The sequence below is a fragment of the Streptomyces sp. STAM6 genome (genome assembly GCF_054963715.1).
This window is the reverse complement of sequence record NZ_JBUEFZ010000005.1, coordinates 115344-228533: the sequence shown is the minus strand read 5'-3', so window position 1 is coordinate 228533 and position 113190 is coordinate 115344. Positions and strand designations below refer to the sequence as shown.

The 113190-nt window shown below is 70.4% G+C and carries 103 protein-coding genes, 4 tRNA genes and 2 pseudogenes (2 of these 109 running past the window's edge); 58 read left to right on the top strand and 51 right to left on the bottom strand.

The features are described from left to right. Positions 1-1487: the 5' portion of a reverse transcriptase domain-containing protein gene (locus tag ACY34K_RS09645; protein WP_462745721.1), read on the bottom strand. Its footprint begins 13 nt before the window's first position; only the first 1487 of its 1500 coding nucleotides appear in the window; it begins with the start codon at positions 1485-1487; its stop codon lies off the left edge, out of view. Positions 1488-2032: 545 nt separating this feature from the next. Beyond that, positions 2033-2500 (bottom strand): NUDIX hydrolase, encoded by a 468-nt coding sequence (locus tag ACY34K_RS09640; RefSeq protein ID WP_462745720.1) that lies wholly within the window; start codon positions 2498-2500, stop codon positions 2033-2035. Between the two features lie 18 nt (positions 2501-2518). On the opposite strand from ACY34K_RS09640, the gene ACY34K_RS09635 reads away from it, so the two are divergent. The 11 genes from ACY34K_RS09635 to ACY34K_RS09585 all read left to right on the top strand — a co-directional run bounded on the left by ACY34K_RS09635 (position 2519) and on the right by ACY34K_RS09585 (position 9801). Further along, a complete protein-coding gene (locus ACY34K_RS09635) occupies positions 2519-3298 on the top strand; it encodes a GntR family transcriptional regulator (RefSeq protein ID WP_462745719.1) in 780 nt (259 codons plus the stop codon). Positions 3299-3435: 137 nt separating this feature from the next. Continuing rightward, entirely contained in the window at positions 3436-3780 is a 345-nt protein-coding gene (locus ACY34K_RS09630; RefSeq protein WP_462745718.1) for an SCO3933 family regulatory protein, read from the top strand. 2 nt (positions 3781-3782) lie between these two features. Then, positions 3783-5141: an FtsK/SpoIIIE domain-containing protein gene (locus tag ACY34K_RS09625; protein ID WP_462745717.1), complete on the top strand. Its 1359-nt coding sequence runs from the start codon at positions 3783-3785 to the stop codon at positions 5139-5141. An 84-nt stretch (positions 5142-5225) separates the two neighbouring features. Beyond that, on the top strand, positions 5226-5912 hold the full coding sequence (locus tag ACY34K_RS09620; protein ID WP_462745716.1) for a DUF2637 domain-containing protein: 687 nt from the start codon (positions 5226-5228) through the stop codon (positions 5910-5912). Continuing rightward, on the top strand, positions 5902-6096 hold the full coding sequence (locus ACY34K_RS09615; RefSeq protein ID WP_462745715.1) for a hypothetical protein: 195 nt from the start codon (positions 5902-5904) through the stop codon (positions 6094-6096). The genes ACY34K_RS09620 and ACY34K_RS09615 overlap by 11 nt, the downstream gene beginning before the upstream one ends. Position 6097: 1 nt before the next feature. Further along, complete coding sequence (locus ACY34K_RS09610) at positions 6098-6292, top strand: mobile element transfer protein (protein ID WP_462745714.1); 195 nt, start codon at positions 6098-6100, stop codon at positions 6290-6292. 15 nt (positions 6293-6307) lie between these two features. Then, positions 6308-6463 carry a hypothetical protein gene (locus tag ACY34K_RS09605; protein WP_462745713.1) on the top strand — a complete coding sequence of 52 codons (156 nt, stop codon included), beginning with the start codon at positions 6308-6310 and terminating at the stop codon, positions 6461-6463. A gap of 25 nt (positions 6464-6488) precedes the next feature. Next, entirely contained in the window at positions 6489-6800 is a 312-nt protein-coding gene (locus ACY34K_RS09600) for a SpdD-like protein (protein ID WP_462745712.1), read from the top strand. Positions 6801-6995: 195 nt separating this feature from the next. Further along, on the top strand, positions 6996-8375 hold the full coding sequence (gene repSA / locus ACY34K_RS09595; protein ID WP_462745711.1) for a replication initiator protein RepSA: 1380 nt from the start codon (positions 6996-6998) through the stop codon (positions 8373-8375). Then, positions 8372-8578: an excisionase family DNA-binding protein gene (locus ACY34K_RS09590; RefSeq protein WP_462745710.1), complete on the top strand. Its 207-nt coding sequence runs from the start codon at positions 8372-8374 to the stop codon at positions 8576-8578. Before repSA ends, ACY34K_RS09590 begins: the two co-directional genes overlap by 4 nt. Continuing rightward, positions 8575-9801, top strand: a complete 1227-nt coding sequence (locus ACY34K_RS09585) for a site-specific integrase (protein WP_462745709.1) — start codon at positions 8575-8577, stop codon at positions 9799-9801. Before ACY34K_RS09590 ends, ACY34K_RS09585 begins: the two co-directional genes overlap by 4 nt. 80 nt (positions 9802-9881) lie before the next feature. On the opposite strand, the gene ACY34K_RS09580 is transcribed toward ACY34K_RS09585, so the two are convergent. Continuing rightward, positions 9882-9954 (bottom strand) — tRNA-Arg (locus tag ACY34K_RS09580). A 250-nt stretch (positions 9955-10204) separates the two neighbouring features. Next, positions 10205-10295: transfer RNA gene (locus ACY34K_RS09575), tRNA-Ser, on the bottom strand. A 200-nt stretch (positions 10296-10495) separates the two neighbouring features. On the opposite strand from ACY34K_RS09575, the gene ACY34K_RS09570 reads away from it, so the two are divergent. Beyond that, positions 10496-10954 (top strand): SSI family serine proteinase inhibitor, encoded by a 459-nt coding sequence (locus tag ACY34K_RS09570; RefSeq protein ID WP_462745708.1) that lies wholly within the window; start codon positions 10496-10498, stop codon positions 10952-10954. A gap of 177 nt (positions 10955-11131) precedes the next feature. Beyond that, positions 11132-15259, top strand: a complete 4128-nt coding sequence (locus ACY34K_RS09565) for a PAS domain-containing protein (protein ID WP_462745706.1) — start codon at positions 11132-11134, stop codon at positions 15257-15259. Positions 15260-15317: 58 nt separating this feature from the next. Here ACY34K_RS09565 and ACY34K_RS09560 read toward each other — a convergent pair whose 3' ends face one another. The 7 genes from ACY34K_RS09560 to ACY34K_RS09530 all read right to left on the bottom strand — a co-directional run bounded on the left by ACY34K_RS09560 (position 15318) and on the right by ACY34K_RS09530 (position 22900). Then, positions 15318-16970, bottom strand: a complete 1653-nt coding sequence (locus tag ACY34K_RS09560) for a long-chain fatty acid--CoA ligase (RefSeq protein ID WP_462745705.1) — start codon at positions 16968-16970, stop codon at positions 15318-15320. A 215-nt stretch (positions 16971-17185) separates the two neighbouring features. Continuing rightward, a complete protein-coding gene (locus tag ACY34K_RS09555; protein ID WP_462745704.1) occupies positions 17186-17746 on the bottom strand; it encodes a SigE family RNA polymerase sigma factor in 561 nt (186 codons plus the stop codon). 181 nt (positions 17747-17927) lie between these two features. After that, positions 17928-19094: a lipid-transfer protein gene (locus ACY34K_RS09550; RefSeq protein ID WP_462745703.1), complete on the bottom strand. Its 1167-nt coding sequence runs from the start codon at positions 19092-19094 to the stop codon at positions 17928-17930. Next, entirely contained in the window at positions 19091-19486 is a 396-nt protein-coding gene (locus ACY34K_RS09545) for a MaoC family dehydratase (protein WP_462745702.1), read from the bottom strand. Before ACY34K_RS09545 ends, ACY34K_RS09550 begins: the two co-directional genes overlap by 4 nt. Then, positions 19483-20643, bottom strand: a complete 1161-nt coding sequence (locus ACY34K_RS09540; RefSeq protein ID WP_462745701.1) for an acyl-CoA dehydrogenase family protein — start codon at positions 20641-20643, stop codon at positions 19483-19485. Before ACY34K_RS09540 ends, ACY34K_RS09545 begins: the two co-directional genes overlap by 4 nt. Before the next feature lie 2 nt (positions 20644-20645). Then, positions 20646-21734 carry a bifunctional MaoC family dehydratase N-terminal/OB-fold nucleic acid binding domain-containing protein gene (locus ACY34K_RS09535; protein ID WP_462745700.1) on the bottom strand — a complete coding sequence of 363 codons (1089 nt, stop codon included), beginning with the start codon at positions 21732-21734 and terminating at the stop codon, positions 20646-20648. Further along, positions 21731-22900: an acyl-CoA dehydrogenase family protein gene (locus tag ACY34K_RS09530; protein WP_462745847.1), complete on the bottom strand. Its 1170-nt coding sequence runs from the start codon at positions 22898-22900 to the stop codon at positions 21731-21733. The genes ACY34K_RS09535 and ACY34K_RS09530 overlap by 4 nt, the downstream gene beginning before the upstream one ends. Before the next feature lie 197 nt (positions 22901-23097). Here ACY34K_RS09530 and ACY34K_RS09525 point away from each other — a divergent pair, with 197 nt between their 5' ends. After that, positions 23098-24009, top strand: coding sequence for a bifunctional DNA primase/polymerase (locus ACY34K_RS09525; RefSeq protein ID WP_462745699.1), 912 nt, complete (start codon positions 23098-23100; stop codon positions 24007-24009). Here ACY34K_RS09525 and ACY34K_RS09520 read toward each other — a convergent pair. Both ACY34K_RS09520 and ACY34K_RS09515 read right to left on the bottom strand, forming a co-directional pair. After that, positions 23995-24795, bottom strand: a complete 801-nt coding sequence (locus ACY34K_RS09520; protein ID WP_462745698.1) for a DUF817 domain-containing protein — start codon at positions 24793-24795, stop codon at positions 23995-23997. The two genes, ACY34K_RS09525 and ACY34K_RS09520, sit on opposite strands and share 15 nt — an antisense overlap. A gap of 67 nt (positions 24796-24862) precedes the next feature. Continuing rightward, complete coding sequence (locus tag ACY34K_RS09515) at positions 24863-25633, bottom strand: DUF4190 domain-containing protein (protein ID WP_462745697.1); 771 nt, start codon at positions 25631-25633, stop codon at positions 24863-24865. Between the two features lie 466 nt (positions 25634-26099). Between ACY34K_RS09515 and ACY34K_RS09510 the strand changes: the two genes are divergently transcribed. The 3 genes and pseudogenes from ACY34K_RS09510 to ACY34K_RS09500 all read left to right on the top strand — a co-directional run. Next, positions 26100-26474, top strand: coding sequence for a roadblock/LC7 domain-containing protein (locus ACY34K_RS09510; RefSeq protein WP_462745696.1), 375 nt, complete (start codon positions 26100-26102; stop codon positions 26472-26474). A gap of 198 nt (positions 26475-26672) precedes the next feature. Then, positions 26673-27005 carry an ArsR/SmtB family transcription factor gene (locus ACY34K_RS09505; protein ID WP_462745695.1) on the top strand — a complete coding sequence of 111 codons (333 nt, stop codon included), beginning with the start codon at positions 26673-26675 and terminating at the stop codon, positions 27003-27005. A gap of 130 nt (positions 27006-27135) precedes the next feature. Continuing rightward, positions 27136-27449 (top strand): annotated as a pseudogene (locus ACY34K_RS09500) (transcriptional regulator); the annotation flags it as partial. Between the two features lie 219 nt (positions 27450-27668). On the opposite strand, the gene ACY34K_RS09495 reads toward ACY34K_RS09500, so the two are convergent. Further along, positions 27669-27753 (bottom strand) — tRNA-Ser (locus ACY34K_RS09495). A 993-nt stretch (positions 27754-28746) separates the two neighbouring features. On the opposite strand from ACY34K_RS09495, the gene ACY34K_RS09490 reads away from it, so the two are divergent. Continuing rightward, positions 28747-30057: an LPXTG cell wall anchor domain-containing protein gene (locus tag ACY34K_RS09490; RefSeq protein WP_462745694.1), complete on the top strand. Its 1311-nt coding sequence runs from the start codon at positions 28747-28749 to the stop codon at positions 30055-30057. 76 nt (positions 30058-30133) lie between these two features. Here the strand turns inward: ACY34K_RS09490 and ACY34K_RS09485 are convergent, their stop codons facing one another. Continuing rightward, positions 30134-31663 carry a S1C family serine protease gene (locus tag ACY34K_RS09485; RefSeq protein ID WP_462745693.1) on the bottom strand — a complete coding sequence of 510 codons (1530 nt, stop codon included), beginning with the start codon at positions 31661-31663 and terminating at the stop codon, positions 30134-30136. A gap of 243 nt (positions 31664-31906) precedes the next feature. On the opposite strand from ACY34K_RS09485, the gene ACY34K_RS09480 reads away from it, so the two are divergent. The 3 genes from ACY34K_RS09480 to ACY34K_RS09470 all read left to right on the top strand — a co-directional run bounded on the left by ACY34K_RS09480 (position 31907) and on the right by ACY34K_RS09470 (position 34449). Next, positions 31907-32707, top strand: coding sequence for a glycerophosphodiester phosphodiesterase (locus tag ACY34K_RS09480; protein ID WP_462745691.1), 801 nt, complete (start codon positions 31907-31909; stop codon positions 32705-32707). Between the two features lie 53 nt (positions 32708-32760). Beyond that, positions 32761-33381: an ATP-binding protein gene (locus ACY34K_RS09475; protein ID WP_462745690.1), complete on the top strand. Its 621-nt coding sequence runs from the start codon at positions 32761-32763 to the stop codon at positions 33379-33381. 78 nt (positions 33382-33459) lie between these two features. Continuing rightward, the gene (locus ACY34K_RS09470) at positions 33460-34449 is read left to right on the top strand and encodes a DUF5926 family protein (RefSeq protein ID WP_462745689.1); all 990 of its coding nucleotides are present in this window, start codon (positions 33460-33462) and stop codon (positions 34447-34449) included. Between the two features lie 279 nt (positions 34450-34728). Here the strand turns inward: ACY34K_RS09470 and ACY34K_RS09465 are convergent, their stop codons facing one another. Continuing rightward, positions 34729-35334, bottom strand: a complete 606-nt coding sequence (locus ACY34K_RS09465) for a hypothetical protein (RefSeq protein ID WP_462745688.1) — start codon at positions 35332-35334, stop codon at positions 34729-34731. A gap of 273 nt (positions 35335-35607) precedes the next feature. Further along, the gene (locus ACY34K_RS09460) at positions 35608-36321 is read right to left on the bottom strand and encodes a bifunctional DNA primase/polymerase (protein WP_462745687.1); all 714 of its coding nucleotides are present in this window, start codon (positions 36319-36321) and stop codon (positions 35608-35610) included. A 482-nt stretch (positions 36322-36803) separates the two neighbouring features. On the opposite strand from ACY34K_RS09460, the gene ACY34K_RS09455 reads away from it, so the two are divergent. Together ACY34K_RS09455 and ACY34K_RS09450 are read left to right on the top strand one after the other, a co-directional pair. Further along, complete coding sequence (locus tag ACY34K_RS09455) at positions 36804-38291, top strand: PP2C family protein-serine/threonine phosphatase (protein WP_462745686.1); 1488 nt, start codon at positions 36804-36806, stop codon at positions 38289-38291. Between the two features lie 213 nt (positions 38292-38504). Next, a complete protein-coding gene (locus tag ACY34K_RS09450; protein ID WP_462745685.1) occupies positions 38505-39965 on the top strand; it encodes an aminopeptidase P family protein in 1461 nt (486 codons plus the stop codon). A gap of 85 nt (positions 39966-40050) precedes the next feature. Here the strand turns inward: ACY34K_RS09450 and ACY34K_RS09445 are convergent, their stop codons facing one another. After that, a complete protein-coding gene (locus ACY34K_RS09445) occupies positions 40051-40491 on the bottom strand; it encodes an ATP-binding protein (RefSeq protein ID WP_462745684.1) in 441 nt (146 codons plus the stop codon). Positions 40492-40705: 214 nt separating this feature from the next. On the opposite strand from ACY34K_RS09445, the gene ACY34K_RS09440 reads away from it, so the two are divergent. From ACY34K_RS09440 to ACY34K_RS09400, 9 genes are all read left to right on the top strand, one after another. After that, a complete protein-coding gene (locus tag ACY34K_RS09440; RefSeq protein WP_462745683.1) occupies positions 40706-41449 on the top strand; it encodes a hypothetical protein in 744 nt (247 codons plus the stop codon). A gap of 84 nt (positions 41450-41533) precedes the next feature. Continuing rightward, complete coding sequence (locus ACY34K_RS09435) at positions 41534-42271, top strand: YcnI family copper-binding membrane protein (RefSeq protein ID WP_462745681.1); 738 nt, start codon at positions 41534-41536, stop codon at positions 42269-42271. A 42-nt stretch (positions 42272-42313) separates the two neighbouring features. After that, complete coding sequence (locus ACY34K_RS09430; protein WP_462745679.1) at positions 42314-43006, top strand: SCO family protein; 693 nt, start codon at positions 42314-42316, stop codon at positions 43004-43006. Then, complete coding sequence (locus tag ACY34K_RS09425; protein WP_462745678.1) at positions 43003-43479, top strand: copper chaperone PCu(A)C; 477 nt, start codon at positions 43003-43005, stop codon at positions 43477-43479. The genes ACY34K_RS09430 and ACY34K_RS09425 overlap by 4 nt, the downstream gene beginning before the upstream one ends. Before the next feature lie 21 nt (positions 43480-43500). Continuing rightward, on the top strand, positions 43501-45492 hold the full coding sequence (locus tag ACY34K_RS09420) for a copper resistance protein CopC (protein ID WP_462745677.1): 1992 nt from the start codon (positions 43501-43503) through the stop codon (positions 45490-45492). 2 nt (positions 45493-45494) lie between these two features. Continuing rightward, a complete protein-coding gene (gene efeB, locus ACY34K_RS09415; RefSeq protein ID WP_462745676.1) occupies positions 45495-46742 on the top strand; it encodes an iron uptake transporter deferrochelatase/peroxidase subunit in 1248 nt (415 codons plus the stop codon). Between the two features lie 43 nt (positions 46743-46785). Further along, positions 46786-47721 carry a prephenate dehydratase gene (gene pheA, locus ACY34K_RS09410; protein ID WP_462745675.1) on the top strand — a complete coding sequence of 312 codons (936 nt, stop codon included), beginning with the start codon at positions 46786-46788 and terminating at the stop codon, positions 47719-47721. A 638-nt stretch (positions 47722-48359) separates the two neighbouring features. Next, positions 48360-49637 carry a serine--tRNA ligase gene (gene serS / locus ACY34K_RS09405; protein ID WP_462745674.1) on the top strand — a complete coding sequence of 426 codons (1278 nt, stop codon included), beginning with the start codon at positions 48360-48362 and terminating at the stop codon, positions 49635-49637. After that, the gene (locus ACY34K_RS09400) at positions 49634-50440 is read left to right on the top strand and encodes an HAD family hydrolase (protein ID WP_462745673.1); all 807 of its coding nucleotides are present in this window, start codon (positions 49634-49636) and stop codon (positions 50438-50440) included. The genes serS and ACY34K_RS09400 overlap by 4 nt, the downstream gene beginning before the upstream one ends. Positions 50441-50583: 143 nt before the next feature. On the opposite strand, the gene ACY34K_RS09395 is transcribed toward ACY34K_RS09400, so the two are convergent. From ACY34K_RS09395 to ACY34K_RS09365, 7 genes are all read right to left on the bottom strand, one after another. Then, positions 50584-50668, bottom strand: a tRNA-Ser gene (locus ACY34K_RS09395). 289 nt (positions 50669-50957) lie between these two features. Beyond that, positions 50958-52361, bottom strand: a complete 1404-nt coding sequence (gene lpdA, locus ACY34K_RS09390; protein ID WP_462745672.1) for a dihydrolipoyl dehydrogenase — start codon at positions 52359-52361, stop codon at positions 50958-50960. Positions 52362-52445: 84 nt separating this feature from the next. After that, positions 52446-52688: an SGM_3592 family protein gene (locus ACY34K_RS09385; protein WP_462745671.1), complete on the bottom strand. Its 243-nt coding sequence runs from the start codon at positions 52686-52688 to the stop codon at positions 52446-52448. A gap of 147 nt (positions 52689-52835) precedes the next feature. Further along, a complete protein-coding gene (locus tag ACY34K_RS09380; protein WP_462745670.1) occupies positions 52836-53555 on the bottom strand; it encodes an ABC transporter permease subunit in 720 nt (239 codons plus the stop codon). A 14-nt stretch (positions 53556-53569) separates the two neighbouring features. Continuing rightward, a complete protein-coding gene (locus ACY34K_RS09375; RefSeq protein ID WP_462745669.1) occupies positions 53570-54481 on the bottom strand; it encodes an ABC transporter ATP-binding protein in 912 nt (303 codons plus the stop codon). Between the two features lie 49 nt (positions 54482-54530). Continuing rightward, complete coding sequence (locus ACY34K_RS09370) at positions 54531-55433, bottom strand: ABC transporter permease (RefSeq protein ID WP_462745668.1); 903 nt, start codon at positions 55431-55433, stop codon at positions 54531-54533. Beyond that, positions 55430-56404, bottom strand: coding sequence for an ABC transporter ATP-binding protein (locus ACY34K_RS09365; RefSeq protein ID WP_462745846.1), 975 nt, complete (start codon positions 56402-56404; stop codon positions 55430-55432). Before ACY34K_RS09365 ends, ACY34K_RS09370 begins: the two co-directional genes overlap by 4 nt. 216 nt (positions 56405-56620) lie before the next feature. Between ACY34K_RS09365 and ACY34K_RS09360 the strand changes: the two genes are divergently transcribed. The 4 genes from ACY34K_RS09360 to ACY34K_RS09345 all read left to right on the top strand — a co-directional run bounded on the left by ACY34K_RS09360 (position 56621) and on the right by ACY34K_RS09345 (position 60913). Continuing rightward, positions 56621-57472, top strand: a complete 852-nt coding sequence (locus tag ACY34K_RS09360; RefSeq protein WP_462745667.1) for a M24 family metallopeptidase — start codon at positions 56621-56623, stop codon at positions 57470-57472. Continuing rightward, a complete protein-coding gene (locus ACY34K_RS09355) occupies positions 57472-59238 on the top strand; it encodes an SDR family oxidoreductase (RefSeq protein ID WP_462745666.1) in 1767 nt (588 codons plus the stop codon). Before ACY34K_RS09360 ends, ACY34K_RS09355 begins: the two co-directional genes overlap by 1 nt. Positions 59239-59291: 53 nt before the next feature. Beyond that, positions 59292-60245: a MerR family transcriptional regulator gene (locus tag ACY34K_RS09350; protein ID WP_462745665.1), complete on the top strand. Its 954-nt coding sequence runs from the start codon at positions 59292-59294 to the stop codon at positions 60243-60245. A gap of 125 nt (positions 60246-60370) precedes the next feature. Further along, positions 60371-60913 (top strand): RNA 2'-phosphotransferase, encoded by a 543-nt coding sequence (locus ACY34K_RS09345; protein WP_462745664.1) that lies wholly within the window; start codon positions 60371-60373, stop codon positions 60911-60913. A gap of 19 nt (positions 60914-60932) precedes the next feature. On the opposite strand, the gene ACY34K_RS09340 is transcribed toward ACY34K_RS09345, so the two are convergent. Next, positions 60933-61829 (bottom strand): LLM class flavin-dependent oxidoreductase, encoded by an 897-nt coding sequence (locus ACY34K_RS09340; RefSeq protein ID WP_462745663.1) that lies wholly within the window; start codon positions 61827-61829, stop codon positions 60933-60935. Between the two features lie 53 nt (positions 61830-61882). Between ACY34K_RS09340 and ACY34K_RS09335 the strand changes: the two genes are divergently transcribed. Then, on the top strand, positions 61883-62782 hold the full coding sequence (locus ACY34K_RS09335) for a Cof-type HAD-IIB family hydrolase (RefSeq protein WP_462745662.1): 900 nt from the start codon (positions 61883-61885) through the stop codon (positions 62780-62782). Here the strand turns inward: ACY34K_RS09335 and ACY34K_RS09330 are convergent. The 4 genes and pseudogenes from ACY34K_RS09330 to ACY34K_RS09315 form a co-directional block, all read right to left on the bottom strand. Beyond that, positions 62769-63275, bottom strand: a pseudogene (locus ACY34K_RS09330) (M23 family metallopeptidase); the annotation flags it as partial. The gene ACY34K_RS09335 and the pseudogene ACY34K_RS09330 sit on opposite strands and share 14 nt — an antisense overlap. 1387 nt (positions 63276-64662) lie before the next feature. Then, a complete protein-coding gene (gene cydD / locus ACY34K_RS09325) occupies positions 64663-68466 on the bottom strand; it encodes a thiol reductant ABC exporter subunit CydD (RefSeq protein ID WP_462745661.1) in 3804 nt (1267 codons plus the stop codon). 15 nt (positions 68467-68481) lie between these two features. Then, positions 68482-69483, bottom strand: a complete 1002-nt coding sequence (gene cydB, locus ACY34K_RS09320; protein WP_462745660.1) for a cytochrome d ubiquinol oxidase subunit II — start codon at positions 69481-69483, stop codon at positions 68482-68484. A 17-nt stretch (positions 69484-69500) separates the two neighbouring features. Further along, the gene (locus ACY34K_RS09315) at positions 69501-71018 is read right to left on the bottom strand and encodes a cytochrome ubiquinol oxidase subunit I (protein WP_462745658.1); all 1518 of its coding nucleotides are present in this window, start codon (positions 71016-71018) and stop codon (positions 69501-69503) included. Positions 71019-71216: 198 nt separating this feature from the next. Here ACY34K_RS09315 and ACY34K_RS09310 point away from each other — a divergent pair, with 198 nt between their 5' ends. Beyond that, positions 71217-71591: a cyclophilin-like fold protein gene (locus ACY34K_RS09310; protein WP_462745657.1), complete on the top strand. Its 375-nt coding sequence runs from the start codon at positions 71217-71219 to the stop codon at positions 71589-71591. A gap of 46 nt (positions 71592-71637) precedes the next feature. On the opposite strand, the gene hisC is transcribed toward ACY34K_RS09310, so the two are convergent. Then, a complete protein-coding gene (gene hisC, locus ACY34K_RS09305) occupies positions 71638-72729 on the bottom strand; it encodes a histidinol-phosphate transaminase (protein WP_462745656.1) in 1092 nt (363 codons plus the stop codon). 388 nt (positions 72730-73117) lie between these two features. On the opposite strand from hisC, the gene ACY34K_RS09300 reads away from it, so the two are divergent. The 3 genes from ACY34K_RS09300 to ACY34K_RS09290 all read left to right on the top strand — a co-directional run bounded on the left by ACY34K_RS09300 (position 73118) and on the right by ACY34K_RS09290 (position 76489). Further along, a complete protein-coding gene (locus ACY34K_RS09300; protein ID WP_462745655.1) occupies positions 73118-74224 on the top strand; it encodes a LacI family DNA-binding transcriptional regulator in 1107 nt (368 codons plus the stop codon). Between the two features lie 206 nt (positions 74225-74430). Beyond that, a complete protein-coding gene (locus tag ACY34K_RS09295) occupies positions 74431-75516 on the top strand; it encodes a metallophosphoesterase (RefSeq protein ID WP_462745654.1) in 1086 nt (361 codons plus the stop codon). 148 nt (positions 75517-75664) lie between these two features. Then, the gene (locus ACY34K_RS09290; RefSeq protein WP_462745653.1) at positions 75665-76489 is read left to right on the top strand and encodes a hypothetical protein; all 825 of its coding nucleotides are present in this window, start codon (positions 75665-75667) and stop codon (positions 76487-76489) included. 134 nt (positions 76490-76623) lie between these two features. Here the strand turns inward: ACY34K_RS09290 and thiC are convergent, their stop codons facing one another. Further along, the gene (gene thiC, locus ACY34K_RS09285) at positions 76624-78399 is read right to left on the bottom strand and encodes a phosphomethylpyrimidine synthase ThiC (protein WP_462745652.1); all 1776 of its coding nucleotides are present in this window, start codon (positions 78397-78399) and stop codon (positions 76624-76626) included. A 200-nt stretch (positions 78400-78599) separates the two neighbouring features. Here thiC and ACY34K_RS09280 point away from each other — a divergent pair, with 200 nt between their 5' ends. Further along, positions 78600-79943: a YibE/F family protein gene (locus ACY34K_RS09280; RefSeq protein ID WP_462745651.1), complete on the top strand. Its 1344-nt coding sequence runs from the start codon at positions 78600-78602 to the stop codon at positions 79941-79943. 38 nt (positions 79944-79981) lie between these two features. Here the strand turns inward: ACY34K_RS09280 and ACY34K_RS09275 are convergent, their stop codons facing one another. The 4 genes from ACY34K_RS09275 to ACY34K_RS09260 form a co-directional block, all read right to left on the bottom strand. Further along, complete coding sequence (locus ACY34K_RS09275; RefSeq protein ID WP_462745845.1) at positions 79982-80416, bottom strand: SsgA family sporulation/cell division regulator; 435 nt, start codon at positions 80414-80416, stop codon at positions 79982-79984. Positions 80417-80555: 139 nt separating this feature from the next. Then, complete coding sequence (locus tag ACY34K_RS09270) at positions 80556-81326, bottom strand: IclR family transcriptional regulator (protein WP_462745650.1); 771 nt, start codon at positions 81324-81326, stop codon at positions 80556-80558. Between the two features lie 172 nt (positions 81327-81498). Continuing rightward, positions 81499-81717 (bottom strand): DUF5326 family protein, encoded by a 219-nt coding sequence (locus ACY34K_RS09265; protein WP_462745649.1) that lies wholly within the window; start codon positions 81715-81717, stop codon positions 81499-81501. A gap of 167 nt (positions 81718-81884) precedes the next feature. Further along, positions 81885-82202 carry a cupin domain-containing protein gene (locus tag ACY34K_RS09260; RefSeq protein ID WP_462745647.1) on the bottom strand — a complete coding sequence of 106 codons (318 nt, stop codon included), beginning with the start codon at positions 82200-82202 and terminating at the stop codon, positions 81885-81887. Positions 82203-82249: 47 nt separating this feature from the next. Here ACY34K_RS09260 and ACY34K_RS09255 point away from each other — a divergent pair, with 47 nt between their 5' ends. The 4 genes from ACY34K_RS09255 (at position 82250) to ACY34K_RS09240 (ending at position 85406) form a co-directional block, all read left to right on the top strand. Next, the gene (locus ACY34K_RS09255; RefSeq protein WP_462745646.1) at positions 82250-82630 is read left to right on the top strand and encodes a phage holin family protein; all 381 of its coding nucleotides are present in this window, start codon (positions 82250-82252) and stop codon (positions 82628-82630) included. Further along, positions 82630-83760: a cystathionine gamma-lyase gene (locus ACY34K_RS09250; protein WP_462745645.1), complete on the top strand. Its 1131-nt coding sequence runs from the start codon at positions 82630-82632 to the stop codon at positions 83758-83760. The genes ACY34K_RS09255 and ACY34K_RS09250 overlap by 1 nt, the downstream gene beginning before the upstream one ends. 219 nt (positions 83761-83979) lie before the next feature. Next, on the top strand, positions 83980-84876 hold the full coding sequence (locus ACY34K_RS09245) for a LysR family transcriptional regulator (protein WP_462745644.1): 897 nt from the start codon (positions 83980-83982) through the stop codon (positions 84874-84876). A 50-nt stretch (positions 84877-84926) separates the two neighbouring features. Then, positions 84927-85406 carry an NUDIX domain-containing protein gene (locus ACY34K_RS09240; RefSeq protein WP_462745643.1) on the top strand — a complete coding sequence of 160 codons (480 nt, stop codon included), beginning with the start codon at positions 84927-84929 and terminating at the stop codon, positions 85404-85406. 71 nt (positions 85407-85477) lie between these two features. Here ACY34K_RS09240 and ACY34K_RS09235 read toward each other — a convergent pair whose 3' ends face one another. Both ACY34K_RS09235 and ACY34K_RS09230 read right to left on the bottom strand, forming a co-directional pair. Next, entirely contained in the window at positions 85478-87226 is a 1749-nt protein-coding gene (locus tag ACY34K_RS09235; protein ID WP_462745642.1) for a globin domain-containing protein, read from the bottom strand. 272 nt (positions 87227-87498) lie between these two features. Further along, complete coding sequence (locus ACY34K_RS09230) at positions 87499-88140, bottom strand: HAD family hydrolase (protein WP_462745641.1); 642 nt, start codon at positions 88138-88140, stop codon at positions 87499-87501. Positions 88141-88216: 76 nt separating this feature from the next. Here ACY34K_RS09230 and ACY34K_RS09225 point away from each other — a divergent pair, with 76 nt between their 5' ends. Beyond that, positions 88217-88828 (top strand): DUF2269 domain-containing protein, encoded by a 612-nt coding sequence (locus ACY34K_RS09225; protein ID WP_462745640.1) that lies wholly within the window; start codon positions 88217-88219, stop codon positions 88826-88828. On the opposite strand, the gene ACY34K_RS09220 is transcribed toward ACY34K_RS09225, so the two are convergent. Then, complete coding sequence (locus ACY34K_RS09220) at positions 88789-89223, bottom strand: GlcG/HbpS family heme-binding protein (protein ID WP_462745639.1); 435 nt, start codon at positions 89221-89223, stop codon at positions 88789-88791. The two genes, ACY34K_RS09225 and ACY34K_RS09220, sit on opposite strands and share 40 nt — an antisense overlap. 48 nt (positions 89224-89271) lie before the next feature. Continuing rightward, the gene (locus ACY34K_RS09215) at positions 89272-90486 is read right to left on the bottom strand and encodes an MFS transporter (protein WP_462745637.1); all 1215 of its coding nucleotides are present in this window, start codon (positions 90484-90486) and stop codon (positions 89272-89274) included. 142 nt (positions 90487-90628) lie between these two features. Between ACY34K_RS09215 and ACY34K_RS09210 the strand changes: the two genes are divergently transcribed. Both ACY34K_RS09210 and ACY34K_RS09205 read left to right on the top strand, forming a co-directional pair. Then, positions 90629-91087 (top strand): MarR family winged helix-turn-helix transcriptional regulator, encoded by a 459-nt coding sequence (locus ACY34K_RS09210; protein WP_462745636.1) that lies wholly within the window; start codon positions 90629-90631, stop codon positions 91085-91087. Positions 91088-91145: 58 nt separating this feature from the next. After that, complete coding sequence (locus ACY34K_RS09205) at positions 91146-91598, top strand: N-acetyltransferase family protein (RefSeq protein ID WP_462745635.1); 453 nt, start codon at positions 91146-91148, stop codon at positions 91596-91598. Positions 91599-91661: 63 nt separating this feature from the next. Here the strand turns inward: ACY34K_RS09205 and ACY34K_RS09200 are convergent, their stop codons facing one another. The 3 genes from ACY34K_RS09200 to ACY34K_RS09190 all read right to left on the bottom strand — a co-directional run bounded on the left by ACY34K_RS09200 (position 91662) and on the right by ACY34K_RS09190 (position 94915). Continuing rightward, positions 91662-93074, bottom strand: a complete 1413-nt coding sequence (locus ACY34K_RS09200; protein WP_462745634.1) for a serine hydrolase domain-containing protein — start codon at positions 93072-93074, stop codon at positions 91662-91664. Positions 93075-93155: 81 nt separating this feature from the next. Then, a complete protein-coding gene (locus ACY34K_RS09195) occupies positions 93156-93803 on the bottom strand; it encodes a hypothetical protein (RefSeq protein WP_462745633.1) in 648 nt (215 codons plus the stop codon). Between the two features lie 14 nt (positions 93804-93817). Then, positions 93818-94915 (bottom strand): MerR family transcriptional regulator, encoded by a 1098-nt coding sequence (locus tag ACY34K_RS09190; RefSeq protein WP_462745632.1) that lies wholly within the window; start codon positions 94913-94915, stop codon positions 93818-93820. 297 nt (positions 94916-95212) lie between these two features. On the opposite strand from ACY34K_RS09190, the gene ACY34K_RS09185 reads away from it, so the two are divergent. Then, a complete protein-coding gene (locus tag ACY34K_RS09185) occupies positions 95213-95776 on the top strand; it encodes a dihydrofolate reductase family protein (RefSeq protein WP_067385690.1) in 564 nt (187 codons plus the stop codon). 149 nt (positions 95777-95925) lie between these two features. On the opposite strand, the gene dnaB is transcribed toward ACY34K_RS09185, so the two are convergent. Next, on the bottom strand, positions 95926-97419 hold the full coding sequence (gene dnaB, locus ACY34K_RS09180; protein ID WP_462745631.1) for a replicative DNA helicase: 1494 nt from the start codon (positions 97417-97419) through the stop codon (positions 95926-95928). A 425-nt stretch (positions 97420-97844) separates the two neighbouring features. Here dnaB and ACY34K_RS09175 point away from each other — a divergent pair, with 425 nt between their 5' ends. After that, on the top strand, positions 97845-99182 hold the full coding sequence (locus ACY34K_RS09175; protein WP_462745629.1) for an MATE family efflux transporter: 1338 nt from the start codon (positions 97845-97847) through the stop codon (positions 99180-99182). 153 nt (positions 99183-99335) lie between these two features. Here the strand turns inward: ACY34K_RS09175 and rplI are convergent, their stop codons facing one another. From rplI to rpsF, 4 genes are all read right to left on the bottom strand, one after another. Then, the gene (rplI, locus tag ACY34K_RS09170) at positions 99336-99782 is read right to left on the bottom strand and encodes a 50S ribosomal protein L9 (protein ID WP_462745628.1); all 447 of its coding nucleotides are present in this window, start codon (positions 99780-99782) and stop codon (positions 99336-99338) included. A gap of 18 nt (positions 99783-99800) precedes the next feature. Next, the gene (gene rpsR, locus ACY34K_RS09165; RefSeq protein ID WP_005315025.1) at positions 99801-100037 is read right to left on the bottom strand and encodes a 30S ribosomal protein S18; all 237 of its coding nucleotides are present in this window, start codon (positions 100035-100037) and stop codon (positions 99801-99803) included. 69 nt (positions 100038-100106) lie between these two features. After that, on the bottom strand, positions 100107-100682 hold the full coding sequence (locus tag ACY34K_RS09160) for a single-stranded DNA-binding protein (RefSeq protein ID WP_462745627.1): 576 nt from the start codon (positions 100680-100682) through the stop codon (positions 100107-100109). Positions 100683-100756: 74 nt separating this feature from the next. After that, positions 100757-101047: a 30S ribosomal protein S6 gene (gene rpsF / locus ACY34K_RS09155; protein ID WP_004950685.1), complete on the bottom strand. Its 291-nt coding sequence runs from the start codon at positions 101045-101047 to the stop codon at positions 100757-100759. 272 nt (positions 101048-101319) lie between these two features. On the opposite strand from rpsF, the gene ACY34K_RS09150 reads away from it, so the two are divergent. The 3 genes from ACY34K_RS09150 to ACY34K_RS09140 all read left to right on the top strand — a co-directional run bounded on the left by ACY34K_RS09150 (position 101320) and on the right by ACY34K_RS09140 (position 103958). Then, complete coding sequence (locus ACY34K_RS09150; protein ID WP_462745626.1) at positions 101320-101634, top strand: hypothetical protein; 315 nt, start codon at positions 101320-101322, stop codon at positions 101632-101634. Positions 101635-101743: 109 nt separating this feature from the next. Next, positions 101744-102862 carry a lipid II:glycine glycyltransferase FemX gene (locus ACY34K_RS09145; protein WP_462745625.1) on the top strand — a complete coding sequence of 373 codons (1119 nt, stop codon included), beginning with the start codon at positions 101744-101746 and terminating at the stop codon, positions 102860-102862. 64 nt (positions 102863-102926) lie between these two features. Beyond that, the gene (locus tag ACY34K_RS09140) at positions 102927-103958 is read left to right on the top strand and encodes an alanine racemase (RefSeq protein ID WP_462745624.1); all 1032 of its coding nucleotides are present in this window, start codon (positions 102927-102929) and stop codon (positions 103956-103958) included. 128 nt (positions 103959-104086) lie between these two features. On the opposite strand, the gene ACY34K_RS09135 is transcribed toward ACY34K_RS09140, so the two are convergent. Together ACY34K_RS09135 and ACY34K_RS09130 are read right to left on the bottom strand one after the other, a co-directional pair. Further along, positions 104087-105568 (bottom strand): glycosyltransferase family 87 protein, encoded by a 1482-nt coding sequence (locus ACY34K_RS09135; protein WP_462745623.1) that lies wholly within the window; start codon positions 105566-105568, stop codon positions 104087-104089. Positions 105569-105739: 171 nt separating this feature from the next. Then, the gene (locus ACY34K_RS09130; protein WP_462745622.1) at positions 105740-108478 is read right to left on the bottom strand and encodes a transglycosylase domain-containing protein; all 2739 of its coding nucleotides are present in this window, start codon (positions 108476-108478) and stop codon (positions 105740-105742) included. A 361-nt stretch (positions 108479-108839) separates the two neighbouring features. Between ACY34K_RS09130 and ACY34K_RS09125 the strand changes: the two genes are divergently transcribed. From ACY34K_RS09125 to ACY34K_RS09110, 4 genes are all read left to right on the top strand, one after another. Next, complete coding sequence (locus tag ACY34K_RS09125; RefSeq protein WP_462745621.1) at positions 108840-109523, top strand: PadR family transcriptional regulator; 684 nt, start codon at positions 108840-108842, stop codon at positions 109521-109523. A gap of 49 nt (positions 109524-109572) precedes the next feature. Beyond that, positions 109573-110655 carry an inositol-3-phosphate synthase gene (locus ACY34K_RS09120; protein WP_462745620.1) on the top strand — a complete coding sequence of 361 codons (1083 nt, stop codon included), beginning with the start codon at positions 109573-109575 and terminating at the stop codon, positions 110653-110655. Between the two features lie 149 nt (positions 110656-110804). Continuing rightward, on the top strand, positions 110805-112073 hold the full coding sequence (locus ACY34K_RS09115) for an MFS transporter (RefSeq protein WP_462745619.1): 1269 nt from the start codon (positions 110805-110807) through the stop codon (positions 112071-112073). Positions 112074-112425: 352 nt separating this feature from the next. Beyond that, positions 112426-112755: an LppU/SCO3897 family protein gene (locus tag ACY34K_RS09110; protein WP_462745618.1), complete on the top strand. Its 330-nt coding sequence runs from the start codon at positions 112426-112428 to the stop codon at positions 112753-112755. A 105-nt stretch (positions 112756-112860) separates the two neighbouring features. On the opposite strand, the gene ACY34K_RS09105 is transcribed toward ACY34K_RS09110, so the two are convergent. Further along, positions 112861-113190, bottom strand: partial view of a CCA tRNA nucleotidyltransferase gene (locus tag ACY34K_RS09105; RefSeq protein ID WP_462745617.1) — the 3' end only. Its footprint extends 1137 nt past the window's final position; only the last 330 of its 1467 coding nucleotides appear in the window; the start codon falls outside the window, past its right edge — the gene reads right to left on this strand; its stop codon occupies positions 112861-112863.

Sequence of the window (113190 nt, the reverse complement as noted above, 5' to 3'; positions counted from 1 at the left end):
CCCCAGGCGAATGCTTCCTTATTCAGGGCTCTTGCACTAGTTACTGCTTTTGTAAGTGAGGAGTTAAGGCTTCCTTGGCGGCCCATTGCCGCCGCGATCGCGTGCTCCGAGATTCCTGTACACTCTTTCAAGAGTTCAACGGTCATGTCATCAGTCAGCACCCCGAACTTGGCTGATGTCCATGCAGCTTCCGCTCTTACTATTTCATGGCGATCGCTGCACTGGGCTTTCGCCCAATTGAGAACCCAATCGCAGTCTACGGAGCTACCGCGCGGAAGTCGTCCGGCCACATGTAGGAGCCAAATGCGACCCCATGGTCCGATCCTGCCGGCTGCGATTATCTGCCGCACGAGAGACCAGTTCTGCTCTGTCTCAGGAAAAGAGTCCATGCGGTTGAGGATGTACTTGCACACTCGCTCCAATCGCACCGGCTCCCTGAAGACTAGATTTGTGAAGACCTCCGAATCGATGCGCTGCTCGTCTTTCTGTAGCGCCGTGATAGCAAGTGGCAGCATGCGGCGGAGCTCTGCCGCCTTGTAGGTTTCCATGTCTGGCTGACGGCCTATGCTGGAGGCCTTCCAATCGGCGATGATGCGCCGCATGGACTCCTTTAGTGCCTTCTCGTCGTCTGGTGGAATTTCGATAACTTCGACGTCGTCGTAATCCCGCTGCACCAGTTGAGTAAGCGTAAGCCGGGCTTTAGCGCTGTCGAAGTACCTTTTCTCAAGGGCACTTTTTGTCTTGACTCGTGCCCTGTGCACGTCTGCCCGTATGATCACTGTCTTGTCGGATGACAGAATGAGCCCCAGCTCGCGTGCGTACTCGGCTGCGTACTCGATCACCTCGTTGGCCATTTCCCAGTTATCGGCTCTGATGCGAAAATCATCCGCATAGCGCATAACGGGAAGCTTATGGCGCAATAGTTGACGTTCCAGCACACTCAAGTAGAGGTCGGCCAGCCGGTCGCTTGGGGTCGAAAGTTGTGGAAGGCCTCGCCCGTTGAAGGAACATCGCTTGAGGAAAGAATGCACCGCGTCGGCCTTGCCGTGGTCCATCGTGCGCATGAGTAGTTCTCGATACAGAATCTGGTGATCGATAAATTCGTAGCATGCGGCGATGTCGATGTCGACTACGTAGTCAGTCGGCGACTCTTCGGCGAATCTTGCGTAGGCACCCCAATTCCCCTCGCTTCGACTGTCCGGCTCTAGCTGCTTTTCGATGGAGTCAACTAGCGCGACATACAAGCATCTGGCTGCCACGTCTGGAATAACGATGGGCCTGTGGCCAAACTTCTTCTTCGGCATAGTGATGGTCTCTACCGAAATGTTGGTACTTGGTAGTAGCGCAATTTCTGTGAGACCTGCCAGGGTCGCCTGTGAGTTCGCCAGGGATCGATCGGTAACAAGATTCGGCAGACGGTCAAGTGGCTTCGCCAGCACGGCCTTTACCGCTTTGGGGATGTTCAACTGGAGATCTTTGTCTGCCACGGTTCCGCCGCCTGCCGTTCATAGGGATGCTGAATCATGATGTCAGGGCAGAGGGGGCCCGTCACCGGTTTTTACAGGACGCCACGAGGTCGGCGGAGCGGGTTTGGCCGGTGGCCTGCCCGGTTTGGGGCCGAGCATGATCAGGGGGCCGTACGCTGGTTGGCAACTCGGGCAGGCTTTGGACCCTGCCCGTAATGAGCACGAGTGGCCCCCTGGTCTTGCTCGGCGCGGGACCCGGATCGGGGAGGTGGCTAAAGCCGTGGAGCCGACCGGCCCCAGCCCCGGCCTGGTATTTCGCCCCCTTTGTGGGCGCGGGCGGACGACGACGCGGGGCCCCCGGTGGCGGAGACATGGAGGGGGCAGCGCGGCGGCGGCCGACCGGCGCCGCCGCGCCTTGGCGCGGCACCTCAGATCTCTGATCTGACTGCCTTTGCAGTTCAGGAGGCCGGGAACACAGACGCGTCCCCGTGTCTACGAGTGCTCATCCCCTCGGCCTCAGCCAGCCAGTAGCGCGCGTAGCGCGCCTTGATGAAGTAGAGAAACTTTCACCGCGCCTGGATCAGGCGCTTGCCGTCATGGCTTCGGACATGAGGCCCGTCCTCGTCCAGCGCATCAAGCAGCCGGACCGCGTAGACCTCGGCCATCCGCTCGGCAACCTCGTCGGGCGTGAGCCAGGCAACTGCCGTCGACTCGACCGAGGTTCGCTCAACGCCGCCTGACGGCTTGCACCGGAACACCAGGGCAACGATGCCTCGCGTCGTGTTCTTGTAGACGCCGGTCAGCTCGTCCACCTCAACCCGGATCCCGGTCTCTTCCCAGACCTCGCGGGCTACGCCCTCCTCCGGTGCCTCGGTGAGTTCAAGGACTCCGCCCGGCAGCTCCCACCTTCCGTTGTCCGCACGGCGGATCGCCAGGAGTCGCCCGTCCTCGCGCACGACTGCGCCCGCGACGGACACGGAGTGCAGTGGCGTTGACTGGGTCTCCCGGGCGCTGTTACTCATGTACAGGAGCATAGGAGAGTGAGAAGGACTATGGGAACAGCCGTAGGAGGTGGGAGGGCCGTACCTCGGTACGTTCAGATCGCCGAGGAGATCGTTCAGCAGATCCGGGCCGGTGTCCTCAAGCCTGGTGACCTGGTGCCGAGTGAGTCTGAGCTGGTGGAACGCTATGGCGTTTCCGGCGGGACGATCCGCAAGGCCATGGTGGAGGTCCGGGCCAGTGGGCTCGTGGACACGCGCCACGGCAAGGGATCGATTGTGAAGGACCGGCCGCCCGTGCGGCTGCGCTCTTCGGATCGCTTTCGGGCATCGCACCGCCGCGGTGGCAAGGCCGCCTACCTCGCCGAGTCGGCCCAGTCCGGTGCGACGGCCAAGGTGAGCGTCCTCTACATCGGCCCGATGGAGGCCCCCAAGGAGATCGCCGAACGGCTCGACGTTCCTGCCGGCACTCAAGTGCTCGCCCGGCGTCGCCTCTACTTCCGCAACGGCGTCCCAGTCGAGACCGCCACGTCGTACCTGCCGTGGGACGTGGTCAAGGACATCCCCGAACTGTTCTCTGAGAACCCTGGACCCGGCGGCATCTACGCCCGTCTGGAAGACACCGGCCACACCTTCGCCGAGTTCATCGAGACGCTGACAGCGCGCCCGGCCGTGAAAGCTGAAGCGTCCGAACTGGCGCTGAGCCCCGGGGCACCGGTCGTTCACCTGCTTCGGAACGCGGTCACCGAAGAGGGCCGCGTGGTGGAGGTCTGCGACACGCTTATGGCCGCCGACCAGTTCGTTTTCGAGTACCGCATCCCAGCATCGGACTGACGCCCACTCAACTCCTCACAACCCGCCGCGATTTCTTCGTCGCGGCGGGTTGACTCATGTACATGAGTCAGGCACTCTTCTTCATGTCACTCATATACATGAGTGACGGAGTCCAGCACTTCTAGAGGAGTGATCTAGTGCGTCAGATCCCCGTCGACACCTCCGCCGCCTCCGTGATGGTGGCCCAGCCCCCGCAGCCGAAGATCAAGGATCGCCGCACCGGTGAGGTCGCGACCGACGCCGAGACTGGCGGAAACCTCATGACCGTGAGCGTGATGTTCGCGGCCAACGACACCGTGGAACTCCTGCCCGTGACCGTTCCCGAGACCGGCATCTCGGGTGATCTGACGATGGGCACCCCGGTCGCCCTCACCGGCCTGATCGCCCGGCCTTGGGAGCGGGACGGTCGTCACGGGATCGCCTTCCGCGCCGTCGCCGTCACGTCCCTGACGGCCGGTGCCACAAAGCCCAAGGCGGCCTGATCATGTCGTGGCTGGCCGCACTCCTGGCGCTGGTCGTCGTCACCGCGGGCCTTCTGCGGTGGCGGCGCCCCGCCTGGTACTGGCTGACCTTCGGGGTCACCTTCGCCATGCTGCGCGTCCTGGTCCGCTACGGCTCGGTCATGGACGCCTGCGGGCTCACCGTCCCGCCGCCGCGCTGGCGACTCGCCGTCGCCCGGATGGCCAATCGCCCGGCTCCCCAGCCGCGTGCGCCGCGCATCCTGAGGCTCCGCCCGACTCGGACCGGTCTGGTGTTACGGCTAGGACTCCGCCCCGGTCAGGACGCCTTCGATGTGGCGGCCTCCTGTGACCGGCTTCGGCACTCGTTCGCGATGTACGGCGTCACCTCGCGTGAGATCCGCTCCGGCGTGGTCGAGCTACGGATGACCGGCTACAACGTCCTCGCCCGGGTGCAGATGCCCGCCAAGGTCGACACTGCCCCGATGCGGGTCCCGGTCGCCCTGCGCGAGGACGGTACGGTTCACTACCGCGACTACCGCACCACCCCGCACGCCCTGACCGTCGGCGCCACGAAGTCCGGCAAGTCCGTCTACCAGCGCAATCTGGTCGCCGGACTCGCCACGCAGGACGTCGCCTTGGTCGGCATCGACTGCAAGCAAGGTGTGGAGCTCTTCCCGCTGGCACGCCGGTTCTCCGCCCTGGCGGACAACCCCGACACCGCCGCCGAACTCCTCGACGCACTCGTCACGCACATGGAGGGCATCTACCAACTGATCCGCGCTGAACAGCGCATCACCGCAGACGTACCGGACGCTGAGATCGCGGCCGACATCTGGGACTTGCCCGACCGCCTGCGCCCGACTCCGATCGTCCTGCTCGTGGACGAGGTCGCCGAACTCGCCCTGTTCGCAACCAAGGACGAGGAGAAGCGGCGGGACCGCATCATCACCGCGCTCGCCCGTCTCGCCCAGCTTGGCCGCGCCGCCGGCATCTATCTGGAGATCTGCGGGCAGCGCTTCGGCTCCGAACTCGGCAAGGGCATTACGATGCTCCGCGCCCAGCTCACCGGTCGTACAGCGCACCGCGTCAACGACGAATCCTCCGCCAACATGGCGTTCGGCGATGTCGCCCCGGATGCCGTACTGGCCGCGATCAACATCCCCACTGAGGCACCCGGCCTCGCCGTCACCGCCGACTCCTCCGGCGGCTGGGCCCGCATCCGCACCCCGCACACCTCAATGCGCCAGGCCGTGAACGCCTGCAACCGGCACGCCCACCGCACCCCGGACCTGCCCGCGCTCGCCGCCTTCCGCCCTGAGCTGCCGCCCACGGTCTCGCTGGTCAAGATCCCGGCCCCGACCGAGGCACCTGCCTCCGCCTGATCCCCCGCACCCGGTCGGCGCGACCTCCTCGCGCCAGGTCCCTACCCCAGCCATGCCAAAACGCCCTGCAAAGGAGGTGAAGACATGACCCGCAAGCTGCGCATCGACGCCGTCCTTGTGCAAGCGGTGATCGCCGGGGCCCTGTCCTTCGCCCACCTGCACGACCTCGCCGCCGCTGCCGGACAGACCGGATGGAAGGCATGGGCCTACCCCGTTTCGGTCGACCTGCTCCTGGTCGCCGCCTGGCGACGACTGCGCAACGACGGCCCGTCACGGCTCGCCTGGTGCTGGTTCCTGATCGCCCTGGTCGCCTCGCTCGGCGCGAACGTCGCCACCGCCGGATTCCTCGACCTGGCTCACCCGCCCGCCTGGCTGCGCTTCGGCATCGCCGGATGGCCCGCGCTCGCCTTCCTAGGCGGCACGCTGCTCGCTCACTCACCGGCCGCGGCCGACCGTGAGCCCGAGACCGAGCTGGAGCCGGTCGAAGTAGTGCCCGCCGAACCCTCACCCGTGGCTGAAGCGGTGCCCGTCACCGAGCCGGAGCCTGCCCCGGCCCTGCCCCCGGCCGATCCCACAACCGCCCTGGCTCCGCCGGTCCCGGCCGCGCTGGTCGACCACGCCCGCAAGGTCGCCGACGACTACCACTCCCGCACCGGCACCCCGATCGACACCGACACCCTGCGCGCCCGCCTCGGCGTCCCGGCCCCGATGGCCAACGCCATCGCCGCTCAACTCGCCCGACCTGGAAGGGAGAAAGCCCGTGACCCGTGATCCGGCCGACCTGACCGCCGCCGACTACCTCGACGGCGCCCGCGAGATGACCGCCGCTGACCGGCCCTACCTCGCCCACCTGCTCGCCGAGGAAGCCGCCCAGCGCACCACCGACCCGGCCACCGCCGCCGGTATCCGCGCCGCCTACCCCGACCCGACGACCAGCCGAACGGAGAGCGACTGACATGCCCGCCCGCGACCACTTCCACTCCGTCATGCGGATCGGACCCGTGCAGATCGGCACCCACCGTGACCGGAACGGCCGGACCAAGCACGCCGCCGTGTGCACCAACGACCGCTGCGGCTGGTCCGCCGACTACTCCAGCCAGTCGGCCGCCCAACTCGCCGCACGTACCCACCGCTGCCGCATCGCGGACTGATCGGAGATCACTGCCATGGATGTTCCCCTCTGGCTCGCCCTGATCGTCGTCGGCGCCCTCGGCATCAAGCTCATCCGCCCGCCCTGGTGGCTCGTCGCCGTGCTCCTCCTCGGCGGCTACCTCCTCACCGACAGCCTGCTCGCCCCCGCCATCGACACCGCCGTCAAGTAGAGCTCCACAGATGGGAGATCACTCCATGTTCCGCCCGAAAATCCCCACCATGCCGACACCGACCGGCATCGCCACCCCGCCCACCGTCGAGCCGACCGCCATCGTCCAGCACGCCCCGGCCCCGGCTCCTGTCGCCCCGACGGCGCCGGCCCGGCAATCGGTGCAGCTCACCCCCGGTGCCCTGGTCGCTCTCGTAGGCGGCGGTGCCGCCGTCGTGCTCCTCGTCGGCGCCGTCCTGATCTCGATGCTCCTCGCGGTCGCCGTCACCGCCGCCTCGGTCGCGGTCTGCGCCGTCGTGCTCCGCTCCCTGCTCACCGCCGAGACCAAGCGCCGCTGACCGGCCCCGGGGCGGTCTCAACCGCCAAGTCTTGCCCGCCCCGGGAGCCGTGCCCCTGCCCGAACCAACTGATCCGGAAGGAACACCCATCATGACCGACCGCATCACCGCCCCAGCGCGGGTCTGCTCGAACTGCGACGGCTTCCCCACCCGCCCCGCCCGCTGCACGCTCCCCGCCCTCACCGGGGTGAGCGCGTGAGCGACACCGCCACTCCGGCGGGCCTGGACCCGACCACCCTGGAGGACATCCTGAGGGTGGCCGGATCCCCCGGCTTCGACCGCTGGCAGGACCAGGTACGCCGCACCGGTGGCTGTTCCGACCCGATCCACCTGACCGGCTGGACCCTCGCCAAAGACCGCGTGAGCGGCGAGACTCTGCGCCGCTACTCGACCGACACCGAACCGGACGGACGGCTCCGCGTCGCCTGCGGCAACCGCCGCGCCTCCCGCTGTCCGTCCTGCGCCTACACCTACGCCGGGGACACCTACCACCTGATCCGGGCAGGGCTCGCCGGGGACGAATCCAAGGACATCCCCGCCTCCGTGCGCGACCACCCGCGTGTCTTCGTCACCCTGACCGCGCCCTCGTTCGGCCCAGTCCACAACCGGCCCGACCGTGGTGCCTGCCGTTGCGGTGCTCGCCACGCCGAGGACGATCCGGCCCTCGGCACCGCGCTCGACCCGGACAAGTACGACTACGCCGGGACAGTGCTCTTCAACAACCACGCTGGACAACTCTGGGACCGCTTCGCCAAACGGCTGCGCCGTGAACTCGCCGCCCGTTCCGGGCTCTCGCAGCGCGAACTCAAAGACGTGCTCCGGGTCTCGTACGGCAAGGTCGCCGAGTTCCAGAAGCGCGGAGCGATCCACTTCCACGCAGTGATTCGCCTTGACGGACCGGACGGCCCCGACTCCCCGCCGCCCGCCTGGGCCACCGTTGACCGGCTCACCGACTCGATCCGCGCTGCGGTCGCGCACTCGTACACGTCGATCACGGTCCCGGCCGCCGGTGACCAGCCGTGCCGGCCTTTCCGCTGGGGCCAACAGCTCGACATCCGGCCCGTCCGCGCCTTCGACGACGGCTCCGACATCACCGAGCAGGCGGTCGCCTCCTACGTCGCCAAGTACGCCACCAAAGCGGCTGAGTCGACCGGCAGCCTCGACCGCCGCATCGGGAATCGGGAAGTCCTCGACCTTCTCGACGTGCCCGATCACCCCCGGCGGCTCATCGAGGCATGCCTTGACCTGGCCCCGCTCTACCCCGACCGCAAGCTCGCGGCCTGGGCGCACATGCTCGGCTTCCGCGGCCACTTCTCCACCAAGTCCCGCCGCTACTCCACCACCCTCGGCGCTCTCCGCCAGATCCGCGCCGACTACCGCGCCGCCCAGGAGCAAAGCGCGCTCGGCGACCCGGACACCGTGCTCGTCCTCGCCTCCTGGCAGTACGCCGGACACGGCCACACTCCCGGCGAATCCGCACTCGCCGCCAGCATCGCCCGCGACATCCAGCTCAACCGCGAAACCGCCCGTGAAGCCCTGCAAGACCAACTCGCCCTGGAAGGAGTCACCGCATGACCACCACCGTGATCGAGCGGAAGTGGCACACCGTCGCCGAAGTCGCCGAGATGCTCGGCTTCGGGCTGTCCAAGACCAAGATGCTCGTGCTCACCGGGGAGATCCGCTCCGTGAAGGTCGGCCGCAACCGCCGCATCCTCCCGGCCTGGGTCGACGAGTACGTCCAGCACGTCACCGCTGACGCGGAAGGGCAGGCGGCATGAGCAGCAAGCGCGGCAACGGTGAGGGCTCCATCTACCCGTACAAGAACGGTTACGCCGCATATGTGTGGGTCACCAAGCCCGACGGCACGCGGGCCCGGAAGTACGCCTACGGCAAGACCCGCGAGGAGGTCCACGAGAAGTGGCTGAACCTCCACGCGGAGGCGAAGAAGGGGCCCGTCGCCACTCGACATCGGACGGTCGCCGCCTTCCTCTCGTACTGGCTCGACTCGATCGTTAAGCCCAACCTCGCCCCGCTCTCGTACGTGTCGTACGAGGGGTACGTCCGGCTCTACATCGCCCCGCACCTCGGCGCTAAGCGGCTGGACAAGCTCACCGTCCGAGACGTGCGCGAGTGGCTAACCAAGCTGGCAACCGCCTGCCAGTGCTGCGCCCAGGGCAAGGACGCCAAACGGGCTCCCAACCTCCGAAAGTGCTGCGCGCTTGGCGACTGCTGCGAATCCTTCCCGTCCCGGCGCGTGATCCAGGGTTCCCGGGACGCGCTGCGGGCCGCTCTCACCCATGCGGTCGCAGAGGAGGAGATCAGTAAGAACGTCGCCTCCCTGGTGAAGGTCCCCAAGCCGCGCCGCCGCCGGATCAAGCCGTGGTCTGTCGCTGAAGCGGGCCGGTTCCTCACCGACGCCGCCGCCCGCGATGACCATCTCTTCGCAGCCTGGGTGCTCGTGCTGTGCCTCGGGCTCCGCCGGGGTGAGGTCCTGGGCCTGACGTGGAAGTCCGTCGACTTCGAGACCGGCGAGCTGTACGTGGATCACCAGATCCAGCGCGCCGGGCGCCAGCTCCTCCACCGCGAGACCAAGACCGAGGACTCGGACGACTTCCTGCCCCTGCCGGCGCTCTGCCTCAAGGCCCTACGGATGCGCCGGGCCCGGCAGCTCGGCGACCGGAAAGCCGCGGGGGACCTCTGGCAGGACAGTCACGACCTGATCTTCACCACGAAGTACGGAACCCCGATCGAGCCAGGGAACCTCACCCGGATGTTCGCCCTGCGCGCCCACCGTGCCGGCCTTCGAGTGATCCCGCTGCGGAACACCCGGCACACCTGCAGCTCGCTCCTGGTCGCCCTCAAGGTCCACCCGAAGGTGGCGCAGCGCATCCTCCGCCACTCGCAGATCGCGATGACGATGGAGGTCTACGCCGAAGCCAGTGAGGAAGAGGTCAGGAAGGCAATCGGAAAGCTGTCCGAAGCGATGGGCGGCACCGGCTGAGGGCGGTTGCTGTACTTCGCTGCTGTACGGCCCAAACACCAGAGGCCCCGGACTCATCGCCCGGGGCCTCTGGCCTGCTGTGCACTCGGCAGGATTCGAACCTGCAACCTTCTGATCCGTAGTCAGATGCTCTATCCGTTAAGCTACGAGTGCTTGTGCTTCCCGGGCTTTTCTGCCCGGTCGGCGTTGCGGGAACAACATTACATGACCTGCGCCGTCACGCGAAATCCATTAAGCAAACCGCCTCTGACCTGCACAAACACCGCCCGACGAAGATCGCCGCGCTTGCCGTGGCCCTGCCCGGGACGGGAACACGTGTCCCCGGGGCGGGGTCGGGAACGACATCCGGACGGCCCCCGGGAACGGCCGAAGCCCCGGCCGTGGGGCCGGGGCTTCGGTTCTGCGGAGGCGGAGGGATTTGAACCCTCGATGGGCTTTAAGACCCAAACCGCATTAGCAGTGCGGCGCCATAGACCGGACTAGGCGACGCCTCCAGGTACACCCGCGCGGGCGCGAGTGGTGCGTGCAGATGATGACACAGCCACAGGGGGTGTCACCAATCGCTCCCCACGGTACTAGGCGGGCGGGCCGCAGGGCAAAGCCTCTCCGGTTGCGCAACGCCGGGGGCGGTGCAGCGTTAGAGAGGTTGGGGATGCCCCGGGCGTCCCCACGGATCCGTACCCCAGGAGTTCGTATGCTGCGCCGTCTCGTCCTCACCGCCGCCACCGCCGCGTCCCTCGCCGCGCTCGGCGCCACCGCTCCCGTCGCCGCGGCCGGGGGGCCCGCGCCGCTGCCGCTGCCGCTGCTGGCGGGGCCCGACCGGCTGACCGTGACCGTGGAAGGCTCCGGGACCCCCCAGGGCGACGGAACGTTCGACCTGGAGTGCGGCACCCGGGCGAGCGGCACCCACCCGAAGGCCCAGGCCGCCTGCGACCGGCTGGCCGAGCTGGCCCGGGAAGGGAAGGACCCGTTCGTACCCGTCGGCAAGGACCAGATGTGCACCCACATCCACGGCGGCGACGCCACCGCGCGCGTCACGGGCACCTGGCAGGGGCGGAACGTCGACGCCCACTTCAACCGGACCAACGGCTGCGAGATCTCCCGCTGGGACAACCTCAGGTATGTGCTGCCCAAGGCCGGCTCATGGCGGTGAAAAAGTGCCGGAGGCGTACGCCGCGCGCACACAACCTTGGTGAGAGCTCCCCCGCATCCGCCGCCCCACCCGCATTGCCTGCCTTTAGACTCCCTTCAGTGACAGGCCTCGGCCCGAGGGGCAGGATGGGGTCGGCCGTCCGCAAGTGGCAGTAGGTCAGTGGGAGGAAGCGTCGTCGTGAGCAGCAGGCCATCCCGAGGCGCTGCTCGCCTCGCAGCCATACTCGACGCGCTGCCGGACGGGCTCGTACTCGTCAATTGCAACGGCACCGTCGTCAACGCCAACACCATCGCCCTGGAGATGTTCGAGACGCCGGGGACGGCGCTCGTCGGGCGCGGTCTGCTCGATCTGCTGCCCGCCTTCGACTCCCGGCTGATCCCTGGTTCCATGCGCCGACCCGAGGCCGCCGACGAGCGCGGACGCACCAAACCCACCCGGATGATCGCCCGCAGGACCGACGGCGGCGAGTTCCCGGTCGAGGTGACCAGCGCGAGCCTGGAGGACGGGCGCGAGGCGTACGACTCGTACGGAACGGGCGGAAACACCTACACCGGCGACGAGCTGCTGATGCTCGTGGTGCGCGATCTGTCCGGGACCCTGGACACCGAGGCCGAACTGGCCCGCTCCCAGCGCCAGACCGAGATGATCCTGCGCGCCGCGGCCGAAGGCGTCGTCGGCACGGACACCGAGGGACGCGTCGTCCTGGTCAACCCGGCCGCCGCGCAGATACTGGGCTGGCGCGCCAGCGACCTGGGCGGCAAGGAGCTGCACGCCCTGATGCTGCACTCCCGGGCGGACGGGGAGCCCTTCCCGTACGACGAGTCGCCGCTGGCGGACACCCTGCGGTCGGGGCGCAAGCACCGGGTGCGCGGGCAGGTCGTGTGGGCCAAGGACGGTTCCCCGGTGCCGGTCGATCTGACGACCGCGCCGGTGCGGGACGGGGACCAGCTCGTCGGGGCGGTGATGACGTTCACCGACCGGCGCCCGTACGAGGAGCTGGTGAAGAAGCACGAGGCGGAGCTCGCCGAGATCGAGGAGCGGCACGCCGCCGAGCTGGCCGACTGGAGCGAGCGGCACTCCGTCGAGGTCGAGAAGCACGAGGAGCGGCACGCCGAGCGCGAGGAGCGGTTCGCGGAGCTCGCCGCCCGGCACGCGCAGCTGACCGCCGTGCTGGGCGACTCGCTGCGGGGTCCGCTGGAGGAGCTGCGCGCCGAGCTGAGCACGCTGGCCTCCGACCCGGCGGGGCAGCTGTGGCCCGAGGCGAACCAGGTGCTGCACCATCTGGCGGCCGGGTACGCCCGCATGACGACGCTCGTCGACAACGTCCTGGGATTCCAGCGGCTCGACGTCGGCACCGAGCGGCTGGCCAAGGAGAACGTGCTGCTCGACGGGGTCGTCGCGGCCGGTGTCGAGGGCGCGGTGGAGCTGATCGGACCCGGCCGGGTGCAGTTCGCGGTGCACGCCCCGCCGATAGAGGCCGAGGTGGACGGTGTCCGGCTGTCGACCGCCCTCGCGCATCTGATCGCCGATGTCGCCGGGGTCGACTCGACCGGCAAGGCCCGGGTCGTCCCGGGCGCCGGGTACGTCGACTCGACGATCGTGGTGGCCGCGGCCCAGCGCGGTGACGTCGTACGCATCGAGGTGCGCGGGCCGTTCGCCGGGGGTGACCCGGTGCACGAGCCGATCGTGCGCGGGATCGTCCGGGCGCACGGCGGTGTGCTGCAGACGCACGAGGTGCCCGGGACGAGCGGCAGCGCGTACGTCCTGGAGGTACCGCTCGGTGAAGGCGCGGGCACGGTGCAGCCGCCCGCGGCGCGGCCGGAGACGCCCACGGGCCCGGCGGCGTTGGGACCGGCTGCCCCGGAGCAGGCAGCCGCCGGTCCCGCCGCCGCGGGGGCCGGCCCGGCCGCCGTCGCGGTGCCCGCTCAGCAGGCCGGTGACACTTCGGGCGGCGGGACGTCCGGTGGCGGGCGGCGGCGAGCGCGGCGCGCCTCGACGGACGCCTTCCTGGAGAGCCCGGTCCGGGCGGAGGACCCGGTGGCCGCCGAGCCGACCGGGCGGCGGCGCGCGCGTACCGCCGACGACACCGCAGCGCAGCGCATCCCGGCGCAGGACACCGGCGGCGAGCCCGTCGGCGCGGGGACGGGCACCGGGCGGCGGCGCGGCCGGCCGAGCCCGGCCGAGGGTGCGGTCGTGACGGCCGCCGAAAGCGCACAGGGCCGCGCGGCCCTCGGGAACACGGTGCCGCCGCAGGGCGTCCCGGCCGACGCGGTGCCCGTCCCGGCCGCGGGGCGCCGGGCGCGGCGGAGTGCCGAAGGCGCGCTTCCGGCGCTGCCCGCGGCGCCGTCCGCCGACGCGGCACCCGCAGGCTCGGCACCGGTGGGCCCGGCGCCCGCCGCCGCACAGGCACCCGCCGCACAGGCACACGCCGTAGCACCGGCACCCGCCGCCGCGCAGGCGCCCGCCGCCACACAGGCCTCCGATGCCCCGGCCGTTGTCGAGCCGGGTCCGCCGCAGCCCGAGCCGACCGGGCGCCGGGCCCGCCGGGCGCTCGCGAACGCGCAGGAGCGGACCGCTCCGGCCGAGGCCCCGCGCACGGCCTTCGCCCTGCCGCCCGCCGACGCGGATCGCCGCCCCGACGACGCGGGGCGCCACGACGCCGTACGGACGGAGCCGGCCGACGACCACACGCCGCCGCAGCCGCACCCTGTGCCGGCCCCGACGGGCCGCCGCCGGGCCGTCAAGGACGGCGGTGCCGCGGCCACCGGATCCGTGCCTCCGGCCGGCGCCGTGCCCAGCGGCGCCATGCCGAACGGCGCCATGCCCGACGGCGCCGTGCCCAACGGCCTCGCGACGGGCGGTGCCGCTCCGGCCGGTGCCGCGACGAACACCGGCTCCGGCTCCGTACCGCTGCCCCCCGAAGTGGTGGCCGCCCAGGACCCGGCCGCCGTGTCCGCGCCGGTGCCGGCCGCCGCGGCGCCCGCGTCCCGGCCGCCGCACCCCGCCGCGCAGCCGCTGCCCGCCGAGGCCCCGGGGTCACAGGCACCGGCGTCACACGCAGCCGCGCCGCGGCCGGCGGCCCCCCAGGCACCCGCCCCACAGGCGCCCGTCACCCGGGCACCGGCCGCGCAGGCTCCGGCCGCCCCGCAGCCGACCGCGGTGGAGGGGCAGGACCCGTCCACCACCTCGCAGGGGCGCGCGTTCAGCGTGCGGACCCTCGGCCAGGGCGTGCCCTTCGCCCAGCAGATCGGCCAGCAAGCCGGTCAGCCGGGCGGCGTCCCTGTCGTGAACGGCCAGGCGCAGCCGGCCGTGTCGGGTTCCGGGCGGCGCCGCAAGCTGGCGACGCCCCCGGACGGTGAGCGTGTCCCCGCGGCGGAGACCGCCGCCGCCCGGCCCCACCCGCAGGCCCAGCCCGTGCCGCCGCAGCCGCAGCCCCTCCTGTCCCCGCAGTCGGAGGGCCGGGCCTACGCCATAGGGGCGCCGGACGAGGACGCGGCCGAGGGGCCGGAGCCGCTGGACGGCCCGGGCGGCGCGGTCGAGGTGGCCAACCAGCCACCGCCCCGTCCCGTCGACGACGAGCTGCCCCCGGAGCCGCTGGACAACCCGCGCCGGCTGCTGGTCTGGCCCGCGCCGGACGTCTCCACACAGCAGGCGCTGAGCGACCGCGGCTACCGCCCGGTGATCGTCCACTCCCGCGAGGAGGTCGACGCGCAGATCGCCGCCTTCCCGGCCGCGCTGTTCGTGGACCCGCTGACCGGCCCCATCACGCGCACGGCGCTGCAGTCGCTGCGGCAGGCGGCGGTCGCCGCCGAGGTGCCGGTGCTGCTGGCGGCCGGACTCGGGCAGGCGACGCGCGAGGCGGCGTACGGCGCCGACCCCGCCGTACTGCTGAAGGCGCTGGCCCCCCGGGACAGTGAGCAGCACCCTTCCCGGGTGCTGCTCATCGAGGAGCAGGAGGAGATCGCGCTCGCGCTGACGGCGACGCTGGAGCGGCGCGGTATGCAGGTCGCGCGGGCGGCGACGGACAGCGAGGCGGTCACGCTGGCCGCTCAGATGCGCCCGAACCTGGTCGTCATGGACCTCATGCAGGTGCGCCGCCGGCGCGCCGGGATCATCGACTGGCTGCGGGCGAACGGCCGGCTGAACCGGACTCCGCTGGTCGTCTACACCTCGGCGAGCCTCAACCAGGAGGAGCTGCCCAAGCTGTCGTCCGGTGAGACGGTGCTGTTCCTTGCGGAGCGGTCGACGAGCGCCGAGGTGCAGTCGCGGATCGTGGACCTGCTCGCGAAGATCGGTACGAACTGACGGCAGGGTGCCCGGCGACCGCCGGGCACCCTGCCGTGGTGCGGGAGAAGGCCGCGGCCTACGAGAGCCGCGTGACCTCCAGCTCGCCGTCGCCGTACTGCCGGCGGATCACCTTCTTGTCGAACTTGCCCACGCTGGTCTTCGGCACGGCCGGGACGACCGCCCACCTCTCGGGGAGCTGCCACTTGGCGATCGACTCGCCGAGGAACGCGCGCAGCGCCTCGTAGTCGGCGGTCGCGCCCTCCTTGAGGACGACGGTGGCGAGCGGGCGCTCGCCCCACTTCTCGTCGGGGACGGCGACGACGGCCGCCTCGGCGACCTCCGGGTGTGCCATCAGGGCGTTCTCCAGCTCGACGCTGGAAATCCACTCACCGCCCGACTTGATGACGTCCTTGGCGCGGTCGGTGAGGGTGAGGAAGCCGTCCGGGCTGATCACGCCGACGTCGCCGGTCTTCAGCCAGCCGTCGGGGGTGAACTTGTCCTCGGGCCGGAGGGGTTCGCCCGCCGCTCCGCCGTAGTACGCGCCCGCGATCCACGGGCCGCGCACCTCCAGCTCGCCCGCCGACTCGCCGTCCCAGGGCAGGATGTCGCCGCCGGGGCCGGTCAGCCGGGCCTCGACGCCCACGGGGAAGCGGCCCTGGGTGATCCGGTAGCCGAACTCCGCCTCGGTGCCCACGGCGTGGGCGGGCGGCCTGGCGATCGTGCCGAGCGGCGACGTCTCCGTCATGCCCCAGGCGTGGCAGACCCGCATGCCGAGCTCGTCGAAGGCCTTCATCAGCGACGGCGGACAGGCGGCGCCGCCGATGGTGACCTGGGTGAGCGAGCTGACGTCACGCGGCTTCGCCGTGAGCTCGGCGAGCAGGCCCTGCCAGATGGTGGGGACGGCCGCGGCGTGCGTGGGGCGCTCGCTCTCGATCATCTCGGCGAGCGGGGCGGGCTGCAGGAAGCGGTCCGGCATCAGCATGTTCACGCCGGACATCAGCGTGGCGTGCGGCAGGCCCCAGGCGTTCACATGGAACTGCGGAACCACGACGAGGCTGGTGTCCGCGTCCGTCAGGCCCATCGACTCCGCCATGTTGACCTGCATGGAGTGCAGGTAGATCGAACGGTGCGAGTAGACGATGCCCTTCGGGTCACCGGTGGTGCCGGAGGTGTAGCACATGGCCGCGGCGGTGTTCTCCGCCAGATCCGGCCAGTCATAGGTGTCCGGCTTCCCCGCCAGCAGCTCCTCGTACTCGTGCACCTGCGCCTGGGCGCCCTCCAGCAGCGAGCGGTCGCCGGGGCCGGAGACCACGACGTGCTCGACCGTCGGCAGGTGGGGGAGCAGCGGTGCGAGCAGCGGCAGCAGCGAGCCGTTGACGATGACCACGCGGTCGGCGGCGTGGTTGACGATGAAGACCAGTTGTTCGGCGGGTAGCCGCAGATTCAGGGTGTGCAGGACCGCGCCCATGCTGGGGATGGCGAAGTACGCCTCCACATGCTCGGCGTTGTTCCACATGAGGGTCGCCACGCGCTCGTCGCCGGTGACGCCGAGGTCGTCGCGGAGGGCGTGCGCCAGCCGGGCGGCCCTCTCACCGATCTCGCGGTAACTGCGGCGGTGCGGCTCGCTCTCCCCGGTCCACGTCGTGACCTGCGACGATCCATGGATAGTCATCCCGTGCTTCAGGATGCGGGTCACGGTCAGCGGTACGTCCTGCATGGTGCTCAGCACGGCGTCCTCCCGGTGGGCGCTACGTGGCAGTAAGGGTGTGCAGATTCTGCGCACATACCAAGCGGTATGTCACTACCCGGGATTACATCCGCTCGCATCGATTCGCTCGACCCGCCACCGGATCGCCACCCGGACCGGCCACCACACACGCCGTCCGACCGATTACCGGACGCGTCACCGGTCCGGTCACCGATTGACGGACCGCCTTGCCGGGGTCACCGGACGGGAGCGAGCTCCGGGTCGTCGCGGAGCTTGCCGAGCGCCCGGGAGACGGCGCTCTTGACCGTGCCGACGGAGACGCCCAGCACCTCGGCCGTCTGGGCCTCGCTGAGGTCCTCGTAATAACGGAGGACCACCATCGCGCGCTGGCGGTCGGGCAGCCGCATGACCGCGCGCCACATCGCGTCGTGCAGCGCCTGCTGCTCGGCCGGGTCGGGTTCGGGCAGCCCGAGCGGCTCCGGCAGCTCCTCGCAGGAGAACTCGTCGACCTTGCGCTTGCGCCACTGCGAGGTGCGGGTGTTCAGCAGCGCCCGGCGGACATAGCCGTCGAGCGCGCGGTGGTCCTCGATGCGCTCCCAGGCGACGTACGTCTTGGCCAGGGCGGTCTGCAGCAGGTCCTCCGCGTCGCACGGGTTCGCGGTGAGTGACCGGGCGGTGCGCAGCAGCACCGGGCCCCGGGCCCGTACGTACGAGGAGAACGACGGGTAGCCGGCGCCGGTGGTCACCGTGGCGGCCGTGGAGGCGCTGGTGCAGACGGGCCCAGTAGTCGCGGTCATAGGTCCACGCTAGGAGCGGGCCCACGTCACCGGATCGCCCCCAGGTCCCGAACCCGAGTCCGCCTCAGGTTGTAGGGGCCGGGCCGGCCCCACCTCCTTTCGGTGGAGGCGCACGGTACCGGCGTCAGGGTCCTGGGAGCGGCCCCGGGTGGACGGGCCCGGGCCCGGGGCGGGGCCCGGTTCAGCCGTCGGCGGTGAGGATCAATCCCGAGGTGGGGACGCCCGACCCCGCCGTGACCAGGGTCCGCGCCGCCCCCGGCACCTGGTTCACGGAGGTGCCGCGTACCTGGCGGACGGCTTCCGCGATGCCGTTCATCCCGTGGAGGTACGCCTCGCCGAGCTGCCCTCCGTGGGTGTTGAGCGGAAGGGCGCCGGCGGCCACGAAGTCGGCCGCCTCACCCGGCGCGCAGAAGCCGAACTCCTCCAGCTGCATCAGCACGAACGGGGTGAAGTGGTCGTAGAGGATGCCCACGTCGATGTCGGCCGGGGCCAGCCCGGAGCCGCGCCACAGCTGCCGGGCGACCACGCCCGTCTCGGGCAGTCCGGTGAGATCGTCGCGGTAGAAGCTGGTCATCGCCTCCTGGCGGCGGCCGGCGCCCTGCGCGGCGGCGGCGATCACGGCCGGCGGGCGGGGCAGGTCCCGGGCACGCTCCGCGGAGGTCACGACGAGCGCCTGTCCGCCGTCGGTCTCCTGGCAGCAGTCGAGGAGCCGCAGCGGTTCGACGATCCAGCGGGAGGCCGCGTGGTCGGCGAGGGTGATCGGCCTGCCGTGGAAGTGGGCGGCCGGGTTGCTGGCCGCGTACCGGCGGTCGGTGACGGCGACATGACCGAAGGCCTCGGGGGTCAGGCCGTAGGTGTGGAGGTAGCGCTGGGCCGCCATCGCCACCCAGGAGGCGGGCGTGAGCAGTCCGAAGGGGAGCTGCCAGCCGAGCGCGGCGCCTTCGGCGGACGGCTCGCGGTGCTGCACCCCGGAACCGAAGCGGCGGCCGGAGCGCTCGTTGAAGGCCCGGTAGCAGACGACGACGTCGGCGACTCCGGTGGCGACGGCGAGGGCCGCCTGCTGGACGGTGGCACAGGCGGCTCCGCCGCCGTAGTGGATACGGGAGAAGAACGACAGCTCGCCGATGCCGGCCGCCTGGGCGACGGTGATCTCGGGGCTGGTGTCCATGGTGAAGGTGACCAGCCCGTCGACGTCGTCGGGGCTGAGCCCGGCGTCGTCGAGAGCCGCCCGCACCGCCTCGACGGCGAGCTCGAGTTCGCTGCGGCCGGAGTCCTTGGAGAACTCGGTCGCGCCGATGCCGGCGATCGCGGCCCGCCCACCGAGGGTGTCGGCCCTGCGGATGCTCATGCCGGATCCTCCGCGGGGACGGTCACCGTCACGGTGCCGGTGACGTGGTGGCCGAGGCCGTTGGCGCCGGTCACGCGCACGTGGGCCGTGGTGCCGTCCACCGCGGTGACCGTTCCCGTCAGCGTCATGGTGTCGCCCGGGTAGTTGGGCGCGCCGAGCCGGATCGCGACCTTGCGCAGGCGGGCACGCGGGCCGAAGTGATCGGTGATGTACCGGCCTACCAGGCCGTTGGTCGTCAGGATGTTCATGAAGATGTCGGGGGAGCCCTTCTCGCGGGCGAGCTCGGCGTCGTGGTGCACGTCCTGGTAGTCCCGGGAGGCCACGGCACCGGCCACGATCAGGGTGCGGGTGATCGGGATCCGCAACGGTGGCAGTTCGTCACCCGGCGTCATGACGGCTCTCCTTGTCCGGTCGGACGCCGGCCGGACAGGTCCTGGCCACCGGTCAAGTCCCGGTCCGTCAGGTCCTGGCCGCCGGTCAGGTCCCGGCCCATCAGGTCCTCGCCGATCAGATCGCCGAGTTCGGCGAGGATTTCGGTGCCGCAGCCGAGATACGCGTCGAGCTGCCGGCCCCACAGGAAGTGCCGGTGTACGGGGTGGTCGAGGTCGGCCCCCAGACCGCCGTGCAGATGCTGTCCGGCGTGGACGACCCGCTTCCCCGCCTCCGACGCCCACCATGCCGTGACGAGGGCGTGTTCGGCGGCCGGCATGCCCTGGTCGTACCGCCACGCCGCCTCGTAGGCCGTGACCCTGATCGCCTCGGTGTCCATGTGGGCGTCGGCGGCCCGGAGCAGCACCGCCTGGCGGGCGGAGAGCGGGCGCCCGAACTGCTCCCGCACGGAGGTGTACGCGACGGCCCTGGCCAGCGAGCCGGCGCAGACCCCTGCCTGGAGCCCGGCGAACGCGATCCGGGCCGCCGCCAGCACGTCCTCGTACGCACCGCCGGCACCCAGCCGCTCGCCGGGAGCGCCGTCGAGCACGAGCCGGCCGGCGGCCCAGGGGGCGGTCAGCTCGACGGCGACCACGGGCAGACCGGCGGTGGGCACCAGCCGGAGCGTCCGGGTCTGGTCCGGTACGAGGACGTGGGTGGCGTCCCGGAGCCAGGGCACCCAGTCGACGGTCCCGCTGAGCCGGACGTCCCCGGTGGGCCGGTGCGGAGCGCCGTCGTCACCGGCTGCCTCCGCCCGGACATGTCCGGCGGCCGGAAAAGCCCCGGTCACCACCGTCGTACCGGCCCGGAGGCCGGGCAGCAGCCGGGCGCGCTGTTCCGGCGTACCGTGCCGGGCCACGGCGAGGAGCCCGTACACACAGCTCGCGGTGAACGGCACCTGGGCCGTCGTCCGTCCCTGCTCCTCGGCCAGCAGCACCAGACCGAGCAGCCCGGTGTCCTCGACCGCCCCGGGAAGGCCGGCCGCGCAGAGCGCCTTCCACAGCTCGGCGTCCGTGCCGGTGCCGGCGGCCGTGAGCCGTTCGTGCGTGGCGAGGTCACCGAAGATCCGCCCGGCCAGGTCCCAGGCCGCTGACTGTTCCTCCGTGGGTGTGAAGTCCATGGTCAGCCCTCCTCCCCGCGAAAGACCGGGAGTTCCAGCTCCGCGTCCACGCGCAGGAACTCCAGCCGGACCGGCATCCCGATCCGGACCTTGTCGTACGGCACACCGATCACATTGCTGATCATCCTTACGCCCTCGGCCAGTTCGACCAGAGCGACCGGGTAGGGAGGGTCGAACGCGGGGAAGCGCGGGTGGTGCATCACCACGTACGAGAAGACGGTGCCGTGGCCGCTCCCCTCCACCGTGTCCCATGCGGCGGAGCCGCAGGCGTTGCAGCCCGGCAGCCACGGGAAGCGCAGCGTCCGGCACCCGGTGCACCGCTGGACGAGCAGTCGGTGGGCGGCTACTCCCTCCCAGAAGCCGGCGTTGTCGCGGTTGATCACCGGGCGCGGGCGCCGGGGCGGCGAGGCCCCCGGCGCCTCGGTGGCCCGAGAGGCCAGGGCGGCGGGAGGGGCCTGAGGGGCGTGAGCGGCGGGAGCGGCGTTGCCGGCACCGGGGGTCCGGGCGGCTTGGGGAGCCTGGCCGGCGTGCGCCGTGGGACGGGTCGCGGGCGCGTACTTGAGGATCCGGAAGCGGTGCGTCCCGGCGAGTTCGCCGTCCGCCCTGATGTCCGTCCGCGTCGTGACGAAGTGGCCCGTCCCCAGCCTGGTGCTCTTGCGGGGGGACACCGACTCGATGACGGTGTCGAACGTGATCGCGTCCCCCGGCCGCAGCTCGCGCAGGTACTCCTGTTCGCAGTCGGTCGCCACGACGGCCGTGCACCCCTCGGCGTCCAGCAGCGCGAAGAGCTCGTCGTACGCCGTCGAGCGGCCGGTGTGGCCGGAGAGTCCGGCCATCGTCCAGGCCTGGAGCATGGTCGGGGGCGCTATGGCGCCGGGGCCCGTGTACGCCGGGTTCGTGTCGCCCATCGCCTCGCACCAGTGCCTGATCATCGCCTCGTTGACCAGGTCCTTGCCGGTGCCGGCGGTGGTGGCCGCCCGGCCCTCGTACGCCCTCAGCCGCTCGTACGCCTCCAGCGGTTCGTACGCCCTCAGCGGCTCGCGGGGTTCCGCCCGCCCGTACGCCTCCGCCCGCTCCTCGGGTCCGGTCATGTCCCCCTCCTCCCGCCCTTCATCCCGAGCCGCATCGTCGCGACGATCTCGCGCTGCACCTCGCTCACCCCGCCCCCGAAGGTGTTGATCTGTGCCGCGCGGTTCATCCGCTCCAGCTCCCCGTCGTCGAGGGCGCCCGGCGACCCGGCCCGCACCAGTCCGGCCCCGCCCGCGATCTCCTGGCACATCCGGTACACCTCGACGGCCGATTCGGTGCCCGCGAACTTCACACCGCTCGCGTCGCCCGGCGCCGGCCCGCCGGCCGCGACGTCGGCCACCAGTCGCCAGTTGAGCAGGCGGGTGGCCGCCAGCCGGGCGTACGCCTCGGCCGCCCTCAGCCGTATCCACGGCTCGTCGATCCGGCGCCGGCCCGTCATGGGGTCGGTGGTGCGCGCCCGCTCCAGGGCCGCCTCGTAGAAGTCCTCCGCCTGCATCCCGATCGCGGCCAGCGCCACCCGCTCGTGGTTGAGCTGCTTGGTGATCAGCTCCCAGCCGCCGTTCTCGGCACCCACGAGGTGTCCGGCGGGCACCCGGATGCCGTCGTAGTAGGTCGCCGTGGTGGTCAGCCCGCCCACCGTCTCGATGGGTGTCCACGAGAAGCCCGGCGCGTCCGTGGACACCAGCAGGATCGAGATGCCCCGGTGCTTGGGCGCGGCCGGGTCGGTACGGCAGGCGAGCCAGATCCAGTCGGCGTTCTGGGCGTTCGAGGTGAAGATCTTCTGGCCGTCGACCAGCCACGAATCGCCGTCCCGCACGGCGCGGGTGCGCAGTGCGGCGAGATCGGTCCCGGCCTCCGGCTCGCTGTACCCGATCGCGAAGACCAGTTCGCCGCGCAGGATGGCGGGCAGGAAGGCGGCCTTCTGTTCGTCGGTCCCGTAGGCCATCAGCGTCGGTCCGACGGTGTTGAGCGTGACCATCGAGACGGGCGCGCCCGCCCGGTACGCCTCGTCGAAGAAGACGAACTGCTCGTCGGGACCACGGCCCTGGCCGCCGTACTCGACGGGCCAGCCGAGGCCGAGCATGCCGTCCGCGCCGATCCGCCGCAGCAGCGCGCGGCGGGCGGGCAGATCGCCGGCGGGCGGCGGGCCGTCCGGCATGAGCTGTCGGAAGTACGCACGGAGTTCGGCGCGCAGCCGCAGCTGCCGCTCGGTCGGGGCGAGGTGCACGGCGGCGGACCTCCCGGACGACGGACTGCCCTGTCTCAATTTCTGACTATCTGTCAGATCCGGGCGGTGCGTCAAGGTCGCGGACGACAGCACTCAGGCGCGGCTCGCTCCCGCCCAGCCGGTCGATCGCCCGGTGCGTTTTCGGCCAATCCCTCGGACCCCTCCCCTTCTTCGAACGTGTGTACGAAAATAGGGCCATGGCCACCACCGACCGGCAGACCGCCCTCCTGGCCCTGGCCCACGCGCTCTCCGCCGCCGAGCGCGGGCTCCCCGTCATCCCGCTGTCCGCCACCAAACTCCCCGCCCTGCCGTCACCGCACCGGGACACCCCCGAGCCGGTGCACTGCCGCGGGGAGTGCGGCCTGCCGGGGCACGGCGTCCACGACGCCACGAGTGACCCCGCCGCCGTACGGGCGCTCTTCGCCGCCGCACCCTGGGCAACGGGGTACGGCATCGCCTGCGGCCGTCCCCCGCACCATCTGATCGGCGTCGACCTCGACACCAAGGCGGACTCGGTTGCGGGGCTGCGGCACCTGGCACTGCGCTACGGCTTCACCGTCCCGGCGACCGTCACCGTCCTCACCCCCAGCGGCGGCCGGCACCTCTGGCTGACCGGCCCGCCCGACGTCGTCGTACCGAACTCCGCGAGCCGCCTCGCCCCCGGCATCGACATCCGCGGCGCCGGGGGCTACCTGGTCGGGCCCGGTTCCGTCACCGCCCGCGGCGCCTACCGCCTCGCGCCCGGCACCGCGGACCTCGCCCCGGCGCCCTGCCCACCGGCCCTCCTCGGCCTGATCGCCCAGCCCCCGCATCCGGAGGTCCCGCCCACCGCATCCGCCGGGCCCACCCGGCCCGCCGCATCGCCCGGACGCGCCTCCTCGCCCGCGAGGCCGCCCCGCGGACAGGGGCTGATCCACTTCGTGCTCGCCGCCCAGGAGGGCCAGCGCAACACCCGCCTCTTCTGGGCGGCCTGCCGGGCCTACGAGAACGGCCTCGGCGAGGCGCTCGCGGACGCGCTCGCCGACGCCGCCGTCCGCACCGGCCTCACCGAACGCGAGGCACGCGCCACCATCGCGTCGGCGGCCCGCCTCTCCTCACCCCGTCCCTGACGGAGCCGGCCTCCCGGAGCCCCGGCTCCCGTCCCGCCGCGCCCGCTCGGCCAGCACGAACGTCACACTGATCAGCAGCGCCCACGCGCCGAACTTCGCGAGCGCCACCGGCTGCCAGCCGTCCAGCTGGTCCGGATAACTCCAGGCACCGACATAAGTGGCCGCGTTCTCCGCGACCCAGAGAAAGAACCCGATGAGCACGAAGGAGAGGGCGAGCGGCATCCGGTAGCGCCGCTCCCCCACGGTGAACCCGACCCACGTCCCGGCCGTGACCGCCACCATGGCGGCGGCCAGCACCCACCGCCCGTCGGGCAGCCAGTGGTGCGTGAAGAAGTTGACGTACACCCCTGCCGCCACCACGGACGTGGCGGTCGCGCGATACCCCGTCACGCGCAGATCGAACAGGTGCCAGGCCCGGCACACGTAGCTCCCCACCGCCGCGTAGAGGAACCCCCCGTACAGCGGTACGCCCGCGACCTTGGTCACCGCCTCCTCGGGATAGCTCCACGATCCCAGCCGCACCTTCACCAGCTCGAAGGCGAGCCCCACGAGATGGCAGGCCGCGATCACGACCGTGTCCCGCGCGCTGTCCCACCCCACCCACCGCGCGACGAACGCCAGCAGCACCCCGTACACGAGCACCAGGTCGTACCGCGCCACCGGCAGCTCGGGCAGCACCCCGGACACGGCGATACCCGCCACGAGCGCCACGGCGAACGCACAGCACCGCGCCTGCAACAGCCCGAACCGGACGAGCTGCCGTATGCCATCGGAGATCTTGTCCATGCACTCCAGGACGCCGGAACGCGTGCCTGCGGTTTTCCCGGCACGACGTTCGTGGCGGCCGGCGGGCTCAGGAGCCGGGAGCGCGGACGGAGCCGGTGGTCGAACCGCTGGAATCCTCCACAGCGCAGGTGACCTGGCGGTCGCCGCTGTCCCAGGTGTCCGACGAAGGATAGTAGTAGGTGGAGGTCATCCCGGACGGACTCGCGTCAGCGCCCGTGTAGCTCCTGAGAACCGCGGCGTCACAGGTCTGATCGGCACGCGAGCGGATCTCCTCCTCGCCCGGGTACGGCCCGTCCTCCAGGTCGAAGACCGCGTACGCCTCAGCCTCATGGGGCTGGTCGCAGGGCACGATACGCACCGTCGTGTCGACCTGCTTGCCCTGGCCGTCGTCCAGCACCGGTTCCTCCGTGTCGAAGCAGTCCCCCGTGCGGAGGTCCTCCCACGCGCCGGAGACCGGCTCGGTGACCCGGCCACTGCTGTCGCGCTCCGGGTCGTCCAGCACGTCGGAGAACGCGAAGACCAGGGCCCCGACGACCACGAGGGTGACGCTGTGGATGACGATGGCCGCGATGGCCAAACCCTTGCCCTTCTCTCCGCGTTCACGGATCTGGTTGAGGGCGACGATGCCGAGGATCAGCGGGACCAGCGGTATCGCGCAGATGAGGGACATGACGAAGGCCACGATGGCCAGCACGTTCGTCCGCTGCGACGTGGGCGCGGGTGCGGACGGCCCGTACCAGCCCTCGGTGCCGCCAGGCGGTCCCGCCGGTCCGCGCGGTCCCCAGTGGTTCGGCTCGGGGGACGACGGTGGCGGTGGTGGTGAGGGCGGTATGGACATGCGCGTGACTCTCCTTGCATGCGGAGGATGAGACACAACTGCCGCTCTTGGCACGCGCGCAGGCGGCGGTGACGGGCGGCGACGACGGCCGCTTCTGTCCCTAGTGGTCTCGGGCGCCTCGGCGGGGATGCGTAGGACCGCGCCGACGCAGGCCTGCCGGTGATGTTCCGGCCTCTTTCCACGCTACCGAGGAAAGCGTCACCACGCTTGTCGTGGCGAGGGCGGGAAGACCGAGCGGCACCTCGGCCCTCCGCCGGCCGCGGCCCGGCCGGCGCCCTGCCGCGGGAGCCGCCGACCGCGCGGTCGAGGAGCGGCGCATCCTACGGGCAAATCAGGGCCGTTGCTCCGCTTGTCGGCATATTCACCCGGGTCTTGCTCACCATCGGTAGCTTCTCCCTCACCGTTCGCAGGTGACCTACCGCGGACGTGTCACGAGCACACGAGTGAGAAAGGAAGTGAGCGCCTGATGGCAAGCGTGGAGACTTCCCTCAAGGAGGCCATGGCATCGATCGAGGGCAGCGTCGGCGCGGCCCTCGTCGATTACACCAGCGGCATGGCGCTGGGCACCCTCGGCGGCGGAAAGGACCTCGACCTGGGGGTGGCCGCGGCCGGCAACACCGATGTGATCCGCGCCAAGACGCGCACCATGGAGCACCTCAACCTCAAGGACGAGATCGAGGACGTGCTGATCACTCTGGACCATCAGTACCACCTCATCCGGCTGCTCAAGGGACGCGGGGGCAACGGCCTCTTCCTCTATCTCGTGCTCGACAAGGTGAACTCGAACCTGGCGATGGCACGGCACCAGTTGAAGCGCATCGAAGCGGAGTTGGAGCTCTAGCAGACGCACCGGTTCTCACGTCTCCGGCTGCCCATGAATTGAAGATTTCTTCACTTCGACAGATCCCGATGCGGTCAACCGCCTGGGAGCTCGGCACCCGGAGACGGGAGAATCGGCCTGTACTGCACCGTCGCTTACGGAGGCAGCAACCAGGCCCCGATCCCGGGCCGAACGTCGACCCCCTTGGAGCGTTCACCCATGCAGGTTCCGCTGTACCAGGCCAAAGCGGAGTTCTTCCGGATGCTCGGACACCCCGTCCGCATCCGCGTGCTGGAGCTCCTTCAGAACGGCCCCGTACCGGTGCGGGACCTGCTGTCCGAGATCGAGATCGAGCCCTCCAGCCTCTCCCAGCAACTGGCGGTGCTGCGCCGCGCCGGGATCGTGGTGTCGATCCGCGACGGCTCCACCGTCAGCTACGCCCTGGCCGGCGGCGATGTGGCCGAGCTACTGCGCGCGGCCCGCCGCATCCTGACCGAACTGCTCGTCGGCCAGAGCGAGTTGCTCGCGGAGCTCCGACAGACCGACGTGTAGCGAGGAGGCGGGGCCGTTCGCCCTGCGGCACGCGGGAATCAGCCTCTGGAACAAGAGGGTGGGCCCTGCGGAGGTCGCCCCTCGGGCTCCCGCCGCTACCCCGGGGGCGCCGGAACTCCGGCCCACACCGGCAGACACCACAGCCGCCGCCTCCCCGAAGGCCGGACCTCGCATGCCGGCCTTCCTCGCCGGCCGGCAAGCACACGCCGCCGCGCAGACCGGCGACCGCACTCGGCACTGCGGCACATCCGCCAGGCGGAGACCGCCATGGACCGCGCCGAGTCGCGCGGCACGGCGTTCGGCTCGTACGATCCGGCGTCGCTCAACTACCTCATCAGCCAGGTTTGTTGTGAACTCTGCGACGTCTCCGGCGCCATCGAGGCCATGCGGCAGTCGGACACGGTGCGCTACAGCGGGCCGGCTGACCGGGACCGTCGGCACCGTTGTCCGTGAGCACGTGCTCCCCACCACGAACGTCATGACCGGCACGCCGGCGGTGCCGAAGGGGAAGGACCAGGAGCACTTCAAGGCGTTCCTCGGGCCCCTCTCCTACGCGGCAACCCGCCCCGGCGAAACCGTGACCTCCGGCTCTCGGACCTCATGACGAAGGGGTGCCCCTGGCCGGAGCACCCCTTCTGACCAGCTCATACGCTGACCTGCATGCGGTGGGTGTGGGATTTGAACCCACGGTGACTCGCGCCACGACGGTTTTCAAGACCGTTCCCTTAGGCCGCTCGGGCAACCCACCCACGCCCCGCCTCACCTGCGCAGGGGCGGGCTACAGCCTACCGGCTGGACGACGGCGCGGGGTCGGACCCGGCGAAGGACTGCCGCTCGGGGGCACGGGGGCGAGGCGCGGGCCGGTCCGCGGCGGATGCTCGCCAATTCGCCAGGATTCGCCACCCACATCGGCTCCGACCAGGTGTTTTTTACCGGCCGTTTACGTTAACCGTCATTAACATACGTCTGGGCGCCTGCTCACAGAGGTGCCCCTGTCAAAGCCACCGCTACATTGACTGAACACGGCCCGCGCGGTGCGACAGGCTCCCGTTGCGGCGAAGGCCTGACCCCGGTTGCCCCCGGGGCCAGGCCGGCCACACGGGCGGTGGGCCCGGTCGACCACTCAGCGGCCGGGCCCACATCGTGGGCCCCTTCGACCGGATCGCCACTCACGCTCCCTCACCGCATGTACGGCGCGGCGCAGCCCGCGATCGTTCCAGCCACGGCCAGGGCGTCCAGGGCTAACTGAATCCACCACCGGTGGCGCCGAAACCAACTCGGCACTTCGGACTGGTCCATCAACTCACCTCCTACCTCTCTCAGTCCCCCCTGCTTCGCTGAAGCAGGAGAGGCGTGGAGGGGCAGGACGGAGTCCTGTAGCGGAGGCTATCGCGTGGTGGGGTTTGTCCCGGTCGGCTCGAACCGTTCGCGGAATTCCGTCCCGTTGGGGGAGGACCTTGCCCTACACTTCGGCCGGCTTCCGTCCGGTCGGCACGGTCGCGGGCGGGTCCCGCCAACGGGCCCACACATGACATGCGTCACAAAGAAAAATCGGACGCGTAGGCAACTGCGCCCTTTGATCACTTTCATCCGCCCCGGGGGCTCGTACAGCGCTCCCACGTGGTCCGCTCTTGCGCTTCCCACACCCCAACCGCGGCCATACGATCACACCGCAGCCGCGCAGCGTGAGGTCTACCGCAGCGCCTGCCCCTAACTCTTTCGGACCCAGAAAAGGGCTCTAGTGAAGATCCGCCGCATTCTCGCAACCGCTGTTGCCGCCGCAGTGACCACGCCCGCCGTGCTGCTCTCCGCCACCGCCGCCCCCGCGTTCGCCGCCGGCACCACCCCGGCCGCGCAGGGCCAGGCGCAGAAGAAGCAGTCCGTCGAGGAGCTGGAGAAGGCCGCCGCCGCGGCGCAGAAGGCGTACGACGACGCCGTCGCCGCCGAGGCCGCCGCCCTGGCCGCGGTCGAGGCCGAGTTGTCCGAGAAGTCGCCGCTCGCGCTCGCCGCCAAGGCCGCGGACGAGGCGGCCGACCTCGCCAACACCGCAAAGACGGCCGCCGACCAGAAGGTCTTCGCCGCCAAGGAGGCCCTCGCCGCGCTGCCCGAGACCGCCACGGAGGAAGAGAAGGCCGCCGCCCGGGCCGCCGTCACCGAGGCCGAGGCCGTCGCCAAGACCGCCGCCGAGAACAAGACGGCGGCGGACGCCGAGGCCGAGGCGGCCGCGAAGCAGCGGGACGACGCCCGTGTCGCCGTCCTCCGTACGTACGAGGAGGCCAAGAAGGCCACCGGCCTCGCCCGTGACGCCAAGGCCACCGCCGACAAGGCGCTCGCCCAGGCCAAGGAGGAGCAGGAGGAGGAAGAGGAAGAGGAGGAGGGCAGCTGCGTCCCGGAGAGCAAGCTGACCACCGTCGTCAACGGCCTCCCCTCCAAGATGGTCGCCGGTACGACGACCGACTTCACGATCCGCGTGACCAACGGCACCGACCGCACCCTGGACGAGGTCTGGCCCTTCGTCGGCGTCCACGCCACCGACAAGAGCGGCTACAAGAGCATCGACAAGCTGCTGGACCTGAAGTGGTCCACGGCCGCTTCCCCGAAGTGGCAGCCGCTGGACATGCAGTACTACGCCGGACCCGTCACCGCCCTGAAGCCGGGTGGCCACGCCGATGTGAAGCTGCGCCTCACCATCGACGCCAAGGCCCCGGCCGGCGACGGCTTCGCCTTCGTGGCGGGCGACTACGTCAACGAGGACGGCACCTGCGGCGGCACGCCGGGCTTCTACGAGTACGACTTCGAGATCCTCGCCGCGGGCAGCAAGCCCGGCAAGGTCGACCCGGCCAAGGGCGAGAAGGGCAAGGCGAACACCCCGGGCATCACGCCCCAGGGCACGGCCTCCACCCAGCCGGTCACCACCACCGGCGGCACGCTGGCCGCGACCGGTTCGTCCTCCGTCATGCCGCAGCTCGCCCTCGCGGGCGGCGCGGCCGTGGCGCTCGGCGCCGGCGCGATGTTCGTCGTCCGCCGCCGCAAGGCCGGTACCGACGCCTGATCCGCACCGCACGGAGCAAGGGCCCGCGTCCTCGACGGACGCGGGCCCTTCCCGCTCACCTGCCCTGGGTGCGGCGTCAGTTGCTGTCGCCCTCGCGCTGGCCCAGCGTGATCTGCACCGTCGTCTCCTTGCCGTCGCGCTCGTAGGTCAACTCGACCTTGTCGCCCGGCTGGTGTGTCCAGATCTCGCCGATCAGCGTGGGGCCGCTGTCGATCGCCTTGCCCCCGAACCGGGTGATCACATCGCCCGCCTTCAGTCCGGCCTTCGCCGCCGGGCCGCCCGGCGCGACCGCCGGAGTACCGCGCTCACCCTGCTCGGCGATGGTGGCACCCTCACCCTTGTCGGTCATGTTCACCGTCGCCCCGATCACCGAGTAGACCGGCTTGCCGGTCTTGATGAGCTGCTGCGCGACGTTCTTCGCCTGGTTGATCGGGATCGCGAAACCGAGCCCGATGGAACCGGCCTGGGTCTGCTGGCCGAAGCCGCCCCCGGCGGACTGGATCGCCGAGTTGATCCCGATCACCGCGCCGCGCGCGTCCAGCAGCGGACCACCGGAGTTGCCCGGGTTGATCGAGGCGTCGGTCTGCAGCGCGCTCATGTACGAGTTCTTGCTGCCCGAGCCGTCGCCCGAGGCCACCGGGCGGTTCTTGGCGCTGATGATGCCGGTCGTGACGGTGTTGGACAGCCCGAACGGCGCGCCGATCGCGATCGTCGAGTCGCCGACCGCCACCCGGTCGGAGTTGCCCAGCGGCAGCGGCACCAGACCCGCGGGGGCGTTCTTCAGCTTCAGTACGGCGACGTCGTAGCCCTGCGCCCGGCCGACGACCTCCGCGTCGTACTTCTTGCCGTCGGAGAACGTCGCCGAGAGCGTCCCGCCCTCCGCCGCCGAGGCCACCACGTGGTTGTTGGTGAGGATGTGGCCTTCCTTGTCGTAGACGAAGCCGGTGCCCGTGCCGCCCTCGCCCTCCGGGGCCCCGGCCCCGGACTGCGCCTCGATGGTGACGACGCTCGGCAGCGCCTTGCCCGCCACGGCCGCGACCGTGCCCGGTTCCCGCTTGAAGGCCGCGGGCGCGTCACCCGCCGAGACGGTCGTCGACGTGGTCGTGCCGTCGCCGCGCTGGGCCGCCCAGTAGCCGATGCCGCCACCGACCCCGCCCGCCACGAGCGCGGCGACCAGAACCGCCGCGACCAGGCCGCCGGAACGTTTGCGCGGCGGTCCCGCGGGCGGCACGGGCGCGCCCCAGGCTCCGCCGTCGCCGCTCCCTCCGCCGTACGAGGGAAGCCCCGGCGGGGGCGGCGGCCACCCGGCCCCGCCGCCCGCCTGCGTCGCCGGGCCCTGCCCCGGTGCGCCCTCCGCGCCGGCGGCGGGCAGCGGCGCCGTGGCCGGTCCGGGCGGGGGGGTCTGCCCGGGCCGGTCACCCGGCGCCGCCGCCGGTCCATGGCCGGCCCCGGCCGGCGCGTACTCCGGAGCGGAGCCCGCGGGGGAGCCCGGTGCCGGCGCGGCCGGTGCGGACGCGGGTGTTCCCTCGGGAGCGGCCGGCACGGGAGGCGCGGACGGGGCTGCCGGGGCGGACGGAACCGCAGTGCCCTCGTTCTCGGTACTCACAGCTCGTTCTCCTCGGTCTCCACGGTTTCCACGTCGTCTTTCGGCAAGAGTCCGCTGCACAGATGTCTGCGGTCAGCTTTTCCCACCGCCCGTCAGGCCACTGTAAGGCGGACCTGTGCATCTTCCGCCGATCCTTTATTTCCGGCGAATCGGACGTCCTCGAAACGTCCGCCGAACAGCGTCGAACGGCTGGGAACAGTGCCCCCGTCCCCGCCTACCCCCGTCCGATGGCACCATGACGCGGTGACCCACGCACGTCAGCACACGATCCAAGTCGTCGCCCACCGAGGCGCCTCCGAGGACGCGCCGGAGCACACTCTCGCCGCGTACATGAAGGCGATCGAGGACGGCGCGGACGCACTCGAATGCGATGTCCGGCTCACCGCCGACGGCCATCTCGTCTGCGTCCACGACCGTCGCGTCAATCGCACCTCCAACGGCCGCGGCGCCGTCTCCACGCTGGAGCTGGCCGACCTCGCCGCGCTGGACTTCGGCTCCTGGAAGGACCCGCTCGAGAGCCCGGACACGATCGACCGCGAGTACACCTCCGTCCTGACCCTCGAGCGGCTGCTGGAGCTCGTCGCCGACGCCGGGCGGCGCGTCGAGCTCGCCATCGAGACCAAGCACCCCACGCGCTGGGCGGGCCAGGTCGAGAAGGCGCTGCTGGAGCAGCTGCGGCGGTTCGGCCTGGCCGAACCGCCGGCCGGCACCACGTCCCCGGTACGGATCATGAGCTTCTCCGCCCGCTCGCTGAACCGGGTCACCGCCGCCGCGCCCGCCATCCCGACCGTGTATCTGATGCAGTTCCTCTCGCCGCGACTGCGCGACGGCCGGCTGCCGGCCGGATCCCGGATCGCCGGCCCCTCCATCCGGATCGTCCGGAACAACCCCGCCTACATCGCCCGGCTCCACCGGGCCGGCCACCGGGTGCACGTCTGGACGGTCGACGAGCCGGAGGACGTGGAGCTGTGCCGACGCCTCGGCGTGGAGGCGATCATCACCAACCGGCCGAAACAAGTCCTGTCCCAACTGGGCCGCCAGTAACAGAAGTCACAGGGAGTGCACCGGCGCGTTCGGTCCGTGTTCGATGATGTCGAGTGCGTCACCACACATCGATTGGCCGGTTTCCGGTCCAGGCCATTGGGGCATCCACACCGTGGCGTGGGGCGAAGGAGGTCTCGGGGGTGGCGTTGGTGGTGGCACAGGAGGTGCCCACGTCGTCGAGCATGGCCGTACCCCATGGCCCTGCGGGCGTGGGTGAGGCGAGACACCGCATGCGGGAGCAGCTGAGCCGCAGCGGAGTGTCCGCATCGGTCGTCGACGATGCCGTACTGGTCCTGTCCGAACTGCTCAGCAATTCCTGCCGGCACGGCAGGCCGCTGGGCCGGGCGGAGGTCGGTGACGGTGACGTCCGCGCCGCGTGGCGGGTCGACGGGCACGGCGCCCTGACCGTCGAGGTGACGGACGGGGGTGGGCCGACCCGCCCTGTTCCGTCCACGCCCTCGGTCACCGCACGCGGCGGCCGTGGGCTGAACATCATCAGCGCCCTCGCCCAGGACTGGGGGGTGCGCGACAGCGCGTCCGGTGAGGTCACCGTGTGGGTGCTGCTCACGGCGGGGCACCGCCGCGACGATTTCGCTACGCGCGTCACCGGACCCGGCACCGCCGCCGGGCTGGATTTCCTGGACAAGTACGGCGCGTACGAGGACGTGGACTGACGCTTCCGGCGGCCCGGTACGGCTAGGCTCGCGGCCGACACAGCACTGCCGCACTGCCGTTACGGGAGAAGCCACGCCATGGCCAAGAAGCGCCCCCAGACCAAGGCCGGGAAGCCGCACGTCAGCAACGGAGCCCGCACCGAGGCTGACGCACCCATTCCGGTCGTCGGGGCCCGCGAGCCCTGCCCCTGCGGTTCGGGCCGCCGCTACAAGGCCTGCCACGGCCGCGCCGCCGCGCACGCGGTGACCGAGCTGGTCCAGCGCCCCTTCGAGGGCCTGCCCGGCGAGTGCGACTGGGTGGCCCTGCGGGAGCTGGTGCCCGCCGCGACCGCCGCGCTGCCCCTGAAGGGCGGGCTGCCCGAGGGCGTGCCGTCCGTGACGCTGGCCACCGTGCTGCCGATGGCCTGGCCCGCCCTGCGCCGCGACGACGGCTCCGTACTGCTCGCGCTGCAGAACGACACCTCGTCCGGCGACCTGAGCCGCGACCTCGCGGACGTGCTCCAGCGGGCCCTCACCGCCGAGCCCGGCACGCCGGTCGCCGCCCAGCGGGTGCCGGCCGACGGCCCCCGCCTCCAGGACCTGCTGGACGCGGACGCCGCTTTCGAGCCGGTCGTCCACGCGGGCTTCGAGTTCTGGGTGCCGGACTCCGAGCAGAGCGCGTCCCCCGAGGTGGCCGCCTCGCTGGAGCGCGCCAACGCGGCCGCGATCCCCACGGTCAAGCTGTCCGGCGTGGACGCCGCGTACTGGTGCGAGACCCCGGAGAAGAACCACCTGCGCTGGGTCATGCCGCACCCGGAGGAGCAGCTGCTGGACGCGCTCGCCCGGCTGCACGCCGCGGGCACGTCCTCGCTGGGCGAGGGGACCCGTCTGGTCGGTTCGTTCCGTGCGCACGGCCTCATGGTCCCGGTGTGGGACCTGCCGAGCGCGATGGGCGCGGACCAGTGCGAGAAGCCGGCCGCGGAGTTCGCCGAGCGGCTCGCCGAGGCGCTCGCGGTGGACGCGCCGCTGACTCCGGAGGAGCGCCGGGCGCGCGGCGGCCTCACCAACCGCCAGGTGACGCTGAGCTGAGGCGGCGGCCGCCACGATCGGGTGCGTCCGGCTCGAAGATCAACAGAGCCGGACAGATCCACACGGTGATCGACATCCCGACCAGTCGGTGACTTCCGCCACAACCCACCGTACCGAGAGGTAAATCCCTGTCCGAATAACTGAGATCGAATTTGCGAACAGCCGATCTCTTGTTACGGTGCTAGAAGCCCGGTCGCTGGTGCATCCCCCGTCGCCAGCGACCGGGTCCTTCACTTTTCGCGGAATCCAAGATTCCGCGCCGGAGTCCCGTGTGGAGCCTCAACTCCCCACCGCCTCCGCCGAGTTGCTCCCCGAGCGCAGCAGCAGCGGACTTTCCGCGGCATCCCCGCTCTCCACGATCCCCGCGAACTCCGCCACCGCCGTGTATTCGCCGGACTTACCGCGCGACACCTCGCGCGGAGTCTCACAGGAACCGGGCTCGTTCCCCGCCGGCACTTCGCAATGCGTTTGTACGGTGCGCCCGCCGGGACCCATCAGAGTGAGGACGGCCCTGAGATCGCCGCCCGTCGCGTTGCCGTAGTACGTCCGCGCCCAGGTTCGCGCCGCCTCGGTCATCACACAGGTCTGCGCCTCGATGCCGCCGGGCGAGGTGAGCTCGGGACCGCAGCGCACTTCGGTGGCGGCACCGGAAGCCGCGTCCCGCCCCGCTCCGGAAGAACCGGAGGAGCCGGGCGCGGCCGGGGTGGCGGGGACACCGATTCCGGCCAGAAGCCCCTCCCCGGGCTCCGGCTTCCCGTCGTCGGCGAGAAGCGGGTCCGTCCGGGAGCCGGTGTCGGGACTCCCCGCCGGGCCCGCGGAGGCCGCCAGCGGCAGCAGAGCGGTGAACACCACGACGGCCGTGAGGCCCATCATGCGGAGATTCATGGGGACCCCACCTAGCGACTGCCCCGGAAGTCTTGACGGTGGGCCGAAGATACCGAGCGCGCGGACCCGCCCGAGCGGCCGTGCGCCCAATTCAGGTACAACCGGGCCCCGCTCACACCCGAACGAGTGACATACGGGTGGCAACGGAGCCCATGGCGGCCGGGGCCCGGTCGCCGGGCGGGCCCGGTCGCCCGCGGAGCCGGCGCCCGGCGGGGCCGCGGCCGGCGCGGAGCCGACGAAGCGGGGAGCGGAGCGACCGGCGGGACGGCCGCTTCAGTACCGCAGCCGGCTGCCGCCGTCCGGGGCAATCGTGGAGGCTTCGACGAGCGCGTCGACGACCGCCTCGACATCCGGCAGCCAGGGCGACGCGGACCCGGCGAGCGGGGCGCGCTCCCAGCGCACCTGCCCCGTCCCGGTCTCGGACGGCGGCAGCACCAGGTATCCGCCCTGGCCGTGGAAGCGCAGGGAGCTGGGCACGCAGTCCTTCACGTACAACAGTTCGCCGAGCTGTTCGAGGGTGTACGGGGCGACCAGCAGGGACCACCGGGTGGGCGTGGCCACCACGGGGCCGAGGCGCATCTCCGTCCGGTCGAGCGCGACCAGCGCCCGCGCGGCCGCCACCGCCGGCAGGCTCACCGCGCACGGCGCGCGCCCTCCGGTGGCCAGCACGACGGGGGCGTCCGGGCGGTTGGTCCACCACCAGCGCACCATGCGCTCGTCCGTGGTGGCCGCGAGAAGCCCGGGGTCGAAGGGGTGTGCGCCGGGTACGACGCACTCGGGATCGGGACAGGCACAGCGTGGTTCCCGCTCGCCACGGCCTCCCACGGGGGCTCCGGTCCGGGAGGTGCTCCCGGCCGTGTTGAGTCCCACACCGGGGAGCACGGGCCAGTCCCACTCGGTGGCGCAGACGAGCGCCGCGTCGAGCTGGGCCGGCCTCCTCCTGCGCCGGAACCGGAGCCTGCGTCGCCTTCCGAGGATCTCGCGCATGAGCGCTCGTTCCTTTCCGTTGAACGCCGAGGTCCACATCACAACAGGTGTGCTTCACTTCACTGTGCGTACAAGCCGGCGCATCACCGCCCCTGCCGGTGGCATGGGTCGGCCCTCTTCGCCTGCGACAAGCAACATCACCGGGGCCGAGCGTGGGCTGTAGTCCATTAAACGCATGGCGAGGGGTGGCGCGCGCATGGCGCTTACTGTCCCGCTGTACTTTTCCCCGCCACTCGGGGGATGGGGTGCGGCCTCGGGAGTGAGGACGCCAGGGCCTCCCGACGGGTTCCGGGCCCGCCCCAACTGCCCCGGACCGTCACCGTTTACGTACCCAGCACGCTCGCAATGACGCTCCTCCTGGGACGTGGTCCCGGGAGGTGCCCCCTTCCGAACGGGCCTCAGTCGACCGCAAATGACGTCCATAGGGGGCATTTTTGAGCCAAGTTCGGCCGCGTGTAAACACCGCGCGTCCCCACGGGACAATGCTGGACATCCCCTTACTTGTGCGTGTACATGTGGTTGCAGTGATAGCGGCGCAGAAACACATGGGGGTTTGCGATGCTATTGAGCGATACGGAGCAGCCGGAAAGCCGGCTGCCATGAGCGCCCCTCACCTGCCGAAAGTGGCCGGAATCGATCCCACGGTTCCTGCGCCCGCGCACACTGCGACGCCCCTGCCGGGCATCCCGGCCCCACCGGTCGCGCCCGGCGCCCTGATCCAGGACCGGCTGGCGGGCTGGGTCTCCGACCTCACCACCCTCCACGAGCTCACCGAACGCCTCACCCGGACCGGGACCCTCGACGACGCCCTGCACGAAGTGCTCCGCGCCGGTGCGGCCCTGGTCGGCGCCCGCCGCGGGATGGCCGTCCTCGAACCCGCCGACGGCCTCGGGCCCACTCACACGATCGGCCTCGGCCTCGCCCACGCCGACCTCGGCCACATCGAGACCCTGCCGCGCAGCGTCACCTCCTACGGCCGCATCCTGGAAGGCCTGCCCGACCCGGTCGCGGTCCCCGACCTCTTCGGCGACGAGAGCCTCGACCCGCGCCACCGCGAGGTGGCCGCCCGCCTCGGGTACGCCGCCAGCTACGCGGTGCCGCTCGCCACCGGGGCGGCCGGGAAACTCGGCGCCGCCGTCTGGCTGTACGACGAGCCGGCCGAACCGGACGAGCGCCGCCGCCATCTCGTCGGCCTCTACGGGCGGTACGCCTCCGAGCACCTCGGCCGTCTCCTGGAGCTGGAGCGCTCCCGCGCGACGATGGCCACCATCGCCGAGGAACTGCTGCCGAGCAGGCTGCCCCGGGTCGCGGGCGTCCAGCTCGCCGCCCGCCACCACACCGGCCCCCGGAGCGGCGGCGACTGGTACGACGCGCTGCCGCTGCCCGAGGGCGCGCTGGGCCTGGCCGTCGGATCTGTCTCCGGGACCGGCCCGAGCGCGCTGGCCGCGATGGGCAGGCTACGGGCCTCGCTGCGGGCGTACGCCGTGATGGAGGGCGAGGACCCCGTCGCCGTGCTCTCCGACCTGGAGCTGCTGCTGCGGCTGACCGAGCCCGCCCGGTCCGCCACCGCGCTGTTCGCCTACGCCGAGCCGGCGCTGAGGAGGATCGTGCTGGCCGGGGCGGGGCACACACCGCCGCTCGTCGTCGGCGACCGGCGCACGGAGTTCGTCGAGACGTCGCTCTCCGCCCCGTTGGGAATGCTCGCCTGCTGGGAGGCGCCGAGCGTGGAGATCACGCCCGAGCCCGGCGAGACGGTGCTCCTCTACACGGACGGGCTGCTCCTGCGCACCGGGGAACCCATGGACCGGGCCTTCGCACGGCTGCACACGGCGGCCGCGACCGTGCCGAGGGCGGACCGGTCGGACCCGGGCGCGATCGCCGACCATGTACTGCGGACGGTTCTGCCCAAGGGCCTGGACCGATCGGAGGACGGCGAGGACGTGGTGCTGCTGGCGGCCCGCTTCGACTGAGGAGCGCGACGGAGAGCCGGAGGGCGGCCCGAGAGCGGACCCCAGACCGGGAGCGCGACTGACGGCGTGACCGAGACCGTGGCCGACAGCGCGACCGAGAGCGTGAACGAGACCGCGGCTGGGGGCACGACACACGCCCGTCGGCCACGAGACCGTCTCTTTCCAGCCGTACGATGGGGACGTTCCATGCCATAACCGAAGGAGACGGACCCCGTGGCCGACGAGCACACCCCGGAGACCCCGGAAGCGGCCGAGGAGCCGATCAAGCAGCGCAAGAACCGCCTCTACCCCGGCGTGTCCGACGAGCTCGCCGACAACATGAAGACCGGCTGGGCGGACACCGAGCTGCACGACCTGCGGCCACTGCCCCAGGCGGAGCACACGGCCGCCCGTCGCGCCGCCCTGTCCGCGCGCTTCCCCGGCGAGCGCCTGGTGATCCCGGCGGGCAACCTGAAGACCCGCTCCAACGACTGCGAGTACGCCTTCCGTCCGTCCACCGAGTACGCGTACCTCACCGGCGACCACACCCAGGACGGCGTCCTGGTGCTGGAGCCCCAGAGGGGCGGCGGCCACCAGGCCACCATCTACCTGCTGCCCCGCTCGAACCGTGAGAACGGCGAGTTCTGGCTGGACGGCCAGGGCGAGCTGTGGGTCGGCCGCCGGTACTCGCTCACCGAGGCCGAGCAGGTCCTCGGCATCCCGGCCAAGGACGTGCGCAAACTGCCGGCCGCCCTCGAGCGGGCCCCCGGCCCGGTGCGCAACCTGCGCGGCCACGACGCCGCGATCGACGCCGCCCTCACCGACAAGGTCACCGCCGAGCGCGACGAACAGCTGCGGGTCCACCTGTCCGAGGCGCGCCTGGTGAAGGACGCCTTCGAGATCGGCGAGCTGGAGCGGGCCTGCGCGTCGACGGCGCGCGGCTTCGAGGACGTCGTACGTGTCCTGGACAAGGCCGAGGCGACCAGCGAGCGCTATATCGAGGGCACGTTCTTCCTCCGCGCCCGCGTCGAGGGCAACGACGTCGGCTACGGCTCCATCTGCGCCGCCGGTCCGCACGCCACCACCCTGCACTGGGTGCGCAACGACGGCCCCGTCCGCTCCGGCGAACTGCTGCTGCTCGACGCCGGTGTGGAGACCACCACCCTCTACACCGCCGACATCACCCGCACCCTGCCGGTGAGCGGCCGCTACACCGACCTCCAGCGCAAGATCTACGACGCGGTCCTCGAGGCCCAGGAGGCGGGCATCGCGGCGGTGAAGCCTGGAGCCGCGTTCCGCGACTTCCACGACGCCGCCCAGCGCCTACTCGCCGAGAAGCTCGTCGAGTGGGGTCTGGTCGAGGGTCCCGTCGACCGCGTCCTGGAGCTGGGCCTCCAGCGCCGCTGGACGCTGCACGGCACCGGCCACATGCTCGGCATGGACGTCCACGACTGCGCGGCCGCGCGGACCGAGGCGTACGTCGACGGGACGCTGGAGCCCGGCATGGTCCTCACCGTCGAGCCGGGGCTGTACTTCCAGACCGACGACCTGACCGTGCCCGAGGAGTACCGCGGCATCGGCGTGCGGATCGAGGACGACATCCTCGTCACCAAGGACGGCAACCGGAACCTCTCGGCCGCGCTGCCGCGCCGGTCCGAAGAGGTCGAGGCCTGGATGGCCGGGCTCAGGGCCTGACCGGCGGGCCTCGCCCGGCGATGGCGGGAAACCGCTCGTGAGCGGCGGCGGGACCGGAGGCACGCGCCTTCGGTCCCCCGGCCCGTCAGGACGCGACGAGCGGTGCGTCCGACCTCCACTTGACGATCTTGTCGAAGCTGACGACCGCACCGCCCCGGCCCGATCTGTTGCCGAAGTGGACGTGGTCGGCGAGCTCCTCGATGAGGCTCAGCCCCCGTCCGTGCTCGGCCTCGGGCGCGGGCCTGCGAGCCGTGCGCACCGGCCCGGCCGGAAAACCCGGCCCCGAGTCGGCGACTTCGATACGGCACTTCTCGCCGTCCAGGTACGCGGTCACCCGGTATTCGGCGGAGGCGTCCCCGGAACCGTGCTCCACCGCGTTCGCACACGCCTCACTGAGTGCGAGCGACAGATCGTAGGAGATGTCCGGGTCGACCCCCGCGGTCTCCATGGTGCCGAGTAGGAGGCGACGGGCGAGCGGAACGCTCGCAGCCTCGCGCCGCAAGTGGAGAGACCACCAGATGCTCATGCTCCAGCCTCCTGGCTGCGGCTCGACATACCGATACGTATTGCCTCGGTCGGCACCACATAAGCCCCCTGGCGATGCGGTAACCCTCATTCGGCGGATGTGCCTGCCCCGGACGCCGGTGTATTGCGGGCGGTCTCGGGCCTCCGGCGGCAAACAGTGACCTTCCGGACCTGCCGTGTGGACGGCGGGGGCGCAGTGCGATGATGGCCCGGCCATGTTTGCCCCTTCCGCTGGTCCGCGGCTGCTGAGGGCCGCGGTGTTCACCGCGGTCTGCGTCGTGCTGTCCGCACTGGGGCATGTGCTCGCCGCCTGCGCGCCCGTCCCGTGGTGGACGTTGCTGTTCGGTTTCCTCGGACTCTTCGCGGTGGTCGCCCCGTTCGCCGGACGCGAGCGCTCGCTGCCGGTGATCACGACGGCCCTCGCGGGCGGACAGCTCGCCCTGCACGCGGTGTTCGGCCTCGGCCAGCGACAGCACCTGGCGATCGGCCCCCAGGCGGACGACGCGCTGATCCGGATGGCCGCCAAGCTGGTGTGCGGGGCCGGGGCGGCCTCGCTCAGCCCGGCCGACGCGCACCGGATCGTCACCCGCGCCGGGCTCGACCCCGCCATGGCCGAACACGCGGCGCACCGGGCGGAACCCGCCGCCGGACTCTGGCCCAGCCTCCCGATGGTGCTGGGGCACCTGCTGGCCGCCCTGGTGACCGGTTGGCTGCTGCGCCGGGGCGACCTGGCCCTGCTGCGGCTGGCCGGCCTCTCCGCGCGCACCGAGGCCGTACGGCCCCTGCGCGCCGCACTCGTCCTCGTCCGCGCCCTCGTCGCCGGGCTGCCCGCGCTGCCCGCGGGCGGGCCGCGACCGCCGCGCACCGCCGAGGACGTCCCCGCGCCGCCCATGGCGGAGGCACTCCAGCACACGGTGATCAGGCGCGGCCCGCCGGCCGTATTCGCCATCGCAGCCTGACACGGCCCACTCGACGGGAGTGGTGCCGTGGTGCGCGCCTGCGCACACGCCTGCTTCCCTGCTCTGAGTGGAGTGTGTCCTGCCATGAACGTCTCACGCATCGCCCTGGCCGGCGGTGTCGCCGCCTCCTCGGTCGTCCTGCTGTCCGGCACCGCCTTCGCGCACGTCAGCGTGCAGCCGCAGGGCGAGGCCGCCAAGGGCGGCTACGCGACGGTCAGCTTCAAGGTCCCCAACGAGCGCGACAACGCGTCCACCGTGAAGGTCGAGGTCGCGCTGCCCTCCGACCACCCGATCGCGTCCGTCTCGACGCAGCCGGTCCCCGGCTGGAAGGCCGCCGTCACCAAGGCCAAGCTGGCGAAGCCGCTGGAGGTGCACGGCAAGCAGATCACCGAGGCGGCCACCAAGATCACGTGGACGGCGGACGGTTCGAAGATCGCCCCCGGTGAGTTCCAGCAGTTCACGGTCTCGCTCGGCCGACTGCCCGAGAACACCGACCGGCTCGTCTTCAAGGCCCTCCAGACGTACGACAACAAGGAGGTCGTGCGCTGGATCGAGGAGCCGAAGGACGGCGCCGCCGAGCCCGAGACCCCCGCGCCCGTACTGAAGCTGTCCGCCGCCTCCGACGACCACCACGGCGGCGGAGCCGCCCAGGCCGACGACAAGAGCGGCAACGAGACCAAGGGCGCCGCGGGCCACGGCGCGGAGAAGACCGCGGCCGACTCCGGTGACACCACCGCCCGCGTGCTGGGCGTCGTCGGCATCCTCGTCGGCGCGGCCGGTGTCGCCTTCGGTGTCCTGGCCGGACGTCGCCGGCAGGCCTGACGGCCCGCCACCCCATCCGAGAGAACTCCGAGAGAGAACCTCATGCGCAACCCCCACGCCCCGCGGCCCCACCGCGGCCGGCGCACCCGGCTGATCGCGGCGGCGCTCGCCGCCGCGTCGGCCCTCACCCTGTCCGCCTGCGACGGCGACGGTGCCAAGGCGGGCGACAGCGTCGCCGACGTCTCGATGGAGCCGGGCAGTTCCAAGCCGGGCACCGTGCTCGACCGGCCGTACGAGAAGCCCGACCTCGTCCTCACGGACACCAAGGGCCAGAAGTACGACCTGCGCGAGCGGACCAAGGGCAAGCCGACGCTGATCTACTTCGGCTACACGCACTGCCCCGACGTGTGCCCGCTGACGATGAGCAACATCGCCATCGCCAGGAAGAAGCTCCCCAAGGCGGACCAGGCGAAGCTCCAGGTCGTCTTCGTCACCACCGACCCCGAACGGGACACCTCCGCGGAGCTCGCCAAGTGGCTGCCCTCGGCCGGTGACCCCTCCTTCACCGGACTGACCGGCGACTTCCCGACCATCCAGGCGGGCGCCCGGCAGCTCGGCATCGGCATCGACCCGCCGAAGAAGGAGAAGGACGGCTCGGTCGTCTCCATGCACGGAGCGCAGGTCATCGCGTTCTCGCCCACGACCGACCAGGGCTACGTGCTGTACGGCGAGGACACCTCCTCGGAGGAGTACGCCAAGGACCTGCCGAAGATCATCAAGGGGGAGAACCCGTGAACCGCCGCACCACCCGCACGATCCGCACCACCCGCACCACCGCCCTGTCCGCCGTCATAGCCCTCGCCGGTGCCCTGGCGCTGGGGGGCTGCTCCTCCGGCGGCGATCCCGAGCTGAAGGTCAGCGGCGCGTTCATGCCGCAGCCCGTGATGGACATGGCCGGCGGCTTCCTCACCATCGAGAACAAGGGCGGCACCGCGGACAAGCTCACCTCCGTCACGAGCCCCCTCTCGGACGACGTGCAGATCCACGAGACCAAGAACCAGAAGATGCAGCAGGTGGAGTCCCTGGACATCCCCGCCGGCGGCAAGCTGAGTCTCGAACGCGGCGGCAACCACGTGATGTTCATGGACATCAAGCAGAAGCCCAAGCCGGGCGAGAAGGTCAGCGTGGAGCTCCACTTCGAGAAGTCCGACCCGATCAAGGTCGAGCTCTCCGTCGAGGCGCGGAACTACAACCCGAAGAAGCACTAGGCGCAGGGGGACTGACACACCATGACGGCCACCGCCCCGCGCCTCGGAACCATCCCGGTGACACCCGCCCGGCTGCTGCTGCTCGCGGCCCTGCTGATCGGCGCGCTGTTCACCGGCGCGGCCCCCGCCTCCGCGCACGCCGCGCTGACCGGGAGCGACCCGAAGGACGGGGCGGTGGTCCCCGCCGCTCCCAGCAGCGTCACCCTCACCTTCTCCGAGCAGGTCGCGATGGGGGACGACTCCATCCGGGTCCTCGAACCGAACGGCAAGCGCGCCGACACCGGCGAGCTGCGCGACCTGTGTGCCGGATCGGTGGTCAAGTACGGCGTGGGCCTCCACGCCGGGCTGCCGCCCGGCACCTACACCGTCGCCTGGCGCGCCGTCTCGGCCGACAGCCACCCGATCGCGGGCGCGTTCACCTTCTCCATCGGCGCCCCCTCCAAGACCACCGTCGCCCTGCCGACGCAGGAGGCGGGCGGCGGAGTCGTCGGAGTGCTCTACGGGATCGCACGGTACGTGTCGTACGCCGGCTACATCCTGCTCGCGGGCGGCGCCGCCTTCGTGCTCGCCTGCTGGCCGCGCGGGGCGAGCGTACGGCCGCTGCAGCGGCTCGTCGTACGCGGCTGGGTGACCCTGACCGCCGGCACCCTGGCGCTGTTGCTGCTGCGCGCCCCGTACACGGGGTCCGGGAAGCTCGCCGACGCCTTCGACCTCGCCGGCCTCGGCGCGGTCCTGGAGACCAAGACGGGCGCCGCGCTCGTCTCCCGGCTGCTGCTGCTCGGTGCCGCGGCCCTCTTCGTGGCGGTGCTGTTCGGCGCGTACACCAGGCGGGAGGACGCGACCGAGAAGAAGGACCTGACCTTCGGGCTCGCGATCGGCGGCACGGTGGTGGCGGCCGGAATCGCCGGTACGTGGGCCCTCTCCGAGCACGCCTCGGCAGGTCTGCAACCGCTGGTCGCGATGCCGGTCGACATCCTCCACCTGCTGGCCGTGGCCGCCTGGCTGGGCGGTCTGGCCGCACTGCTCACCGCCCTCCACCGCGAGCCGTCGATCGAGCGCACCGCGGTCCGGCGGTTCTCCCGGGTGGCGTTCGGGTCCGTGCTGGTCCTGGCCGTCACCGGGATCTACCAGTCCTGGCGCCAGGTCGGCTCCTGGTCGGCGCTGACCGGCACGGCGTACGGCAGGCTGCTGACGCTCAAGGTGGCCCTGGTGGCCGTCCTGGTCGGCATCGCGTGGATCTCGCGGCGCTGGACCGGGCGCCTGGCCGAGAAGGCCACCGTGCTGCCCGGGGAGAACGAGGCCGGAAGCGGCGCGGAGGACGGGGCCGAGGACCGGAGGACGCCGGACGGCGGGGACGAGGACGAGAAGGCTCCGGAGGACGGGGCCGAGGACCGGGACGAGGAGCCGGTGACCGTGCCGGCCGGCGTCCCGGCCGACCCCGAGCGCGCCGCCCAACTGGCCCGCCAGCGGGCCGCCCTGGCCACCGCCCGCAAGAAGCGGGCCCGCGAGGCCGACCCCGAGCGCGCCGGACTGCGTCGCTCGGTCCTCGCCGAAGCGGGCGTCGCCGTCGTGCTGCTCGCTGTGACCACCGTGCTGACGACGACCGAACCGGGCCGTACGGAGGAGGAGGCCGGGAGCGGCCAGGCGGTGTCCCAGGCCGCTGTCCCGGACCGCCCCGTCGACCTGCGGCTGCCGTTCGACACCGGCGGCACCAACGGCAAGGGCACGGTGCGCCTCAGCCTCGACCCGGGCCGCTCCGGCACCAACGCCCTGCACGTTTTCGTCGACGGCACGAACGGCAAGCCGCTGGACGCACCCGAGGTGAAGGTGTCGTTCACCCTCGACGCCAAGCGGATCGGTCCGCTCCCCGTGGCGCTGGACCGGATCGCGGCCGGGCACTGGAGCTCCGAGCGCGCGCAGATCCCGATGCCGGGCGACTGGCGGCTCAAGGTGACCGTCCGCACCTCCGACATCGACCAGACGACCATCGACAAGAACGTGAAGATCGGCTGACCGTGAGCACTGCGAACGACGAGAACCTGGAGATCTCCCGGCGACGGCTGCTGGGCACGGTCGGCGCGGCGGGCGCGACCGGGCTGGTGCTCGGCGCGGCCGGCGGCGCCGCGACGTACGCGGCCGCGGCCGGCTCCCCCGCCACGGCGCTGTCGACGATCGGCTCGACCGGGGTGCCGTTCCGCGGCACTCACCAGGCCGGGATCACCCAGCCGCTCCAGTCGCGCGGCCATCTGGTCGCCTTCGACCTGGCGCCCGGCGCGGGCCGCAAGGAGGCCGTGGCGCTGATGCGTCGCTGGACGGCGGTGGCGGAACCACTGATGGCCGGGGAGCCCACGGCCGACGGGGACACGGGCGTGGCGCTGGACGCGGGGCCCTCGTCCCTGACGATCACCTTCGGCTTCGGTGCCTCCTTCTTCGGCCGCACCGGGCTGGTGGCCCGCCGCCCGGTGGAGCTGGACCCGCTGCCGGCCTTCTCCTCCGACCAGCTGGACCCCAGGCGCTCCAACGGGGACCTGTGGGTGCAGATCGGCGCCGACGACTCCCTGGTCGCGTTCCACGCGCTGCGCGCGATCCAGAAGGCCGCGGGCGGCGCGGCGAAGGTGCGCTGGCAGATGAACGGCTTCAACCGCTCGCCGGGCGCGACCGCGCACCCGATGACCGCCCGCAATCTGATGGGCCAGGTCGACGGGACCGGCAATCCGAAGCCGTCCGAGCCGGACTTCGACGAGCGGGTCTTCGTGCCGGCGGGCGGTGCGCAGCCGTGGATGGCCGGCGGTTCGTACGCGGTCGTCAGGCGTATCCGGATGCTGCTGGACGACTGGGAGAAGCTGCCGCTGAAGAAGCAGGAGCAGGTCATCGGGCGGCGGAAGTCCGACGGCGCCCCGCTGACCGGCGGCACCGAGACGACCGAGATCGACCTGGACAGGACGGGCCCGGACGGCAGGCTGGTCGTGCCCGACAACGCGCACGCCCGGATCTCCGCGCCCGAGCAGAACGGCGGGGCGGCGATGCTGCGCCGGCCGTTCTCCTTCCACGACGGCATCGGCCCGGACGGGACGCCCGACGCGGGGCTGCTCTTCATCTGCTGGCAGGCCGACCCCCTGAAGGGGTTCGTGCCGGTGCAGCGCAAGCTCGACCGGGGCGACGCGCTGTCACCGTTCATCCGGCACGAGGCGAGCGGTCTGTTCGCGGTCCCGGGCGGCCCCCGGGAGGGCGAGTACGTCGGTCAGCGGCTCCTGGAGTCATGAGGAGGGCCCCACTCGGCCGCCGTGGCGCATTAGGGTGACCGGTATGTCGGCCACGCGCTATACGTATCTCGGTCCCGAGGGCACCTTCACCGAAGCCGCCCTGCGTACGCTGCCGGAAGCCGCCACGCGGGAACTGGTGCCGATGGTTTCGGTGCCCGCGGCACTGGACGCCGTGCGGGCCGGCGAGGCCGCCGCCGCGCTGGTACCGATCGAGAACTCGGTGGAGGGCGGCGTCACCGCGACCCTCGACGAGCTGGCGTCGGGCGAGCCGCTGATGATCTACCGCGAGGTGCTGCTGCCGATCGCGTTCGCGCTGCTGGTGCGGCCGGGGACGAAGCTGTCGGACGTCAAGACGGTGACCGGTCACCCGGTCGCCCAGCCGCAGGTCCGCAACTGGCTCCGCAGGCACCTGCCGGAGGCGGTGTGGGAGTCCGCCGCGTCGAACGCGGACGGTGCGCGACTGGTGCAGGAGGGCCGGTTCGACGCCGCCTTCGCGGGCGAGTTCGCCGCGGCGACGTACGGGCTGGAGGCCCTGGTCACCGAGATCCACGACGCCGAGAACGCCGAGACCCGGTTCGTGCTGGTGGGCCGTCCTGCCCGGCCCGCCGCCCCGACGGGCGCGGACAAGACGTCGGTGGTCCTCTGGCTGGGCGACGACCACCCGGGCGCGCTGCTGGAGCTGCTCCAGGAGTTCGCGGTACGGGGCGTCAACCTGATGCTCATCCAGTCCCGGCCGACGGGTGCCGGCATCGGCAATTACTGCTTCGCCGTGGACGCCGAGGGCCACATCGCGGACCGGCGGGTGGGCGAGGCGCTGATGGGGCTGAAGCGGATCTGCCCGAAGGTGCGCTTCCTGGGGTCGTACCCCCGGGCCGGGGTGTCGCCGGACGACGTCCGTGCGCTGCGGCCAGGCACCTCGGACGAGGACTTCGTGGCGGCGTTCGACTGGCTCGCGCGCAGCCAGGACGGCCGGGCCTGAGGCCGCGGCGGCCCCGGTCGTACGTACGTACTTTCCCTGCCCACAGAAGTTATCCACAGGGCTGCTTCTCGACCTGGGGACAAGTCGACAACACAAGCGCGCAAGGTCGACAAATCCCCCTAGCCATCTCACTTCTGCCCACAGGACGGCACGACGGCCCCTGTCACCCCAATTCCATTGATCAACACCTTAGAGCGAAGAATTCCCACCCGAATGAGTGTGTGCACCGGGTTTGATCAGGGAATCCTGGGGCGGGTGCAGACGTTTCGGAGCGATCAATTCCGAAGTCCACAGACCTTCCGCACAGCCTGTGGATAACTTTCTGGACCCTCGCATACCTGTGGACAACAGCGCCCGCGGTCCAGTGGCGACGGGGGCGGGGGTCAAGGGTCCGGTCGGCGAGATGCCTCTTTCCGGCGAAGGAAATGCGCTTATTGACGATCTCGGGAGCATTCCGCAGACCGCCACGACCGCTTCGCCGTCACTTCGCGTCCACTCCCGCGACGCTTTGACAGCACTTCGGCGGCGCTTTGGCGGCACTTCGGCGGCACATTCGTTAATTCCGGCATTTCCGGCAAAACGACACGCTCGGCGATATCGATTGGGGTGGCCCGAGCGCACACCGGTAGCCTGGTGGGGTGATTGACCTTCGCCTGCTCCGTGAGGACCCCGACCGTGTTCGCGCCTCCCAGCGCGCCCGTGGAGAGGACGTCGAGCTCGTCGACGCCCTGCTCTCCGCCGACGAGCGGCGCAGGTCGTCCGGCGTCCGCTTCGACGAACTGCGCTCCGAGCAGAAGTCGCTCGGCAAGCTGATCCCCAAGGCGTCCCCGGAGGAGCGGGCCGAGCTGCTGCAGAAGGCCGAGCAGCTCAAGGCGGACGTCAAGGCCGCGGAGGCCGCACAGAACGACGCCGACGAGGAGACCCGCCGGCTCCTGCTCCGGCTGGGCAACCTGGTCCACCCCGACGTCCCGGTCGGCGGCGAGGAGGACTTCACCGTCCTGGAGACCCACGGCACGATCCGTGACTTCGGCGCCGAGGGCTTCGAGCCGAAGGACCACCTGGAACTCGGCGAGGCGCTCGGCGCCATCGACGTCGAGCGCGGTGCGAAGGTCTCCGGCTCGCGCTTCTACTACCTGACGGGCGTCGGCGCCCTGCTGGAGCTCGCGCTCGTCAACGCCGCGATCGCGCAGGCCACCGAAGCGGGGTTCGTCCCGATGCTCACCCCCGCGCTGGTCCGCCCGCGCGCCATGGAGGGCACGGGCTTCCTCGGCCAGGCCGCCGAGAACGTGTACCACCTGGAGAAGGACGACTACTACCTGGTCGGTACGTCCGAGGTGCCGCTCGCCGCGTACCACATGGACGAGATCATCGACGCCGACAAGCTGCCGCTGCGGTACGCCGGCTTCTCGCCCTGCTTCCGGCGCGAGGCCGGGACCTACGGCAAGGACACCCGCGGCATCTTCCGCGTCCACCAGTTCGACAAGGTCGAGATGTTCTCGTACGTCGCTCCGGAGGACGCCGAGGCCGAGCACAAGCGGCTCCTGGACTGGGAGAAGCAGTGGCTGACGGCGCTGGAGCTGCCGTTCCAGGTGATCGACGTGGCCTCGGGCGACCTCGGCGCGTCCGCCTCCCGCAAGTACGACTGCGAGGCGTGGATCCCGACGCAGGGCAAGTACCGCGAGCTGACGTCCGCCTCGAACTGCGACGGCTTCCAGGCCCGCCGGCTGTCCGTGCGGATGCGCGACGGCAAGAAGGTGCAGCCGCTGGCGACGCTGAACGGCACGCTGTGCGCCGTACCGCGCACGATCGTGGCGATCCTGGAGAACCACCAGCTCGCGGACGGCTCGGTGCGGGTGCCGGAGATCCTCCGCCCCTACCTGGGCGGCCGTGAGGTCCTGGAGCCGGTCTCCAAGTGACCCCGTTCCCCTACAAGCTGGTCGCGACCGACCTCGACGGGACGCTGCTGCGCTCCGACGAGACGGTCTCGCAGCGCACGCGTGACGCGCTCGCCGCCGCGACGGCGGCGGGCGCCGCGCACATCGTCGTCACCGGCCGGTCCGTCCCGTGGACGCGCCACATCCTCGACGACCTCGGGTACGACGGCCTCGCCGTCTGCGGCCAGGGCGCGCAGGTCTACCACGCGGGGGAGCACCGGCTGCTCACGTCGGTGACCCTGGACCGCCAGCTGGCCGGTCTCGCCCTCGCCAAGATCGAGGCGGAGGTGGGCCCGCTGGACCTGGCCGCCAGCCGCGACGGCCTCGACGGCGAGGTCCTGGCCAGCGCCGGCTACCGCATCCAGGAGGGCCCGCTCCCGTACGTGCCCTTCGAGAACCCGGCGGACCTCTGGTCGGCCCCGCTCAACAAGGTCTACATCCAGCACCCCGAACTCGACGACGACGCCCTGGCGCGCGTCGCCCGCGAGGCGGTCGGCAGCCTGGTGGACGTGGTGGTGGCGGGCCCGGGCATCGTGGAGATCCTCCCCCTCGGCCTCTCCAAGGCCACGGGCCTCTCCCTGGCGGCCCGCCGCCTGGGCGTGAAGTCCACGGAGACGATCGCCTTCGGCGACATGCCGAACGACATCCCCATGTTCGCCTGGGCGGCCCACGGCGTGGCGATGGCGAACGCGCACGGCGACCTGAAGGCCGTGGCGCACGAGATCACGGCGTCGAACGAACACGACGGCATCGCGTTGGTCCTGGAGGAACTGCTCTCACGTTGAGCGAACCCGGGGCTGCGGGTTCGGCCCACCCCGTCCCTTCCCGGATTCCGCGGGGGCCCGGCGGTTCATGGTTGCCCCTGGACGAAGCCCTCGCGGGAGGAACGGGGGCCTGCCGACAGCGTGTTCCCGCTGACAGCGTGTTGCGGAGGATGCGCGGATCGAACGCGCGCGGGGCTCACCCCGACCACGGCTTAGCAAGCCGGTGCCTTACCACTCGGCCAATCCTCCGGGAGGGGCGGCCCGCGCGGATGCGCGCTCGAAGCGGCCGCCCCGGGCAGCTTCCGACAGCGGCTCACGGAGTGATTCGGTGGCTACTCCGGTGCCCGCCGCACGCTGCCCTGCTGGGAGCTCGACGTACTCCGACTCTCCTCGGTCATCGTCGTGCTCCTCCCCGGTCTCGAAATTCGGCTGCGCACCCGTGCGCCGGTGTGTGGCTGCGTCACCAATGTGCCCCTCACGACGGCGCGACGCCACCGAATTAACGGTGACGCCGCGCTGCCCGGGGACCAACGCCCGCTCAGAAGTTGATCATGTGACCCGCGAGCCCGTGCACGGCCTCCCTCACCGCCTCGCCCAGCGTCGGGTGCGCGTGCACGTTCCGCGCCACCTCGTGGACCGTGAGGTCCCACTGCTGGGCCAGCGTCAGCTCGGGCAGCAGCTCGGTCACGTCCGGACCGATCAGGTGCGCACCGATGATCTCGCCGTACTTCGCGTCGCTGATGAGCTTCACGAAGCCGGTCGAGTCGCCCAGCCCGTGCGCCTTGCCGTTCGCCGTGAAGGGGAACTTGGCGACCTTGACGTCGAAGCCCTTCTCCCGCGCCTGCGCCTCGGTCCAGCCGAAGCTGGCGATCTGCGGCTGGCAGTAGGTGGCGCGCGGGATCATCGGGTAGTCGAGCTCCATGGTCTCGGCGTCCGCGATCGTCTCGGCGGCGACGACACCCATGGACTCGGCGGTGTGCGCGAGCATCAGCTTCGCGGTGACGTCACCGATGGCGTAGATGTGCGGCACGGACGTGCGGCAGCGGCCGTCGACGTCGATCGCGCCGCGCTCGGTGAGGGCGACGCCGGTGGCCTCCAGACCGTATCCGGTGACGTTCGGCGCGAAGCCGATGGCCTGCAGGACCTTGTCGGCCTCCAGGACCTTCTGGACGCCGTCCTTGCCGGTGACGGTGACCCGGACCTGCGGGCCGGACTCGTCGATCGCCTCGACGCGGGTCGAGGTGAGCACGTCGATGCCGAGCTTGCGGTACTGCTTCGCCAGTTCCTTGGAGACGTCCTCGTCCTCCAGAGGCGCGATCCGGTCCAGGAACTCGACGATCGTGACCTTCACGCCGTAGTTGTGCAGGACGTAGGCGAACTCGACGCCGATCGCGCCGGCACCGGCGATGACGATCGACTGCGGCACACCGTCGGCGAGGATCTGCTCCTCGTACGTCACCACGCGCTCGCTGCGCGAGGTGCCGGGCAGCAGCTTCGGGGTGGCGCCGGTGGCGATGATGCAGTTGTCGAAGGTGATCGTCTGCGTCGTGCCGTCGGAGAGCGCCACCTGGAGGGTGTTGGCGTCGAGGAAGGTGCCCCGGCCGTCGAACTCGGTGATGCCGTTCTTCTTCATGAGGTAGTGGACGCCCTTGACGCGGCCGTCCGCGACGGTGCGGCTGCGGCGGAACGCCTCGCCGTAGTCGAAGGAGACCGTGCCGTCGACCTTGATGCCGAACGTCTTCGCCTCGTGGTGGAAGATGTGGGCCAGCTCCGCGTTGCGCAGCAGGGCCTTGGTGGGGATGCAGCCGACGTTCAGGCAGACACCGCCCCAGTACTTCTCCTCCACCACCGCGACCCGCTTGCCCAGCTGGGCGGCGCGGATGGCGGCGACGTAACCGCCGGGGCCGGCTCCGAGTACAACGACGTCGAAGCGGTCTGACATGGCTTACTCCCCAGGTTGTGAGCTTGCTGAGCGCCGGCGTGCGTCCGGTCGCGCACCAGCCCACAGTAATCCTGGAGGCAAGGCTCAGTCCTTGCGGCGCCGTTTCTTGCGGCGGCGGGCCCGGCTCCAGAACCAGCCGGCCGGCGGCTCGTCCGCCCGCCACGGCTGGGGCTCGGGTGCCCGGCCGCGCCAGCGGGCGGCGAGCATCCGGGCCCGTGCGGAGGGCTCGGTCGTCTCCGCGGCGCGTACGAAGTCCTGGTCGAATGCGACGTCGTCCCGGGATGCGTCGGCGTCGGCCCGGTGGTCCGGGTCAGGGTCGGCGGCCATGGGCACCTCCTCCGTACCGCAAGTGTGCACGGGATCGCGTCAAACCGGTGTGAAAGGCGCCCGCTCCGGCCACCGCCGGCCGGGGACGAGAAACGCCCTCCACGCGCGCGTGGAGGGCGTCTTGCCCGGCGTGCTCCTCGTCCCGCCCTACTCCTCGCCCGCCAGGGTCAGGGTGCGCAGCTTCTGTCCGGCGTACCAGGTCGCCGCGACCGTCACCCCGGCCAGCAGGACCACCGCGACCGGCAGGCCCACGTCCGAGGCCACCAGACCCTCGCCGCTGACGTTCTCGGCGACGGCGAGGGCCCACTGCTGGACGCTCAGGGTGCGCGCCCCGGAGATGAGGGTGCCGAACAGCGCCTCCCAGACCAGCGCGTAGACCAGGCCGATGACGACCGCGTGCCGGCTGACCGTGCCCAGCAGCAGGAACAGCGCGCTGTACGCGATCGAGGCGACGAGCGCGGCGACGGTGTAGGCGACCGCCACCTGCTGGCCGTTGCCGTTGAGGATCATCCCCGCGACGAAGGTGGGGACGGCCGAGAAGACCATGGTCACGGCGATGGACACGATCAGCTTGGTGAAGATGATCGAGGGCCGCTTCACCGGCTTGGCGAGGAGGTAGACGATCGAACCGTCGTCGATCTCGGGTCCGATGGCGCCGGTGCCGGCGATGACACCGATCAGCGGCACCATGGTGGCGAGCGCGAAGCCGCCCAGGACGTCGGCGGCGATCTGGTCGTCGACGCCGTTGAAGGCGCGGACGGCGGCCGCGATGAGCAGCAGCAGCCCGGGCAGCACGAAGAGGATCGCGGCCCGGCGGCGGCCGAGCAGGGCCCGGTAGGTGAGCCGGGCGACCGTGGGGTTGTACATGTCTGGGGCTCCCTTCAGGCCGCGACGAGGTACGAGAAGACCGACTCGAGGGACTCGTCCGATGGCGAGACCGTCAGCAGCCGGATGGAGTGCTCGCGGGCGACCTTCGGGAGCAGTTCCGTGAACCGCCCGAAGTCCACGGCCTGGATGCGCAGCGCGCCCTCGGTGACGTCGACCTCGATGCCCGCCGTCGACGGGTCGGCGATCAGCGCCGCCGCCAGCGCCCGGTCGTCGCTGGAGCGGACCAGGTAGCGGTGCGGGCGGTCGGTCATCAGCCGGCGGATCTTGCGGAAGTCACCGCTCGCGGCGTGCCGGCCGGCGACGATCACCTCGATGTGGGAGGCGAGTTGCTCGACCTCCTCCAGGATGTGCGAGGAGAACAGGACCGTGCGGCCCTCGGCGCCCATCCGCCGCAGCAGGTCCATCAGCTGCATGCGCTGGCGCGGGTCCATGCCGTTGAACGGCTCGTCGAGCAGCAGCACGGACGGCTCGTGCACCAGGGCGGAGGCCATCTTCACGCGCTGGCGCATGCCCTTGCTGTACGTGCCGATCTTGCGGTCCTGGGCGTACTCCATCTCCACGGTCGCGAGGGCCCGCTGGGCCTCCTTCGCGCCGAGGCCGTGCAACTCGGCGTTGGCGACGACGAATTCCCGGCCGGTGAGGAAGTCGTACATCGCCTCGCGCTCGGGGACGACGCCGATCTGCCGGTAGACGGACTCGTTGCGCCAGATCGTCTCCCCGTCGAGGGTGACGGTGCCGGTCGAGGGGGCGAGGAAGCCGCCCATCATGTTGATCAGGGTGGACTTGCCGGCGCCGTTGGGACCGAGCAGGCCGGTCACGCCCGGGCCGACGGTCATGGTGACGTCGTTGACGGCCACGACGTTGCCGAACCACCGTGACGTGTGGTCGATGACGAGAGTGCTCATGGGCGCAGCCGATTCCTTGGAAGGGTGGTGGCGGGCGACGGGAGGGCGGTCACAGCCCGACCTTTCGGTAGCGGCGCATCAGGACGCCGTAGGAGCCGGCGATGAGCGCGAGGACGACCAGGAGGTAGACCACGCCGACTCCGGCGCCGGGTCCGGCCTCGGCGGGGAAGGACGACGAGGCGCCCAGGAACGCGGTCTGCACACCGTCGATCAGGGTGACGGGCGAGAACAGGCCCAGCCACTTCACGGCGCCCAGGGAGCCGGTGCTCCAGGCGATCGCCTGGACGGTGGAGACGGCTCCGTACGAGATGGTGAAGGTGGCGATGACGGCGGCGACACCGAAGCCCCTGCGGGGCGTCAGCGCGGCCATCACCAGGCCGATCCCGCCGAACAGGACGGAGAGCAGCGCCACGGAGAGCAGCCCCTGTGCGAATCCCTTGGTCTGGTCGGCGAAGTCCATCTTGGCCAGCAGCGACCCGATGTACAGGATGAGCAGCGGCAGCGCCGTGAGGATGAACAGCGCCGACGCCATCGCGCTGTACTTGGCGAGCACGTAGTCGACGCGCTCGATCGGCCGGGAGAAGTACAGCGGGACGGACTTGAACCGCAGGTCGCGGGAGACGGACTGGGGCGCCTGCGCGGCCAGGAAGAGACCGATCACGGCCTGCGTGAAGATCGCGTAGCGCGTGTAGTCCAGCGGCAGTTCCGTCAGCTTGGTCGCCACGGCGACGGCCACGACGATCAGCGCCGGGACGCACATCACGCCGAGCAGGATCATCGGCAGGACCTTGGACTTGGCACTGCGGCCCAGTCCGTAGGAGCCGCGCAGCGACTGGGAGAACAGGGAGCGGCGGGCATAGGCGCGGCCCAGCCGCAGCCCGTCGTAGTCGCGGTACCCGATGTTGTGGATCCGGGTCTGGGACCCGTTCTGCGTCTGGGTCTCGGTGCTCACCGGGACTGCACCTCCATGGCGCCGTGGGCCGCTGCCTCCGTCGCCGGGCGGAAGACCTCGGCGATGTGGTGACGGCGCTGTTCCATGCGGACGAGACCGAGGCCGAGCCCGGCGACGGTGTCGCACACCAGGTCGTAGGTCTCCTCGCCGGTCGCCTCCAGCAGCAGGATGTGGCCCGCGCCCGGCAGGCCCTCCTCCACGCCCGCGTGCAGGGTGATTCCGGCGGCGGTGAGCGCCTCGCGCAGGGCCGCCGTGCCGTCGGGGTGGGTGTCGCTGTCGGTGACCTCGACCGCGAGGGTGGTCGTGATCTGGGTGAAGTCGCTGGTGGAGCTGGAGCGCAGCAGCCTGCCGCCGTCGATGACGACGACGTGGTCGCAGGTGCGTTCGAGCTCGCCGAGCAGGTGGGAGGTGACCAGGACCGAGATGCCGAAGTCCGTGTACACGCGGCGGATCAGACCGAGCATCTCGTCGCGGCCGACCGGGTCGAGGCCGTTGGTCGGCTCGTCCAGCAGGACGAGCTTCGGGTCGTGGACGAGGGCCTGGGCGAGCTTCACACGCTGCTTCATGCCGGTCGAGTAGCCGCCGATGGGGCGGTAGCGCTCCTCGTACAGCCCGACGTGGCGCAGGGTGTCGGCGGTGCGCTCGCGCGCCGCGGTGGGCGGCAGGCCGGACATCCGGGCCATGTGGACGACGAACTCGGTGGCCGAGACGTCGGGCGGCAGGCAGTCGTGCTCGGGCATGTAGCCGACCCGCTCACGGATGGCGGCGCCGCTGGTGGCGACGTCGAGGCCGAGGACTTCGGCCCGGCCCTCGGTGGCGGGCGACAGACCCAGCAGGATCTTGATCATGGTGGACTTGCCGGCTCCGTTGGCACCCACAAGTCCGGTCACACCGGGCCCGATGTCCAGGGAGAGCCGGTCGAGAGCGGTCACCCGGGGGAACCGCTTGCTGAGGCTTTCGGTCGCGATCACAGTCACGCTTCGAAGGTAGTGGCGCAGGCCACAACGGGCGTCAGACCAGGCGGCTGGATCGATGTCCGACTCCAGGACTACGGGCCCGTAGGGGGGCCCTCCGGAAGTCGCTGTTCTCCACAGTCCGTGCACGGCTCTTGACGCAGCCGCCGAGCATTGTCACATTCATCAGTGTCAAGTTACGACCGCGTACGGCACACGGGACGGACGGGTGGCATGGCCTCAGCAGTCTCATCGGTGACTCGGGAACCGGGCGCGGACCTGCGCGGGTTCAGAGAAGTGCAGCGCCTGGCGTACGCATGCGCGGAGGCGGTCGCCGGACAGCTCAAGCCGGGGGTCACCGAGCGCGAGGCGGCCCGGATGCAGCGCGACTGGCTGCGCGAGCGGGGAGTGCGGGACTGGTTCCATCTGCCGTTCGCCTGGTTCGGCGACCGTACGGCGTTCGTGAACTTCCGGGTCCCTCTGCAGTTCTTCCCGACCGGCCGGCGGCTGGAGGCGGGGATGCCTTTCATCCTCGACATGGCACCGGTGTACAAGGGCTACACCGCGGACATCGGCTATTCGGGTTGCCTGGGCTTGAACCCGGTCCACGACAAGCTCCTCGCGGACCTGGAGGAGCACCGCGAACTGATTCTGCGGGAGGTCCGGGAGCGGCGCTCCCTGCGGGAGATCTACGAGGACGTGGACCGGCTGATGGTCCGGCAGGGGTACGCGAACCGGCACCGCGCGTACCCCTTCGGGGTGATCGCCCACAAGGTGGACCGGGTCCGCGAGCGCCGCTGGTCGCCCACGCTCTTCGGGTTCGGCACCCAGTCGCTGAAGGGCCTCGTGAGCGACGCGGTCCACGGCCACCGGGAGGGCTGGTCGCCGCTGTGGTCGCCGTACCGGTTCTCCGATCACCCGCCGCGGCCGGGGCTGTGGGCGGTCGAGCCGCATCTCGGGTTCCGGGGTACGGGCGCGAAGTTCGAGGAGCTCCTCGTGGTCACCGACTCCCGGGACCCCGAGCAGAGCGCGTTCTGGCTGGACGACGATCTGCCGCACGTGCGGCGCTGGGCGGAGGGCATCTGATGGCGTTGGCGGGGGCGCGGGAGCGCCGGGTTCGCACCGGTGGGATCGAGCTGTGCGTGGCCGAGCTGGGTGACGCGGACCGTCCGACGGTCGTGCTGGTGCACGGCTACCCGGACTCCAAGGAAGTGTGGTCCGAGGTCGCGCCGAAGCTCGCCGAGCACTTCCACGTGGTGCTGTACGACGTGCGGGGCCACGGGCGGTCGACCGCGCCGGTGCCGCTGCGCGGCGGGTTCACCCTGGAGAAGCTGACGGACGACTTCCTGGCGGTCGCGGACGCGGTCAGCCCGGACCGGCCGGTACACCTGGTCGGCCACGACTGGGGCTCGGTGCAGGCCTGGGAGTTCGTCACGGTCAAGCGCACCGAGGGGCGGATCGCCTCCTTCACCTCGATGTCCGGCCCCTCGCTCGACCACTTCGGGCACTGGATCAAGAAGCGGATGACCCGGCCGACGCCCCGCCGGGTCGGCCAGCTGCTCGGCCAGGGCGCCAAGTCGTGGTACGTCTACCTGCTGCACACCCCGGTCGTGCCGGAGCTCGCCTGGCGCGGGCCGCTCGGCAAACGGTGGCCGAAGATCCTGCGGCGGCTGGAGAAGGTCCCCGGCGGCGACTATCCGACACCGTCCCTGCCGGCGGACGCGGCCCACGGCGCCTGGCTCTACCGGGACAACGTCCGGGCGCGGCTGCGCCGTCCGCGTGCCGACGCGTTCGCGCACGCGCCCGTGCAGCTGATCACCCCGACCGGCGACATCTTCCTGTCGGAGCGGCTCTACGACGACCTGGGCACGTGGGCGCCCGACCTGGTGCGCCGGGCACTGCCGGCCAAGCACTGGGTGCCGCGCACCCGTCCGGACCAGCTCGCCGCGTGGATCGGCGAGTTCGTGACGGCACACGAGGAGCGGGGTGGTGAGATGCCGGCCCCGGTGGCGTCGGGGAAGCCGTACGCCGACCGGTTCGGCGGCCGGCTGGTCCTGGTGACCGGCGCGGCCAGCGGCATCGGGCGGGCCACCGCGTTCGGGTTCGCCGAGGCGGGCGCCCGGGTGATCGCGGTGGACCGGGACGCGGAGGGCGCCGCGCGGACGGCCGAGATGGCCCGGCTGATCGGTGCGCCCGAGGCCTGGAGCGAGGTGGTGGACGTCAGCGACGAGCAGGCGATGGAGAAGCTCGCCGAGAGGACAGCCACCGAGTACGGCGTCGTGGACGTGCTGGTGAACAACGCCGGCATCGGGCTGTCCGGCTCCTTCCTCGCCACGACGACCGAGGACTGGAAGAAGGTCCTCGACGTCAACCTGTGGGGTGTGATCCACGGCTGCCGGATCTTCGGCGGGCAGATGGCCCAGCGGGGTCAGGGCGGCCACATCGTCAACATCGCGTCCGCCGCGGCCTTCCAGCCGTCCCGGGCCCTGCCCGCGTACAGCACGTCGAAGGCGGCGGTGCTGATGCTGAGCGAGTGCCTGCGCGCGGAGCTGGCCGGGAAGGGCATCGGGGTCACCGCCATCTGCCCCGGCATCGTGAACACCAACATCACCGCCACGGCGAACTTCGCCGGTGTCTCGGCGGAGGAGGAGAAGCGGCTGCAGAAGCGGACGGCCCGGCTGTACGGGCTGCGGAACTACCCGCCGGAGAAGGTCGCGGACGCGATCCTGCGGGCCGTCGTGCGGAACCAGGCGGTCGTGCCGGTGACCCCGGAGGCCCGCGGCGCCCACCTGCTCTCGCGCCTCGCACCGCGGGCCCTGCGGGCCCTGGCCCGCCTCGACCCCCCGGTGTGACGGCGGCAGTCGTACGATCCCTGGCAGCAGGGTCGGGGGAGGTAGGAGCGGGCGTGGTCGAGCAGCCAGCACAGCAGTCGGCGGCCGAGTACCGGATCGAGGACCTGGCGCACCACAGCGGCGCCACGGTCCGGACCATCCGTGCCTACCAGGACCGGGGCCTGCTGCCCAAGCCGGAGCGGCGCGGCCGGTCCAACGTGTACGGCAGCGCCCATCTGTCCCGGCTGCGGCAGATCGCCGACCTCCTGGACCGCGGCTACACCCTCGCCTCCATCAAGGAGCTCCTGGAGGCGTGGGACCAGGGCCGCGGGCTGGGCGGGGTCCTCGGGCTGGTGGCCGAGGTGCACGGTCCGTGGACGGACGAGGAAGCCGCCCGCATCACCCGGGCGGAGCTGGACGCCGCGTTCGGCGGCACTCCGGACGACAAGGCCGTGGCGGAGGCGATCGAGCTCGGGGTCCTGGAGCGCGTCCCCGGCCAGGAGGACGCATTCCTGGTTCCGAGTCCCCAGGAGCTCGCGGTGGCGGTCGAGTTGTACGCGGCCGGTGTGCCGCTGCTGGCAATAGCCGCGCACCTGAGGGAACTTCGGGCACAGGTCGAGCACATGGCCGCCCGCTTCCTGGAGTTCACCACGGAACACGTCTTCGCCCGCTACCTGGGACACCGTCCGCCGACCGACGCCGACGCGGCGGAAGCGGCGGCCCTGGTGCGGCGGCTGCGGCCACTGGCCCAGCAGACGGTCGATGCCGAACTGGCCCGTGCCATGCAGACGTTCGCCCCCCGGCACCTCCAGCGTCAGCTGTCCCCGAAGGGGCCGCCGGCCGGCGGCGACGAGCCGCGTTCCGTCATGCTCCCGGCCTCGACGATCGCCGCCGTCAGCAGCCTCGTTGGCGCGGAGAACGTAGCGGCGTTCGTCGCCGCCGCGGCCGAACGCGAGGTGCACGCACGTGCCTTGGACGCCCTTGCTCCAAGTCGCCCCGAAGTCACGGAAAAGGGTCAAGCAGGCTGAAAATCACATTCAGTTGTCCACAGAACTGTCAATTCTCCTGTGGATAAACCTAGTTGGTTGTGGACCAAACCTTTTCCGTGAAATTTGTGTGGCGTGGCGAACGTGATGCCTGACACGCTGGAAGCATGGACGAAAGACGCACCGTAAGGGTGTCGAAGTACCTCTCGAAACATCTGCGCCACCAGCCCGAGCGGATCGGGCTCGTCCTCGACCCGAACGGCTGGGCCGCCATCGACGACCTGCTGCGGGCGGCGGCCGGCGACGGCATGCCGATCACCCGCGCCGAGCTCGACCATGTCGTCGCCGTCAACGACAAGCGGCGCTTCACGATCGACGGAGACCGCATCAGGGCGAACCAGGGCCACACCGTCGAGGTGGACCTCGACCTGCCGCCGGCCACCCCGCCCGCGTATCTCTACCACGGCACGGTGGCCCGCAGCCTGGCCGCGATCCGGGCCGAGGGCCTGCGCCCCATGTCCCGCCACCACGTCCACCTGTCGCCGGACCGCGAAACCGCCACGCGCGTCGGCGCCCGGCGCGGCCGCCCGCTGGTGCTCTCGATCGACTCGGGCGCGATGCACAGGGACGGCCACGTGTTCCACGTCAGCGCGAACGGCGTCTGGCTCACCGCCGCGGTGCCCCCGGCCTACATCCGCTTCCCGGAGTGACCGCGGGCACCGGGTCGCTTCACTGGCGCAGCTGCGCCAGTGCCTCCGTCGCGATCCGCTCGTAGACCCGCTGGTCGGCGGCGAAGACGGTGTCCGCGATCGGAGCGTGGATCACGATCTCGGTGAAGCCCAGCTCGAAGTGGCGGCCCGCGAAGTCGACGAACGCGTCGAGGGACTCCAGTGGACGGTCCGGCGTGAACCCGCTCAGCAGGATCTTGTCCATGGCCTCGGCGTCCCGGCCGGCGTCCGCGCACGCCTTGCCCAGCTTCTCGACCTGCGCCCGGATCGCCTCCCGGGACTGCTCCGGCGTGCCCGACTCGGACACCTTCGGATCCCCGGTCGTCACCCACGCCTGACCGTGCTTCGCCGCCAGCCTCAGACCGCGCGGCCCGGTGGCCGCCACGGCGAACGGCAGGCGCGGGCGCTGCACACAGCCCGGGACGTTCTGCGCCTCGCGGGCCGAATAGAACGTCCCCTCGTGCGTGACCGTCTCCTCGGACAGGAGCCGGTCCAGCAACGGCACGAACTCCCCGAACCGGTCGGCCCGCTCGCGCGGCGACCACGCCTCCTGCCCCAGCGCGGTCGCGTCGAAGCCCATGCCGCCCGCGCCGATGCCCAGCGTGACACGGCCTCCGGAGAGGTCGTCCAGCGTGATCAGCTCCTTGGCGAGCGTCACCGGATGCCGGAAGTTCGGCGACGTCACCAGGGTGCCCAGCCGTATCCGCTCGGTGGCGCCGGCAGCCGCCGTGAGGGTCGGAATCGCGCCGAACCACGGACCGTCACGGAAGGGAACGCGCCACGAGAGGTGGTCGTACGTGTACGCGCTGTGGAAGCCGAGCCGCTCGGCGCGGAGCCACTCGTCGCGGCCACCGTCGTGCCAGCGGCGGAAGGGGAGGATCACGGTGCTCAGACGCATCCCCCGACCATACGCCCGCCCTCAGAGAGTCACGGAACAGCTCAGATGTGCGCATGGCCGCACGCCCGTGCACACGTGTACGGGACAATGGGCCCGTGACCTCATTGACCTCTCACCGACCGCGGCCGACCTCGCATCGGCGTCCCCGACTGATCGCCACCGACCTCGACGGAACGCTCCTTCGTGACGACAAATCGGTCTCGGACCGTACGATCGCGGCGCTGGCCGCGGCCGAGGAAGCGGGTATCGAGGTCTTCTTCGTCACCGGCCGCCCGGCCCGCTGGATGGGCGTCGTCAGCGAGCACGTCCACGGCCACGGCCTCGCGATCTGCGCCAACGGCGCCGCCGTGGTGGACCTGCACGCCGGCGGGAGGCTCCTGGAGACCCGGCCGCTCGACCGCGAGATCGCGCTCGACGTCGTACGGACGCTGCGACGCGAGGCGCCGGGCACCGCCTTCGCCGTCGACCTCACCACCGGAGTCCACTACGAGCCGGACTACCCGCCCTTCTACCTCGACCACGGCGCGTCCATCGCCCCCGCCGAGAAGCTGCTGCACGAGGAGCGGCCGGGCTCGGGCGACCCCGTGCTGAAGCTGCTCGCCCTGCACCCCGAACTGACCCCGGACGGCTTCCTCGCCCTGGCCCAGGTCGCCGCCGGCGCGCAGGCCACCATCACCCGCTCCAGTCCCACCGCCCTGCTGGAGGTCAGCGGGATGGGCGTCTCCAAGGCCAGCACGCTGGCGCTGTGCTGCGCCGAGCGCGGCATCTCCGCCGACGAGGTGGTGGCGTTCGGCGACATGCCCAACGACATCGAGATGCTGTCCTGGGCGGGCCGCTCGTACGCGATGGGCAACGCCCACCCGGACGTGGTCGCCGCCGCTTCCGGCCGCACCGTCGCCAACAACGAGGACGGCGTCGCGCTCATCATCGAGGACATCCTCAGGAACCACTGACGGCGCCGGAGCCGCCGACGCCACGCAGCTCGACCCCGTGTTCCCGCAGCCAGCGCACGGGGTCCACGCCCGAACCGAGGTACGGCGTGACCCGTACCTCGAAGTGCAGATGCGGTCCGGTGGAGTTACCGGTGCTCCCCACCTGGCCGATCCTCTCGCCGACCGGCACCCGCTGTCCCCTGGTCACGGCCGCGGCGGCCAGATGCGCGTACTGCGAGTACCAGCCGCCCCCGTGGCGCACGAGCACCTCGATCCCGAACGCGCCGCCGCAGGACACCGACTCGACCAGGCCCGCACCGATCGAACGCACCGGCGTACCGATGCCCACGGCGAAGTCCTGCCCGGTGTGCCGGTGCGCCCACCGCGGACCCGCCCGGTCGAAACCGGCGGACAGCACGTACCCGTCCCGCTCCGCGACCGGCGCGACCCACCGCGGACGGGGCGACGCGCCACTCGTGGCCCTCCCCACCGGCCCCCGGGCCGCGCCGCTTGCCGGACCGCCGGCCTTGCCGCTCGCCTTGCCGCTCGCCTTGCCGGGCAGCACCCTGGTCACCGCACTGCTCGCCTTGCCGGGCACCACCCTGGTCACCGCGCCGCCCGCCTTGCCGCTCGCCTTGCCGCTCGCCTTGCCGGGCAGCACCCTCGTCATCGCGCCGCCCGCCGGACCGCCCGCCTTGCCACTCGCCTTGCCGGGCACCACCTTGGCCATCGCGCCGCCCGCCGGACCGCCCGCCTTGCCGCTCGCCTTGCCGCTCGCCGTGGCGGGCAGCACCTTGGTCGCCGAACTGCTCGCCTTGCCACTCACCGCGTCGCTCGCCGGACCGCCCGCCTGGCCATGTGCCGCACCACTCGCCGCGTCACCGGCAGCACCACGTACCGCACCGCCGGAACGAGCCCGTACCGGACGTGACCCGGTGCTTTCCGGACCGCCCGCCGCACCAGGCGACGCTCCAGCCTGCGCCTCGCCCGGCGCCCGGTCAGCCGGGACAGCCGATGGAGCGGCCGGCGGAACAGCCGGCGGGCCGAGCCGTGCCGGAGCCGGACAGCGCCCCGCCGCCACGCTGTCCGCCGCCTGTGCCTGGAGGCGGCTCTGAGCCAGCGCGAGCCGCGCCTCGACACCCTGCCGGATCGCGGCCAGCCGCGTCTGCCGAACGGCCAGCTCCTGCCAGGCATCCGCCGCCTCCCCTTCCGTGCGGGTCAAGCGCCGCTCCGCCTTGCGCGTGCCCTCCATCAGCCTGTCCACGGCCCGGTGTGCCTGTGCGGCGAGCCGCTGGGCCCGCATCGCCTCGTCCGGATCGTCGGCGAGCAGGAGTCGGCCGGTCGGCGCCAGAGTGCCGCCGGTGCGGTACTGCGCCCGCGCCACCTCACCCGCCCGGGCGCGCAGGACGGCCAGTTCGCTTCGCTTCGTGACCAGCTCGCCCTGGAGACGTGTGATCAGGGCGCGCTGAACCGCTGCCGCCCGGCTGTTCTGCTCGTACGTCTCGGTGGCCCGGGCGGCCTCCTCGTACAGCCGCGCCACCTCCGCGCTCGCGCTCGGCCCGTCCGCTCCCACCGCCGCCTGTGGGCGGGGGAGCAGGACGAGCAGCGCGGACAGCACGAGCGGGACGAACGTCCGCCGTGCGGCGGGAAGGAACACCCTGGGATCGTCGCGCCGGACCGGGGCGATCTCCGGGATCCCGCGACGCTCTTACCGCCAAAGAGCCACCGCCTCTACCGCCAACAGGCCTAGGCACGCAACTCCGGCACCGCCGAACGGCGGAACGGCAGGACGGCCGGATCTCCGAGACCGCCGCCGTCCGCACCCCCCTGGGTAGGGGCCGGTCGTGTTCGCATCCGGCCCCGCCCTCACCAGCGGCTCGCCGGGCGTGGGGCCGACGGCTTCAGCCCGGGAACTCGGGCGCGGCCGGTCCCGCGGTCGCCAGCAGCAGATCGGCACGGCGCTCACGCTCCAGCATCAGCCGCAACGGGCCTTCGACGTCCGCCAGTTCGGCGTACGGACCCTGCTGCACGGCCCGGCCCTCCTCCAGCACGACGACCTCGTCGACCGCGTCGAGACCGCGCAGCCGGTGCGTGATCAGCACCGTCGTGCGGCCCTCGGTGGCCCGCAGCAGATCGTCCGTCAGGGCGTCGGCCGTGGCCAGGTCGAGGTGCTCGGCGGGCTCGTCCAGGACGAGGACGGGGAAGTCGGCGAGCAGCGCGCGGGCGAGTGCGAGGCGCTGGCGCTGGCCCCCGGAGAGCCGGGCGCCGTGCTCACCGACGAGCGTGTCCAGACCGTCGGGCAGCGCGTCCACCCAGTCGAGCAACCGTGCCCGGTCCAGCGCACGGCGCAGCTCGTCGTCGCTCGCGCCGGGGCGCGCCAGGCGCAGGTTCTCCCGGACGGAGCTGTCGAAGATGTGCGCGTCCTGGGCACAGAGCCCCACGAGACGGCGCACGTCGTCCCCGTCGAGCGAGGCCGCGTCCACGCCACCGAGCCGGTACGTCCCCGACCGCGCGTCGAGGAACCGCAGAAGCACCTGGGCGAAGGTCGTCTTTCCCGAGCCGGACGCGCCGACCACGGCAATCCGCCGGCCGGCCTCCAGCCGCAGGTCGAGCCCCGCGAGGGCGTCCCGTTCCTGGCCCGCGTAGCGGGCCGAGAGCCCCCGGACCTCCAGCGGGAACGGGCTGTCCGGCACCGCCGCCGGCCGCTCCGGCTCATGGACGGGAACCGGCGCGTCGAGCACCTCGAACACCCGCTCGGCGCTCCGGCGGACGCGCCGGCGGTACTGGACGGCGAGCGGCAGACCGGCGACGGCCTCGAACGCGGCGAGCGGCGTCAGCACGACGACGGCGAGCGCCACACCGTCGAGCCTGCCGTCCCCGACCGCCCGGACGCCGACCAGCGCGGCAGCGGTGACGGTCAGTCCGCACACCAGCGCCGACAGCCCGCCGCCGAGAGCGGTCGCGGCGGCCTGCCGCGCCGAGATCCGGGTCAGATCACCGTCCGCCTCGCGCACCTGCTCGCCACGGCGCCCGAGGGCACCGGCCACCGTCAGCTCCGCACAACCACGCAGCAGGTCGACGACCCGCGTGGCGAGCACACCGCGCGCGGGAGCCAGCCTGCGCTCGGCGCGGCGGGCGAGCGCACCGGCGGCCGGAGGCACCCCGAGTCCGGCGGCCAGCAGGCCCACGGCCAGAACCGCGCCGGCCTCGGGCAGCAGCCAGGCCGTGAACCCGACGGACCCCGCCCCGACGACCACGGCCGCCCCGGCGGGCAGCAGCCAGCGCAGCCAGTAGTCCTGCAGGGCGTCCACATCGGAGACGAGCCGCGACAGAAGATCCCCGCGCCGGGTCCGGCGCAACCCGGCCGGCGCGATCCGCTCCAGCCCGCGGTACACGGTGACACGCAGCTCGGCGAGCATCCGCAGTACGGCGTCGTGCGACACCAGGCGCTCGGCGTACCGGAACACGGCCCGCCCGATCCCGAACGCCCGCGTGGCCGTGACGGCCACCATCAGATAGAGCACGGGCGGTTGCTCGGAGGCCCGCGAGATGAGCCAGCCGGAGACCGCCATCAGCCCGACGGCGCACCCCAGGGCCAGGCTCCCCAAGCCCCATGCCAGTCCAAGCCGCCCCCGCAGCTCCCCCGCCATCGCCCGCACCCGGCCGAGCACTTGAGCACCGACCGCGCTCCCGGCCTCGGCACGAACGTCCACCGGGGCGGGAACCCCGGCTCCGTCCCCGGCCGGGGCAGAGCTCTCACGACGCGAAACCGCACCGCTCCCCGCCCCGTAAGAAGCGTCCACCGCGGCGGAAGAAGCCCCCGCCTCGTGTGCGGCCGAAACGGGGCCCTCACGGCGTGGAGCCGCCGGACTCCCGGTCTCCGAGGACGCCCTCGCCCCACGCCCCGTGGCCACCTCACGCTCACCGGGCGGCGCGGGCTCCTCGCGGCGCGAAGCCGCCGCGGTCGGGAGGGCGCGGGCGTCCGTCCCCGTGGAAAGCCGCTTCCCGGTCAGGGGGGCCGGGGGGAGGAGCCCTTCGGTTTCGGGGAGGAACGGGCTGGGGGAGAGCGGGACCACCCGGTCCGCCACCCCCAAGAGCGCCGGCCGGTGCACCACCAGCAGCACTGTCCGCCCCTCGGCCAGTCGTTCCACCGCCTCGACCACGGCCGCCTCGGTCGCCCCGTCCAGCGCGGCCGTCGGCTCGTCCAGCAGCAGCACCGGACGGTCCGCGAGGAAAGCCCGGGCCAGGGCCAGCCGCTGACGCTGGCCGGCCGACAGGCCCGCGCCGTCCTCGCCGAGCACCGTCTCGATGCCGGCCGGCAGCCCGTCCACGAAGTCCGCGCCCGCATCGCGCAGCGCCGCCCGTACCGCGCCGGCGTCCGCGTCCGGCCTGGCGAGGCGCACGTTCTCCGCGATCGTTCCGGCGAACAGGTACGGCCGCTGAGGCACCCAGGCGATGCGCTCCCGCCACTGGTCCAGGTCCAGCGTGTCGAGGTCCACGGACGGGCCCCCGGCCCCGCCGACACGGACACGCCCGCCGCCCTCGGGCCGGGCGAAGCCGAGCACCACGTCCAGCAGGGTCGACTTTCCCACCCCACTGGGCCCGACCAGCGCGACCGTCTCGCCCGGCTCCACGACCAGGGAGGCCGCGTCCAGCGAGGGCTCCGAGCGTCCCACGTGGCGCACGGTCACCGCGTCCAGTTCGATGCGCACCGGACCGGCGGGCACCGGCCCGGTGCCGCCCGCACGTGCCGGCGTCTCCAGGACGGCGAAGATCTCCTCCGCCGCCGAGAGCCCCTCCGCCGCCGCGTGGTACTGCGCCCCCACCTGCCGCAGCGGCAAATACGCCTCGGGCGCCAGGATCAGGATGACGAGCCCCGTGTACAGGTCCAGGTCTCCGTGGACCAGCCGCATACCGACCCCGACCGCCACCAGCGCCACCGACAGCGTGGACAGCAGCTCCAGCGCGAACGAGGAAAGGAAAGCGATCCTCAGCGTCCGGAGCGTCGCCTGCCGGTATTCGGCGGTGATGGAGCGGATGGACTCCGCCTGGGCCTTCGCCCGTCCGAAGACCTTGAGCGTGGGAAGCCCCGCCACCACGTCCAGGAAGTGCCCCGACAGCCGGGACAACAGGCGCCACTGGCGGTCCATACGGGCCTGCGTGGCCCAGCCGATGAGCACCATGAAGATCGGGATCAGCGGCAGCGTCACCACGATGGTCGCGGCGGACACCCAGTCCTCGGTGACGATCCTCGCCAGCACCGCCACCGGCACGACCACCGCCAGCCCCAGCTGCGGAAGGTAGCGGGCGAAATAGTCGTCCAGGGCGTCGACACCCCGCGTCGCCAGCGCGACCAGGGAGCCGACGCGCTGGCCGCTCAGCCAGCCCGGCCCGAGGGCCGCCGCTCGCTCCAGAAGCCGCCTTCGCAGCTCGGACTTGACCGCCGCGCTCGCCCGGTGGGCGGCGAGTTCGGTCAGCCAGGAGACGGCGCCGCGCCCCACGGACACCACGGCCAGCAACGTCAGTGGCGTCACCAGGTCATCGACGACGAGCCCTTGCTGGAAGGCGCCGACCACGACCTCGGCGATGAGCATCGCCTGGCCGACGACCAGCGCCGCCCCCGCCAGGCCGAGAACCACCACGGCCGCCAGGAACAGACGGGTGGCTCGGGCGTACCGGAGCAGACGCGGGTCGATCGGTTTCACGTGAAACATCCCCCACTAGTGGGCGTCGGCGATGTGCTGGGTCCCGATGCGCTTGCGGAAGACCCAGTACGTCCAGCCCTGGTACAGCAGCACGAGCGGCGTGGCCACGGCCGCGCACCAGGTCATGATCTTGAGCGTGTACGGGCTGGACGACGCGTTGGTCACCGTCAGACTCCAGTCCGGGTTGAGCGAGGACGGCATGACGTTCGGGAAGAGCGTAAGGAAGAGCATCGCCACCGCGGCCGCGATCGTGACGCCCGACAGTGCGAAGGACCATCCTTCACGCCCCGCCTTGATCGCCCCGAGCGCTCCGAGCAGCGCCACCACGGCGACGATCATCGCCACCAGGCTCGTCGAGTCACCGCGCGAGACCTGCGTCCAGAGCAGAAAACCGAGCGCCAGGACCGCGGTGATCAGACCGAGCACCAGAGCGAGCTTGCGGGCCCGCACCCGGATGTCGCCGACCGTCTTCAGGGCGGTGAACACCGCTCCGTGGAAGGTGAAGAGCGTCAGTGTGACGAGTCCGCCCAGCAGCGCGTACGGGTTGAACAGATCGAGGAGGCCACCGACGTACTCCTTGGTCGCATCGATCTTCACACCCCGGACGATGTTGGCGAAGGCCACGCCCCAGAGGAATGCGGGGATCAGCGAGGTCCAGAAGATGGCCTGCTCCCAGTTGTGCTGCCACTTCTCCTCGGGCCGCTTCGCGCGGTACTCGAAGGCGACACCACGCACGATCAGGCAGACCAGGATCACCAGCAGCGGCAGATAGAAGCCGGAGAAGAGTGTGGCGTACCAGTCGGGAAAGGCGGCGAAGGTCGCACCGCCGGCGGTCAGCAGCCACACCTCGTTGCCGTCCCAGACCGGCCCGATGGTGTTGATCAGCACACGCTTCTCGACCCGGTTACGGGCGAGCAGCTTGGTGAGTACGCCGACCCCGAAGTCGAAGCCCTCCAGGAAGAAGTAGCCGGTCCACAGGACGGCGATGAGTACGAACCAGATGTCGTGGAGTTCCATGCCTCAGCTCCCAGTCCTCAGTACGAGAAGGCCATCGGCCGGTCGGCACCGTGCTCGGGGTCCTTGTCATGGCCGCCGATCCTGGTGGGTGGGTTGAGGTCGGACTCCGTGAGCTCCGGCGGTCCCGCCTTGACGTACTTCACGAGCAGCTTGACCTCGATCACGGCGAGCACCGCGTAGAGGGCGGTGAAGACGGTCATCGAGATGAGCACCTCGGTGGTGGAGACACCGGGCGACACGGCGTCCCGGGTGCGCAGCACGCCGTAGACGACCCAGGGCTGGCGGCCCATCTCGGTGAAGATCCAGCCCCACGAGTTGGCGATCAGCGGGAAGCCCAGGGTCCACAGCGCGGTCAGCCAGTACAGCCGGGTGAGCTTGTGGTTCAGCGGCTTCCTGAAGAGCACCAGATGAGGCACTTCGTCATCGCCCACCCTCAGCGCCTTCGGCAACAGGAACTTCTTGCGCGTCAGCCACAGGCCCAGCAGTCCGAGGGAGAAGGACGCCATGCCGAACCCGATCATCCACCGGAAGCCCCAGTAGGCGACGGGGATGTTGGGCCGGTAGTCACCCGGGCCGTACTTCTCCTGCAGGGCCTTGTTGGTGTCGTTGATACCGGGGACGTAGGACTCGAAGTCGCTGTGCGCGAGGAAGGACAGGAGGCCGGGGATCTCGACGGCGACCTTGTTGTGGCCCTTGTCCACGTCGCCGTACGCGAAGACGGAGAAGGGCGCCGGGCCCTCGCCGTCCCAGAGGGCCTCGGCCGCGGCCATCTTCATCGGCTGCTGCTGGTACATGACCTTGCCGAGGAAGTCGCCGCTGATGGCGGTGAGCATGCCGCCGGCCACGACGGTGACCAGGCCGAGACGCAACGAGGTCTTCATCACCGGGATGTGCTTCTTGCGGGCCAGGTGGAAGGCTGCGATACCGACCATGAACGCGCCACCGGTGAGGAAGGCCGCCGACATGGTGTGGAAGACCTGGGTCAGGGTGGTGTTCTGGCTGAGCACCGCCCAGAAGTCGGTGAGCTCGGCCCGCCCGGTCGCCTCATTGATCTTGTAGCCCACCGGGTGCTGCATCCAGGAGTTGGCCGCGAGGATGAAGTACGCGGAGAGGATGGTGCCGATCGACACCATCCATATGCAGGCCAGGTGGATCTTCTTGGGCAGCTTGTCCCAGCCGAAGATCCACAGCCCGATGAACGTGGACTCGAAGAAGAACGCGATCAGCGCCTCGAAGGCGAGCGGCGCGCCGAAGACATCACCCACGAAGCGCGAGTAGTCGGACCAGTTCATGCCGAACTGGAACTCCTGCACGATGCCGGTGACCACACCCATCGCGATGTTGATCAGGAAGAGCTTGCCCCAGAACTTGGTCGCTCTGAGGTACTTCTCCTTCTCGGTCCGCACCCAGGCGGTCTGCAGACCGGCGGTGAGAGCGGCCAGTGAGATCGTCAGAGGAACGAAGAGGAAGTGGTAGACGGTGGTGATACCGAACTGCCACCGCGCCAGCGTCTCTGGCGCCAGAGCCAGGTCCACGTCAGCTTCTCCTTACGGCCTACGTCCTACGGTCCGGACGTTTCGTGCGTCGCCTCACCGATTCCGGTTGATCTTGGGAGGAACCAGGCGCGCTTGTGAATGCGTTCACAATCACAAGCCATTATGACTTACATGAAATCCGAAGGTGAAACGGGGGTCCCCCTTCCCCGCAACTTCAACATATTGTTGAATCCGCGCATGCAGATACGAATCTCCTGGCCCGCCGGCCATGTGACCGCGACCATCGAGGAAACCCCCACGAGCAAGGTGCTCGCAGGGGCTCTCCCGATCGCCTCCACCGCCCACACCTGGGGCGAAGAGGTCTACTTCGACACACCCGTCTCCGTCCCGCTGGAGGCGGACGCCCTCCAGGTGGTGGAACCGGGCACCGTCGCGTTCTGGACCGCCGGCGACGCCCTCGCGCTCCCCTACGGACCCACGCCGATCTCACGCGGCGACGAGTGCAGGCTCGCCAGCCCGTGCAACATCCTCGGCAGGATCGAAGGCGACCCGCGCCTCCTCGCGACGGTGCGCACCGGCGACCCGATCCGCGTCGAACTGGTCACCGACTGAGTGGCCGGCCGGATGACCGGCCGCCCCGCAAAGGGGCACCGCCCGGTCAGTACCGCTCCTTGTGGAACGACTCCGCCACCCGCAGGAAGATGTCGTTCGCCTCGGACTCACCGATCGTGACGCGCACACCCTCACCGGGGAACGGCCGCACGACCACACCCGCCTTCTCGCAGGCCGCCGCGAAATCCACGGTGTGCTGCCCCAGCCGCAGCCAGACGAAGTTCGCCTGGGTCTCGGCCACCGTCCAGCCCTGGGCCACCAGCCCCTCGTACACCCGCGTGCGCTCGCAGACCAACGAGCCGACGCGTCCCCACAGTTCGTCCTCGGCGCGCAGCGAGGCCACCGCCGCGTCCTGCGCCAGCTGACTCACGCCGAACGGGACCGCGGTCTTGCGTAGGGCCGCGGCCACCGGCTCGTGGGCGATCGCGAATCCGACCCGCAGACCGGCCAGCCCGTACGCCTTGGAGAAGGTCCGCAGGACGGCGACGTTCGGCCGCTCCCGGTAGATCTCGATGCCGTCCGGCACCTGCGGGTCCCTGATGAACTCGCGGTACGCCTCGTCCAGGACCACCAGGACGTCGGACGGCACACGGTCCAGGAAACGTTCCAGCTCGGCCCGCCGCACCACCGTGCCGGTCGGGTTGTTGGGGTTGCAGACGAAAATCAGCCGGGTGCGGTCGGTGATCGCGTCGGCCATCGCGTCCAGGTCGTGCACCTCACCCGACGTCAGCGGCACCTGCACGGAGGTGGCACCGCTGATCTGCGTGATGATCGGGTACGCCTCGAAGGACCGCCATGCGTAGATCACCTCGTCGCCGGGGCCCGAGGTGGACTGCAGCAGCGACTGCGCCACACCCACCGACCCGGTACCGGTGGCCAGGTGCGACACGGGCACACCGAACCGCTCGGACAGCTCATTGAAGAGAGCGGTGCACGCCATGTCCGGGTATCGGTTGAAATCCGCCGCGGCGGCCAGCGCGCTCTCCATCACACCGGGCAGCGGCGGATAGGGGTTCTCGTTGGAGGACAGCTTGTATGCGACCGGGCCTTCGGCCGCGGCGGGCTTGCCCGGCTTGTAGGTGGGGATGCCGTCCAGCACGGCGCGCAGCTTCGGGCTGGTCCCGCTCGTCTCGCTCACTGTGGTCCTCCTTGACCGTCCGTACCGCCAATACTGCTCACCTTATGAGGATTCCTCGCCGGTGCGAATGGCTGAAACCGGAATGGCATCTTGCCGCGGGCGGTCCGCCCGCGAAGGGACGGGGAGGAAGGGGGCGCATCCACGACCTCGTGCGCCGGTGGCTCGCGCCGTGGCGCGCGTCCCCCGTAGTGGTGAGTTGAGGCCACAGCAAAACATGGCTCATTTGGCAGGCCCATGCGCGACGACAAGTGGCAGGGGTACGCGTTTCCCCTGAACTGCCTTGGTTTCTCTGGCGGTTGGGGGGTGGCGACCATGCAGAAACGTGCCTGTCAACGAGTGAATATGCGACCGGCTCAACCGCCCGGCCTCGCCCTACTATCGGCTCGCCATGACAGCAGCAGGGAAGCACCAGGTGAGCCGGGCACAGACCCGGGGAAGTCGGCAGGGCCGAGCGGGCATCCGGGACGTAGCCGCCGCTGCCGGGGTCTCCATCACGACTGTCTCCGACGCGCTCAACGGCAAGGGCCGGCTCCCGGACGCCACCCGCCGCCATGTCCGCGAGGTCGCCGACCGGCTGGGCTACCGCCCATCCGCAGCGGCCCGCACGCTCCGTACCGGCAAGTCCGGCCTCATCGGCCTGACCGTGACGACCTACGGGGATGAACCTTTCACCTTCACCGAATTCGCCTATTTCGCCGAGATGGCCAGGGCCGCCACCTCAGCCGCGCTCGCCCGCGGCTATGCCCTGGTCATCCTCCCCGCCACCTCCCGCCATGACGTCTGGTCGAACGTCGCCCTCGACGGCACCGTCGTCATCGACCCCTCCGACCACGACCCGGTCGTGACCGAGCTGGTCCGCCAGGGCCTGCCGGTCGTCTCCGACGGCCGTCCGGCCGGCACCCTGCCGGTCACCGCCTGGGTCGACAACGACCACGAAGCCGCCGTTCTCGATCTGCTCGACCATCTCGCCGCGGCCGGCGCCCGCCGGATCGGCCTGCTCACCGGTACCAGCACCGACACCTATACCCGCCTGTCCACCACCGCGTACCTCAACTGGTGCGAGCGCGTCGGCCAGGACCCGGTCTACGAGGCCTACCCGGCCCACGACCCCTGCGCCGGCGCCGTCGCCGCCGACCGGCTGCTGGCCCGCCCCGACCGGCCGGACGCCGTCTACGGGCTCTTCGACCCCAACGGCACCGATCTGCTCGCCGCCGCGAGGCGGTACGGGCTGCGCGTCCCGGACGATCTGCTGCTGGTCTGCTGCAGCGAGTCAACTGTCTACGCGGCCACCGAGCCGCCCATCACCACCCTCTCGCTCAAACCACGGCGCATCGGCACCGCGGTCGTCCAGCTCCTGATCGACGCGATCGAAGGCATCGAGACCGATCGGCCGGTCGAGCAGGTGATACCGACCGAGCTGATCGTCCGCACCTCCTCCCAGCGACGCTCGCCGCGCACGACCGTGAGTCCTCCCCGATCACCGTCGCAGGAGTGAACGATCGTCCCGAGCAGGGCCGAAGCGGGCATCAGTCGTGGCCCAGACCTTCCCAATTGGGGCGAAACAACCGATGAACGGGGGGTGCACCCGGATTCACCACCCCTGGTGCGTCACAGAGCTCGGGCCTCATTCCTATGATGGGCGGACGACACCGCGGGCAGGCCCCGACCAGGCCGGTCCGCGAGGTGTAGGGCGTCGCTACGGTGGTGGAGGGGTCGATGACTCAGGGGGCCGGTCAAGGACCCGTCGTGCGGACGGCGACGTTGCGCGACTTCCGCGTACCGCCGTACGCCCAGGTGCCGGTGCAAGGTCACGCCGCTCACCCCGGCAACGCCTTCCCGGAAGGTGAGCCTCCGGAGGGGTACACCCCCACCGCACGCGACCTCCCGGTGATCAACCGGGGCGACACGCTGCAGGTGCAGGTCACGCCGTCCGAGGCGCCGGCCCCCGCGGCCGAGCGCGAGCACGGCCCGGGCCCGCTCTTCGTGGTCGGTGACGTCCACGGGTACCTCGACGAGCTGCTCGTCGCCCTGCGCGAACAGGGCCTCATCGACGCCGAAGGCCGCTGGGCCGCGGGAAACGCCCGCCTCTGGTTTCTCGGCGACTTCACCGACCGGGGCCCCGACGGGATCGGCGTCATCGATCTCGTGATGCGGCTCTCCGCCGAGGCCGCGGCCGCCGGCGGCTACTGCAAGGCCCTGATGGGGAACCACGAGCTGCTGCTGCTCGGCGCCAAGCGGTTCAGCGACACGCCGGTCAACTCGGGCGCCGGCACCGCCACCTTCCAGGCCGCCTGGCTGCTCAACGGCGGCCAGAAGAACGACATGGACCGGCTCCAGGACGTCCATCTGCAGTGGATGTCCCGGCTCGACGCGATCGTGGAGGAGGACGGGCATCTGCTCGTGCACTCCGACACCACGGCCTACCTCGACTACGGCTCCACCATCGAGGACGTCAACGACACCGTCCACGAGATCCTCACCCGCAATGACGCCGACGAGTGCTGGGACCTGTTCCGCAAGCTCACCAAGCGCTTCGCGTTCCGCGACGACGCGGGACCGATGGCGGCCTCGGAACTGCTCTCGGCCTACGGCGGCCGGCGCGTCGTCCACGGCCACAGCCCCATCCCGTACCTCCTGGGCGAAGTGGGCTCCGAGGACGGCGAGGACGGCGAGGGTCCGTCGGTCGAAGGCCCGCACGTCTACGCGGACGGTCTCGCCATCGCCATGGACGGCGGAGTCACCATGGCCGGAAAGCTGCTGGTTGTCCAACTTCCCCTGCCCAACTGAGCCAAGCCCTGGCAGGCGATTTCCGGAAACCCCCTGTCACCCCTTGCCGTAACGGCTCTACCATCGGTATTTCCGTAGCAGGCTCTCCTCCGTTTGCGCCCAACTGCCCGTTCTACGCGGGCAAACAGGGCCTACGGAGCATCGGGGGATGCACATGAACAGCGCTCCGCACCTGCTGACCGAGGACCGCTCCGAGTACGAGCGCCTCCTCGACGACGCGCTGCGCAACGCGCCCGACCGTCCGGATCTCGCCGGGATAGGCCGGCGGCTCAACGCCGAGCAACTGCGCACCATGGCTCTGAACGCCACGGCACTGATCACCGCGGCCGCCGCCGCGGAGTACGACCACTTCGTCAAGGTGCGCGCGGAAGCGCGCACTCCCACCGGCACCTCAGTACTGGGCTCCGTGCTCGCCGCCTCGGGCGACGAGACGGACGGCGGGCCCGGCGCCGGGGTCGGGGTCATCGTCACCGTGCTCGCACCCGTTCTCGCGGGCACTGCGGCCATCATCTTCCTACTCGTCGGCTCCATCCTGAAGATGCTCAGCCCACCACCGTCCATTGCCGATCCACTGCTCACGGCGGGTTGGTTCTTCGCAGCGGTCACCGCGGCCGGCATCCTGGTCGCCGCGATCGGCCTGCTGATCACCGCCCTGCGCAACAGCTCCACGCAGGTCCCGGCCCAGGAGCCGGGTGGTGAGCTTCCCGACGAGATCTCCCGGGCCCGAGAGGCCTGGCGCCACGCCCTCCTGGAACGGGGAATCCTGCCGTTCCTCAGGGACGCGCTCGCCGATCCCAGCGCGGACCCGGTTTCCGGGACCCCTCCGCGCCAGGTCGGCCGAATCCCGAAGGTGGGCTACAGCGGTCCGGACTTCTCCAGCCCCAGCGAGGGCGGGGGAGCCTCCCGGCCGGCCTTCACAAGCCCGGACTTCACGAGTCCCGACTACGGCGGCCCCGAGAACCAGCCGGACTGACCGCCACGGGGCGCCACTGTTTCACGTGAAACACCAGTTCGTTCCACGTGAAACAGGACATCCACGCCGTTCGCGGCGACGCTCCGGGAGGTCCCCTCCGCCCCCCGGAGCATCACGCTCGCGCTGCCCCCGCGTCAGTCGGCCAGCGGCAGGTAGACCCGATTTCCGGCGGCGGCGAACTCCTTGGACTTCGCGGCCATGCCGTCCTCGATCTCCTGCTGCGAGCCGCCGTGCTCGCGGCGGATGTCCTGCGAGATCTTCATCGAGCAGAACTTCGGACCGCACATGGAGCAGAAGTGCGCGGTCTTGGCGGGCTCGGCCGGAAGCGTCTCGTCATGGAACTCCCGGGCGGTGTCCGGGTCGAGGGCCAGGTTGAACTGGTCCTCCCAGCGGAACTCGAACCGGGCGTCGGACAGGGCGTCGTCCCACTCCTGCGCGCCGGGGTGCCCCTTGGCCAGATCCGCCGCATGCGCGGCGATCTTGTAGGTGATGACACCGGTCTTCACGTCATCACGGTTGGGCAGGCCCAGGTGCTCCTTCGGCGTGACGTAGCAGAGCATCGCCGTGCCCCACCAGGCGATCATCGCGGCGCCGATGCCGGAGGTGATGTGGTCGTAGGCCGGGGCCACATCGGTGGTCAGCGGGCCGAGCGTGTAGAACGGCGCCTCCTCGCAGATCTCCTGCTGGAGGTCGATGTTCTCCTTGATCTTGTGCATCGGGACATGACCCGGGCCCTCGATCATCGTCTGGACGTTGTGCCGCTTGGCGATCCGGTTGAGCTCGCCGAGCGTACGGAGCTCCGCGAACTGAGCCTCGTCATTGGCGTCCGCGATGGAGCCCGGGCGCAGGCCGTCGCCCAGGGAGTACGTCACGTCGTACGCCGCGAGGATCTCGCAGAGCTCCTCGAAGTTCTCGTACAGGAACGACTCCTTGTGGTGCGCGAGACACCACGCGGCCATGATCGATCCGCCGCGCGAGACGATGCCGGTCTTGCGGCGGGCCGTCAGCGGCACATAGCGCAGCAGCACACCGGCGTGGACGGTCATGTAGTCGACGCCCTGTTCGGCCTGCTCGATGACCGTGTCCTTGTAGATCTCCCAGGTCAGTTCCTCGGCCTTGCCGTCGACCTTCTCCAGCGCTTGGTAGAGCGGCACGGTGCCGATCGGCACCGGCGAGTTGCGCAGCACCCACTCCCGAGTCGTGTGGATGTTGCGGCCGGTGGAGAGGTCCATGACCGTGTCCGCACCCCACCGGGTGGCCCAGGTCATCTTCTCCACCTCCTCCTCGATGGAGGAGGTGACAGCGGAGTTGCCGATGTTGGCGTTGACCTTCACCAGGAACCGCTTACCGATGATCATCGGCTCGATCTCGGGGTGGTTCACATTGGCCGGCAGGACGGCGCGGCCGGCCGCGATCTCCTCACGGACCACCTCGGGGGAGACGTTCTCGCGGATCGCGACGTACTCCATCTCCGGCGTGATCTCGCCACGGCGGGCGTATGCGAGTTGCGTCACCGCCTGGCCGTCGCGGCCGCGGCGCGGCTGGCGCGGACGGCCGGGGAAGACCGCGTCGAGGTTGCGCAGCCCACCACGCGGCGCGGTGTGCTTGATCCCGTCGTCCTCGGGGCGGACCGGCCGGCCCGCGTACTCCTCGGTGTCACCGCGTCCGATGATCCAGTTCTCCCGCAGCGGCGGCAGGCCGCGGCGCACATCCGTCTCGATATTCGGATCGGTGTAGGGCCCTGACGTGTCGTACAGCGTCACGTCCTTGCCGTTGGTGAGGTGCACCTTGCGCACCGGCACGCGGAGGTCGGGGCGCGAACCCTCGACGTATCCCTTGTGCCAGCCGATGGACTTCCCGGCCTCGTCGTTCTGGTTCGAGGCAGGCGTGCGTGCGTCCTGAACGGTCATCGTGACCTACTCCCTACGCCGGCATTACCCGGTAACAGGTTCGGCGGTCGACGCAGCGGCTTCCGTACGGCCCGTACGGATGTCAGCGCCCTCTCAGCCCGGTGCTCCGAGCTCCCGCGTGTGCAAAAGGTGTCACCACGCTAGCGTCACCCCGGCCACGCTGAACAGAGGGCCCCCTCCGTTCTTGCGATGATCGGTCGGTGACTTCCTCGCATCAGACCCCCGAGCCGGCCGGACACGCCCACGTCCACACCCATGGCCACGGGCCCGCCGCGCCCGTCTCCAAGCACTTGCGCAAGGTCATCGCGGCCGTGCTGATTCCTTTCGCCACGGCCGTGGTGGTCGGGCTCGTCGTGCTGTGGCCGGGTGGCGCCCCGGCCCACGAGCGCACCGGTGTCGGCTTCGACCGGCAGACCGAACAGGGCGAGGTCATCCGTGTCGAGAAGGTCGACTGCAAGGATGTGAACGCCGCGCAAGTGCCACCGACGAGCAACCCGACGACGCCCGAGGGGCGCGAGGCGGCCAACGCTCAGCAGGGCCAGTGCGAGAAGGCGACGGTCGAGGTCACCAGCGGCAAGGACAAGGGCCGCACCTTCGTCGAGATCGTGCAGCCGGACGCGCCCAGGCAACTGGAGGAAGGCCAGGGCGTGGTGGTGGCGTACGCCCCCGACGCTCCTCGTGACCTGCAGTATTCCGTCACCGATGTGGACCGCGGGGTGCCGATGGCGGTGCTCGCGGGGCTTTTCGCGCTGGCCGTCGTGGTGGTCGGCCGGATGCGTGGTGTGATGGCGCTGATCGCACTCGCGGTGAGCTTCGCGGTGCTGACGATCTTCATCCTGCCGGCGATCCTGCAGGGTTCGAACCCGCTGGTCGTCGCCGTGGTCGGGGCAAGCGCGATCATGCTGGCGGCGCTCTACATGTGCCACGGCCTGACCGCCCGTACCTCGGTGGCGGTGATCGGCACCTTGATCTCGCTGCTGCTGATCGGCCTGCTGGGCTCGGTGTTCATCGACTGGGCGTCGCTGACCGGCAACACCGACGACTACACCGGCCTCATCCACGGTCTGTACCCGAACATCGACATGTCGGGTCTGCTGCTGGCGGGCATCATCATCGGTTCGCTCGGTGTGCTCGACGATGTGACGGTGACCCAGACGTCGGCGGTGTGGGAGCTGCACCAGGCGGACCCGAACATGGGGAGGCGGGCGCTGTACCGGGCGGCCATCCGGATCGGGCGCGACCACATCGCGTCCGTGGTGAACACGCTGGTGCTGGCGTACGCGGGTGCTTCCCTGCCGCTGCTGCTGCTTTTCTCGATCGCGGAGAGCAGCGTGGGCACGGTCGCCAACAGCGAATTGGTCGCCGAGGAAATCGTGCGGACTTTGGTGGGTTCGATCGGTCTGGTGGCCTCGGTGCCGGTGACCACGGCGCTGGCGGCGCTGGTGGTGTCGGCCGATCGGCCGGCCGGCGGGGGCACGCCCGGGGCAGCACCCGTACCCGCGTCTGCGGGACGCGGGGGACGCGGCCGTCGCCGCAAGAAGTAGCGGAGCCCGGCACGCGGGCGTACGGAACGGAGCGCCTCTCAGCCGGCGTTCTCCTCCGCGAGGATGCGGCCGAGCGCTTCCTCCAGGTCGTCCTCGAAGTCGCCGAGCGTGCGCTCCTGGCCCAGCGGCACCAGCTTGTCGGTGCGGTCGAGGAAGGCGACCAGGGGCGGCGCGCTCGCCCGGAACAGCGCCCGGTCGGCCCCGACCTGCAGGCGAATGCTGACGTCGGAGAGGTCCTCGGGAGCCACCGGCGAGATGTGCACATCGCCGTCGCCGCTGGGCCCGTTGATCCCGTCCAGCAGCAGCTCCCTGCCGAAGGTCCAGGTCACAGGCGCGTCGCCGGGCAGGTGGAACGTCATACGGACCGCATACGGGTCCTTCGTCTCGTATCCCAGCTCGACCGGGATCCTGAAGGAGAGCTCCTCGGAGACGACGAAACTCATCAAGACCTCGGCCTGAACCGACTCGCGCATCATGTACCCCGCAGTAGATGAAGCAGATGTGAACAACAGCTGGTAAGGCCGGTGGTGAAAAACGGGCCGGGAATGACGCTGAGTGGCCCTCTTGACGTAATCGTCCTGTACGCGCTAGCAGATCACAAGGAGTGATTTTTCAGATACTGATAGAGAAGACGAGCGTGCTGAGCAGCCTGTCGATCTCGGCCCTGAGCCTCTCGACCGCCGGCAACAACCGTTCCCGCTGGTGAACCGGTACGGAAATGGCCATGGCGGCGGCGCCGGAGCCCGCCGTGACGGGGATCGCGGCACACGCCGTTCCCACCGCGTACTCCTGGCATTCCACGAAAGGCCGTATCCGTTCGGTCGCGTCGAGCCGCTCCAGAAGCGCCCGACGGTCACGCACCGTATACGGAGTGATCGGCTGCACGGGGTGGCGGCTGAGATGATCCTGCCGCGACTTCTCGTCGAGCTGGCTGAGAAGGCACTGTCCGATGGCATGAGCGTGCCCGGTCTCACGGAAGTCGGCCCATTCGCCGACGGCGGGGGCGGAGGGCGTGTCGGAGACGGCGATCAGTTCGATCTCGCCGTCCCGGTAGACCGCGAAGTACACGGGGACACCGATCGTGTCCCTCCACTGCGCCAGGGATTTCTCGAGCCTGCTGCGACGATTCTGCAGGGCTCCCCCGCCGGCCAGCCGGCACGCGGCCTCCCCGAAGACGAACACACCCTTCTCCCGGCGCAGATAGCCCTCGTGCGTAAGAGTGCGCAGCAGGTGGTAGGCGGTGGGAAGCGGCAGCCCGGTCTCGCGCGCCAGCTGTTTGGCGGGTGCCCCGTCGGCGTGCGAGCCGACGGCCTCCAGCAGTCGCAGCGCGCGCTGAACGGAGCCGATGAGAGTCGGGGCAGTGGAGTTGGTTGCCGTGGCCAAAGGTCACCCCCAGGCGTTTCGCCCATCCAGTCCTACAAACCGCTGGTAGGGCGTTCGTCTGCCCCTGGATTCCAAGGGCGGCGGAGGCTTGCCACTCTAATGGCAGCCTCCGATCGGGGTGAGGTTTCGCCGGGGCCGTTCCCCCGGCCGGGCTAACGGCACGGCGTTTTCGTCACCAATCGCCGCGCGACGAGGAAGATGCCATGAACTTCCGTACGACGTAGATGAGTCCGCCGACGAGTGCGACGAAGACCAGGACCTTGAACAGAAAGCCGACCAGCACACTGACCACCGTCGCGATCAGACCGCCGAAGACGGCCAGCGCGATGACGGGTATGGCCACCCACTTCACCCACCAGGGCATGCCCGCGAGGATCTCCCGTACCGCCATCGTCCTTACCCCATCTCTCCGGTCACCGGATGCCAATGAACACCTCCGATGCTAGGTGCGGGACAGCGGCCGGCGGGGCTCCCGCAGCCCTTGAACTCCCCTGAACCGCCCCCTAGGGAATCCGGGGCGACAGGGTGAGCCCGCGGACGGACCGCCCCGCCCGGGGCTCAGCTCTCCGGGGGCGAGAAGACCACCATCACCCGCAGGTCCTCGGTGATGTGGTGGAACTTGTGCGGCACACCGGCCGGCACGTACACCACACTGCCCCGCCCCACCTGAGTGGTCTCCATGCCGACCGTGATCGAGGCGCGGCCGCTGACGACGAAGTAGACCTCGTCCTCCTTGTGCGGCTGCTGCGGATCGATCTCACCGGCGTCGAGCGCATAGAGACCGACGGACATGTTCCGCTCCCGCAGGAATTGCAGATACGCGCCCTCGTTGGCGACGCGCTCCGCCTCCAGCTCGTCCAGTCGGAATGTCTTCATCGTCCGCCCCTGCTCTTGATCTCGTCACGTCTGCCACGATCAGACACATGATGAATTTCGTAGTCAAGACGCTGGCCAACGCGGCCGCTCTGGCGGTGGCGATCTGGCTGCTCCACGACATAACCCTGACCGGGGACAGCACCGGTAAGAAGGCGTTGACCCTGGTGCTCGTGGCGCTGATCTTCGGCGTCGTGAACATTCTCGTCAAGCCGCTCGTCCAGCTGCTCACTCTGCCGCTGTTCATCCTCACGCTCGGCCTGTTCACCCTCGTCGTCAACGCCCTGATGCTGCTGCTGACGTCGTGGCTCGCCGATGTGGTCGACCTGAGTTTCCACGTCGAGGGCTTCTGGACCGCCGTACTGGGCGGCCTGATCATTTCGGTCGTGTCCTGGGCAGTGAACGTCGTCCTCCCCGACGGCAGGGACTGATGGAGGGATCGCCCCTGGGAGACGGCACCCGAGCGGTACGGGCAGGGCTGCCCGAGCCGCGCAAGTACGAACCGATCCTGCCGGGGCCGGTCTTCGCCGCGCACTTCCACCTGCCCGGCGAGCCCACCGGCCCGTACACCTACGGCCGGGACGAGAACCCGACCTGGACCCATCTGGAACGGGCCATCGGCGAACTGGAGGCGCCCGGCGAGACGGAGGCGGAGACAGTGGTCTTCGCCTCCGGCATGGCCGCGATCTCCGCCGTCCTCTTCTCCCAGCTCAAGGCCGGGGACGTGGCCGTGCTTCCGTCCGACGGCTACCAGGCGCTGCCGCTGCTGCGCGAGCGTCTGGAGGCCTACGGGATCGAGGTGCGCACCGCGCCGACGGGAGGGGACGCGCAGCTGTCCGTCCTCGACGGGGCCCGGCTGCTGTGGATGGAGACGCCGTCCAACCCCGGCCTGGACGTGTGCGACGTCCGGCGCCTGGTGCATGCCGCCCACGACGGCGGAGCGCTGGTCGCCGTCGACAACACACTCGCCACCCCGCTCGGGCAGCGGCCGCTGGAACTGGGCGCGGACTTCTCGGTGGCCAGTGACACCAAGGGCATGACCGGCCACGGCGATCTGCTGCTCGGCCATGTGACGTGCCGCGACCCGCGGCTCGCGGCGGAGGTGCGGCTCTGGCGCAAGATCGCCGGCGCGATCCCCGGCCCCATGGAGGCCTGGCTCGCCCACCGCTCGCTGGCCACCCTGCAGCTGCGCGTCGAGCGGCAGTGCGCCAACGCGCTGGCACTCGCGGAGGCCCTCGCACGGCGGGACGAGGTGACCGGACTGCGCTATCCGGGACTGCCCGGCGACCCTTCTCACCGGATCGCCGCCGGACAGATGCGCCGCTTCGGTTCGGTCGTCTCCTTCGTACTGCCCGACCGCGAGCGGGCGGAACGCTTCCTGGACGGCCTGCGGCTGGTGGACGACGCCACCAGCTTCGGCGGCATCCGGTCCACGGCCGAACGGCGAGGACGCTGGGGCGGTGACGCGGTGCCGGAGGGCTTCATCCGCTTCTCGGTCGGCGCCGAGGACGCCGAGGACCTCGTGGCGGACGTGCTGCGGGCCCTCGACGGTGCCCGATAGGCCGCCCCGGCCACACACAATGGACGGTCCGAGCCTCCCCCCTCATGGCTCGGACCGTCCGGTTCTGTGGGCGGACAACCGCCTGAACAAGGCTAGTTGACTGTGCGTCAGTGTCCAATCACGGTAGCGACAGCGACCTATCGACTTATTTATAGTTGGACGGTCCTGAGGCGCCGCCGGGCGTGTCGCCGACGACGAGCCGGTCAGGAGGGGGAGGGCATGGATCTGGCCTTGCTGCGCACGTTCGTCACGGTGCACCGGGCCGGCTCCTTCACCCGCGCCGCCGCTCTCCTGGGACTGTCACAGCCCGCCGTGACCAGCCAGATCCGCACCCTGGAACGCCAACTGGGCAGGCCGCTCTTCCTGCGCCAGGCCCGCGGGGTCACGCCCACCACCATCGGCGACGAACTCGCCCACCGCGCGGCTCCCCACCTCGACGCGCTCGTGGAGATCACCGAGACGGGCCTCGACGAGCAGACCGGGGTCCGCACCCTCCACCTCGCCGGACCGCCCGAGTTCACCTCCCTGCGCGTCCTGCCCGCACTCACTCCCTTGATCTCCCAGGGGCTCGCCCTGCGTGCCTCGCTCGCCGGAACCGCCGAGGAGGTCCTCGAAGGGCTCGCCGCCGGCCATCACGACCTCGCCCTCGCGACGGCCCGGCCGCGCGGCGGGCTGCTCACCGCAACCCCGCTCTGCGACGAGGAGCACGTCCTGGTCGCCTCGCCGCGCTGGGCTGCCCGCCTCGGGCCGGACGTGCTGCTCCGCAAGGGCGCCGTCGTACTGGAACAGCTCCCCGTGGTGGAGGTCCACGAGTCGCTGCCGTTCGTCTCCCGCTACTGGGCGGCCGTCTTCGAGTCCAAACCGGCCGCGGCCGCGACCGTCGTCGCACCGGATCTGCGGGCCGTCCTGGAAGCCGCAGTGTCGGGCGCCGGGCTCGCCGTCCTGCCCCGCTACCTGTGCGAGCCGGCCCTGGAGAGCGGACGGCTGATGGCTCTGCTGGAGCCGCCGGTGCCGCCCCTGCGGACCTACTTCCTCGTCGTACGCACCGGGACCCTGGCCCTCCCCCACATCTCCCGGGCGCACGAGAGCCTGCTGCGCGCCGCTGTCGACTGGTGACGGCCGGTAGAGAGGGTTTCAGAAGGGCCGGGGCGGGCCATTTTCAAGCCATGACCGAACGACCCGTGGTCAAGCGCACCGCACGCGCCATCCTGCTCGACGGCGACGACCTCGTCCTGATCAAGCGCACCAAGCCCGGCATGGACCCGTACTGGGTCACCCCGGGCGGCGGCGTCGAACCCGAGGACGCCACGGTCGTCGACGCGCTGCACCGGGAGGTCGACGAGGAGCTCGGCGCCAAGATCACCGATGTCGTGCCCTGCTTCGTCGACACCGTCGAGCACATCGTGGACGGCGGCGTCTCCGGTGTGAAGGTCCAGCACTTCTTCGTCTGCCGGCTCGAGTCGATGGACCCGGCCCGTCGGCACGGGCCCGAGGTCGACGAGCCCTGCGGCGAGTACGAGATCGTCCGGGTGCCGTTCAGCCGGGTGGGCATCGCCGCCGTCCATCTCGTGCCGCTCTCGTTGCGGCACTACCTGGACGGCAACATCGAGGGGGTGCGGGCGATGCACGCGCCCGACCTCGGCTGAGCCCGGCCGGGCCCTGGACCGCCCGGCCCGGACCGCCCGGCCCGGACCGGACGGCCTGGCCCGGACCGCCGCTAGTCCGCCGCGGCAACCAGCTCCTCCAGGGAGTCGTGGCGGATCCGTTCGGTCGGAACCCCGACCCCCCGCAGGGCGTGCACACCGCTGCGGATCATGCCCGGCGGTCCGGAGAGGTAGGCGTCGTACTCGTTCCAGGGCCCGTATTCACGTACGACGTCCGGCAGCTGGGTCTTTCCGTCGATGACAGCGCGTACTTCCAGCCACGGGTGCGACTGCTGGAGCCGCAGCATCGTGTCGATGTCGTACAGATCGTGATCGGTGCGGGCCCCGTAGAAGACCTCGACGGGCCTGCGCTCGCCGTGCTCCGCGACGTCCTCGACCAGCGCCTTGATGGGCGCGATACCCGTGCCGCCGCCGAGGCAGAGCAGGCCGCTGTCCGTCGAGTGGTCGACGGTCATCGATCCGGCGGGCGGGCCCAGGCGCAGCACGTCTCCGGGCCGGGCGTGGTGCACGAGGGCGTTGGACACCCAGCCGGCCGGGACCGCCTTCACATGGAAGGACAGCAGCCCGTCGGAGCGGGGCGCCGACGCGAAGGAGTAGTGCCGCCATATCCGGGGCCACCAGGGCGTTTCAAGACTCGTGTACTGCCCGGCGAGGAACGGGTAGGGCTGGTCGGGGCGAACGGTGATCACCGCGACGTCGGGTGTTCTCAGATCGTGGGAGACGACCTCGGCGTGCCACCAGGCGGGCGCGTGCCGCTCGTTCTCGGCCGCCGCGTCGATCATGATCTGGGAGATCGTGGTGTACGTACGGATCCAGGCGGCCTGGGTCTCCTCGTCCCAGGTGCTTGTCGCGTACCGGGTCAGCGCACCGATGAGGGCCTCGCCGACGGCCGGGTAGTGCGCGGCCTCGGTGCCGTACTTGCGGTGGCCGCGACCGAGGTGCTGGAGGTATTCGGTGAGCACCTCGGCGTTGTCCATGTGCTCCGCGGCGGTCAGCAGGGCCTTGAGCAGCCGGTCCCGCTGGGCGTCCATCGCGGCGGGGAAGAGCTCGCGCAGCTCGGGGTGGCGGACGAAGAGCAGGGCGTAGAAGTAGGCCGTGACCTTGTCGGCGACGGGGCCGACCTCGGCGAGGGTCCGCCGTACGAGGATCGCGTCGGGCGAGCCCGTCTCGGCGGGCACGGGCTCCGCGACCTCGACGTGCGGGGCGGGACCGGCGGGCTCGTGGTGGAGAGCCTCATGGCGCACAGCCTCGTGTCCGGCGGGCTCGCGATCCACGGCCTCGTGTCCGGCGGACTCGTGACCGGCGGGCTCTCGGTGCGGGGCCTCGTCGTGCACTGCCTCGTGACCGGCGGGCTCGTACGGAGCCGGCTCGTGCTGGACGGGCTCGTACGACGGAAGTGGCTGGTGCGGCGTCGGCTCGTGCGGAGCCGAGTCGGGGTGTGCGAACTGCTCGGGGACGCGCGACTCCGGGGGTGGTGCCGGTGCGGGCCACGGCGCCGGCACCATGGACTCGAGATCCGGTCGCTCCTGCGCCTCGGGGGAGGAGGTGTCGGATCCGCCCCCGTCCCCGAGGGGCGCGGGGTCACCCTCACGCAGCGGCGACTCGGGCGCTCGGGCCGTACCGGCGCCCACCAGGCGTAGGGACGCCATGGAGCGGAGGCCGGGGGCTATTCGGTCCTGGTTCTCGACCGGCTGTTCCGCCGGCCTGGCCGCGACGGGCTTGCGAGGTGTGAACCAGCCACCACCGTCGCCTCCTTCACCGGAAATGCCGTTGTCGGCCGATGTGGTGGTCGGAGCGTCCATAGAGTGCCTCGCCTCGAACATCTTTCGGTCGGTCTGCGCACTTCCGTCGACCCGGAACGTGCCTCACATTCCCGCTCTGCCCCCGTGATCGCTGCCTGCCCACCGTAACCGCACTCACACACGAATCAGGGCGCGTGTGAGTACCCGTGACATTGACAGCGGCCGTCGTCGTCGCAGCATGGCAGGAGCTGCCATCCCATCGGACCGAGAGCGGAAAGCCCAGGTTTCCGTACCCGCTTTCCCGTTAGGCTGCATTACCGCTCTGCCCTTGACTAGCGGCGGTTCTGCACCAGTTCGTAGGCCTCCCGGAGATCTCCTCCCGTATACGCGTGTGTCGCGAGCCCGGACAGATGATGGTCGGCATTGATCGCCACCGCCACCGGGACCCTTGCGAAGATCTCCGCGTCGGACATGGAATCACCGTACGCAACACACTCGTCCAGCTCCACCCCCAACTCTGCACACAGTTGGGACGCGATCTTCACTTTCCCGGAGGCATTGAGAATGCCCTCACGGTTCACCGGCTGAGTGAAGGGGACAGCAGGCCAGCGTGAACCGTAGGCGGCATGCGCACCCCAGCCGAGCAATCGTTCCACGAAGAAATCGGGCGAGAGGGAAATGACCGCGCAGTAGCCGCCATGTGCCCGGATGTCGGCCCAGACATCGCGAATGCCCGTGAGCCACGGAGCGCCGTCAAAGGCGGCCTCCACGTGTTGCAGGGTCAGCTCGGACCACAGTTCGCGGGCCCGTACCGCGAACTCGTCAGGAGTCAGCGCCCGAGCGAGAAACCCTCGCTCCAGCTCCGCGATCTCGGCACTCAGTCCGAGTTGACGGGAAATCTCCACGGCAGCCGCCGATCCGCGAATCAGCGTGCCGTCGAGATCGAAAAGATGAAGTCTCGGTGCTCTCGCCATGTACGCCGAGGTTAGTAGGCATGGATACTCCCGCCGTCAGACGCCCTCCGGCACTTGGCGGGGGACGGTGTTTCACGTGAAACCACTCAAGCGTCCCGTTCTCAGGGCCATCCTCGTCGTCCATGTCGCCGTCTCCGTGAGCTGGCTGGGACTCACACTCGGTCTGCTGACGCTCGGTACCACCGCCTACACCACCGCCGACGCCTCCCTCACCGAGGCGGCCTACCGCGCCATGAAGGTCTTCGGGGACTGGCTGCTCATACCGATCGCGGCAATCACCCTGATCAGTGGTCTTGTTCTCTCCCTCGGCACCTCATGGGGCCTGGCCCGCTACCGCTGGGTGTGGGCCAAGTTCTGGCTCACCGTGGCCACCGCCGGCGCGACCGTCTTCGCTCTGCGACCGGAGATCGACCGTGCGGCGGCGGCCGGCGTGCCGGACAGCAGCCTGGTCGCCGCGCCCACCGTGGCGACGAGCGCCTATCTCTTCATGACGGTGATCTCCCTACTCAAGCCCTGGGGACTGACGCGCCGTGGACGGCGTCTGCGGGCCGCCCGGCATTCACACGCCTCTGAACGCAGCCACCCCCTGGCCGGGGGCTCACCCGGCTCAGGGGGACGGAGGTTCAGGAGGTCTCCTGACGACGTGCGTTACGCCAGGGCCTCCACGGCCGCGGTCGCGAAGCCGTGATCCTGCTCAGGGGCACCACCACCCACACCGATGGCACCGATGAGACGGCCGTCGCGGTGGACGGGAACCCCGCCCGCGATGAACAGGAGCGGGCGGTCCAGGGCAGTGGGAAGAGTGTGGAACAGGCCGCCGGGCTGCACGGCGTCGACGAGGTCCGCGGTCGGAGCGTTCAGCTGAAGCGCCGTGAACGCCTTGCGGGTACTGGTCTCGCCGGCGATCAGTACGGCTCGGTCGTCGCGGCGGAAGGCCAGCAGATGGCCGCCCGCGTCCAGGACGGTGATGGCGACGGTGACTCCTGCCTCCTCGGCGGCACGACGGGCGGCAGCCACGAGGGCTTCCGCGTCCTGCGTGGTCAGCGGGATGACAGGGGTAGCGGTGGTGACGGTGGTGCTCATGTGGGGTGACTCCCTCGTGCGGTGCGGGACCGCTGGGGCCTTCGGGGTTCAGTGGTGGGCCGCGGCGACCGCGACCGGTTCGGGGCCGGCGCCGGTGACCACCCGGCTCTCGCGGCGGACGCCACGGCGCTCCAGGGCGCTCGAGACAACGGCCAGGGCCAGCGCGGAGGCGGCGAGTACGGCGCCCACCCAATTCGGGGCAGTGATCCCGAGACCGGCCGCGATCACGATGCCTCCCAGCCAGGCGGACAACGCGTTGCCGAGGTTGAAGGCGCCGATGTTCACGGCGGACGCCAGGGTGGGTGCACCGGACGCCTGGTCCAGGACCCGCTTCTGCAGCGGCGGCACGGTCGCGAACCCCAGCGCGCCGATCAGTGCGATCGTGCCCGCTGCCGCGATCTTGTTGTGGGCGGTGACGGTGAACAGCGCCAGGACCAGGGCGAGCGCGCCCAGGGACACGTACAGCAACGGCATCAGCTTGCGGTCGGCGAGCTTGCCGCCGATGAGGTTGCCACCCACCATGCCGAGGCCGAAGAGGACGAGGAGCCAGGTGACCGAGGACTCGGCGAAGCCGGCGGCTTCGGTCATCATCGGCGTGATGTAGGTGATCGCGGCGAAGACACCGCCGAAGCCCAGCACGGTCATCGCCATGGCGAGCAGTACCTGCACATTGCGGAAGGCGGCGAGCTCATGGCGCAGCCGTACGCCTTCGGGCTTGGACTGCTCCGGCACGAGCTTGGCGACGCCGAGCAGACCGATCACGCCGAGGGCCGCGACGATCAGGAAAGTGGCCCGCCAGCCGGCCGACTGGCCGATGAGGGTGCCGAGCGGCACGCCGACCACATTGGCGACGGTGAGGCCGGTGAACATCGTCGCGATCGCTCCGGCCTTCTTCTGCGGGGCGACGAGATCGGCCGCCACGACGGAGCCGATGCCGAAGAACGCACCGTGGGCCAGAGACGCGACGACCCTGCCTGCCAGCATCAGGCCGAAAGCCGGGGCGACGGCGGAGAGCAGATTGCCGACGATGAACAGCCCCATCAGCAGCATCAGCATGCGCTTGCGGGAGACCCGGGTCCCCAGCACGGTCATCAGTGGAGCGCCGAGGACGACGCCGAGTGCGTAGCCGGTGACGAGGTAACCGGCGATCGGGATCGACACCTGGTAGTCGGCCGCCACCTGGGGGAGCAGTCCCATGATCACGAACTCGGTGGTTCCGATACCGAAGGCTCCGATGGCCAGGGCGAGTAGCGCGAGCGGCATGGGTTTGACCCTTCCCAGAAGATTGCATGTGCGCTTAACGAGCGCCCACAATAATTGCAGACGCGGGTTAATTGCAAACGCGGGCTATTGCGGCAGTCGTCTATCCTGGGGACCAGCCGCTCCCGGGACCGAGGAGAGACCCATGACTGCGACCGAACCGGCCCTCACAGCCCTCTCGCAGGGCTGGTGCGCTCTGTCGCTGCTGCACGGGAAGATCGAGTCGCACATCGAACGCGCGCTGGAGGCCCGGCACGGCCTGAGCATGCGCGAGTACTCCCTGCTCGATGTCCTCAGCCGCCAGCACAGCGGGCCCGGCGGTCATCTCCAGATGAAGCAGGTCGCCGACGCGGTCGTCCTCAGCCAGAGCGCCACGACCCGCCTTGTCACCCGGCTGGAAGACCGGGGGCTGCTCACCCGGTATCTGTGCGACACCGACCGACGCGGCATCTACACCGACGTCACCGAGGCCGGCCAGGCCCTGCTGACCGAAGCCCGGCCGACCAATGACGCGGCGCTGCGCGAGGCGCTCGACGAGGCCGCGAAGAACCCGGAGCTGGCGCCGCTGGTGCGGGTCGTCGAGGAGCTGTACGTACCGGCCTAGGGCGTGCTGATGCCATCGGGGTGCGAGCGGGATTCACCGCCCGAGTAGCCTGCGCGTCATGAGTGATCTTGCGATCAGGCCCGCATGCCCGGACGACCTTCCCGCCATCGTGGCCATGCTCGCCGACGACCCGCTGGGCGCCCGGCGTGAATCACCCGACGATCTCACGCCGTACACCGCCGCGTTCGAGCGGCTGGCCGACGACCCGCATCAGCGCCTCGTCGTCGCGGTACGCGACGGTCGGGTCGTCGGGACACTGCAGCTCACGATCATCCCGGGCCTGTCCCGGCGTGGAGCCACACGCTCGATCATCGAAGGCGTACGCATCCACGCCGACGAACGCGGCAGCGGACTGGGCACCCAGCTCATCGAATGGGCGGTCGCTGAATCAAAGCGACAGAACTGCCAGTTGGTACAGCTGACATCCGACGCCAGCCGTACCGATGCCCACCGCTTCTACGAACGGCTGGGCTTTGAAGCGTCTCATCTCGGCTTCAAGTTGGCTCTCTGACGGAAGGCGGCGCTGTTTCACGTGAAACAGCGCCGCCTCACCTCCTCCATCAGCGGACACGCCTCACAGACCGCGCCAGCCGCCCTCGTCCACACCGCCCGGCACAGCCCCGCCCTTCTCGTACGGTTCGCGTGTGAAGACGAACGAGCCGAGGTCGAGATGACTGACCGAGCCGTCCTCGCACCGGACCACCCGGAGTGTCTCCCCCGCGTAGTACCCGTCCAGCCCCGTCCATCTGTCGTCCTTCTCCGCGCGGAACCGTGAGGCACGGCCGGGTCCACGCAGAGGGAGAAGCTCCACGCCGCGATCGGAACAGAGGCGCAGACCGTAGGCGTACGTGCCCCAATACCAGGGGCCGGTCAGCTCCAGGAGCGCCTGGTCCACCTCGGGCAGCGGACGCCAGGGCGCGGGGATGCGGGGCTCGGCGTCAGCCACGATGCGCACGAGGTCGGTGGCGACCGCACCGGGCATGGGGCCCGAGGTGGCATTGGCCAGGACAACGGCCAGGACGTCGTCCTCGAGACTCATCCACAGGCCGGCGACAAACCCGGGCAGGGACCCGCCGTGTCCGACGAGAGTGCGGCCGTTGCGGCGGACGAGCTGGAGACCCAGCCCATAGCCGCTCTCCCAGTCCCCCGGCTCCGGGGGACTCACGGGTGTGCGCATCTCCCGCAGCGTCGCCGCGCTCAGTACCCGGTCGTCCCCCTTGCCGAGGAAGGAGGCGAAGGCGCAGAGATCCGCGGCGGTCGACCACAGCTGCCCGGCCGGTGCCATGAGCCCCAGGTCCTCGGTCGGTTCGGGCAGCATCACATCCGCCCAGGGATGCACCGCCCAGCCACCGGCGTGGGGAGCGAGAGGCTGCGTGCTCGTACGGCGCAGCCCGAGCGGTTCCAGGATCTCTGTCCGCAACGCCTCCTCCCACGGGATCCCCCGCACCGCCTCGACGAGCGAACCGAGCAGTGTGTAACCGGTGTTGGAATAGTGGTGACGGCGCCCCGCCGGATGCATGAGCGGCTTCTCACCGAGCACATCGGCCAGTTCCGGGCGGAGCGAGCCCGGGGTCCGCTCCCACCAGGGACCGGGCGACTCGGCCGCCAAGCCGCCGGTGTGGGACAGCAGTTGAGCGATGGTCACCTCGCCCACCCCGGTCCCCGGCAGGTGCTTCTCCAAGGAATCCGAGAGGTCGAGCAGCCCCTCGTCGCGCAGCCGCATCACCAGGACGGCGGTGAAGGGCTTGGTGATGGAGCCGATCCGGTACTGCGTGTCCGAGTCGGGCGCGTGTCCGTCCACACAACTGCGCGAGCCGGTCCACACCAGCCGCCCCTCCCTGGACACGGCGCCGACCAGGGAAGGCGCCCGGCCTTCGGCCTGGGCGACCGCGATCCGATGCCGCAGAGCCCGCGTGGTCGTGGGCAGGAGGGCTTCGCCACCGGTACCGGCGCCGGCTTCGTCATGTGCTTCGAAGGATGAAGTCATGCCCAAGATCTATCGCTCGCCCCCCGCCACGTCGACCACATTCCCGCACCACCAGGCGTCGCGAGGGCGGGCCCGGCCTCTTCACGCCGCCAGCGCGCCGATTGCCCGGCCGACCGCGTCCTGCTCCTCATCCGGCAGCCATCGGGCCGCATGGACCATCTGCAGGGCTGCCGACAGCCGTACCAGGTCGTCGTCCGTACCGAGATCCCCCAGATAGGCGGGCAGGAGCAACGCCAGTGCCTTGAAGTCGGTCCGTGCGCAGAATTCCGCCAGCAGCCCCGCGAGGAGGTCGTCGGCGGCCCGTGGGGCGGTGGAACCGGTGGAGCGCAGCCCGTCGGCGATCGCGAAACGGATCCCGTCGGCGTAGGGCCCGGCCGGCACTGCGGGGAGGTGCTCGGCGGCGAGCTCGAAGTGCTTCCGCGCCTCGCCGGGAGCGCCGAGGTCCCGGTGTGCCGCTCCGAGGTTCAGGTGCAGGGACGCGTAGAAACCCTTCACCCGGTCGTCCGCCACCCGGTCCGCCCGGTCGAGGCACTCCTGGTTCCAGTGGAGCGTGTCCTGCGGGGTCCGCTGGTGCCGGGCGAGGTAATGGGCGGCGACGCAGGCTTCGTAGTCGTCCTGGGCGGCCGCCCACGCCTGGTGGAAGAGGTCCAGCGCGTCGCTGTCCCGGCCTGCCGCTTCGGCCCGCATCCCCTGGGTGCACAGCCGGACGACGCGGTTGTCGCGGTCCATGGTGTCGCTCTCCTTCACGAAGTGCTGGTGGTCGTGTCGCGAACCGGCATGACGAGCGTGGTGAAACTGCCCTGGTCCGCGGAGCGGACGACGACCGGCCGGTCGGCCGCGGAGATCTCCAGCAGCACGTCGGGGCCGACGCTCGCCTCCACCGCGGGCACGAGGACGTCCGGGTCGAACGCGAGGCGCAGGGCCGGGCCGGTGCGGACGGCGGGCAGCGCCTGGTCGGCTTGGCCGCGGCGGGCCACCCACAAGGACCCGTCGTCGGTGTGCAGGGCGACCGGGCCGTCTCCCGCGGCCCCGACGAGAGCGTCCCGCAGGGCCTCCCGGCCGGTGATCACACGGCTTCGTACGGGCGGAAGACCGTCCAGGGCCGTCCGGTAGGAGGGGTACACCCCCTCCGCGGCAGGCAGAGTCCAGCTGGTGTGACCACCGCTGACGCGGCCGCTACGACCTTCGCCGTCGACCTCGACGAGGACGTCCGGCAGGACCGGCACCCGGGCCCCGATGTCCTTCAGTACGGTGGCGTCGACGAGCAGCCGGCCCGGCCCTCCGCCGTGTGCCGCCGGTCGCAGACCGCGTACGGCCAGGCGGTACCGGTCGGTGGCGATCAACCGCATTTCCTGGCCCGCGAGTTCGAGCAGCACACACCCGAGCGCGGGGAACGACTCGCGCGCGGGCGGCGGCGCCACGGCGGGCGCCACCTGGCGCACCGCACTGGACAGCTCCGCTCCCCCGACCCGGGCCCATGCCCCGGTGCCCGCCTGTGTCCGGCCCGGCAAGCCGTGCAGGAGTTCCTCGATCGCCGCCTGGGCCGCGGCCGCGGTGTCCCGCGTCCTGCGGGCATGCTCTTCGAGCACCGAACGGGCTTCCTCATGGCTTCCGTCGAGCACCGCTGAGGCGTCGGTCAGCGGCAGGCCCGCCTCCCGCAGCCGCCGCACCAGACGTGCACGTGCCTCCTGATGGGGGGCGTAGTAGCGATACCCCGTGGTGTCGTCCACGTGGGCGGGCCGCAGCACTCCGCAGTCGTCGTAGAACCGCAGGGCACTCGGCGCGAGCCCGACTCGCCGGGCGAAGGCGCCGATGCTCAGCAGCGCTTCGGTGTCGTCCATGAGCGCGATTGTGGATGTTCAAGCAGCTTGAAGGTCAAAGCACCGTCTCGGGCGAGCGCCTGGAGGGTCTCGCCGCCGATGACATGTCGATCTTCTGTGACCTGCTGGTTCTCCGTTGTCTCACCGCGTGGCATCCAAGATCAGTCTCAGTGCCATTTCCTCCGCGGAGCATGAGGCGGCGGCTGAGCCACCGAGCACGAGGACTACATGCGAGCCCAGATCGGGCACCGATGAGTTTCCCGCGCCGCGCCGGTCCGTACGCGTGAGACCAGGACCGACTCACGGAAGGCTGGCGCCATGCGGAAACTGATCTACGGCATGAACCTGACCCTGGACGGCTACATCGCGGCGCCCGGCGACGACATCGGCTGGAGCGTGCCGAGCGACGAGCTGTTCCAGTTTTGGTCCGACCAGTTGCAGGCGACCGACCTGTCGCTGTACGGGCGCAAGCTGTGGCAGACGATGAGCTCCTACTGGCCGACCGGCGACCAGCAGCCCAACGCCACCCCGGCGGAGATCGAGTTCGCGCGCCGCTGGCGGGACATGTCGAAGGTGGTGTTCTCCTCGACGATCGACAAGGTCGACTGGAACACCCGCCTGGTCACCGGCGACGCGGTCGCCGAGATCACCCGGCTCAAGGCCGAGGACGGCGGCCCGATGGACATCGGCGGCGCGACGCTCGCCGGGGCGGCCATGCGGGCCGGGCTGATTGACGAGTACGTGCTGGCCACCGCGCCGGTCCTGGTGGGCGGCGGCACGCCGTTCTTCACCGCGCTGGACAGCTGGGTGAACCTGAACCTGGTGGAGACGCGAACGCTTCCCTGCGGCGTGATCCTGACCAGGTACGAGACGAGGCGCTGAGCGTTCGTTCGGGATGCGCGACGGATCCGGCCTGTCCGAACAGATGACGGGCTCGACCTGGGGATCTCACGTAGGTGGCACAAGTGCCAACCTGGTGCCATTGCAGGTGGGACTGTGCCGCGAGATCCTGGACCCTACAGCGCCGGCGATCAGGTCTGTGCCATGTCCACGAAGCGCGAGTAGTGGCCCTGGAAGGCCACGGTGATGGTCGCCGTGGGGCCGTTACGGTGCTTCGCGACGATCAGGTCCGCCTCGCCCGCGCGGGGCGACTCCTTCTCGTAGGCGTCCTCGCGGTGCAACAGGATCACCATGTCGGCGTCCTGCTCGATGGAGCCGGATTCACGCAGGTCCGAGACCATCGGCTTCTTGTCGGTGCGCTGCTCGGGGCCTCGGTTCAGCTGCGACAGAGCGATGACCGGGATCTCCAGCTCCTTGGCGAGCAGCTTCAGGTTTCGCGACATGTCGGAGACTTCCTGCTGTCGGCTCTCGGCCCGCTTGGAGCCACCGGACTGCATCAGCTGCAGATAGTCGATCACGACGAGCTTGAGGTTGTTCCGCTGCTTCAGCCGACGGCACTTGGCACGGATCTCCATCATCGACAGGTTGGGGGAATCGTCGATGTAGAGCGGGGCCTGCGAGACATCCGGCATGCGCCGGGCGAGCCGCGTCCAGTCCTCGTCCGTCATCGTTCCCGAGCGCATGTGGTGCAGCGCCACCCGGGCCTCCGCCGACAACAGACGCATGGCGATCTCGTTGCGGCCCATTTCGAGGGAGAAGATCACGCTCGGCAGGTTGTGCTTGATGGAGCAGGCCCGCGCGAAGTCCAGCGCGAGCGTCGACTTACCCATGGCGGGACGGGCCGCGATGACGATCATCTGACCCGGGTGCAGGCCATTGGTGAGCGAGTCGAAGTCGGTGAAGCCGGTCGGTACACCGGTCATCTCACCACTGCGGGAGCCGATGGCCTCGATCTCGTCGAGCGCGCCCTCCATGATGTCGCCCAGCGGCAGATAGTCCTCGCTGGTGCGCTGCTCGGTGACCGCGTAGATCTCCGCCTGTGCGGAGTTCACGATCTCGTCGACGTCGCCGTCGGCGGCGTACCCCATCTGCGTGATCTTGGTACCGGCCTCCACGAGCCGGCGCAGGACGGCCCGCTCGTGGACGATCTCCGCGTAGTACGACGCGTTCGCGGCGGTCGGCACCGACTGGACGAGCGTGTGGAGGTAGGAGGCGCCACCGACGCGGTTGATCTCCCCGCGCTTGGTCAGCTCGGCGCCCACCGTGATCGGGTCGGCGGGCTCGCCCTTGGCGTAGAGGTCGAGGATCGCCTGGTAGACGGTCTCATGAGCGGGCCGGTAGAAGTCATGGCCCTTGAGGATCTCCACGACGTCGGCGATGGCGTCCTTGGAGAGGAGCATGCCGCCCAGCACCGACTGTTCGGCGTCGAGGTCCTGCGGAGGCACCCGCTCGAAGCCGCCGGCCCCGCTGTCCCAGGGGCCGCTGTCGCTGCCCCTGTCGTGCTGGTCCTCACGGCCCCTGCCGCGGCCCCGGCCGTCGCCATTGCGCTGACGGGTGACGGGCAGGCGGTCACCGGGTCCCGCGTCGGCGGCCCAGGGGTCGTCCAAGGGCTCGGGGATGCTCACCGGCCCACCTCCTCCCGTCCGCTCCGCGGACCCTCGCCGTGCCACTCTTTCTACGGCACGACACTGACAAAGCGAGAGGCTCAACTCCGCTTTTGGCGCGTCGAGCGCCGGACCACGGTAGGCCCGCGGGCACCGTCAGCCAATCTGGTTATCCACAGGGGCTGTGGGTGAAGGGCCAGATGCTGTGGAGAACCGCGCCCAACCTGTGCACGGACCGGGGGACAGTGGTGTGGACAAACTCATAGCCGATCAATCAAACCGCGCGTGACCTGCGACTTTTCCATCCACGGGCTGTGCAGGAGAAAAACTTCCCCAGCTGGATCAAGATCAGAACAAACGGCGCACACCCCAGGGGTCAACCCGATGATCGGTAAGGACCCCAATGCCATTGCATCTCTTACCTGTGGAAGATTAGATTTGCCCTCATGAGCCACGCCCCGGCGCCCCCCAAGAGCGTCCACCGCCGACACGACCGCGAGATCATCGCACTCGCCGTCCCGGCCTTCGGAGCACTCGTCGCAGAGCCGCTCTTCCTCATGGTCGACAGCGCCGTGGTCGGCCACCTCGGTACGCCGCAACTGGCCGGTCTCGGCATCGCGGCCGCACTGCTCACCACCGCCGTGAGCGTCTTCGTCTTCCTCGCCTATGCCACCACGGCGGCCGTGGCTCGCCGGGTCGGCGCGGGCGACCTCCCGGCCGCCATCCGCCAGGGTATGGACGGTATCTGGCTCGCCCTGCTGCTCGGCGTGGCGGTGGTGGCCGTCACCCTGCCCACCGCACCCTGGCTGATCGAGGCCTTCGGCGCCTCCGCCACAGCCGCCCCGTACGCCACGACGTATCTGCGCATATCCGGTCTCGGCATACCCGCGATGCTCGTGGTGCTCGCCGCCACCGGCGTCCTGCGCGGCCTCCAGGACACCAAGACCCCCCTCTATGTAGCCATTGCCGGCTTCACCGCCAACGCGGCGCTCAACGTGGGCCTCGTCTACGGCGCCGGCCTCGGCATCGCCGGCTCCGCCTGGGGCACGGTCATCGCTCAGTGCGGCATGGCCGCCGCCTACCTCTTCGTTGTTGTCCGCGGAGCCCGTCGTCACGGTGCCTCACTGCGCCCCGACGCCGCAGGCATAAGGGCCAGCGCCCAGGCCGGGGTCCCCTTGCTGGTGCGTACGCTTTCCCTGCGCGCCGTCCTGATGATCGCGACCGCGGTCGCCGCGCGGCTCGGGGACGCCGAGGTCGCCGCTCACCAGATCATCCTGTCCCTGTGGAGTTTGATGGCCTTCGCGCTCGACGCGATCGCCATCGCCGGGCAGGCGATCATCGGCCGCTATCTGGGGGCCGACGACGCCGACGGCGCCCGGCAGGTCTGCCGTCGCATGGTCCAGTGGGGCATCGTTTCCGGGCTGGTGCTCGGCGCGCTGATCGTTCTGGCCCGCCCGCTGTTCATCCCGTTGTTCACCGACGACGGGACCGTGCAGGACACGCTTCTTCCCGCGCTGCTGGTGGTGGCACTGTCGCAGCCCATCGCAGGTGTGGTGTTCGTCCTGGACGGCGTCCTGATGGGCGCCGGCGACGGCCCTTACCTCGCCGGCGCCATGGTGGTCACCCTGGTCGTCTTCGCACCCGTCGCCCTGCTCATACCGGTGCTGGGCGGCGGGCTGACCGCTCTCTGGTGGGCCATGGCCTTGATGATGGCGACCAGGATGATCACCCTGTGGCTGCGGATGCGGTCGGGCCGGTGGGTGGTCACAGGAGCCACCCGCTGAGGCCGTGTTTCACGTGAAACACGACAAGCCCCGGGCGGCCCGACGCCGGTGTACAACGACGAAGGCCCTACGACAAAGAGCAACAACGACGAAGAGTGCAACAACGAAGGGCCGCATCCGGGGATGCGGCCCTTCGTCGTAATGAAGCAGCGCTTAGGCGGCGACGACCTCGACGCCGAACTTCGCGGCAACCTCGGGGTGCAGACGCACGGACACCTGGTGCGAGCCCAGGGTCTTGATCGGCGAACCGAGCTCGACACGGCGCTTGTCGACCTCCGGGCCACCCGCGGACTTGATCGCCGCAGCGATGTCGGCCGGGGTCACGGAACCGAAGAGACGGCCGGCGTCGCCGGAGCGAACGGCCAGGCGCACCTTGACGCCCTCGAGCTGGGCCTTGACCTCGTTGGCCTGCTCGATGGTCGCGATCTCGTGGATCTTGCGGGCGCGGCGGATCTGCGCCACGTCCTTCTCGCCACCCTTGGTCCAGCGGATCGCGAAACCGCGCGGGACCAGGTAGTTGCGAGCGTAGCCGTCCTTGACGTCGACGACGTCGCCGGCGGTGCCGAGGCCGGAGACCTCGTGGGTGAGGATGATCTTCATGTTTCGGTCACCCTTCCCTTATCGCGCGGTGGACGTGTAGGGCAGCAGCGCCATCTCACGGCTGTTCTTGACGGCCGTGGCGACGTCACGCTGGTGCTGCGTGCAGTTGCCGGTCACGCGACGGGCACGGATCTTGCCGCGGTCGGAAATGAACTTCCGCAGCATGTTCGTGTCCTTGTAGTCCACGTACGCGGTCTTGTCCTTGCAGAATGCGCAGACCTTCTTCTTCGGCTTGCGCACAGGCGGCTTCGCCATGGTGTATCTCCTGTGTGATCAAGAAGTGGGGGTACGAGCTGCCCCCGGGGATCCCTTGGAGGGGACTCCCTAGAAGGGGGGCTCGTCCGAGTAGCCGCCGCCGGAGCTGCCGCCCCAGCCGCCTCCGCCGCCGCCCTGCTGCTGGCCGCCGGCCGGCGCGCTGGTCGCCCACGGGTCGTCGGCGGGAGCACCGCCGCCACCCTGCTGGCCACCACCCGGGGCTCCGCCCCAGTTGCCGCCGCCCTGCTGGCCACCGCCGTAGCCGCCCTGGCCGCCGCGACCCGTGGTCTTGGTGACCTTGGCCGTGGCGTTCTTGAGGCTGGGGCCGACTTCCTCGACGTCCAGCTCGAAGACCGTGCGCTTGACGCCCTCGCGGTCCTCGTAGGACCGCTGCTTCAGCCGGCCCTGCACGACGACGCGCATGCCTCGCTGGAGCGACTCGGCGACGTTCTCCGCCGCCTGGCGCCAGACCGAGCAGGTCAGGAACAGGCTCTCGCCGTCCTTCCACTCATTGGTCTGACGGTCGAAGGTGCGGGGAGTGGACGCGACGCGGAACTTCGCGACCGCCGCACCGGACGGGGTGAAGCGCAGCTCGGGGTCGTCGACAAGATTGCCGACGACCGTGATGACGGTCTCGCCTGCCATGGGGAACCTCTCGGCGGGATTGCTGCTGGCTGCTTACTGCTACTCGGACCCGATGACCTCTGAGCGAAAAATGCTCAGTGGGTCTCGGGACGGAGGACCTTGGTCCGGAGGACCGACTCGTTCAGGTTCATCTGGCGGTCGAGCTCCTTGACGACCGCAGGCTCGGCCTGCAGGTCGATGACCGAGTAGATGCCCTCGGGCTTCTTCTTGATCTCGTAAGCGAGACGACGACGGCCCCAGGTGTCGACCTTCTCCACCTTTCCGTTGCCCTCACGGACGACGGAGAGGAAGTTCTCGATCAGCGGGGAGACAGCGCGCTCCTCGAGATCGGGGTCGAGGATGACCATCACCTCGTAGTGACGCATGTGGAACCCACCTCCTTTGGACTCAGCGGCCACGGTCGTTCCGTGGCAGGAGGGTCGTGATGCGTTGGCAACGGTATCGGCCGCCACTGACAATCCCCTCGGTTCCCCGAAGTTCCTGTTCTGGGCCCGGGCAGACACCGGTGCAGACCGTACAGAGTACCCGCACACCCGCTTCCGGTTGAAATCCGGCGGCGGGGGGACGCAATCTGTACACATCGGGTGTGTGCGGCGCTACAGTGCGCCGCCTTCCAGGCACAGCCAGGAGGTGCCTCATGGCTCAGGCATTTCAGCGTCATCCCACCTCGTCCCTCTTCGCCACGGACGGCAAGCCCCATCCGGTCCCGGACACGCTCATGGCCGTCACCCTGGTCCTGGGCGCCCTGGCCTTCATCACGGCGCAGTTCCACGACCTTCACCTGCTCAGCTCCTGGGCGGGGCTGATCGGGATCATCACGGGCGGGTACGGCCAGTTCGTCTCGGAGACCACGCGTGAACGCACCCTCCTGATCATCGGGCTGGGCGCTTCGGCGATCGGTTTCGGCCTCGGTATGGCGCACGGCGGCCTCTTCGGCGGTGTGCTCGGCTAGCCGCTCCTGGCGTACGGCCAGCCGGGGCGCCCCTCGGTGCCAGTAGGCTTCGGCGCGAGAGCCGGAGCCCCTGTACCCATGGGGACACACCTGCCGAGGAGCGCCCCGCATGAGCCTGACCCTGAGGACCATCAGCCGAGAGCAGCATCTGGCGTACATCCAGAGTCTGCCCGCGGCGAGTCATTGCCAGGTCCCGGCATGGGCTGATGTGAAGACCGAGTGGCGCTCGGAGAACCTGGGCTGGTTCGACAAGAACGGCGAGCTGGTCGGTGCCGGCCTGGTGCTGTACCGCCAGCTGCCCAAGATCAAGCGCTACCTCGCCTATCTGCCCGAGGGCCCGGTGATCAACTGGTACGCGCCGAACCTGGACGACTGGCTGCAGCCGATGCTGGCGCACCTGAAGAACCAGGGCGCCTTCTCCGTGAAGATGGGCCCGCCGGTCGTCATCCGCCGCTGGGACGCTGCCGCGATCAAGGGCGGCATCCAGGACCCGGACGTCAAGCGGCTGCGTGATGTGGAGGCGTCGTACATCGAGCCGCGCGCCTTCGAGGTGTCGGACCGGCTGCGCAAGATGGGCTGGCAGCAGGGCGAGGACGGTGGCGCCGGCTTCGGCGACGTCCAGCCCCGCTACGTCTTCCAGGTGCCGCTGGCGAACCGTTCACTCGACGATGTCCTCAAGGGCTTCAACCAGCTGTGGCGGCGCAACATCAAGAAGGCCGAGAAGGCCGGCGTCGAGGTCGTCCAGGGCGGCTACGAGGACCTGGCCGAATGGCAGCGGCTGTACGAGATCACCGCCGTCCGCGACCGGTTCCGGCCGCGCCCCCTGTCGTACTTCCAGCGCATGTGGACCGTCCTCAACAACGAGGACCCCAACCGCATGCGGCTGTACTTCGCGCGCCACAACGGTGTGAACCTCTCCGCGGCCACGATGCTCGTGGTCGGCGGGCACGTCTGGTACTCCTACGGCGCCTCCGACAACATCGGCCGCGAGGTCCGGCCCTCGAACGCCATGCAGTGGCGCATGCTGCGCGACGCCTACGCCATGGGCGCGACCGTCTACGACCTGCGTGGCATCTCCGACTCGCTCGACGAGACCGACCACCTCTTCGGCCTCATCCAGTTCAAGGTCGGCACGGGCGGCGAGGCCGTCGAGTACATCGGCGAGTGGGACTTCCCGCTCAACAAGCTGCTGCACAAGGCGCTCGACATCTACATGTCACGCCGCTGACGGTTCCGTAGTCTCGTACACACCTCCGATTCACCGCAGCCACCAGAAAGGTTCCGGGCCGGCCATGGCGCTCTCCCTTTATGTCGACACCGCTCGCTGGCGGGCGCACCAGAATTCCGTGATCGACCGGTTCCCGGGCCTGGTGCCGGTCTGCAAGGGCAACGGATACGGCTTCGGCCACGAGCGGCTCTCCGAGGAGGCGGCCCGCTTCGGCGCCGACATGCTGGCGGTCGGCACGACGTACGAAGCGGCCCGGATCAAGGACTGGTTCAGCGGCGACCTGCTGGTCCTGACGCCGTTCCGGCGGGGCGAGGAGCCCGTACCGCTGCCGGACCGGGTGATCCGCTCCGTGTCGTCCGTGGACGGCGTCCACGCCCTGGTCGGCGCCCGTGTCGTCATCGAGTGCATGAGCTCGATGAAGCGGCACGGCATCGGTGAGCACGAGCTCGGCCAGCTGCACGCGGCCATCGAGGACGTACGCCTGGAGGGCTTCGCCCTGCACCTCCCACTGGACCGCACCGACGGCACCGACGCCGTCGAGGAGGTCATCGGCTGGATGGACCGTCTGCGGGCCGCCCGGCTGCCGCTGCACACCATGTTCGTCAGCCATCTGAAGGCCGAGGAGCAGACGCGGCTCCAGCAGCAGTTCCCGCAGACCCGGTTCCGGGCCCGGATCGGCACGCGGCTCTGGCTGGGCGACCACGAGGCCACCGAGTACCGGGGCTCCGTCCTGGACGTCACCCGGGTCACCAAGGGCGACCGCTTCGGCTACCGCCAGCAGAAGGCCGCGTCGGACGGCTGGCTGGTGGTCGTGGCCGGCGGCACCTCGCACGGCGTGGGCCTGGAGGCCCCCAAGGCGATGCACGGCGTGATGCCGCGCGCCAAGGGCGTGGCCCGCGCGGGCCTGGCGACGGTCAACCGCAACCTTTCGCCGTTCGTCTGGGCGGGCAAGCAGCGCTGGTTCGCGGAGCCCCCGCACATGCAGGTGTCGATCCTGTTCGTGCCGGGCGACGCGCAGGAGCCGAAGGTCGGCGACGAACTGGTGGCCCATCTGCGGCACACCACCACGCAGTTCGACCGCCTCGTCGAGCGCTAGGGAGTTCCGCACTCCCGGGGCCGCCACCGGCCCGCGCCGAGGCCGGGCCGGCGTGACGTGCCCCGGCCGGCGTGTTGAGGCCCGGCCGGCGTGACGAGGGGCGGCCGGCGTGACGAGGGGCGGCCGGCTCACTCCCGTACGACGCCCCACTCCACACGCGGCCCCTCGACCGCGTGTGCGGCGTGCTGCGGCGGGTGCGCGGCCCGTCCGAGGACGAAGACGTCGTCGGCACCGTCCAGGACGCCACCGGACGGGTCGTCCGATCCGTCCCGCCGCACGCCGTCCCGCTCGGGCAGCAGGATGTCCCGGACGATCATGGCGCACAGGAACAGCGTCCCGGCCAGGTGCAGGGCGATCGCGAACTGGTACCCCTCCGGCGGCAGCCCCTGCTTGTTCCCGCTCGTGGTGTACGCGAGGTACATCCAGATGCCCAGGAAGTACAGGACCTCGCAGCCCTGCCAGACCAGGAAGTCCCGCCAGCGGGGCCGGGCGAGGGCGGCGAGCGGGATCAGCCACAGGACGTACTGCGGCGAGTAGACCTTGTTGGTGAGGATGAACGCCGCCACCACCAGGAACGCCAGCTGGGCGAACCGGGGCCGGCGCGGCGCCGTGAGCGCCAGCGCGGCGATCCCCGCACAGGCCAGCACCATCAGCAGGATCGCGTAGGTGTTGACCGCCTCGACCTCGATGTTCTCGCCGGTGCGCTGCGTGATGATCAGCCAGAAGGAACCGAAGTCGACGGTCCGTTCCTGGCTGAACGCGTAGAACTTCTTCCAGCCTTCCGGGGCCAGCAGCATCACCGGCACGTTGACCAGGAGCCATGAGCCGGCCGTGCCCAGCAGCGCGGCGCCGAACTCCCGCCACTTCCAGGCTCGCCAGCACAGCATCAGCAGAGGCCCGAGCAGCAGGACGGGATAGAGCTTGGCGGCTGTGGCGAGGCCCAGCAGGATGCCGAAGGCGAGCGAGCGCCCGCGGGACCACATCAGCATGGCGGCGGCGGTCAGCGCGACGGCCAGCAGATCCCAGTTGATCGTGGCCGTCAGCGCGAGGGCGGGCGCCAGGGCCACGAGCAGGGCGTCCCAGGGACGGCGCCGGTGGGTGCGGGCCACGCACACCGCGAGAACGACGGCACAGATCATCAGCATGCCGGCGTTGATCATCCAGTACATCTGCTCGCGGTGCTGCAGATCGCCGCCGCCGGGCGAGATCCAGGACGCGACCTGCATGAACAGGCCGGTCAGCACCGGGTACTCCAAGTACTCCATGTCGCCGGAGAGCCGGTCGAAGTAGGGGATCAGCCCCTCCGAGAAGCCGCGCCCGAGGAAGAGGTGCGGGATGTCGGAGTAGCAGGCGTGGGTGTACTGCGAGCTGGTGCCCCGGAACCATGCCCAGTTGTAGCAGGGGATCTTCTGCACCATGCCCAGCGCGAACATACCGATCACGACCAGCGCCACCACCCTGACGGGTGTGAGCGGACTGCTGCCCAGCCGCGCCCAGCGCCCGATGGGGCCACCGATCAGCTCACTTCCCGCGGCCGCGACCTCGTCCCGCCGGGTCGGGGGCACGACGGGCAGGTCCTGGTGCGCGCTCGTCTTGTGTGGGCTCGGCATGGGGACATCCTGCCGTACGGGCCTGTGGATCTGTGCGGCCTGTGGACAACCACGGACGCGCAGGGTCTCGGAAGGGGCGCGGAGGTACCGGCGGACGACCCCGTGGACAAACGGCGAGGGCCGCCGTGCCCCGCGTGACGCGGGGCACGGCGGCCCTCGGTGCCTCGTGCGCTAACCGTCCGTTCCGCCGAACCAGCTACCGCCGTTTCCATTGCCGTTGCCATTGCCACTGGTGGTGCCCGCTGTTGATGGCGACGGACTGGTGGTGATGTCTCCGGTCGTGCCCCCGTCGATCTCCCCACCCGTCGTGTCGGTACCACCGGTGTCGGTGCCACCGTTCTGCTGGCCACCATTGGTGTCGTTGCAGTCCCAGTCGAACGGATCACAGGACTGGCCCGGCTTGGGGCTCTTGGACGGCGGCGTCTGCGACGGCGTCTGGGACGGCGTCTGCGACGACGGCGTGTCCGAGGGGGTGTCGGACGGCGTCGGCTTCGGGCTCGCGGCTCCGCCGCCGAACCAGCCCTCGGCGTCCAGGTCCTCCGGCTCGTCGAACCGCTCGACCTTCTCGCCCTCGAGCGTCGCCGACATGTACCTCTGCCAGATCTCGGACGGGAACGACGAACCGTGGATCTTGTCCTGATCACCGGTGCCGTACATCTCGAGGAACTTGCGGTCCTTGTTGTCCGCGTTGTCGTCCATCCGGTACATGTCGATGGCGGTGGACAGCTGCGGGGTGTACCCCACGAACCAGGCGGACTTGTTGCCGTCGGTGGTACCGGTCTTGCCGGCCACGTCACGACCCGGGATACGGGCGTTCTTACCGGTGCCCTCGGGGTCCTCGACGACGTCCCGCAGCACATCGGTCACGTTCGTGGCGACGGCCTTGGAGAACGCGGACTTGGACTGGGTCTCGTGCTTGTAGACCGTCTGGCCGTCGCGCTTCACCTCACGGACCGAGAACGGGTCCTGCTGCTCGCCGTTGGCCGCGAAGGTGGCGTACGCACCGGCCATGCGAATGGCGCTCGGGGACGAGATGCCCAGCGAGAAGGCGGGCACGTTCGCCTTGCTGAGGCTGTTCTCCCGCAGACCGGCGTCGACGGCGGCCTCCCTGACCTTGTCGATGCCCACGTCCATGCCCAGCTGGACGAACGGGGAGTTCGCCGAGTGGATCATCGCCTCGCGGAGGTTGATGTTCTTGTAGCTCTCCTGACCGTCGTTGGTCTGGAGCCACTCCTTGCCGTTCTCGTCCTGCCAGACGCTGCCGTCGTACTGCTTGATCTTCAGCTTGTTCTTGCCGTTGTAGATCGTCTTGTCGGGGTCGATCCGGGTCCGCTCGTCCGGCCCCTGCACCTCGCCGCCGTTCGGGTCGCGGACACCGTCACGCATCGCCGCGGCCAGTACGAACGGCTTGAAGGTCGACCCGACCTGGGCACCGGTCTGGTCCGCGTTGTTGGTGAAGTGCTTGGTGGCGTCGGAACCACCGTAGACGGCGACGATCTCGCCGTTCTTCGGGTTGACCGAGGCGCCACCGAACTGGACGTGCGTATCCGTGTCCGGGCGCTTCTTGGGATCGATGTTGGCGTTGTAGACCTTCGTGACGGCCTTCTCGAGGTCCTTGGTCCTCTCCCGGTCGAACGTCGTGTAGATCTGGAAGCCGCCCTTGGAGAGGTCCTCCGCCGTGATCCCCCGGTCGTTGTTGTTGATGAAGTACGCCTTGGCGAGGTCCACCAGGTAGCCGACCTGACCGCCGAGCGTCGCGGCCTTCTTCGGCGGCAGCGGCTTCGGGAACTTGGTCATCGTGGCGCGCTGCGCGGCGTCGAGGTGCCCGTCCTTCACCATCTCGTCGAGGATCCACTGCCAGCGCTTCGTGGCCCGCTCGGTGTTGCCCTTGGGCGTGGCGTCGGGGTCGATCTCGGTCGCGCCGGCGGGGTCGTAGTAGGTCGAGCCCTTGAGCAGCGTGGCGAGGAACGCGCACTGGCTGGCGTTCAGGGCCTTGGCGTCCTTGTTGTAGTACGTGCGCGCGGCGGCCTGGATGCCGTACGCGCCGCGGCCGTAGTACGACGTGTTCAGGTAGCCCGCCATGATGTCCGGCTTGCTGACCTCGTTGCCGACCTTGATGGAGATGAAGAGTTCCTTGAACTTACGGGTCAGCGTCTGCGACTGGTCGTTGAGCCGGTTGTTCTTCACGTACTGCTGGGTGATGGTCGAGCCACCCTGCGTCTGACCGCCCCGCGCCATGTTGAACAGGGCACGGCCGATGCCCATGGGGTCGATGCCGGAGTCGGTCTCGAAGGTCTTGTTCTCCGCCGAGATCACCGCGTACCGCATCTCCTCCGGGATGTCGGCATACGGAATGATCTGGCGGTTGATCTCGCCACCGGTCGCGGCCATCTGCTTGCCGTCGGCCCAGTAGTAGACGTTGTTCTGCGCCGTGGCGGCTTCGTCCGGGTTCGGGACCTCCACCATGGCGTACGCGATCGTCGCCGCGCCCATGAGCGAGGCGGCGAAGGCCAGGAAGAGCCCGCTCACGAGCTTCCAGGAGGGCACCCAGCGGCGCCACCCGTACTTGCCGTGGCGCGGGTAGTCGATCAGCCGCTTCTTGCCGGGGCGTCCGCCTCGGCCGGCACCGCCGTCGTGGCCCCCGGCTCCGCGGCGTCCTCCGCCGGGGCCGCCGGGGCCGCCCGCTCCGGCGCCCTCGGCACCGCGTCGGCGTCCGCCGCGCTGTGCGGCACGGCGGGCCTCGGCGCGGCCCCCGTACGGGCGCTCCTCTCCATACGCGTCGGAAGGGGACCCGGTACCGGCCCCCCTCGCCTGAGCCGCCCGGCGGCCCTGCGGCTGCTGTGCGGCTCGCCTGGCCGCGGCACGTCCGCCACCCTGCGGCTGTGGCGGTTTGCGACGGTGCTCGCTCATCGAACGACTACTCCTCGGGCAGGCGAGTACGCCTGGAAGCGGCAGCTGAGTTCCGGTCCCCCCGAAATGGATACGGACATGCCCCATGCAGGGCTCATCCGCAATGCACCCAGGACGAGGACGCCCCCTGACGTCACACGGTTCCCGGTGGTCTGCATGCCGCACAGACTACGCACGGTCAAAACCTGCCTAGTACGGAACTTCACCCCAAATCAGGCAAGTCGTTTACTGCGAATTGACTATGTGACGCCGTTCACCATCGCCCCACTTGTCGCAACAGGACGGCCGTTCTATCGTCGGGATGTATCGAGTCGATACATCAGGGTGGCATAAGCGACGTCGAGGGCGGAGGAGGCGACCATTGAGCAGGCGCTCCGGCATCCTCGAGTTCGCTGTCCTCGGACTGCTCCGTGAAGCCCCGATGCACGGGTACGAGCTGCGCAAGCGGCTCAACACTTCGCTGGGGATCTTCCGGGCCTTCAGCTACGGGACCCTCTACCCCTGCCTGAAGACGCTGGTCGCCAACGGCTGGTTGATCGAGGAACCGGGCAGCGCGCCCGAGGACGCCCTCGCCGCCTCGCTCGCGGGGCGCCGGGCCAAGATCGTCTATCGGTTGACGGCGGAGGGCAAGGAGCACTTCGAGGAGCTCCTCTCCCACACCGGCCCCGATACCTGGGAGGACGAGCACTTCGCCGCCCGCTTCGCGTTCTTCGGGCAGACCGAGCGCGAGGTGCGGATGCGGGTGCTCGAAGGCCGCCGCAGCCGCCTGGAGGAGCGTCTGGAGAAGATGCGCGCCTCCCTGGCCCGTACGCGCGAGCGCCTGGACGACTACACGCTTGAGCTCCAGCGACACGGAATGGAGTCCGTGGAGCGCGAAGTGCGCTGGCTGAACGAGCTCATCGAGAGCGAGCGTGCGGGACGGGATCAGCGACGATCCGCGCCCGACGGCTCCGCTCAGCAGGACAACACATCTGGAGAAACGGGCGGCCTGCCCCGGCACGGGGGCAGTACCCGGCCGGATCCGTCCGACGACACCGCCAAGTGAGGCCCTGCGACCTGCAGGGCTTCGAGAGATCACACAGGGAGCAACCGGAATGGGTTCGGTTCGCGTAGCCATCGTCGGCGTGGGCAACTGCGCCGCCTCGCTGGTGCAGGGCGTCGAGTACTACAAGGACGCCGACCCGGCGGGCAAGGTGCCGGGTCTGATGCACGTCCAGTTCGGGGAGTACCACGTCCGGGACGTCGAGTTCGTGGCCGCCTTCGACGTGGACGCGAAGAAGGTCGGTCTGGACCTCGCGGACGCCATCGGCGCCAGCGAGAACAACACCATCAAGATCTGCGACGTGCCGAGCACCGGCGTGACCGTCCAGCGCGGCCACACCCTCGACGGTCTGGGCAAGTACTACCGCCAGACCATCGAGGAGTCGGCCGAGGCCCCGGTCGACGTCGTCCAGGTCCTCAAGGACAAGCAGGTCGACGTCCTCGTCTGCTACCTGCCGGTCGGTTCCGAGGACGCCGCGAAGTTCTACGCGCAGTGCGCCATCGACGCCAAGGTCGCCTTCGTCAATGCCCTCCCGGTCTTCATCGCCGGCACCAAGGAGTGGGCGGACAAGTTCACCGAGGCCGGCGTCCCGATCGTCGGTGACGACATCAAGTCGCAGGTCGGCGCCACCATCACGCACCGCGTCATGGCCAAGCTGTTCGAGGACCGGGGTGTCGTCCTGGACCGCACGATGCAGCTGAACGTCGGCGGCAACATGGACTTCAAGAACATGCTCGAGCGCGAGCGCCTGGAGTCCAAGAAGATCTCCAAGACGCAGGCCGTCACCTCCCAGATCCCGGACCGGGACCTCGGCGAGAACAACGTCCACATCGGCCCGTCCGACTACGTGGCCTGGCTGGACGACCGCAAGTGGGCCTACGTCCGCCTCGAGGGCCGCGCCTTCGGTGACGTCCCGCTGAACCTGGAGTACAAGCTCGAGGTCTGGGACTCCCCGAACTCGGCCGGTGTCATCATCGACGCCCTGCGCGCCGCGAAGATCGCCAAGGACCGCGGCATCGGCGGCCCGATCCTCTCCGCGTCCTCGTACTTCATGAAGTCCCCGCCGGTGCAGTACTTCGACGACGAGGCCCGCGCGAGCGTCGAGAAGTTCATCAAGGGCGAGGTCGAGCGCTAGGCACTTCTTCTGGATCAGGCCGGGCCGGTGAGCGCGCCAGGGCTCGCGAGCCCGGCGAGATCCGAAAGCAACGCCCTGGAGCCCGCCGCTCCTCGGAGGTCCCCGTGGCATCTGCCCGGGGACCTTCGCCGTATGTGACCCTTGCTGCCATGCCCGTCGTACGTGATCTGCGCGTACTCCTGCGCCTGACGCACTTCCGCCGCCTGCTCGCCGTAAGGGTGCTCTCCCAGGCCGCCGACGGCGTCTATCAGATCGCCCTGGCCACGTACGTCGTCTTCTCGCCCGAGAAGCAGACCTCTCCCGCGGCCATCGCCTCGGCGATGGCCGTACTGCTGCTGCCGTACTCGTTCGTCGGTCCCTTCGCGGGCGTGCTGCTCGACCGCTGGCAGCGCCGCCAGGTCTTCCTCTACGGGAACCTCCTGCGTGCCCTCCTCGCGGGATGCACCGCGCTGCTGATCCTCGCCTCCGTACCGACATGGCTCCTCTACGCGTCCGCCCTGACCGTCACCGCGGTCAATCGCTTCGTGCTGTCGGGACTGTCGGCCGCGCTGCCCAGGGTCGTGGACCGGGACCGGCTCGTGATGGCCAACTCCCTGTCCCCCACGGCCGGCACTCTCGCCGCGACCGCGGGCGGGGGACTCGCCTTCGTCGTCCGGCTGGTGGCCGACGACTCCGACGCCGCCGTGGTGCTTCTCGGCGCGGTGCTCTACCTGTGTTCGGCCCTCGCCTCCCTGCGCATGGGGCGGGAGCTCCTCGGGCCCGACCCGGATCTGCTGCAGCCCCGGCTCAGCGCCGCACTCGCCTCCACGACTCGCGGCCTGGTCGAGGGTCTCCGCCACCTGGCGGAGCGACGGCCGGCCTCACGGGCGCTGGCCGCCATGACGGTGACGCGGTTCTGCTACGGCGCCCTGACAGTGACGGTGCTGATGCTCTGCCGCTACGCCTGGAGCTCCACGGAGAGGGAGGGCCTGGCGCTGCTGGGGCTCGCTCTGGGCTTCTCCGCCGCCGGCTTCTTCGCCGCGGCCGTACTCACGCCCTGGGTGGTCGGGCGGCTCGGCCAGTACGGCTGGATGACGGTGTGCGCCGGTTCCGCGGCCCTTCTGGTGCCCGCCCTGGGACTGCCCTTCGCGCCTGTACCGATGCTGGTCGCCGCGTTCGTGCTGGGCCTGACGAGCCAGGGCACGAAGATCGCCACGGACACGGCCGTGCAGACCACCGTGGACGACGCCTATCGGGGGCGCGTCTTCTCGCTCTACGACGTGCTCTACAACGCCGCCTTCGTCGGCGCCGCCGGCGTCGCCGCCCTGATGCTGCCGCCCGACGGCCGCTCCACGGTGCTGGTCGTCATGGTCTCGGTGCTGTACGCCGCCACTGCCGTGATGCTGCTGCGTTGGAGGCGCATCGGCGGCTTGCTATAGCGTGCTCGCGTCAAAAAGACGTTCACACGCCACACGGGGGACTCCCAGAATGACGTATCCGCCCCAGCAAGGCCCCGGCTCGTACGGGCACCCCGACCCGTACGCGCAGCAGCCGCCCCAGCAATACCCGCCCGGGCAGCCGTATCCGCCGCAGCAGGGTCCGGGCTATGGATACCCGCAGCAACAGCCCTACCCCCCACAGCAGGGACAGCCTCCGTACGGCGCTCCCCATCAGGGACAGCCTCCCTATGGTGCTCCGCAGCAGCCTTATCCGCCGCAGCAGCAGATGCAGCCGCCGCCTCCGCAGCAGTGGTCGGCTCCTGCCCCGCCGCCACCGCCGGCTCGCGGTGGCATGGGCTTCAAGAAGATCATCAAGATCGTCGGTGTGGTGCTCGCACTCATAGCCTGCGCGGTGTTCTGGTTCCTCGGCCGGGACGACGCGGATCAGGCAGAGGCCGGTGACTGCATGAAGAACAACGGCACACAGCTGGACCCGGACCTCCAGGTCGTGGATTGCGGCGGCGCGGACGCCAAGTACAAGGTCGTCGAGGTCATCCCCGACACGCTCGACCGTGACCGCTGCCAGGGCAAGTCCGACATCGGCTACGCGGAGCAGACGCGAGGCTCCCGACGCAGCTCGGGCAAGCAGTTCGTCCTCTGCATCAACGAAATCAAGAAGTAGCCGAGCACGTCGAAGGGGCGATGTTTCACGTGAAACATCACCCCTTCGCTCATGCCGCACAGCACCGGGTGCCTTGTTTCACGTGAAACAAGGCACCCGGAAGCGTCAGTCCTGCTTCGCCCACCATTCCTTCAGCGCGGCGACAGCGGCGTCGTGCTCCATGGGCCCGTTCTCCAGGCGCAGCTCCAGCAGGTACTTGTACGCCTTGCCGACAGCCGGCCCGGGGCGGATCCCGAGGATCTCCTGGATCTGGTTGCCGTCCAGGTCGGGCCGGATCGCGTCCAGCTCCTCCTGCTCCTGGAGCTGGGCGATGCGCTCCTCCAGACCGTCATACGCCCGCGACAGGGCAGAGGCCTTGCGCTTGTTGCGCGTGGTGCAGTCCGAGCGCGTCAGCTTGTGCAGACGGGTGAGTAGCGGACCGGCGTCACGCACATA

Excerpts from the sequence above, each read along its gene's own strand:
- ACY34K_RS09345 (WP_462745664.1), top strand. The coding sequence starts at position 60,371 with ATGGACGAAAGACGCACCGTAAGGGTGTCGAAGTACCTCTCGAAACAT.
- ACY34K_RS09445 (WP_462745684.1), bottom strand. The coding sequence starts at position 40,491 with ATGAGCATCTGGTGGTCTCTCCACTTGCGGCGCGAGGCTGCGAGCGTT.
- ACY34K_RS09240 (WP_462745643.1), top strand. The coding sequence starts at position 84,927 with ATGACCGAACGACCCGTGGTCAAGCGCACCGCACGCGCCATCCTGCTC.
- ACY34K_RS09535 (WP_462745700.1), bottom strand. The coding sequence starts at position 21,734 with ATGACCGGACCCGAGGAGCGGGCGGAGGCGTACGGGCGGGCGGAACCC.
- ACY34K_RS09260 (WP_462745647.1), bottom strand. The coding sequence starts at position 82,202 with ATGAAGACATTCCGACTGGACGAGCTGGAGGCGGAGCGCGTCGCCAAC.
- ACY34K_RS09185 (WP_067385690.1), top strand. The coding sequence starts at position 95,213 with ATGCGGAAACTGATCTACGGCATGAACCTGACCCTGGACGGCTACATC.
- ACY34K_RS09555 (WP_462745704.1), bottom strand. The coding sequence starts at position 17,746 with ATGACCGCGACTACTGGGCCCGTCTGCACCAGCGCCTCCACGGCCGCC.
- ACY34K_RS09115 (WP_462745619.1), top strand. The coding sequence starts at position 110,805 with ATGCCCGTCGTACGTGATCTGCGCGTACTCCTGCGCCTGACGCACTTC.
- ACY34K_RS09145 (WP_462745625.1), top strand. The coding sequence starts at position 101,744 with ATGAGCCTGACCCTGAGGACCATCAGCCGAGAGCAGCATCTGGCGTAC.
- ACY34K_RS09420 (WP_462745677.1), top strand. The coding sequence starts at position 43,501 with ATGACGGCCACCGCCCCGCGCCTCGGAACCATCCCGGTGACACCCGCC.
- ACY34K_RS09195 (WP_462745633.1), bottom strand. The coding sequence starts at position 93,803 with ATGGACCGCGACAACCGCGTCGTCCGGCTGTGCACCCAGGGGATGCGG.
- ACY34K_RS09340 (WP_462745663.1), bottom strand. The coding sequence starts at position 61,829 with ATGCGTCTGAGCACCGTGATCCTCCCCTTCCGCCGCTGGCACGACGGT.
- ACY34K_RS09640 (WP_462745720.1), bottom strand. The coding sequence starts at position 2,500 with ATGCTCCTGTACATGAGTAACAGCGCCCGGGAGACCCAGTCAACGCCA.
- ACY34K_RS09110 (WP_462745618.1), top strand. The coding sequence starts at position 112,426 with ATGGGCTTCAAGAAGATCATCAAGATCGTCGGTGTGGTGCTCGCACTC.
- ACY34K_RS09600 (WP_462745712.1), top strand. The coding sequence starts at position 6,489 with ATGTTCCGCCCGAAAATCCCCACCATGCCGACACCGACCGGCATCGCC.
- ACY34K_RS09140 (WP_462745624.1), top strand. The coding sequence starts at position 102,927 with ATGGCGCTCTCCCTTTATGTCGACACCGCTCGCTGGCGGGCGCACCAG.
- ACY34K_RS09205 (WP_462745635.1), top strand. The coding sequence starts at position 91,146 with ATGAGTGATCTTGCGATCAGGCCCGCATGCCCGGACGACCTTCCCGCC.
- cydB (WP_462745660.1), bottom strand. The coding sequence starts at position 69,483 with ATGGAACTCCACGACATCTGGTTCGTACTCATCGCCGTCCTGTGGACC.
- ACY34K_RS09605 (WP_462745713.1), top strand. The coding sequence starts at position 6,308 with ATGGATGTTCCCCTCTGGCTCGCCCTGATCGTCGTCGGCGCCCTCGGC.
- rpsR (WP_005315025.1), bottom strand. The coding sequence starts at position 100,037 with ATGGCGAAGCCGCCTGTGCGCAAGCCGAAGAAGAAGGTCTGCGCATTC.
- ACY34K_RS09610 (WP_462745714.1), top strand. The coding sequence starts at position 6,098 with ATGCCCGCCCGCGACCACTTCCACTCCGTCATGCGGATCGGACCCGTG.
- ACY34K_RS09215 (WP_462745637.1), bottom strand. The coding sequence starts at position 90,486 with ATGCCGCTCGCGCTACTCGCCCTGGCCATCGGAGCCTTCGGTATCGGA.
- ACY34K_RS09335 (WP_462745662.1), top strand. The coding sequence starts at position 61,883 with ATGGCCGCACGCCCGTGCACACGTGTACGGGACAATGGGCCCGTGACC.
- ACY34K_RS09625 (WP_462745717.1), top strand. The coding sequence starts at position 3,783 with ATGTCGTGGCTGGCCGCACTCCTGGCGCTGGTCGTCGTCACCGCGGGC.
- ACY34K_RS09245 (WP_462745644.1), top strand. The coding sequence starts at position 83,980 with ATGGATCTGGCCTTGCTGCGCACGTTCGTCACGGTGCACCGGGCCGGC.
- ACY34K_RS09585 (WP_462745709.1), top strand. The coding sequence starts at position 8,575 with ATGAGCAGCAAGCGCGGCAACGGTGAGGGCTCCATCTACCCGTACAAG.
- ACY34K_RS09620 (WP_462745716.1), top strand. The coding sequence starts at position 5,226 with ATGACCCGCAAGCTGCGCATCGACGCCGTCCTTGTGCAAGCGGTGATC.
- ACY34K_RS09525 (WP_462745699.1), top strand. The coding sequence starts at position 23,098 with ATGGCCACCACCGACCGGCAGACCGCCCTCCTGGCCCTGGCCCACGCG.
- ACY34K_RS09435 (WP_462745681.1), top strand. The coding sequence starts at position 41,534 with ATGAACGTCTCACGCATCGCCCTGGCCGGCGGTGTCGCCGCCTCCTCG.
- ACY34K_RS09540 (WP_462745701.1), bottom strand. The coding sequence starts at position 20,643 with ATGGACTTCACACCCACGGAGGAACAGTCAGCGGCCTGGGACCTGGCC.
- ACY34K_RS09275 (WP_462745845.1), bottom strand. The coding sequence starts at position 80,416 with ATGCGCGAGTCGGTTCAGGCCGAGGTCTTGATGAGTTTCGTCGTCTCC.
- ACY34K_RS09265 (WP_462745649.1), bottom strand. The coding sequence starts at position 81,717 with ATGGCGGTACGGGAGATCCTCGCGGGCATGCCCTGGTGGGTGAAGTGG.
- ACY34K_RS09255 (WP_462745646.1), top strand. The coding sequence starts at position 82,250 with ATGATGAATTTCGTAGTCAAGACGCTGGCCAACGCGGCCGCTCTGGCG.
- rpsF (WP_004950685.1), bottom strand. The coding sequence starts at position 101,047 with ATGCGTCACTACGAGGTGATGGTCATCCTCGACCCCGATCTCGAGGAG.
- pheA (WP_462745675.1), top strand. The coding sequence starts at position 46,786 with ATGTCGGCCACGCGCTATACGTATCTCGGTCCCGAGGGCACCTTCACC.
- ACY34K_RS09505 (WP_462745695.1), top strand. The coding sequence starts at position 26,673 with ATGCAGGTTCCGCTGTACCAGGCCAAAGCGGAGTTCTTCCGGATGCTC.
- ACY34K_RS09120 (WP_462745620.1), top strand. The coding sequence starts at position 109,573 with ATGGGTTCGGTTCGCGTAGCCATCGTCGGCGTGGGCAACTGCGCCGCC.
- ACY34K_RS09510 (WP_462745696.1), top strand. The coding sequence starts at position 26,100 with ATGGCAAGCGTGGAGACTTCCCTCAAGGAGGCCATGGCATCGATCGAG.
- ACY34K_RS09385 (WP_462745671.1), bottom strand. The coding sequence starts at position 52,688 with ATGGCCGCCGACCCTGACCCGGACCACCGGGCCGACGCCGACGCATCC.
- ACY34K_RS09520 (WP_462745698.1), bottom strand. The coding sequence starts at position 24,795 with ATGGACAAGATCTCCGATGGCATACGGCAGCTCGTCCGGTTCGGGCTG.
- ACY34K_RS09515 (WP_462745697.1), bottom strand. The coding sequence starts at position 25,633 with ATGTCCATACCGCCCTCACCACCACCGCCACCGTCGTCCCCCGAGCCG.
- ACY34K_RS09465 (WP_462745688.1), bottom strand. The coding sequence starts at position 35,334 with ATGAATCTCCGCATGATGGGCCTCACGGCCGTCGTGGTGTTCACCGCT.
- rplI (WP_462745628.1), bottom strand. The coding sequence starts at position 99,782 with ATGAAGATCATCCTCACCCACGAGGTCTCCGGCCTCGGCACCGCCGGC.
- ACY34K_RS09380 (WP_462745670.1), bottom strand. The coding sequence starts at position 53,555 with ATGTACAACCCCACGGTCGCCCGGCTCACCTACCGGGCCCTGCTCGGC.
- ACY34K_RS09570 (WP_462745708.1), top strand. The coding sequence starts at position 10,496 with ATGCTGCGCCGTCTCGTCCTCACCGCCGCCACCGCCGCGTCCCTCGCC.
- ACY34K_RS09590 (WP_462745710.1), top strand. The coding sequence starts at position 8,372 with ATGACCACCACCGTGATCGAGCGGAAGTGGCACACCGTCGCCGAAGTC.
- ACY34K_RS09300 (WP_462745655.1), top strand. The coding sequence starts at position 73,118 with ATGACAGCAGCAGGGAAGCACCAGGTGAGCCGGGCACAGACCCGGGGA.
- thiC (WP_462745652.1), bottom strand. The coding sequence starts at position 78,399 with ATGACCGTTCAGGACGCACGCACGCCTGCCTCGAACCAGAACGACGAG.
- ACY34K_RS09430 (WP_462745679.1), top strand. The coding sequence starts at position 42,314 with ATGCGCAACCCCCACGCCCCGCGGCCCCACCGCGGCCGGCGCACCCGG.
- ACY34K_RS09230 (WP_462745641.1), bottom strand. The coding sequence starts at position 88,140 with ATGGCGAGAGCACCGAGACTTCATCTTTTCGATCTCGACGGCACGCTG.
- ACY34K_RS09550 (WP_462745703.1), bottom strand. The coding sequence starts at position 19,094 with ATGAGCATCCGCAGGGCCGACACCCTCGGTGGGCGGGCCGCGATCGCC.
- ACY34K_RS09160 (WP_462745627.1), bottom strand. The coding sequence starts at position 100,682 with ATGGCAGGCGAGACCGTCATCACGGTCGTCGGCAATCTTGTCGACGAC.
- ACY34K_RS09290 (WP_462745653.1), top strand. The coding sequence starts at position 75,665 with ATGCACATGAACAGCGCTCCGCACCTGCTGACCGAGGACCGCTCCGAG.
- ACY34K_RS09210 (WP_462745636.1), top strand. The coding sequence starts at position 90,629 with ATGACTGCGACCGAACCGGCCCTCACAGCCCTCTCGCAGGGCTGGTGC.
- ACY34K_RS09190 (WP_462745632.1), bottom strand. The coding sequence starts at position 94,915 with ATGGACGACACCGAAGCGCTGCTGAGCATCGGCGCCTTCGCCCGGCGA.
- ACY34K_RS09175 (WP_462745629.1), top strand. The coding sequence starts at position 97,845 with ATGAGCCACGCCCCGGCGCCCCCCAAGAGCGTCCACCGCCGACACGAC.
- ACY34K_RS09220 (WP_462745639.1), bottom strand. The coding sequence starts at position 89,223 with ATGAGCACCACCGTCACCACCGCTACCCCTGTCATCCCGCTGACCACG.
- ACY34K_RS09375 (WP_462745669.1), bottom strand. The coding sequence starts at position 54,481 with ATGAGCACTCTCGTCATCGACCACACGTCACGGTGGTTCGGCAACGTC.
- ACY34K_RS09440 (WP_462745683.1), top strand. The coding sequence starts at position 40,706 with ATGTTTGCCCCTTCCGCTGGTCCGCGGCTGCTGAGGGCCGCGGTGTTC.
- ACY34K_RS09310 (WP_462745657.1), top strand. The coding sequence starts at position 71,217 with ATGCAGATACGAATCTCCTGGCCCGCCGGCCATGTGACCGCGACCATC.
- lpdA (WP_462745672.1), bottom strand. The coding sequence starts at position 52,361 with ATGTCAGACCGCTTCGACGTCGTTGTACTCGGAGCCGGCCCCGGCGGT.
- ACY34K_RS09355 (WP_462745666.1), top strand. The coding sequence starts at position 57,472 with ATGGCGTTGGCGGGGGCGCGGGAGCGCCGGGTTCGCACCGGTGGGATC.
- ACY34K_RS09360 (WP_462745667.1), top strand. The coding sequence starts at position 56,621 with ATGGCCTCAGCAGTCTCATCGGTGACTCGGGAACCGGGCGCGGACCTG.
- ACY34K_RS09200 (WP_462745634.1), bottom strand. The coding sequence starts at position 93,074 with ATGACTTCATCCTTCGAAGCACATGACGAAGCCGGCGCCGGTACCGGT.
- ACY34K_RS09130 (WP_462745622.1), bottom strand. The coding sequence starts at position 108,478 with ATGAGCGAGCACCGTCGCAAACCGCCACAGCCGCAGGGTGGCGGACGT.
- ACY34K_RS09635 (WP_462745719.1), top strand. The coding sequence starts at position 2,519 with ATGGGAACAGCCGTAGGAGGTGGGAGGGCCGTACCTCGGTACGTTCAG.
- ACY34K_RS09455 (WP_462745686.1), top strand. The coding sequence starts at position 36,804 with ATGCTGGACATCCCCTTACTTGTGCGTGTACATGTGGTTGCAGTGATA.
- ACY34K_RS09250 (WP_462745645.1), top strand. The coding sequence starts at position 82,630 with ATGGAGGGATCGCCCCTGGGAGACGGCACCCGAGCGGTACGGGCAGGG.
- ACY34K_RS09460 (WP_462745687.1), bottom strand. The coding sequence starts at position 36,321 with ATGCGCGAGATCCTCGGAAGGCGACGCAGGCTCCGGTTCCGGCGCAGG.
- ACY34K_RS09150 (WP_462745626.1), top strand. The coding sequence starts at position 101,320 with ATGGCTCAGGCATTTCAGCGTCATCCCACCTCGTCCCTCTTCGCCACG.
- ACY34K_RS09135 (WP_462745623.1), bottom strand. The coding sequence starts at position 105,568 with ATGCCGAGCCCACACAAGACGAGCGCGCACCAGGACCTGCCCGTCGTG.
- ACY34K_RS09545 (WP_462745702.1), bottom strand. The coding sequence starts at position 19,486 with ATGACGCCGGGTGACGAACTGCCACCGTTGCGGATCCCGATCACCCGC.
- ACY34K_RS09235 (WP_462745642.1), bottom strand. The coding sequence starts at position 87,226 with ATGGACGCTCCGACCACCACATCGGCCGACAACGGCATTTCCGGTGAA.
- ACY34K_RS09470 (WP_462745689.1), top strand. The coding sequence starts at position 33,460 with ATGGCCAAGAAGCGCCCCCAGACCAAGGCCGGGAAGCCGCACGTCAGC.